The 90,888-nt window shown below is 63.0% G+C and carries 84 protein-coding genes, 1 tRNA gene and 2 rRNA genes (2 of these 87 running past the window's edge); 39 read left to right on the forward strand and 48 right to left on the reverse strand.

The annotated features are described in order from the left end of the window. From nirB to rraA, 6 genes are all read left to right on the forward strand, one after another. Nucleotides 1–336 carry the end of a nitrite reductase large subunit NirB gene (nirB, locus tag ACFWHB_RS20405; protein WP_395949146.1) on the forward strand. 2,211 nt of this gene lie to the left of the window's left edge, so the window shows 336 of its 2,547 coding nt (coding positions 2,212–2,547); the start codon falls outside the window, past its left edge; its stop codon occupies nucleotides 334–336. Further along, complete coding sequence (gene nirD / locus ACFWHB_RS20410) at nucleotides 336–653, forward strand: nitrite reductase small subunit NirD (protein ID WP_395949147.1); 318 nt, start codon at nucleotides 336–338, stop codon at nucleotides 651–653. Before nirB ends, nirD begins: the two co-directional genes overlap by 1 nt. Nucleotides 654–789: 136 nt before the next feature. Further along, nucleotides 790–1,602 (forward strand): nitrite transporter NirC, encoded by an 813-nt coding sequence (gene nirC, locus ACFWHB_RS20415; RefSeq protein WP_171275221.1) that lies wholly within the window; start codon nucleotides 790–792, stop codon nucleotides 1,600–1,602. Nucleotides 1,603–1,614: 12 nt separating this feature from the next. Beyond that, nucleotides 1,615–3,021 carry a siroheme synthase CysG gene (cysG, locus tag ACFWHB_RS20420; protein WP_171275220.1) on the forward strand — a complete coding sequence of 469 codons (1,407 nt, stop codon included), beginning with the start codon at nucleotides 1,615–1,617 and terminating at the stop codon, nucleotides 3,019–3,021. Between the two features lie 143 nt (nucleotides 3,022–3,164). Beyond that, complete coding sequence (gene mgtE, locus ACFWHB_RS20425; RefSeq protein ID WP_171275219.1) at nucleotides 3,165–4,589, forward strand: magnesium transporter; 1,425 nt, start codon at nucleotides 3,165–3,167, stop codon at nucleotides 4,587–4,589. Nucleotides 4,590–4,854: 265 nt separating this feature from the next. Continuing rightward, entirely contained in the window at nucleotides 4,855–5,340 is a 486-nt protein-coding gene (gene rraA, locus ACFWHB_RS20430; protein WP_005328442.1) for a ribonuclease E activity regulator RraA, read from the forward strand. A gap of 270 nt (nucleotides 5,341–5,610) precedes the next feature. Here the strand turns inward: rraA and ACFWHB_RS20435 are convergent, their stop codons facing one another. The 3 genes from ACFWHB_RS20435 to ACFWHB_RS20445 all read right to left on the reverse strand — a co-directional run bounded on the left by ACFWHB_RS20435 (nucleotide 5,611) and on the right by ACFWHB_RS20445 (nucleotide 8,220). After that, nucleotides 5,611–6,285: a 7-cyano-7-deazaguanine/7-aminomethyl-7-deazaguanine transporter gene (locus ACFWHB_RS20435; protein WP_043554198.1), complete on the reverse strand. Its 675-nt coding sequence runs from the start codon at nucleotides 6,283–6,285 to the stop codon at nucleotides 5,611–5,613. 209 nt (nucleotides 6,286–6,494) lie between these two features. Beyond that, nucleotides 6,495–6,782 carry a DUF3630 family protein gene (locus ACFWHB_RS20440; RefSeq protein WP_395949148.1) on the reverse strand — a complete coding sequence of 96 codons (288 nt, stop codon included), beginning with the start codon at nucleotides 6,780–6,782 and terminating at the stop codon, nucleotides 6,495–6,497. 10 nt (nucleotides 6,783–6,792) lie between these two features. After that, on the reverse strand, nucleotides 6,793–8,220 hold the full coding sequence (locus ACFWHB_RS20445) for a protein adenylyltransferase SelO (RefSeq protein WP_395949149.1): 1,428 nt from the start codon (nucleotides 8,218–8,220) through the stop codon (nucleotides 6,793–6,795). A 104-nt stretch (nucleotides 8,221–8,324) separates the two neighbouring features. Between ACFWHB_RS20445 and ACFWHB_RS20450 the strand changes: the two genes are divergently transcribed. Continuing rightward, entirely contained in the window at nucleotides 8,325–8,627 is a 303-nt protein-coding gene (locus tag ACFWHB_RS20450; protein ID WP_395949150.1) for a c-type cytochrome, read from the forward strand. 92 nt (nucleotides 8,628–8,719) lie between these two features. Here the strand turns inward: ACFWHB_RS20450 and recQ are convergent, their stop codons facing one another. Then, entirely contained in the window at nucleotides 8,720–10,543 is a 1,824-nt protein-coding gene (recQ, locus tag ACFWHB_RS20455) for an ATP-dependent DNA helicase RecQ (RefSeq protein ID WP_395949151.1), read from the reverse strand. Between the two features lie 133 nt (nucleotides 10,544–10,676). On the opposite strand from recQ, the gene ACFWHB_RS20460 reads away from it, so the two are divergent. Together ACFWHB_RS20460 and ACFWHB_RS20465 are read left to right on the forward strand one after the other, a co-directional pair. Then, entirely contained in the window at nucleotides 10,677–11,141 is a 465-nt protein-coding gene (locus tag ACFWHB_RS20460; protein WP_162519265.1) for a thioesterase family protein, read from the forward strand. Nucleotides 11,142–11,264: 123 nt separating this feature from the next. After that, nucleotides 11,265–11,792, forward strand: a complete 528-nt coding sequence (locus ACFWHB_RS20465; protein WP_163148366.1) for an AbiTii domain-containing protein — start codon at nucleotides 11,265–11,267, stop codon at nucleotides 11,790–11,792. A 242-nt stretch (nucleotides 11,793–12,034) separates the two neighbouring features. Here ACFWHB_RS20465 and ACFWHB_RS20470 read toward each other — a convergent pair. The 9 genes from ACFWHB_RS20470 to ACFWHB_RS20510 all read right to left on the reverse strand — a co-directional run bounded on the left by ACFWHB_RS20470 (nucleotide 12,035) and on the right by ACFWHB_RS20510 (nucleotide 21,437). Continuing rightward, nucleotides 12,035–12,111 (reverse strand) — tRNA-Pro (locus ACFWHB_RS20470). 140 nt (nucleotides 12,112–12,251) lie between these two features. Next, nucleotides 12,252–12,977: an MOSC domain-containing protein gene (locus tag ACFWHB_RS20475; protein WP_395949152.1), complete on the reverse strand. Its 726-nt coding sequence runs from the start codon at nucleotides 12,975–12,977 to the stop codon at nucleotides 12,252–12,254. Between the two features lie 89 nt (nucleotides 12,978–13,066). Next, nucleotides 13,067–13,909 (reverse strand): ABC transporter permease subunit, encoded by an 843-nt coding sequence (locus ACFWHB_RS20480; protein ID WP_111910852.1) that lies wholly within the window; start codon nucleotides 13,907–13,909, stop codon nucleotides 13,067–13,069. A 73-nt stretch (nucleotides 13,910–13,982) separates the two neighbouring features. Further along, entirely contained in the window at nucleotides 13,983–14,888 is a 906-nt protein-coding gene (locus ACFWHB_RS20485; protein ID WP_163137491.1) for an ABC transporter permease subunit, read from the reverse strand. Next, complete coding sequence (potA, locus tag ACFWHB_RS20490; protein ID WP_005328474.1) at nucleotides 14,885–16,039, reverse strand: polyamine ABC transporter ATP-binding protein; 1,155 nt, start codon at nucleotides 16,037–16,039, stop codon at nucleotides 14,885–14,887. The genes ACFWHB_RS20485 and potA overlap by 4 nt, the downstream gene beginning before the upstream one ends. Before the next feature lie 76 nt (nucleotides 16,040–16,115). After that, a complete protein-coding gene (locus ACFWHB_RS20495; protein WP_393935583.1) occupies nucleotides 16,116–17,195 on the reverse strand; it encodes a polyamine ABC transporter substrate-binding protein in 1,080 nt (359 codons plus the stop codon). A 121-nt stretch (nucleotides 17,196–17,316) separates the two neighbouring features. Further along, on the reverse strand, nucleotides 17,317–18,414 hold the full coding sequence (locus tag ACFWHB_RS20500; protein WP_395949153.1) for an extracellular solute-binding protein: 1,098 nt from the start codon (nucleotides 18,412–18,414) through the stop codon (nucleotides 17,317–17,319). 54 nt (nucleotides 18,415–18,468) lie between these two features. Next, nucleotides 18,469–19,830, reverse strand: a complete 1,362-nt coding sequence (locus tag ACFWHB_RS20505) for an aspartate aminotransferase family protein (RefSeq protein WP_395949154.1) — start codon at nucleotides 19,828–19,830, stop codon at nucleotides 18,469–18,471. A 275-nt stretch (nucleotides 19,831–20,105) separates the two neighbouring features. Continuing rightward, a complete protein-coding gene (locus ACFWHB_RS20510; RefSeq protein WP_106885487.1) occupies nucleotides 20,106–21,437 on the reverse strand; it encodes a glutamine synthetase family protein in 1,332 nt (443 codons plus the stop codon). Nucleotides 21,438–21,899: 462 nt separating this feature from the next. Here ACFWHB_RS20510 and ACFWHB_RS20515 point away from each other — a divergent pair, with 462 nt between their 5' ends. The 9 genes from ACFWHB_RS20515 (at nucleotide 21,900) to malZ (ending at nucleotide 30,417) form a co-directional block, all read left to right on the forward strand. Continuing rightward, on the forward strand, nucleotides 21,900–22,286 hold the full coding sequence (locus ACFWHB_RS20515) for a TraR/DksA family transcriptional regulator (RefSeq protein ID WP_025328724.1): 387 nt from the start codon (nucleotides 21,900–21,902) through the stop codon (nucleotides 22,284–22,286). Between the two features lie 187 nt (nucleotides 22,287–22,473). Beyond that, complete coding sequence (locus ACFWHB_RS20520) at nucleotides 22,474–23,337, forward strand: hypothetical protein (RefSeq protein WP_395949155.1); 864 nt, start codon at nucleotides 22,474–22,476, stop codon at nucleotides 23,335–23,337. A 119-nt stretch (nucleotides 23,338–23,456) separates the two neighbouring features. Further along, nucleotides 23,457–23,903 carry an Mpo1 family 2-hydroxy fatty acid dioxygenase gene (locus ACFWHB_RS20525; RefSeq protein ID WP_395949156.1) on the forward strand — a complete coding sequence of 149 codons (447 nt, stop codon included), beginning with the start codon at nucleotides 23,457–23,459 and terminating at the stop codon, nucleotides 23,901–23,903. 20 nt (nucleotides 23,904–23,923) lie between these two features. Then, complete coding sequence (locus ACFWHB_RS20530; RefSeq protein ID WP_395949157.1) at nucleotides 23,924–24,403, forward strand: CreA family protein; 480 nt, start codon at nucleotides 23,924–23,926, stop codon at nucleotides 24,401–24,403. 77 nt (nucleotides 24,404–24,480) lie between these two features. Beyond that, on the forward strand, nucleotides 24,481–25,470 hold the full coding sequence (locus ACFWHB_RS20535; RefSeq protein WP_202047661.1) for a 2-hydroxyacid dehydrogenase: 990 nt from the start codon (nucleotides 24,481–24,483) through the stop codon (nucleotides 25,468–25,470). A gap of 91 nt (nucleotides 25,471–25,561) precedes the next feature. Continuing rightward, nucleotides 25,562–26,923: a molecular chaperone gene (yegD, locus tag ACFWHB_RS20540; RefSeq protein WP_139744718.1), complete on the forward strand. Its 1,362-nt coding sequence runs from the start codon at nucleotides 25,562–25,564 to the stop codon at nucleotides 26,921–26,923. Between the two features lie 295 nt (nucleotides 26,924–27,218). Further along, on the forward strand, nucleotides 27,219–27,638 hold the full coding sequence (locus tag ACFWHB_RS20545) for an META domain-containing protein (protein WP_025328730.1): 420 nt from the start codon (nucleotides 27,219–27,221) through the stop codon (nucleotides 27,636–27,638). 69 nt (nucleotides 27,639–27,707) lie between these two features. Continuing rightward, entirely contained in the window at nucleotides 27,708–28,556 is an 849-nt protein-coding gene (locus tag ACFWHB_RS20550) for an HDOD domain-containing protein (RefSeq protein WP_042649203.1), read from the forward strand. Between the two features lie 31 nt (nucleotides 28,557–28,587). Beyond that, complete coding sequence (gene malZ / locus ACFWHB_RS20555; RefSeq protein WP_171275207.1) at nucleotides 28,588–30,417, forward strand: maltodextrin glucosidase; 1,830 nt, start codon at nucleotides 28,588–28,590, stop codon at nucleotides 30,415–30,417. Nucleotides 30,418–30,502: 85 nt separating this feature from the next. Here malZ and ACFWHB_RS20560 read toward each other — a convergent pair whose 3' ends face one another. Then, nucleotides 30,503–31,036 (reverse strand): ATP--cob(I)alamin adenosyltransferase, encoded by a 534-nt coding sequence (locus ACFWHB_RS20560; RefSeq protein ID WP_395949158.1) that lies wholly within the window; start codon nucleotides 31,034–31,036, stop codon nucleotides 30,503–30,505. Nucleotides 31,037–31,121: 85 nt separating this feature from the next. After that, on the reverse strand, nucleotides 31,122–32,258 hold the full coding sequence (locus ACFWHB_RS20565) for a DUF5610 domain-containing protein (RefSeq protein ID WP_171277165.1): 1,137 nt from the start codon (nucleotides 32,256–32,258) through the stop codon (nucleotides 31,122–31,124). 169 nt (nucleotides 32,259–32,427) lie between these two features. Between ACFWHB_RS20565 and trmA the strand changes: the two genes are divergently transcribed. The 4 genes from trmA (at nucleotide 32,428) to ACFWHB_RS20585 (ending at nucleotide 36,177) form a co-directional block, all read left to right on the forward strand. Then, a complete protein-coding gene (trmA, locus tag ACFWHB_RS20570) occupies nucleotides 32,428–33,534 on the forward strand; it encodes a tRNA (uridine(54)-C5)-methyltransferase TrmA (RefSeq protein WP_234689783.1) in 1,107 nt (368 codons plus the stop codon). A 152-nt stretch (nucleotides 33,535–33,686) separates the two neighbouring features. Next, entirely contained in the window at nucleotides 33,687–34,394 is a 708-nt protein-coding gene (gene rstA, locus ACFWHB_RS20575; RefSeq protein WP_395950229.1) for a two-component system response regulator RstA, read from the forward strand. 223 nt (nucleotides 34,395–34,617) lie between these two features. Next, complete coding sequence (gene rstB, locus ACFWHB_RS20580; RefSeq protein ID WP_234689782.1) at nucleotides 34,618–35,943, forward strand: two-component system sensor histidine kinase RstB; 1,326 nt, start codon at nucleotides 34,618–34,620, stop codon at nucleotides 35,941–35,943. A 54-nt stretch (nucleotides 35,944–35,997) separates the two neighbouring features. Continuing rightward, the gene (locus ACFWHB_RS20585) at nucleotides 35,998–36,177 is read left to right on the forward strand and encodes a hypothetical protein (protein ID WP_025328738.1); all 180 of its coding nucleotides are present in this window, start codon (nucleotides 35,998–36,000) and stop codon (nucleotides 36,175–36,177) included. Nucleotides 36,178–36,243: 66 nt separating this feature from the next. Here ACFWHB_RS20585 and ACFWHB_RS20590 read toward each other — a convergent pair whose 3' ends face one another. The 3 genes from ACFWHB_RS20590 to rpmE all read right to left on the reverse strand — a co-directional run bounded on the left by ACFWHB_RS20590 (nucleotide 36,244) and on the right by rpmE (nucleotide 39,453). Next, nucleotides 36,244–37,500: a malic enzyme-like NAD(P)-binding protein gene (locus ACFWHB_RS20590; protein WP_395949159.1), complete on the reverse strand. Its 1,257-nt coding sequence runs from the start codon at nucleotides 37,498–37,500 to the stop codon at nucleotides 36,244–36,246. 178 nt (nucleotides 37,501–37,678) lie between these two features. Continuing rightward, a complete protein-coding gene (locus tag ACFWHB_RS20595) occupies nucleotides 37,679–39,112 on the reverse strand; it encodes a DUF2867 domain-containing protein (protein ID WP_163137476.1) in 1,434 nt (477 codons plus the stop codon). 125 nt (nucleotides 39,113–39,237) lie between these two features. Continuing rightward, a complete protein-coding gene (gene rpmE / locus ACFWHB_RS20600; RefSeq protein ID WP_025328741.1) occupies nucleotides 39,238–39,453 on the reverse strand; it encodes a 50S ribosomal protein L31 in 216 nt (71 codons plus the stop codon). 147 nt (nucleotides 39,454–39,600) lie between these two features. Here rpmE and priA point away from each other — a divergent pair, with 147 nt between their 5' ends. After that, nucleotides 39,601–41,808 carry a primosomal protein N' gene (gene priA, locus ACFWHB_RS20605; protein ID WP_395949160.1) on the forward strand — a complete coding sequence of 736 codons (2,208 nt, stop codon included), beginning with the start codon at nucleotides 39,601–39,603 and terminating at the stop codon, nucleotides 41,806–41,808. 182 nt (nucleotides 41,809–41,990) lie between these two features. On the opposite strand, the gene ompA is transcribed toward priA, so the two are convergent. The 6 genes from ompA to ilvG all read right to left on the reverse strand — a co-directional run bounded on the left by ompA (nucleotide 41,991) and on the right by ilvG (nucleotide 49,863). Then, nucleotides 41,991–43,121: a porin OmpA gene (gene ompA / locus ACFWHB_RS20610; RefSeq protein WP_163137474.1), complete on the reverse strand. Its 1,131-nt coding sequence runs from the start codon at nucleotides 43,119–43,121 to the stop codon at nucleotides 41,991–41,993. Between the two features lie 235 nt (nucleotides 43,122–43,356). Beyond that, nucleotides 43,357–44,889: a threonine ammonia-lyase, biosynthetic gene (gene ilvA, locus ACFWHB_RS20615; protein ID WP_111910836.1), complete on the reverse strand. Its 1,533-nt coding sequence runs from the start codon at nucleotides 44,887–44,889 to the stop codon at nucleotides 43,357–43,359. 101 nt (nucleotides 44,890–44,990) lie between these two features. Beyond that, nucleotides 44,991–46,832, reverse strand: a complete 1,842-nt coding sequence (gene ilvD / locus ACFWHB_RS20620; RefSeq protein ID WP_395949161.1) for a dihydroxy-acid dehydratase — start codon at nucleotides 46,830–46,832, stop codon at nucleotides 44,991–44,993. 152 nt (nucleotides 46,833–46,984) lie between these two features. After that, nucleotides 46,985–47,929, reverse strand: coding sequence for a branched-chain amino acid transaminase (locus ACFWHB_RS20625; RefSeq protein WP_395949162.1), 945 nt, complete (start codon nucleotides 47,927–47,929; stop codon nucleotides 46,985–46,987). A gap of 12 nt (nucleotides 47,930–47,941) precedes the next feature. Continuing rightward, nucleotides 47,942–48,220: an acetolactate synthase 2 small subunit gene (gene ilvM, locus ACFWHB_RS20630; RefSeq protein WP_106885470.1), complete on the reverse strand. Its 279-nt coding sequence runs from the start codon at nucleotides 48,218–48,220 to the stop codon at nucleotides 47,942–47,944. Beyond that, complete coding sequence (gene ilvG / locus ACFWHB_RS20635) at nucleotides 48,217–49,863, reverse strand: acetolactate synthase 2 catalytic subunit (protein WP_290070706.1); 1,647 nt, start codon at nucleotides 49,861–49,863, stop codon at nucleotides 48,217–48,219. Before ilvG ends, ilvM begins: the two co-directional genes overlap by 4 nt. A gap of 383 nt (nucleotides 49,864–50,246) precedes the next feature. Between ilvG and ACFWHB_RS20640 the strand changes: the two genes are divergently transcribed. The 3 genes from ACFWHB_RS20640 (at nucleotide 50,247) to ACFWHB_RS20650 (ending at nucleotide 53,742) form a co-directional block, all read left to right on the forward strand. Continuing rightward, on the forward strand, nucleotides 50,247–51,764 hold the full coding sequence (locus ACFWHB_RS20640; protein ID WP_395949163.1) for a YifB family Mg chelatase-like AAA ATPase: 1,518 nt from the start codon (nucleotides 50,247–50,249) through the stop codon (nucleotides 51,762–51,764). Nucleotides 51,765–51,885: 121 nt separating this feature from the next. After that, nucleotides 51,886–52,785, forward strand: a complete 900-nt coding sequence (locus ACFWHB_RS20645) for an acyltransferase (RefSeq protein WP_139744746.1) — start codon at nucleotides 51,886–51,888, stop codon at nucleotides 52,783–52,785. A gap of 9 nt (nucleotides 52,786–52,794) precedes the next feature. Next, on the forward strand, nucleotides 52,795–53,742 hold the full coding sequence (locus tag ACFWHB_RS20650) for an acyltransferase (RefSeq protein ID WP_395949164.1): 948 nt from the start codon (nucleotides 52,795–52,797) through the stop codon (nucleotides 53,740–53,742). Here ACFWHB_RS20650 and ACFWHB_RS20655 read toward each other — a convergent pair. After that, nucleotides 53,685–54,170: a DUF523 domain-containing protein gene (locus ACFWHB_RS20655; protein ID WP_395949165.1), complete on the reverse strand. Its 486-nt coding sequence runs from the start codon at nucleotides 54,168–54,170 to the stop codon at nucleotides 53,685–53,687. The two genes, ACFWHB_RS20650 and ACFWHB_RS20655, sit on opposite strands and share 58 nt — an antisense overlap. Further along, entirely contained in the window at nucleotides 54,167–54,817 is a 651-nt protein-coding gene (locus ACFWHB_RS20660; RefSeq protein WP_111910828.1) for an NUDIX hydrolase, read from the reverse strand. Before ACFWHB_RS20660 ends, ACFWHB_RS20655 begins: the two co-directional genes overlap by 4 nt. A 74-nt stretch (nucleotides 54,818–54,891) precedes the next feature. Between ACFWHB_RS20660 and ACFWHB_RS20665 the strand changes: the two genes are divergently transcribed. Further along, on the forward strand, nucleotides 54,892–55,527 hold the full coding sequence (locus tag ACFWHB_RS20665; protein WP_106885463.1) for a nicotinamidase: 636 nt from the start codon (nucleotides 54,892–54,894) through the stop codon (nucleotides 55,525–55,527). A 101-nt stretch (nucleotides 55,528–55,628) separates the two neighbouring features. Further along, nucleotides 55,629–56,807, forward strand: a complete 1,179-nt coding sequence (gene pncB / locus ACFWHB_RS20670) for a nicotinate phosphoribosyltransferase (protein ID WP_025328755.1) — start codon at nucleotides 55,629–55,631, stop codon at nucleotides 56,805–56,807. A gap of 73 nt (nucleotides 56,808–56,880) precedes the next feature. Here the strand turns inward: pncB and ACFWHB_RS20675 are convergent, their stop codons facing one another. From ACFWHB_RS20675 to rph, 9 genes are all read right to left on the reverse strand, one after another. After that, a complete protein-coding gene (locus tag ACFWHB_RS20675; protein ID WP_111910826.1) occupies nucleotides 56,881–57,489 on the reverse strand; it encodes a thiol:disulfide interchange protein DsbA/DsbL in 609 nt (202 codons plus the stop codon). Nucleotides 57,490–57,785: 296 nt separating this feature from the next. Next, nucleotides 57,786–58,775 carry a serine/threonine protein kinase gene (locus ACFWHB_RS20680; RefSeq protein WP_111910825.1) on the reverse strand — a complete coding sequence of 330 codons (990 nt, stop codon included), beginning with the start codon at nucleotides 58,773–58,775 and terminating at the stop codon, nucleotides 57,786–57,788. Between the two features lie 123 nt (nucleotides 58,776–58,898). Continuing rightward, nucleotides 58,899–60,350 carry a cytochrome c oxidase accessory protein CcoG gene (gene ccoG / locus ACFWHB_RS20685; RefSeq protein WP_163137464.1) on the reverse strand — a complete coding sequence of 484 codons (1,452 nt, stop codon included), beginning with the start codon at nucleotides 60,348–60,350 and terminating at the stop codon, nucleotides 58,899–58,901. Nucleotides 60,351–60,547: 197 nt separating this feature from the next. Continuing rightward, complete coding sequence (locus ACFWHB_RS20690; RefSeq protein ID WP_025328759.1) at nucleotides 60,548–60,811, reverse strand: YihD family protein; 264 nt, start codon at nucleotides 60,809–60,811, stop codon at nucleotides 60,548–60,550. Nucleotides 60,812–60,841: 30 nt separating this feature from the next. After that, the gene (locus tag ACFWHB_RS20695) at nucleotides 60,842–61,996 is read right to left on the reverse strand and encodes a GGDEF domain-containing protein (protein WP_395949166.1); all 1,155 of its coding nucleotides are present in this window, start codon (nucleotides 61,994–61,996) and stop codon (nucleotides 60,842–60,844) included. Between the two features lie 156 nt (nucleotides 61,997–62,152). After that, nucleotides 62,153–62,542 (reverse strand): Cu(I)-responsive transcriptional regulator, encoded by a 390-nt coding sequence (cueR, locus tag ACFWHB_RS20700; protein WP_005323722.1) that lies wholly within the window; start codon nucleotides 62,540–62,542, stop codon nucleotides 62,153–62,155. After that, the gene (locus tag ACFWHB_RS20705; protein ID WP_395949167.1) at nucleotides 62,539–64,950 is read right to left on the reverse strand and encodes a heavy metal translocating P-type ATPase; all 2,412 of its coding nucleotides are present in this window, start codon (nucleotides 64,948–64,950) and stop codon (nucleotides 62,539–62,541) included. The genes cueR and ACFWHB_RS20705 overlap by 4 nt, the downstream gene beginning before the upstream one ends. A 187-nt stretch (nucleotides 64,951–65,137) precedes the next feature. Then, on the reverse strand, nucleotides 65,138–65,791 hold the full coding sequence (gene pyrE, locus ACFWHB_RS20710) for an orotate phosphoribosyltransferase (RefSeq protein ID WP_395949168.1): 654 nt from the start codon (nucleotides 65,789–65,791) through the stop codon (nucleotides 65,138–65,140). Nucleotides 65,792–65,874: 83 nt separating this feature from the next. Further along, the gene (gene rph, locus ACFWHB_RS20715; RefSeq protein WP_025328763.1) at nucleotides 65,875–66,591 is read right to left on the reverse strand and encodes a ribonuclease PH; all 717 of its coding nucleotides are present in this window, start codon (nucleotides 66,589–66,591) and stop codon (nucleotides 65,875–65,877) included. Between the two features lie 147 nt (nucleotides 66,592–66,738). On the opposite strand from rph, the gene ACFWHB_RS20720 reads away from it, so the two are divergent. Continuing rightward, nucleotides 66,739–67,602 carry a YicC/YloC family endoribonuclease gene (locus tag ACFWHB_RS20720; protein WP_374396006.1) on the forward strand — a complete coding sequence of 288 codons (864 nt, stop codon included), beginning with the start codon at nucleotides 66,739–66,741 and terminating at the stop codon, nucleotides 67,600–67,602. A 230-nt stretch (nucleotides 67,603–67,832) separates the two neighbouring features. Here the strand turns inward: ACFWHB_RS20720 and ACFWHB_RS20725 are convergent, their stop codons facing one another. The 3 genes from ACFWHB_RS20725 to waaF form a co-directional block, all read right to left on the reverse strand. Beyond that, nucleotides 67,833–68,714, reverse strand: coding sequence for a DMT family transporter (locus tag ACFWHB_RS20725; RefSeq protein WP_395949169.1), 882 nt, complete (start codon nucleotides 68,712–68,714; stop codon nucleotides 67,833–67,835). Between the two features lie 145 nt (nucleotides 68,715–68,859). Beyond that, nucleotides 68,860–70,125, reverse strand: a complete 1,266-nt coding sequence (gene waaA, locus ACFWHB_RS20730; RefSeq protein WP_395949170.1) for a lipid IV(A) 3-deoxy-D-manno-octulosonic acid transferase — start codon at nucleotides 70,123–70,125, stop codon at nucleotides 68,860–68,862. Nucleotide 70,126: 1 nt separating this feature from the next. Then, nucleotides 70,127–71,212, reverse strand: coding sequence for a lipopolysaccharide heptosyltransferase II (waaF, locus tag ACFWHB_RS20735; protein ID WP_395949171.1), 1,086 nt, complete (start codon nucleotides 71,210–71,212; stop codon nucleotides 70,127–70,129). Between the two features lie 225 nt (nucleotides 71,213–71,437). On the opposite strand from waaF, the gene ACFWHB_RS20740 reads away from it, so the two are divergent. Then, entirely contained in the window at nucleotides 71,438–72,226 is a 789-nt protein-coding gene (locus ACFWHB_RS20740) for a glycosyltransferase family 2 protein (RefSeq protein WP_168236058.1), read from the forward strand. A 58-nt stretch (nucleotides 72,227–72,284) separates the two neighbouring features. Here ACFWHB_RS20740 and ACFWHB_RS20745 read toward each other — a convergent pair whose 3' ends face one another. Continuing rightward, on the reverse strand, nucleotides 72,285–73,328 hold the full coding sequence (locus tag ACFWHB_RS20745; protein WP_106885455.1) for a glycosyltransferase family 9 protein: 1,044 nt from the start codon (nucleotides 73,326–73,328) through the stop codon (nucleotides 72,285–72,287). Nucleotides 73,329–73,551: 223 nt separating this feature from the next. Here ACFWHB_RS20745 and coaD point away from each other — a divergent pair, with 223 nt between their 5' ends. Beyond that, on the forward strand, nucleotides 73,552–74,034 hold the full coding sequence (gene coaD, locus ACFWHB_RS20750) for a pantetheine-phosphate adenylyltransferase (RefSeq protein WP_139744767.1): 483 nt from the start codon (nucleotides 73,552–73,554) through the stop codon (nucleotides 74,032–74,034). A gap of 75 nt (nucleotides 74,035–74,109) precedes the next feature. Here the strand turns inward: coaD and ACFWHB_RS20755 are convergent, their stop codons facing one another. The 6 genes from ACFWHB_RS20755 to radC form a co-directional block, all read right to left on the reverse strand. After that, entirely contained in the window at nucleotides 74,110–74,988 is an 879-nt protein-coding gene (locus ACFWHB_RS20755; RefSeq protein WP_393935609.1) for a VirK/YbjX family protein, read from the reverse strand. Nucleotides 74,989–75,165: 177 nt separating this feature from the next. Continuing rightward, nucleotides 75,166–75,978 (reverse strand): bifunctional DNA-formamidopyrimidine glycosylase/DNA-(apurinic or apyrimidinic site) lyase, encoded by an 813-nt coding sequence (gene mutM / locus ACFWHB_RS20760; RefSeq protein WP_163137455.1) that lies wholly within the window; start codon nucleotides 75,976–75,978, stop codon nucleotides 75,166–75,168. Between the two features lie 27 nt (nucleotides 75,979–76,005). Then, nucleotides 76,006–76,461 carry a hypothetical protein gene (locus ACFWHB_RS20765; protein WP_395949172.1) on the reverse strand — a complete coding sequence of 152 codons (456 nt, stop codon included), beginning with the start codon at nucleotides 76,459–76,461 and terminating at the stop codon, nucleotides 76,006–76,008. 94 nt (nucleotides 76,462–76,555) lie between these two features. Then, complete coding sequence (gene rpmG, locus ACFWHB_RS20770; RefSeq protein WP_005323752.1) at nucleotides 76,556–76,723, reverse strand: 50S ribosomal protein L33; 168 nt, start codon at nucleotides 76,721–76,723, stop codon at nucleotides 76,556–76,558. Between the two features lie 11 nt (nucleotides 76,724–76,734). After that, a complete protein-coding gene (gene rpmB / locus ACFWHB_RS20775; protein ID WP_005307492.1) occupies nucleotides 76,735–76,971 on the reverse strand; it encodes a 50S ribosomal protein L28 in 237 nt (78 codons plus the stop codon). Nucleotides 76,972–77,107: 136 nt separating this feature from the next. Further along, nucleotides 77,108–77,782: a RadC family protein gene (gene radC / locus ACFWHB_RS20780; RefSeq protein ID WP_163156784.1), complete on the reverse strand. Its 675-nt coding sequence runs from the start codon at nucleotides 77,780–77,782 to the stop codon at nucleotides 77,108–77,110. Between the two features lie 147 nt (nucleotides 77,783–77,929). Here radC and coaBC point away from each other — a divergent pair, with 147 nt between their 5' ends. The 5 genes from coaBC (at nucleotide 77,930) to pgi (ending at nucleotide 83,472) form a co-directional block, all read left to right on the forward strand. Continuing rightward, entirely contained in the window at nucleotides 77,930–79,132 is a 1,203-nt protein-coding gene (coaBC, locus tag ACFWHB_RS20785; RefSeq protein WP_395949173.1) for a bifunctional phosphopantothenoylcysteine decarboxylase/phosphopantothenate--cysteine ligase CoaBC, read from the forward strand. 128 nt (nucleotides 79,133–79,260) lie between these two features. Further along, nucleotides 79,261–79,719, forward strand: coding sequence for a dUTP diphosphatase (gene dut / locus ACFWHB_RS20790; RefSeq protein ID WP_025328776.1), 459 nt, complete (start codon nucleotides 79,261–79,263; stop codon nucleotides 79,717–79,719). A 71-nt stretch (nucleotides 79,720–79,790) separates the two neighbouring features. Continuing rightward, entirely contained in the window at nucleotides 79,791–80,387 is a 597-nt protein-coding gene (gene slmA, locus ACFWHB_RS20795) for a nucleoid occlusion factor SlmA (RefSeq protein WP_005323760.1), read from the forward strand. A gap of 181 nt (nucleotides 80,388–80,568) precedes the next feature. After that, on the forward strand, nucleotides 80,569–81,405 hold the full coding sequence (locus ACFWHB_RS20800; protein WP_106885449.1) for a mechanosensitive ion channel domain-containing protein: 837 nt from the start codon (nucleotides 80,569–80,571) through the stop codon (nucleotides 81,403–81,405). 417 nt (nucleotides 81,406–81,822) lie between these two features. Then, nucleotides 81,823–83,472 (forward strand): glucose-6-phosphate isomerase, encoded by a 1,650-nt coding sequence (gene pgi / locus ACFWHB_RS20805; protein ID WP_395949174.1) that lies wholly within the window; start codon nucleotides 81,823–81,825, stop codon nucleotides 83,470–83,472. Nucleotides 83,473–83,623: 151 nt separating this feature from the next. On the opposite strand, the gene ilvC is transcribed toward pgi, so the two are convergent. Next, nucleotides 83,624–85,105: a ketol-acid reductoisomerase gene (gene ilvC, locus ACFWHB_RS20810; protein WP_111913732.1), complete on the reverse strand. Its 1,482-nt coding sequence runs from the start codon at nucleotides 85,103–85,105 to the stop codon at nucleotides 83,624–83,626. 224 nt (nucleotides 85,106–85,329) lie between these two features. Between ilvC and ilvY the strand changes: the two genes are divergently transcribed. The 3 genes from ilvY (at nucleotide 85,330) to ACFWHB_RS20825 (ending at nucleotide 89,181) form a co-directional block, all read left to right on the forward strand. Then, nucleotides 85,330–86,223, forward strand: a complete 894-nt coding sequence (gene ilvY, locus ACFWHB_RS20815) for an HTH-type transcriptional activator IlvY (RefSeq protein ID WP_395949175.1) — start codon at nucleotides 85,330–85,332, stop codon at nucleotides 86,221–86,223. A gap of 102 nt (nucleotides 86,224–86,325) precedes the next feature. Further along, complete coding sequence (locus ACFWHB_RS20820; RefSeq protein ID WP_395949176.1) at nucleotides 86,326–86,517, forward strand: hypothetical protein; 192 nt, start codon at nucleotides 86,326–86,328, stop codon at nucleotides 86,515–86,517. A 90-nt stretch (nucleotides 86,518–86,607) separates the two neighbouring features. Then, the gene (locus tag ACFWHB_RS20825) at nucleotides 86,608–89,181 is read left to right on the forward strand and encodes a bifunctional acetate--CoA ligase family protein/GNAT family N-acetyltransferase (protein ID WP_395949177.1); all 2,574 of its coding nucleotides are present in this window, start codon (nucleotides 86,608–86,610) and stop codon (nucleotides 89,179–89,181) included. Between the two features lie 99 nt (nucleotides 89,182–89,280). On the opposite strand, the gene rrf is transcribed toward ACFWHB_RS20825, so the two are convergent. Both rrf and ACFWHB_RS20835 read right to left on the reverse strand, forming a co-directional pair. Further along, nucleotides 89,281–89,395 (reverse strand): 5S ribosomal RNA (gene rrf / locus ACFWHB_RS20830). A gap of 122 nt (nucleotides 89,396–89,517) precedes the next feature. Next, a 23S ribosomal RNA gene (locus ACFWHB_RS20835) occupies nucleotides 89,518–90,888 on the reverse strand (it continues 1,519 nt past the right edge of the window).

Consider the following 90,888-nt stretch of genomic DNA (forward strand, 5'->3'; position numbering starts at 1 on the left):
ATGTTCTACGTCACCAGCGCCGACAAACTGCAGCGCACCTCTGTCTGGCTCGGCAATCTGGAAGGGGGCGTCGACTACCTGCGCGAGGTGATAGTCCACGACAAGCTGGGGCTGGCCGAGACCCTGGAGCGCGACATCCAGGTACTTATCGACAGCTACGAGTGCGAGTGGTCGCGCACCCTGAATGAAGAGGAAGCGCTCAAGCGCTTCAGCCACTTCATCAACAGCGACAAGCGCGACCCAGACGTCCAGTTCGTCAGCGAGCGCGACCAGCACAGACCGGCGACCCCGGCCGAGCGCATCCCCGTCTACCAGATCGAGGTGGAGACCAAATAATGAAACTTGCCTGCCAACTCAACGACATCCTGCCGGGAACCGGTGTCTGCGCTCTGATCGAGGGGCGCCAGATCGCCCTGTTCCGCCCGAGCGCGGCCGCCGAGGTGTTCGCCATCGACAACCGGGACCCCTTCTTCGCCGCCAACGTGCTGTCGCGCGGCATCGTAGGTGAACACGAGGGTGAGCTCTGGGTCGCCAGCCCGCTCAAGAAGCAGCGCTTTCGCCTGAGCGACGGCCACTGCCTCGAAAATGCCGCCATGTCGGTACGGAGCTATCCCGTTGAAGTGCGCGACCAGCAGGTCTGGGTCGCCGTCTAACATAAGACCCCACCCCGGCCCTCCCCTTCGCAAGGGGAGGGAACAAAAAGCACCTCCCCCTTGACAAGGGGGAGGCAGGGAGGGGGTAACACATTGTCAGGGCTGCCTGCGGGCGGCCCGTTTAGAGAGAACCAGCATGTATACCGACACCATCAACAAGTGCGCCGCCAACGCGGCCCGCATCAACCGCTTCGAGCGCAGCGACAAGCTCGGCTTCTGGCTCAGCTCCGCCATGGCGGGGGCCTATGTGGGCCTCGGCATCATACTCATCTTCACCCTGGGCAACCTGGTGGATCCCGCCATCCGGCCGCTGGTGATGGGGGCCACATTCGGCATAGCCCTGACCCTGGTCATCATCGCCGGCTCCGAGCTGTTCACCGGCCACACCATGTTCCTCACCTTCGGAGTGAAAACGGGCAGGATCTCCATGGCCGACCTGCTGCGCATCCTGCCCCAGACCTGGGCCGGCAACCTGCTCGGCTCCATCTTCGTCGCGCTGATCTACTCCTACGGCGGCAGCCTGCTGCCGGATGCAGGCAGCCTGGCCCATAAGGTGGCGCTGGCCAAGACCCAGGCTCCGGCCCTGACCCTGTTCATGAAGGGGATCCTCTGCAACTGGCTGGTCTGCCTCGCCATCTGGATGGCGCTGCGCACCGAGGGCGCGGCCAAGTTCATCGCCATCTGGTGGTGCCTGCTGGCCTTCATCGCCTCCGGCTACGAGCACTCGGTCGCCAACATGACGCTGTTCGCCCTCTCCTGGTTCGGCGCCCACTCGGATGCCTACACCCTGGGTGGCATAGGCCACAACCTGCTGTGGGTGACCCTGGGCAACACAGTCTCCGGCGCGATCTTCATGGGCCTGGGCTACTGGTATGCCACCCCGAAAGCTGAGCGCCCGGTCGCGGCTATAGACGCCAGCGCCACCACCAGCCAGACCCAAACCGCCTGATCCGGAGGCCCCATGGACTACTTGCCCATCTTTTGCCGACTCGACAACAAACCCGTGCTGCTGGTGGGTGGCGGTGAGGTGGCGGCGCGCAAGGCGCGCCTGCTGCTGGATGCCGGTGCCCGGCTGACCCTAGTCGCGCCCGAGCTCGATCCCGAGCTGGCAGCCCTTGCCGCAACCGGTGAAATCGAATGGCTGGCCGGTGAATTTGCGCCGGAGCAGCTGGCGGGCAAGTGGCTGGTGGTGGCCGCAACCGATCGGCGCGAGGTCAACGCCCTGGTCTACCAGAGCGCGAACCTGGCGAGGATCTTCGCCAACGTGGTGGATGACCCCAAGCGCTCCAGCTTCATCATGCCGTCCATCATCGACCGCTCACCCCTGATGGTGGCCATCTCCTCCGGCGGCAAGGCCCCTGTGCTGGCCCGGCTGCTGCGGGAAAAACTCGAAGCCCTGCTGCCCCAGCATCTCGGCGCGGTGGCGGCCTTTGCCGGCGGCCTGAGAGACAGGGTCAAGGCCCGCTTTGCCAGCATGGGGGAGCGGCGCCAGTTCTGGGAGCGGTTGCTCGGCGCCGACCGCCTCGGTCAGGCGCTGGCGCGCGGCGACAAGGCCGCCGCCAACCAGCTGGCCGACGCGCTCTTTGCCGAGGATGCCGCTGCCAAGGGCGAGGTGATCCTGGTGGGCGCAGGCCCGGGGGATCCCGGCCTGCTCACCCTGCACGCCCTGCGCCAGATGCAGCAGGCGGATGTGGTGGTCTATGACCGTCTGGTGTCGGACGAGGTGATGGCGCTGGTGCGACGGGATGCCAGACGCATCTTCGTCGGCAAACAGGCCGGCAACCACTGCGTGCCCCAGGAGGGCATCAACCAACTCTTGCTGGACGAGGCGAAGAAGGGACAGCGGGTGGTGCGGCTGAAGGGGGGCGACCCCTTCATCTTCGGCCGCGGCGGCGAGGAGCTGGAGACGCTGGTCGGCAGCGGCGTGGGCTTTCAGGTGGTGCCGGGGATCACTGCGGCGAGTGGCTGCGCCGCCTACGCCGGCATTCCGCTGACTCACAGGGATCACGCCCAGAGCGTGCGCTTCGTCACCGCCCACGGCAAAGGGGGCGCCCAGGATCTCGACTGGCCCCTGCTGGCCAAGGACAAACAGACCCTGGTGTTCTATATGGGGCTTTCATCCTGCGCCGTGATCCGCGAGCAACTGCTGGCCCACGGCAAGGGGGGCGACACCCCGGTGGCGCTGATCGAGCGCGGCACCCAGCCGAGCCAGCGGGTCATCCGTGGCACCCTGGACCAGTTGCCGGAGCTGGCCATCGGCGTCGAGAGCCCAGCCCTCATCATGGTGGGTTCAGTGGTGACGCTGGCGGACAAGCTCGCCTGGTTCGGCCAGGGCAATGACGCAGCGCGGATCACGGCATCGGCCTGAGACTAGGCCCAACGCCAGTATTGAAAGCGCCACCTTGGGGTGGCGTTTCTTTATCCTGCATTTACTGTCATAACCTCTTGTTTTGAATTTGGTATCCTATGGAGCAAGGCCATCCGGCCAACCGAATTCAGGAATCTTGCTGCATGTCTCTCCCCCCCAAGAACAGCGCCAAACAGCGTGAACACGACAGAGCCCGCATCCTCACCCTGCTGCTGGCCGACGATGCCCTCACCGACAGCCTGCTCGATCCCCAAGGGGTGCAGGACGCCGAGCTGCGGGATCAGACCAGCGAGCTGACGCGCCTGGTCAACAGCCTGCCGGCCGCCGACGTCGCCGATGCCTTGGAATCCCTGCCGCCGGACGAGCGCCATGTGCTGTGGCAGCAGGTAGACCCGGAGCGCCACGGCCAGATCCTGGTGGAGGCGTCTGAGACGGTGTGGGACAGCCTCATCAGCGGCATGAGCGACAAGGCACTGCTGCACGCCCTGCGCACCCTCGACATCGACGATCAGATCTATCTGGGCCAATACCTGCCCCGCAATCTGATGGGTCGGCTGCTCACCTCCATGGCCCCCGACCAGCGCGACCGGGTGCGGGAGGTGATCCGCTACGGCAAGCACACGGTCGGCGCCATGATGGACTTCGAGCTGATCACGGTGCGGGCGGACATAAGCCTGGCGACTGTGCAGCGCTATCTGCGCCAGCTCGGCAAGATCCCCGCCAACACCGACAAGCTGTTCGTCACCGACAGACGCAACCGGCTGCAGGGAGAGCTGCCCCTCACCACAGTGCTGCTGCACAAGCCGGAGACCAAGGTGGAAGACGTGATGGAGAAGAACCCCGTCACCTTCGATCCGGAAGACAACGACGAGGCGGCGGCTCGTACCTTCGAGCGGGACGATCTCGTCTCCGCCGCCGTGGTGGATGGCAAGGGCAAGCTGATGGGACGGCTCACCGTCGCCGAGGTGGTGGACCTGGTCTATGAGGAGAGCGACACCGATCTGCGCCGCATGGGGGGGATCAGCGAGGAAGAAGACGTGTTCGCCCCTGTCGCCAAGGCGGTCAAGACCCGCTGGGCCTGGCTAGCCCTCAACCTCTGCACCGCCTTCGTGGCCTCGCGGGTCATAGGTCTGTTCGAGCACAGCATCTCGCAGCTGGTGGCGCTGGCGGCCCTGATGCCCATAGTCGCAGGGATTGGCGGCAATACAGGCAACCAGACCATCACCATGATAGTGCGGGCCCTGGCGCTGCAGCACATCCAGCCGGGCAACGTCTCCTTCCTGCTGTGGCGGGAGCTGGGGGTGGCGCTGATCAACGGCCTGGTGTGGGGTGGCACCATGGGGGTCGCTACCTACTTCCTCTATCAGGATGCGGCCCTGGGCGCCGTCATGACGCTCGCCATGGTGCTGAACCTGCTGGTGGCGGCCCTGATGGGGGTCATCATTCCCATGACCATGAGTCGGCTGGGGCGGGATCCGGCGGTGGGGGCCAGCGTGATGATCACCGCCATCACCGACACCGGCGGCTTCTTTATCTTCCTCGGTCTCGCGACCCTGTTCCTGCTCTAGTACCGGATCGGCGCCAATATGAAGGGGCCTGATGGCCCCTTTGCTTTTCAGCCGGGAGGACGAGCACATGCCCCTGACCCGCAAGGCGGGTGATGAAAGTCCCCTATGCAGCTCGATGCTCTGAGCCTCTCGACGACCCGGCGATGGGCTGCAGGGAATCCATGTGCAGTCTCTTATCCCCATGCTTGTTCAAGGAATATTCATTGAAATGCCAGTCCCACTCCTTATACTGGATCCACCTGTTTCCAGCGGTGGATTTGACTCAATGGAATACAACACTTCAGAACTGTGCGACATCTATCAGGACATGGTGGATGTACTCGAACCCATGCTCTGCTCCTTCGGCGGCCGTGCCTCTTTCGGCGGCGTCATCACCACGGTCAAATGCTTCGAATCGAACGGTCTCATCCGTGAAGTCGTCAAGGAGAACGGCGTCGGCCGCGTGCTGCTGATCGACGGCGGCGGCTCCATGCGCCGGGCCCTGATCGACAGCGAGATCGCCACCACGGCGGCGGAGAACGAGTGGGAAGGCATCGTCTGCTACGGCTGCGTGCGCGAGGTCGACATCCTGGAGGATCTGGATATCGGCATTCAGGCCCTGGCCGCCATCCCGGTCGGTGCCGACCACAAGGATGTGGGAGAGACGGATCTGCCGGTCAACTTCGGCGGTGTCACCTTCCTGCCGGATGATCACCTCTACGCCGATACCACAGGGGTGATCCTCTCCCCCGATGCGCTCGACATAGAATGAGCCGACACAGACTGAAGATGGGAGCCTTGGCTCCCATTTTTTATGGCTGCAACTTGCTGAAAAAAGACAAAAAAAGAGGGCCAGTAAACAACTGGCCCCTTAACTGGAAGCAATGTGAGCAATGTCGTGCCTTCACAAGAAGTCCATCACGTTGGAACGAATGAAGTCTTTCCCGGAAAACAAGTTAACAATAATCATTCTCATTTAACTGTGCAAGCCTTATTTATAAAAAGTGCAAAAAAATGACCACCGCGCGGGTGGTCATTCTCGTCAGGCTTGTCGTGTGGCCGTTTGCAGACCGGCAAGGCCGGCCTCCCCCACCAGCTTGCGGCTGAGGTAGCGCAGCAGCACACCGTAGAGCGGCACGAACAATCCCAAACTTATCAGTAGCTTGAACACATAGTCCACGGTAGCTATCTCGACCCAGTGCTCTGCCATGAAGGGATCCGTGCTGCGCCAGAAGGCGATGCTGAAGAAGGCGATGGTATCCACCAGGTTGCCGAACAGGGTCGAGGCGGCCGGCGCCACCCACCAGGCCCTGAGCAGCCGCAGGCGGTTGAACACCACCACATCCATGAACTGGCCCACCAGATAGGCCATAAAGCTGGCCAGGGCGATGCGCGCCACGAAGAGGTTGAACTCCGCCAGATTGCCCATGCCCTGATAACTGCCTTCAAAGAAGAGCACAGAAAGCACATAGGAAACGGCCAGGGCCGGCAGCATCACGGTCTGGATGATCTTGCGGGCCAGTCCGGCGCCGAAGATCCGCACCGTCAGATCGGTGGCCAGGAAGATAAACGGGAAGCTGAAGGCACCCCAGGTGGTGTGGAAGCCAAAGATGGTGATCGGCAGCTGCACCAGGTAGTTGCTGCTGGCGATGATCAGGATGTGGAACAACGAGAGACGCACCAGCGCCGTCTGGTGCTGAGCAGGGGTCAGATTCATATTGTGACCTTTTTGGTTAATGGGGTTAGGGAACCCATACCGCCACCATGGCGATAATTGAGGGGCGAGATTATACGCCCCGACACGGATAGTTCAATCCTTATGCTGCTGGTTCAGCCTGCGGCAATCATGGTCGAAGGGCGACGCCACAGACCCCCAGGCCGGTCATTCAATGCTTGTGCGACGGACCCGGCAACCACCATCGGGACTCATGCCCCATATTGCCGACCCAGCCAGAGCACCACTTCTCGATCATCCGGGCGCAGCGCCTCCAACCAGCAGCCGCCGTGGTGATCGAACTCCAGCCTGAGCTGGCTTCCCTCAAATGCCAGCAGCCAGCTGTGGCGATCCGCCCCCCACTCCCGCTCCAGCACATCGAGCTCCCACTCCTGCAGCAAGGCGTCGGCCAGGGCCGGGAAGTTGTCCCAGCAGAGCCCGGGACAGGTCAGCAGCAGCACAGCCGACTCGGCATCCACCTGCGTTACCCGCCAGTTCATCCTTCACTCCTCAACTGCTGCAAGAGAGCTCGCCACCGCAATACCACTGGGGAACCGGGGTCGCCAGATCCTCGTATTCCGGCTGCTCGTCATAGGGGTGCTGCAGGGCCGCAAACAGCCGCTCGAACGGCACCATGTTCCCCGTCTCGGCGGCGTCGATGACCTGCTGGGCCAGGGCATTGCGCAGCACGTACTTGGGATTGACGGCGTCCATCCGCGCCTTGCGTGCCGCATCCTGGCTCCCTTCCCGGGCCAGCCGGGCCCGATAGGCGTCGAGCCATCCCTGCCAGGGGGCGGGATCCGGCAGCAGCGCCAGCAGGGAGGCGGGCCACTCTCCCTGAGACGTCAGCTCACCCAGGCGGCGCAGGAAGAGGTGATAGTCCACCCGATGTGCCGCCAGCAGCTGGAACAGCTGGCGGAACAGGGCCGGGTCTTCATCCTCCCAGGTTTCCAGGCCGAGTCGGGCCCGCATCAGTTCGGAGTAGTGCAACATCAGCTGATGCTCGTACTGGGCCAGGGCCGCCGCCAGGGCCTCGCCATCCACCTGATCCGCCAGCGCCTGGGCCAGCTTCTGCAAGTTCCAGTAACCCACCGCCGGCTGCTGATCCAGGGCGTAGCGACCACCCGGATCCGAGTGGTTGCAGACAAAGTCGGGCACATAGGCGTCGATGAAGCCGTAGGGGCCGTAATCCAGGGTCAGCCCGAGCAGGGACATGTTGTCTGTGTTCATCACCCCGTGGCAGAAACCCGCCGCCTGCCACTTGGCGATGAGGCGCGCGGTGCGGCGCACCACCTCGGTAAACAGCTCTGCGCCGTTTGCCAATTCGGGGAAATGGTGGCGCAGCGCATAGTCGATGAGGGCGGGGATCTTCTCCCCCTGGCCGCTCCAGGCGAAATACTCGAAGTGGCCGAAGCGCAGGTGGCTCGGCGCTGTGCGAAGCACCGTCGCCCCGCTCTCGACCTGCTCCCGGTAGACGGGCTCGTCACTGCCCACCAGCACCAGGGCCCGGGTGGTCGGGATGCCGAGGGCATGGAGCGCCTCGGAGGCGAGATACTCGCGGATGCTGGAGCGCAGCACGGCGCGGCCGTCACCGAAGCGGGAGAAGGGCGTCTTGCCCGCCCCCTTCAGGTGCAGATCCCAGCGCTGGCCGTCCGGCGCCTGCTGCTCCCCCAGCAGCAGGGCACGACCATCGCCGAGCCGGGGGCTGTAGCCACCGAACTGATGCCCCGCATAGACCTGGGCCACCGGTTGCATGCCCGGCAACGGCTGCCCCAGCCCGCAGCAGGCGAGCCAGTCAGCCTCACCGACCCCGTCCAGCCCCAGCTCCCGCAGCAGCCCCTGATTGAGGTGCAGCAGCCTGGGCTCACGCAGGGGCTGAGGGGCCACAGGCTCGCAGGCCCAGGGCAGTTCGGTGGCGAAAGTGTTGATCAACTTCATGGTGGCGTGATTCGTCCCTGCGTATGCTCGTGTCACTCTTTATACCGCCGTCTGCCCGCACAGGCTAACAGGCGATCGCGCTATTTCATTTCACGGAGAAAACAATGCAAAAATGGATATATGCCCTGCCCCTGCTGGCACTGGCCTGGGGACATCAGGCCAAGGCCGCCGACATCGAAGCGGGCAAGGCCAAGGCGGCGGTCTGCGCCGCCTGTCATGGGGTGGATGGCAAGGCGACCGTCCCCGTCTATCCCCATCTGGCCGGCCAGCACTCTGCCTATCTGCTCAAACAGATGAAAGCCTTCAAGGAGGGCAGCCGCACAGAGCCGCTGATGGCCCCCTTCATGGCGATGCTGACCGAGGCGGACATGGAGAACCTGGCGGCCTATTACGCCAGCCTGAAGTGACCTTGTGCGCCCGGTAGACGGGCGCCTCATCCCTGCCGCCACGTCAATCAGGCCCGGAACTTTTGCGGTCGATTACGCTGCGCTAATCGACCCTACCGGCGGCAATACTCGATGATAAGGTCCATAAAGGCTTCACCGAAGCGCTCCAGCTTGCGGTGGCCGACACCGTTGATGGCCAGCATCTCGTCCTCGGTCATCGGCATCAGCTGGGCCATCTCCACCAGGGTAGCGTCGTTGAACACCACATAGGGCGGCACCTCTTCATCCTCGGCGATCTGCTTGCGCAGGGCCCGCAGCTCCTTGAACAGCCGCTTGTCGTAGTTGGCGTTGTCGAGCAGGCCGCTGCGCTTCTCCTTGCGACTGGAGATGGGCTGCAGCCGCGGCACCGCCAGGGCCAGCGGTACCTCGCCGCGCAGCACGGGGCGGGCCGCCTCGGTCAGCTGCAACACCAGGTTGCGGGTGATGTTCTGGGTCAGCAGTCCCTTGTGGATCAGCTGGCGGATCACGCTCATCCAGTATTCGTGGCTCTGATCCTTGCCGATGCCGTAGGTCGACAGTTTGTCGTGGCCGTGATCCTTGATGCGCTGGTTGAGCGAGCCCCTGAGCACCTCCACCACATAACCCACCCCGAAGTTCTGACCCACCCGCCAGACGCAGGAGAGCGCCTTCTGGGCATCTTCAGTGCCGTCATAGCTCTTGGGGGGATCCAGGCAGATGTCGCAGTTGCCGCACGGCTTGTCGTTGTACTCGCCGAAGTAGTTGAGCAGCACCTGACGGCGGCAGGTCTGCGCCTCGGCGAAGGCCGCCATCACGTTGAGCTTGTACTGCTCCACCTGCAGCTGCTGGGGGTTCTCTATGTTGTCGAGCAGGCGCCGCACCCGGCCGATGTCGGCGGGATCGTAGAGCAGCAGCGCCTCGGCGGGGGTGCCATCACGGCCGGCCCGGCCCGTCTCCTGATAGTAGGACTCGATGTTCTTCGGAATGTCGTAGTGCACCACGAAGCGCACGTTGGGCTTGTCGATGCCCATGCCGAACGCCACCGTCGCCACCACTATCTCGACGTCGTCCTTGAGGAAGGCATCCTGGGTGCGCAGCCGCTGATCCAGCGGCAGGCCCGCATGATAGGGCGCCGCCTTGCAGCCGTGGCGGGAGAGCCGCTCTGCGACCTCTTCCACCCGGTTACGGCTGGAGCAGTAGACGATGCCACAGTTGCCCTTCTGGCTCTGCACGTAGCGCAGCAACTGCTCCGCCCCCTTGAACTTCTCCACCAGGCTGTAGCGGATGTTGGGTCTGTCGAAGCTGGCGGTGTGAATGAAGGGGTCATTGAGCTCGAGGCGATGCAGCATGTCGCTGCGGGTCGCCTCGTCTGCGGTGGCGGTGAGCGCCACCACGGGCACCAGGGGGAACCACTGCTTGAGCCGCCCCAGCGCCGCGTATTCGGGGCGAAAATCGTGGCCCCACTGGGAAACGCAGTGGGCCTCGTCGATGGCGAACAGCCCGAGGGGCAGTTCTGCCAGCCGATCCAGAAACTCGTGCTGCAGCAGTCGCTCGGGGGAGACATAGACCAGCTTGATCTCGCCGCGACGCATGGCGGCAAAGTTCTGGATCATCTCTTCCCGGCTCAGGGCCGAGTTGATGTAGACAGCCGCCACGCCGTTGGCGCGCAGGCTGTCCACCTGATCCTTCATCAGCGAAATGAGGGGGGAGACCACCACCCCGAGCCCGGGCCGCAGCAGCGCCGGGATCTGGTAACAGAGCGACTTGCCGCCACCTGTGGGCTTGAGCACCAGGGCATCGCGCCCCGCCACTATCTGTTCGATGATCTCGAGCTGGCCAGGCCGAAATTGCTGGTAGCCGAAGACCGCCTGCAGCAGGGCAAGGGGGGTATCGGGCAAGGTGTCGGCAATGGCGGTCATGGGCTCTCCTTTGGGGTCGCCATTCTAAAGCAGCCGCCGCCCACAATAAACCTGCCATTGCGACTGTTAAGGAAGTGTTGCAGACTGGCTGGAGTTTTTACTCGGCTTTGATGACAGGGATCGGTATCAGAGAATGAAACAGATGTTGAAGAAGATGGCGCTCAGTGGCATTGCCAATCTGTTCGCCGAGAAGATGCCGTTCAACAAGCTCATCGGCATGCAGGTGACCCACTATGACTTCGAGAAGGTGGAGCTGCGCATCAAGATGGATGACAAGCTGATCGGCAACCCCTTTCACAACATACTGCACGGCGGTGTCACCGCCAGCCTGCTGGACGTGGCGGGCGGCATGATAGTCGCCGCCTCCTGCATCGACGAGCTGGAGGACTTCTCCCCCAGCTACCTCAAGGAGCGCTTCTCCCGCCTCGGCACCATAGACCTGAGGGTCGACTATCTGCGGCCCGGTCGCGGCAACGAGTTCATCGCCACCGCCCACATCATCCGCGCCGGCAGCAAGGTCGCCGTCGCCCGTATGGAACTGCACAACGAAGAAGGGACTCATATCGCCTTTGGCACCGGCACCTACCTGGTCGGCTAATGGTCTTTATTGCATAAAAAGTGCGCTTCTAAGCTGATTTTAATCATTAGAATTGTTACCCCCGCCAACGGCCAGGGTCCATACTGGAAGTCGGGATTGTGTGCAGAGGGAGGATTGCAGACGATGAGCGCGATGCTGGCTACCCAACCATCCAGAGCCTTGTTGACACAGCTCGAGTCCATGCGCGAAGAGGTGCAGACGCCCGAGTGCCGTCACTGGTTGGAACAGGAGCTGAAGGGGTATTCTCTCTGTTCACCCCTGCCTTGGTATCGCATCATTGCCTGTCGGCAACGCGGTCATTTCCTGAATCTGAAGACGGGGAAATATTTGACTTGCCACATCGGCAGCCAAACGCTCAGCCAACGCGACCTGGCCCAAGTTCAGTTCATCTATGCCCGTGAACCCGCCGCCCACTATTTACTGCGTCATGATTCCCATATCGAGCCCTGGCCAGAACAGCTGCTGGAAGCGTATCGAGAGCAGTTGATCCCCGGCCATCTCTGCCTGCAGGCCTGGCACGAGCCCGTGTCTTCTCTGCGGTCACAACTGATGGAGGGAATAGCACATTTCATTAGTGAGTACCCCAAGCATGCGGCTCTGCAAACTCAGCACGGCTTCAAGGCATTGCGGCATCAACACTGGCATATCTGATCATGCGCCCAGAGCGCAAGGAGGGCACCATAGACAAGACCCACAACGAGATTGCCACAATCTAGAGTGCCGGAGTCAGGATCAGACTCCACCTGTGGGGCCACCGAGCGGTGGCCCTTTTAATGGGCGGCATTCAGCACCAGGCAATCAACCCCGTATACCGCTCCTGCCCCGTCTGCCGAGAACGGCAAAGGCAAAATCCAAATGCGAAAAGGCCGCTCAATGAGCGGCCTTTTCTAATGTGGTCGGTGTGAGAGGATTCGAACCTCCGACCCCTTCGTCCCGAACGAAGTGCGCTACCAAGCTGCGCTACACACCGATGTCTGCGGGGCGAGAATTTACCGAAAGCCCCGACATGACACAAGCCTTTTTTTGCTTTCGCCACAAAAAAAGGGCTTTACGCTCAATAATCCAGCGTTTCATGGCGATAAGGGGCGCCGGGCTCGTCCCGGTGCTCAGTTACACCTTTGGCGGCAGCTGAAACTCGGCCGGTCCCAGCAGACGCCGACTCCAATCGGCAACGACCCCGTGCTCCAGCCAGTGGGCCGCATGCTGGCGCCAGTTGGGAGAGAGCGCCGGGTTCTCCAGCAGCAGTTGCAGGTCCCCTTCGTGGCGGGTCTGGTTGAACAGGATGTCGGCGGTGCGCTTCACCGTCAGCTCGGGATAGGGCCTGTCCATCAGCAGCAGCTCATCCACCGGGGCCACGCGCCCCTCCTCCAGCACCCGCAGCAACCAGCCGCAGCGGCCGTTGAGCTGCATCACCTGGGAGATATGCGGGTAGCCAAAGCGTTGATTGAGCTTGAAGCATGGAGATCTCGGCTGGCTGATCTGGATGAGTGCCTCGCCGAGGCGATAGACATCGCCGATGCAGGCCTGGGCTTCGGTCAAGCCGAGGCCGGAGAGGTTTTCGCCAAAGGCCGCCGGCTGCCAGGGAACACGAGGGGCAGGCAGACCCAGCGCGGTTTGCCAGGTCTTCCACCAGGGGTAGTGATCCGCAGGATAGTAGTGCAGGACTCGATCCGGGCCGCCGTGATGGCGTTTGTCGCTCTGCTCATCGCCCTCCAGGCCCGAGAAGCTGCACCACAGGGGACTGCCTGCCACATGCTTGTCGATGGCACTGACAAGTCCGGGGGCGAGTTCGGCATTCATCTCGGCGCTCTGGCCGATAAAGAGGGAGATCCGCATTCCATGCTCCTGACGGATGAGAGAATGCGGATCTTAGGGGCTGTTGAGCCGTCGGCGCAAGCCGCGTGACTGCGTCAACAGCCCCGGGGTCAGGCGACGGCCTGCATCTGGGTGGTCATGGCAATCTCGGCGCGGCGGCGTTTCTCCGCCCTCGCCATCAGGTACCAGCTGCTGAAGGTGAACAACGACACCGACAGCAGGATCAGGCTGGCCACCGCGTTGATCTCGGGTTTCACCCCGAGCCGCACCGCCGAGAACACCTCCATCGGCAAGGTAGTGGAACCCGGGCCTGAGACGAAGCTCGCCAGCACCAAATCATCAAGCGACAAGGCGAACGACATCATGCCGCCCGCCGCCAGCGACGGGGCTATCATCGGGATGGTGATGAGGAAGAACACCTTCCAGGGCTTGGCGCCGAGATCCATGGCCGCCTCCTCGATGGAGAGATCCAGCTCCCGCAGCCGCGCCGACACCACTATCGCCACATAGGCGGTACAGAAGGTGGTGTGGGCGATCCAGATAGTCAGCATGCCCCGCTCGGCGGGCCAGCCCACCAGCTGGGCCATGGCCACGAACAGCAGCAGCAGCGACAGACCTGTGATCACCTCGGGCATGACCAGGGGCGCCGTGACCATGCCGCCGAACAGGGTGCGACCACGGAAGTGAGGGATCCGGGTCAGCACGAAGGCGGCCACAGTCCCCAGCGCCACCGCGGCTATGGCGGTGTAGAAGGCGATCTCCAGGGAGCGGAACACGGACCCAATCAACTGTTTGTTGTCGAGCAGGCCGAAGTACCACTTGAGCGACCAGCCCCCCCATACCGTCACCAGCTTGGAGGCGTTGAAGGAGTAGATGACCATGATAACCATGGGCAGGTAGATAAACAGCAGCCCCAGCCACAGCATCAGCTTGGAAAAACCGAGACGTCTCATGCCTGACCCTCCAATACGCTTGTCTGGTTGCAGTTGAACAGGATGGATGCAGGGACTATCAGCAACGCCTTCTTCATACCTTGCCCTCCAGTTCTTTCGCCTGGTTGCGGTTGAACAGGATGATGGGGACTATCAGCACCGCCAGCATCACCACCGCCAGGGCGGACGCCACCGGCCAGTCGCGGTTGTTGAAGAACTCCTGCCACAGCACCTTGCCTATCATCAGAGTCTCGGGGCCGCCCAGCATCTCGGGGATGACGAACTCGCCCACCACGGGGATGAAGACCAGCATGCAACCGGCGATGATGCCGTTCTTGGAGAGTGGCACAGTGATCTGCCAGAACCGGGTCAGGTTGCGGGCGCCGAGATCGGATGCCGCCTCCAGCAGGCTCTGATCGTGTTTGACCAGGTTGGCGTAGAGCGGCAGCACCATGAACGGCAGGTAGGAGTAGACGATACCGATGTAGACCGCCAGGTTGGTGTTGAGGATCTGCAAGGGCTCGTCGATCACCCCTATCCCCAGCAAGAAGCTGTTGAGCAGACCGTTGTTGCTGAGGATACCCATCCAGGCGTAGACCCGGATCAGGATGGCGGTCCAGGTCGGCATCATGATGAGCAGCAGCAGGACGGTCTGGGTCTCCTTGTTGGCCCGCGCTATGGAGTAGGCCATGGGATAGCCGATCAGCAGGCACAGCAGGGTGCTGATGAAGGCCATCTTGAGGGAGCCCAGGTAGGCCGCTATGTAGAGCTCATCCTCCTGCAGCAGCAGGTAGTTGCCCATGTGGAGCAAGATGGTGAGCTGATTGTCTGCCCAGCTCACCACGTCGGTGTAGGGCGGGATAGCCACATCCGCTTCGGCGAAGCTGATCTTCACCACTATGATGAAGGGCAGCAGGAAGAAGAGGAACAGCCAGAAGAAGGGGATGCCGATCACCAGCTGGCGTCCCCCCAACTGCTTGAGTCGTCTCAATGCCTTCATGATTGCAGCACCACGCCGCTGTCATCTTCCCAATAGAGGAACACCTGGTCATCCCAGGTTGGCCGCTTGCCGTGGCGTTCGGCATTGGCGATGAAAGCCTGAACGATTTTGCCCGAGGGCAGCTGGATGTGATAAACCGAGTGGCCGCCCAGATAGGCGATGTCATAGACCTCACCCTTGGTCCAGTTGAAGTCCGGATGCTCGATCTCCTCCGGTTTGTGCAGACTCATCAGCAATTTTTCCGGCCGCAGGGCGTAGGTCACCTTCTTGTTCTCGGCACGGGAGCTGATGCCGTGGCCCACGTAGATGGGCTGCTCCAGATCCGCGCAGGCGATGGTGGCGTGGTCCTGCTCATCTTCCACCAGCAGGCCGTCAAACAGGTTGACGTTGCCGATGAACTCGCACACCAGTCGGCTGGCCGGGGTTTCGTAGATGTCCATCGGGCTGCCGATCTGCTCGATGCAACCCAGGTGCATGATGGCGATCCGTTCCGCCATGGTCATGGCCTCTTCCTGATCGTGGGTCACCATGACGCAGGTTACGCCGACTCGCTCGATGATCTCCACCAGCTCCAGCTGCATCTTGGAGCGCAGCTTCTTGTCCAGCGCCCCCATGGGCTCATCCAGCAGCAGCAGCTTGGGGCGCTTGGCCAGAGAGCGGGCCAGGGCGACCCGCTGGCGCTGACCGCCGGAGAGCTGGTGCGGCTTGCGACGGGCATACTGGGTCATCTGCACCAGTTTGAGCATCTCCTCCACCCGGGCGTCGACCTCCGCCTTGGGCAGGCCATCCTGCTTGAGGCCGAAGGCGATGTTCTGCGCCACCGTCATATGAGGAAACAGGGCGTAGGACTGGAACATCATGTTGATGGGTCGTTCATAGGGCGGCATGTCGGTAATGTCGACCCCATCCAGGAACAGCCGCCCCTCGGTGGGGCGCTCGAACCCGGCCAGCATCCGCAGCAAGGTGGACTTGCCGGAGCCTGAACCACCCAGCAGGGCGAAGATCTCGCCCTTGTGGATGTTGAGAGACACGTTATCGACCGCCAGCGTTTCGTCGAACTGCTTGCTTACCCTGTCTATTTTGACCAGCACTTCTTTACGCTGCTGGCTGCCCTCGAGGGCTTTCTTGTAGGCACTGGAGGCTATCGCCATTACCAAACTCCCAAAGGTGATACCGGCCGGGGCCGATCCATCAATACAATCTGGCGCCCCGGGATGGGCGCCAAGGTTAGGTTCCGGACTTGATCTTGGTCCAACTCCGGGTGATCAGGCGCTGCACCGAGCGGGGATGTGCTTCCTGCACATACAGACGCTCCAGCACCGCCTGGGGGGGATAGACTGACTCGTCATCGCGCACGGCCTTGTCCATGAACTCTCCCGCCTTGATGTTCGGGTTCGCGTAGCCCACGTAGTCGCTCACCTTGGCGATCACTTGCGGCTCGAGAATGTAGTTGATCAGGGCGTGAGCCTCTTTGACGTTGGTGGCATCGGAGGGGATCGCCATCATGTCGAACCACAGATTGCCCCCCTCCTTGGGGATGCTGTAGGCAATCTTTATTCCCTTGCCTGCCTCGTCGGCCCGGGCCGACGCCTGCAGTATGTCACCGGAGAACCCCGCCGCGACACAGATGTCGCCATTGGCGAGATCCCCTATGTACTTGGAGGAGTGGAAGTAGGTCACATAGGGGCGCACCTTGAGCAACTGCTCTTCGGCACGCTTGAGATCCGCAGGATCGTGGCTGTTGGGGTTGAGGCCGAGGTAGTTCAGGGCTGCCGGGATCATCTCGTCCGCCGAGTCGAGGAAAGCCACCCCGCAATGGGAGAGCTTCTTCATGTTTTCCGGTTCGAAGATGATGGCCCAGGAGTCAATCTTGTCGACCCCGAGCGCCGCCTTGACCTTGTCGACGTTGTAGCCGATGCCGTTGGTGCCCCACAGATAGGGCACGGCGTACTGATGACCCGGATCCACCTTGTCGAGCTGCTTGAGCAGCAGGGGATCCAGATTGGCCAGATTGGGCAGCAGAGCGGGATCCAGCTTCTGGAAGGCCCCCGCCTGGATCTGCTTGGCCAGGAAATTGTTGGAGGGCACGACCAGATCGTAACCGGTGCGTCCGGTCAGCAGCTTGCCCTCCAGCGTCTCGTTGGAGTCAAACACGTCGTAGACGGTCTTGATCCCGGTCTTCTGCTGAAAGTCACTGAGGGTGGTCTCGCCGATATAATCGGACCAGTTGTAAAAATGAACCACAGGGGCTGCCTGGGTCAGATTTGCAAACCCCAGGGTCAGGGCCAGCGTTGCCATCTTGGTCATGTGCACTTATCAGTCCTCGTTTGTGTGATTTTGCCAGTCGCGCATCCATACGCGCCGTCCAACCTGTCGGGTGGTCACCACCCTCCCGGCCGAACTGCGGACCGGGAGGGGTACTCGTCACTTACTTACCTGATTTGATCTTGGTCCAGCTGCGGGTCATCAGACGCTGCACCTTGGCCGGCAGATCCGGGAAGGTGTAGATCTTCTTGAGGGTGTCCGCCGTCGGGTAGATGCCCGGATCGGTGCGGATCGCCTCGTCCACCAGCGGAGTGGCTGCCTTGTTGCCGTTCGGGAACTGCACCACGTTGGTGATGTTCGCGATCACTTCCGGCTTCATCAGATAGTTGATGAAGATGTGGGCTGCCTCGACGTTCTTGGCATCCGCCGGGATGGCGATCATGTCGAAGAAGCTGCCAGCCCCCTCTTTCGGAATGGTGTAAGTCAGACTGACACCGTTCTTGGCTTCGGCGGCACGTGCCTTGGACTGCTGCAGGTCACCTGAGTAACCCACCGCCACGCACAGGTTGCCGTTGGCCAGATCCGAAATGTACTTGGAGGAGTGGAAGTAGGCGGTATAGGGGCGGATGGAGAGGAACAGCTCCTCAGCCTTCTTCAACTCGTCCGGCTTCTGGCTATCCGGCTTGAAGCCCAGGTATTGCAGGGCAGCCGGCAGCATTTCGGTCGGCGAGTCGAGGAAGGAGACACCGCACTCCTTCAACTTGGCCATGTTCTCCGGCTTGAACACCAGATCCCAGGAGTTGACCGGCGCATCGGCACCCAGCACGGCCTTCACCTTCTCGGCGTTGTAGGCGTAGCCAATGGTGCCCCACAGGTAAGGGATGGAGTACTGGTTGCCCGGATCGCTCGGTTCGAGCGCCTTGAGCAGATCGACATCCATGTTCTGCCAGTTGGAGAGTTTGGACTTGTCCAGCTTCTGGAAGACGCCTGCCTTGATCTGCTTGGCCAGGAAGGGGTTGGACGGGACGACGATGTCATAACCCGAACTGCCCGCCAGCAACTTGGCTTCCAGCACCTCGTTGCTGTCGAACACGTCATACACCACCTTGATGCCCGTCTCCTTCTGGAAGTTTTCCAGCGTATCCGGCGCGATGTAATCGCTCCAGTTATAGACGTGCAGCACCTTCTCGTCGGCCATCGCCCCGGTACTCATCATGACCAGCGCCACGGAAGCAGCCATCATTCCCTTTTTAAAAGACATAGTCCTTGTCTCCTAAGCAAATTGTATGCGTAAGCCAATCTGCCCGGTTTCAGCCTATTCCTGCAGCTTTGCAGCCGTCAGATCCAGACTGAGCCTGGCCAGTTTGACCAATTCATCCACCTGTTCCTCGGTGATCACCAAGGGGGGCGATATGATCATGGTATCGCCGACAGCCCTCATCACCAAGCCATTGTTAAAACAGAACTCCCGACAGGTCATCCCGGCGTGCAGTTCGGCCGGGAAACGACGTTTCGTCTGTTTGTCCTGGACTATTTCCAACGCGGCGACCAGGCCTTTACCCCGGGTTTCTCCCACCAGCGGGTGATCGGCAAGCTCGCTCCAGCGGCGCTGCAAATAGGGGCCGATACTATCATGAACGCGCTTAACTATGCTCTCACTTTGCATAAGCTGGATGTTGGCAATGGCCACGGCGCAGGCCACCGGATGACCGGAATAGGTGAAGCCGTGGTTGAACTCGCCCCCCTCTTCCACCAGCACCCTGGCGACCCTGTCCCCCACCATCAAGGCCCCCATCGGCAGGTAGCCAGAGGTGATGCCCTTGGCCAGACACATGAGGTCAGGCTTGATGCCGAAGCCTTCGCTGGCGAACCAGTGGCCGGTGCGACCGAAACCGCAGATCACCTCGTCGGCGATGAGCAGGATGCCGTACTTGTCACAAATGCGCTGGATCTCGGGCCAGTAGCTGTCGGGGGGAATGATGACGCCGCCGGCACCCTGGATTGGCTCGCCGATGAAGGCGGCCACCTTGTCCACCCCCAGCTCCAGAATCTTCTCTTCCAGCTGGCGGGCACGGGCCAGGCCGAACTCGTGGGCGCTCATGCCCTCCCCCTCACCGAAGTGATAGGGCTGATCGATGTGGACTATGCCGGGAATGGGCAGGCCACCCTGGGCGTGCATGCCCTTCATGCCCCCCAGACTGGCGCCAGCCACCGTGGAGCCGTGATAGGCGTTGTGGCGGCTGATGATCACCTGCTTGTCGGGCTGCCCCTTGCTGGCCCAGTAGTGACGCACCATGCGCAGCACAGTGTCGTTGCACTCCGAGCCCGAGCCGGTGAAGAAGACGTGGTTGAGATGAGGCGGCGTGATCTCGGCCAGCAGGGTCGCCAGCTCGGCGGCGGGGGGATGGCTGGTCTGGAAGAAGAGGTTGTAATAGGGCAGTTGCTGCATCTGGCGGGTGGCGGCATCCACCAGCTCCTGGCGGCCATAACCCAGGTTGACGCACCACAGGCCCGCCATCCCGTCCAGGATGCGGCGCCCGTCGGAGTCTTCCAGATAGACCCCCTCGGCCTTGGTGATGATGCGGCTGCCCTTCTTGTTCAGGGCCTGAAAGTCGGTAAAGGGATGCAGGTGGTGGCTGGCATCCAGTTGCTGCCACTCGCGGGTGGTCTGCTTCATTGCTTGCTCCTCGGTTCCTTCGATTTAAGCGATGTTTGTTCGTCAATGTCGAGGGCGGCTGGCACTCTCCCGGTCACTGCTACTCACGGGCGGAATGCTGCGTTGCTTGCTCCTCGGTTCCTTCGATGTAAGCGATGTTTGTTCGTCAATTGCTGAGGGCGGCTGGCCCACGGGCACGGTACGGCCGCGAGCGGGCGCCATCAGCCGCCCCTCACGAGCCAGTGCCATCTTGCTTTGAGAGTGACGGGAGGGATCTGCGCCCCTCCCGAGACGGGTCAGACGTTCAGCAGCAGGAATTCCCGTTCCCAGCGGCTGATCACCCCGAAGTAGGTCTCGTACTCCTTGCGCTTGACCGCGACGAAGGCGCGAATGAAGCGTTCCCCCAGCATGTCCTTGATGGGCTCGCACTGCTCCAGATGGCTGAGCGACTCCTCCAGGGAACGGGGCAGGCTGTAGGGCAGGTCATAGGCACTCGCCTTCATCTCCTGCATGGGCTCCAGCTTCTCCAGCATGCCGAGGTAGCCGCAGGCCAGGGTGGCGGCCAGCGCCAGATAGGGGTTGGCGTCGGCACCGGCGAAGCGGTTCTCGACCCGGCGCGCGCTCGGCTCGGAGAAGGGCACCCGCAGGCCGCAGGTGCGGTTTTCCACGCCCCACTGCACGTTGCGCGGCGCGCTCTCGCCGAAGGTGAGGCGGCGGTAGGAGTTGACGTTCGGCGCCAGCAGGGCGGTCACCGCCGGGGTGTACTTCTGCAGGCCGGCGATGAAGTGCATGAACTGCTCGGAGTTGCCCCCTTCGCTGGTGCCAAACAGGTTGCGCCCTTCGGCGTCTTCCAGGCTCTGGTGGATGTGCATGGCGGAGCCCGGCTCATCGCTCATGGGCTTGGCCATGAAGGTGGCATAGATGCCGTGACGGTGGGCCGCTTCCCGCATGGTGCGCTTGAACAGGAACACCTGGTCGGCGAGATCGATGGCGTCACCGTGCAGGAAGTTGATCTCCATCTGGGCGGCGCCGGACTCGTGGATCAGGGTGTCTACCTCCAGCTCCTGGGCCTCGCAGTAGTCGTACATGTCCTCGAAGATGGGATCGAATTCGTTGACCGCATCTATGCTGAACGACTGGCGAGCCGTCTCGGGGCGGCCGTTGCGGCCCACCGGCGGTACCAGCGGATAGTCGGGGTCTTCGTTGCGCTTGACCAGATAGAATTCGAGCTCGGGAGCCACCACCGGCTTCCAGCCCTGCTTCTCGTAAAATGACAGGACCCGGCGCAGCACGGAGCGCGGCGCTATGTCGATCAGCTTGCCATTGATGTCGAAACAGTCGTGGATCACCTGAGCCGTGGGCTCCAGTGCCCAGGGCACGAAACGAATGGTGTTGGGATCGGGATAGAGCTGCATGTCCCGCTCCAGCGGGTCTATCATGCTGTCGTCATCCGGGTACTCGCCGGTCACCGTCTGGGTGAAGATGACCTCGGGCAGCCGCATGCCCCCTTCGCGCAGAAACTTGTTGGCTGGAATGATCTTGCCTCGGGCATTGCCGGTGAAATCCGGGAACAGGCACTCCACTTCCGTGATGCGATTGCTCTCCATCCAGCCCTTGATACTGTCCATGTTAAACCCCGACTCTACGGTTGTCATTGGCAAGGGTGTCTAATATAAGGAACACCCTTGTTAAGAAAATGTAATCGACATCACCATAAAAGCCCGTGATAAAGGCCTTTGTCAAGCAGTGGTGTTTAAAAAACTATAAACAATGGCCGATATAATGACCAATGCGGCACCAAATACTAAACACTCTGTGTCACGATCAGCCCACTGCAAGCACGATGCCAAGGCTGGACAGAAGCTGCTCGATACTCAGTCAGCCCCTGTCGGAGCGGGCCCATTTCTTTGCAAGGGCGCACAATCCTTATCCAATTCTCTTTGCATACCTGCATTTTTTTGGTACAAGGCCCGCCCTGATTTGCACTCTCCTGCATGGATTTGGTGCAAATCGGACTACAGGGGCTTGGTCTGCGGGCCTAAAGCCCCCATAAATGGGAAAAATTGGGAAACTGACTGGTAGCAAACCCTATGTGTGATTTCATGACTGAAGACCAACTGGCCTTTTACAAGGGTCAGATCGAGCGACAAATCCTCGAGCTCGAAGAGCGTCTCAACTCCCAAGCCAGCCAGGCCATCGCCACCGATACCAACGAGATGGCCGATGAAATTGATCGTGCCAGCATCGAGGAGGCCCGCCGTCTGGAGCTGAACCGCATCGAGCATGACAAGCTGCATCTGCGCAAGCTGAAAGGGGCGCTGAGACGCATCAATGAAGGGGACTTTGGTTACTGCGAATCCTGCGGTGACGAGATCTCCCTCAAGCGGCTGCAGGCTCGTCCTGAGTCCCGCTTCTGCGTCGAGTGCCAGAGCACCAAGGAATTCAACGATACCCACGTGTTCCGCCGCGTCGCCTGATGCGCCAGTGAACCGTCACCACCTTGTCGCACCGGGCCGCTGGCAAGGCAGTGTGCAGGCACCGGCGCCCGTGTAGATAGACGAGCATGCCGGGCTGCACATGAACCTTGTTTGCGGCTTCACAGCAAGAGCGTGACAACTTCTGTTAGACTCCGGGCAAGTCCCGGACTCTACAGGAGATCAGAGCGTGAAATGGCTCATCAAGCTGTGTTTGTGCCTACCGCTGCTGGCACAGGCGCAGACTCTCACCGTCAAGGTCCCCAGCCGACCGATCAATGACCTCGACAGCGAATACCAGCTCAAGCTGCTGGAGCTGGCACTCGACCGTGCCGGACAGCCCTACAAGCTGGAGCGGGTCGACCTCAATCTCAATCAGTTCACCCTGCAGCAGGAGCTGCGCAAGGGCAAAACCATCAATGTGTTCTGGATGGGTACCTCCAGCGCCCTCGAATCCGCCCTTATCCCCGTCCCCATTCCGCTGTTCCGCGGTCTGGAAGGGCTGCGGCTGTCGTTCATTCACAGCGATGCCCAGGAGAAGTTCAATCAGGTCAACACACTGGCGGATCTCAAGCAGCTGAAAGCGGCCCAGGGGGTCGGCTGGGCCGACAACAAGATCCTGGAGCAGGCGGGCATAGCGACCTATGCGGGGCGCTACAGCAACCTGTTCCGCCTCATCAACGACGGCGACAAGCTCGACTTCTTCCCCCGCGGTCTGGTGGAGATCTTCGCGGAACGCCGTGAGCTGGCGGCCCAGTACCCCAATCTCGCCATAGAGCAGCACCTGCTGATCCGCTACCCCTTCGCCGAGTTCTTCTTCGTCAGCCCCGAGGCCCCCAAGCTGGCCAAGGCGCTCCAGTCCGGACTGGAGCGGGCCTATGCCGACGGCAGCTTCATGACCTTCTTCCACGAGAATCCCAGGATCCGCGAGGCCCTGGCCAGCGCGAACCTGGAGCAGCGGGTCACCATATCCCTGCCCAACCCGGACATGACCCCCTTGCTCAGGAGCATTCCAGCCCAGTATTGGGACTATCCGCCCAGGCAGGGGCAGTAACGCCGGGATTCCGGATCTCTATTTGTTGTGACTATCCCCCAGGCTAGGGCAGTAGTCCCTGACCACCGGCTCGCAGGGAATAAGCGGGCCGGTTTCAACCGCAGCACCAGGGAGGTGCCATGAAACGACTCGACGACTGGTTCAGCGACTACGGCCAGAGCCACCAGCACCCGGTCAATGTAGCCATCCACAAGGTGGCGGTGCCTGGTATCTACCTCTGTACCCTGGCCCTGCTCTGGTGCCTGCCGGCCGGGCCCTTGCCGCCCTCCCTCAACTGGGCGGCGCTGGTTGCCATTCCGGTGCTGGCCTTCTACCTGCAGCTGTCGTTTGCCCTGTTCGTGGGGATGGCGGCGCTGACCGCGCTGGGATTGGCCTTCTGCCACAGCTGGCAAGGCCCCTTGCTGTGGCACGCCCTGTCCGGCTTCGCGCTGCTCTGGGTAGCCCAGTTCGTCGGCCACCGGATAGAGGGGAAGCGCCCCTCCTTCCTCGCCGACCTGCAATTTCTGCTGGTCGGCCCCGCCTGGGTGCTGGCCAGCCTCTATCGTCGCTTGGGTATCCCCTACTGAGGGAGTCCAAAGGAGAAACCATGACACACTATTTCCCCCTCACCCGCGCCCTGCCTCTGCTGCTGGGCATGCTGTTTGCCGGTCCGGCGCTGGCTGACAAGGCCGATCCCGTCGGCGAGGTGAGCACCGCCTTCAAGCTGGTCGGCCCCAATCACAAGATCCTGGTGGAGGCGTTCGACGACCCCAAGATAGCCGGCGTCGCCTGCTATCTGGCGCGCCCCAAGACCGGGGGCGTCAAGGGCGGTCTCGGGCTGGCGGAAGATCCCTCCCACGCCTCACTGTCGTGCCACCAGATAGGTCCCATCACCCTGCCCGCAAAGCTCAAAGCCGGGGAAGAGGTGTTCGACGTCAGCACCTCACTGGTGTTCAAGGAGCAGAAGGTGGTGCGTTTTTACGACGAGAAGCGCAATGCCCTTGTCTATCTGACTTACAGCACCAAGTTGGTGGATGGTTCGTACAAGAGCGCAGTGAGCGCCATCCCCATCATGCCCTGGGGCTGAATCCCCACCATTTATCCCGTGATGACGGTCACTATTTGTTGTAATTTAACCACATCATTTTCTGCGGAGAGCGCACCATGAGAGTCGCCGTTTTCAGTACCAAGAGCTACGACAAGGAACACTTCAATCAGGCCAACAGCCAGTACGGCTTCGAGCTGGAGTTCTTCGACGTGCGGCTGGAGGCCAAGACAGCCCGCCTCGCCCATCACTTCCCCGTGGTCTGCCTGTTCGTCAACGATGACGCCGACCGGGAGGTGCTGACCGAGCTGGCCGCCAACGGCACCAAGGTGATCGCCCTGCGCTGCGCTGGTTACAACAACGTGGATCTGGTCGCCGCCAAGGAGCTGGGTCTGAAAGTGGTGCGGGTGCCCGCCTACTCCCCCGAGGCGGTCGCCGAACACGCTGTGGGTCTGATGATGACCCTCAACCGCCGCATCCATAAGGCCTACCAGCGCACCCGTGATGCCAACTTCTCCCTGGAGGGTCTGGTCGGCTTCAACATGCACGGCCGCACCGCCGGCATCATAGGCACCGGCAAGATCGGCATCGCCACCCTGCGCATCCTCAAGGGCTTCGGCATGCGGCTGCTGGTGAGCGACCCCTACCCGAACCAGGCGGCCATCGATCTGGGGGCCGAGTACGTGGACATCGACACCCTGCTGCGCCAGTCCGACGTCATCAGCCTGCACTGCCCCCTGTTCAAGGAGAACTACCACCTGCTGAACAAGGAGGCCTTCGCCAAAATGAAGGACGGAGTGATGATCATCAACACCAGCCGGGGCGGCCTGCTCGACTCCAACGCCGCCATCGAGGCCCTCAAGACCTCCCGCATCGGCGCCCTGGGGCTGGATGTCTACGAGGAGGAGGAAGATCTCTTCTTCGAGGACAAGTCCAACGAGGTGATCACCGATGACGTCTTCCGCCGTCTCTCCGCCTGCCACAACGTGCTGTTCACCGGTCACCAGGCCTTCCTGACCCGGGAGGCGCTGCACGCCATCGCTGACACCACCCTCGGCAACATCCAGGCCATCGAGAGCCAGGGCCGCAGCGACAACGAGGTGGAATAAGCTTTCCGCGCAATAAACCGGGCGCCGGGTTGTGAGACCCGGCGCCATCGGGTAGGCTACCAGCCCTTTTTTACTCAGGAGCCTGGCCGCCATGTTTATCGGATTTGATTACGGTACCTCCAACTGTGCCGTCGCCGTGATGGAACAGGGCAGCCCCAGGCTGCTGACCCTCTCCGGTTCCCACTACCTCCCCTCCACCCTGCACGCCCCGCACCGGGACGCCATCGCCGGCCTGCTGGCCGAACGGCTGGCCAGCACCCAGCAAGCGGAGTACCTCAAGCTGCGCGGCCCCGTGGTGACCCGGGCTCAGGCGGTGCGTCGCCAGATGCGCGAAGAGGGGCTCATCGACGAGCTCAGCTTCGGCGGGGCGGCGCTGGAGCGCTACCTGGAAGAGCCGGATGACGGTTACTACATCAAGTCGCCGAAATCCTTCCTCGGGGCCTACGGCCTCAAGGCGCCCCAGATCGCCCTGTTCGAGGACATCGTCTGCGCCATGATGCTGCACGTCCGCCACGAGGCGGAGCAGCAGACAGGTGCCCCCGTGCGCCAGGCGGTGATAGGTCGCCCGGTCAACTTCCAGGGGCTGGCCGGGGAGGAGAGCAACCGCCAGGCCATCGCCATCCTGGGTGAAGCTGCCCGCCTCGCCGGCTTCGAGCGGGTGGAGTTTCTCTACGAGCCGGTCGCCGCCGGCTTCGAGTTCGAGGCGCGCCTCACCGAGGATGCCGTGGTACTGGTGGTGGACATAGGCGGCGGTACCACAGACTGCTCCATGCTGCGCATGGGCCCCAGCCACCGCGACCGGCTCGATCGCAGCGGCGATCTGCTCGGCCACAGCGGCCAGCGCATCGGCGGCAACGACTTCGACATCCGCCTGACGGTGGAGGGCATGATGCCGCTGCTCGGCATGCACGAGACCCTCAAGACCGGTAAGCCCCTGCCCCACCCGCTGTTCTGGGACGCGGCCGCCATCAACGACGTCAGCGCCCAGAGCCGCTTCTACAGCCTGGATACCGCCCGCCAGCTGCAGGATCTACAGCTCGACAGCCAGCCCGGCAGCAAGCTCTCACGGCTCGCCAGCCTGCGGGCCCACAAGCTGAGCCACCAGCTGGTGTGGCGTGCCGAGCAGGGCAAGATCGCCCTGTCCGACCATGAGCTCAATCACCAGACCCTGAACGAGCTGGAGAAGGGGTTGGAGGCGGAACTCACTCGCCCTCAGCTGGCCAGTGCCTCGGCCCCCCTGCTGGAGAAGATTGGCGAGCTGATGGACGAGGCGATCGCCGCCGCTGGCGTGTCGCCGGACCGGGTCTTCGTCACAGGTGGCAGCGCCCGCTCCCCCCTCATCAAGGCCTTCATTCGCCAGAAGCTGCCCGCAGTGCCTCTGGAAGGAGGGGATGACTTCGGCTCTGTGGCTTCGGGCCTTGCCCGCTACGCCGAACGGCTGTTCGCCGGCTGATCCCCGACACGCCAAAGGCTACCCACCACATCCCCTCTGGAAGGAGGGGATGACTTCGGTTTGATAACCTCGGGCCTGGCCCGTTACGCCGAGCGGCTGTTTGCCGGCTGAGGTACCGGCAGGGGTCCACGACCCCTGCTGCCTGAAACGAGGCTCGCCCGGGGCGGGTGTTGCCATTTACCGACACCCCCCTTCCCCTGAGGGCGACAGAAGCGGTCGGGCTGGCCCCCCCTCGCCCTGCCTCCCGGGCCATGGCACGGGTATGCTTGTCGCTCCCATCACCGGAGCCCCTTCCATGCCCAGATTTCTGCTACTGCTGCTCGCCCTGCTCCTGCTCAGCGCCTGCAGCAGTACTCCCCGCTTCGCCTCGCAAGATCTGCAGCACCACCACTGGGTGCTCGACAAGCTGGATGGCCAGGCCATCCCCAGCAGCCGCGTCAATCCCCCCGATATCGAGATAGGGGAGCACTTCACCGTCAATGGCATCGCCGGGTGCAACCGCTACTTCGGCCAGGGCCATCTCGAGGATGACAGACTCTGGGTTACCAGCCTCGGCAGCACGGCCATGGCCTGCCCGCCCCGGCTCGACCAGATCGAACAGGCGGTACTCGCCACCCTGATGGAGGGCGCGACCCTGAGCGGCACGCCACAGACCCTGATCCTGACCGGAAAACGGCACCGTTTGGAATACAGACTGCGAGACTGGGTGTACTAGGGCTCACAAAACCACTCGCCGACAGGAACAACTGGCCCAGCTGTGGCACAATATGAGGCACTGTTCGCAATGGAGGCTGCCTCAGCCATGTCGATGGATCGCCTGTTTGGCAAGATCAAACAACTGCCCACAATCCCGCAGCTGCTGCACGAGCTGATGCAGAGTTTCAACGATGAGAATGCCCGCATCGACGAGATCGCGGCCAAGATCGCCATGGACCAGGTGATCAGCGTCAAGGTGCTGCGGATGGCCAACTCCGCCGCCCTGCGCCGGGGCAACGAGGTGACCTCCATCGAGCAGGCGGTGATCCGCCTCGGCTTCAACCGCTTGCGCTCCGTGGTGGTCGCCTCCGGCATCATCAGCAGCTTCAAGGCCCCCCCGGGCTTTGACAAGCACCGCTTCTGGACCCAGACCTTCCAGGTCGCCACCATAGCCCGCACCCTGGCCCAGCAGACCAAGGCGGTGGATCCGGAGAGCGCCTTCACCTGCGCCCTCATTCACAACATCGGCGAGCTGCTGATCCAGAGCACCCTGCCGGAGGAGGCCGGGCTCATCAACCTGGCCATCGAGAAGGGGAGCAGCCGGGTCGAGGCCCAGCGGGAGATGCTGGGGTACGACTATGCCCAGCTCGGCGCCGAGCTTGCGAAGCGCTGGAACCTGTCGGCCTCCTTCGTCGATGCCATCGCCCAGCAGCTGGATCCGCTCTCCCACGATCCGGTCAGCAAGGAGGCGGTGCTGATCCGGCTCTCCGTCTTCGTCTCCTTCGCCTGGCACGCCGGGGTACCGGCCCAGGCCATCATAGCGCGCTTCCCCAAGCCGCTGGCCGACCAGCTCGGGCTGGATCCCGCCACCCTGGCGGATCAGCTGGAGCAACTCCACGAGCAGGGTAATGCCCTCGCCGACCTCCTGACCCAGTAGCCTCTGGCCACCCTCTGATGCAGTAGATACCATGACCCATCCCTTCCTGTTTCATCCCCAGGTGGCACCCTGGTTCAAAGAGAGTGCCGATACCCTGTTGCTCACCCTGTTCAGCGAGCTGGACGCCCCCATCCGCGAGGTGTGGCTGCGCCACGAGCCGGACAACGAGGAATATCTGGTAGCCATGCGCCCTGTCTCGACCCGGGACAGACTGCAGGTCTGGCAGGTCGAGCTGCCGCTGGCCAAGGGGCAGGAGATCCACCTCTACTGCTTCAAGTGCCTCACCGACCAGGAGCAGTGGTGGCTGCACGGGGCGGGCGTCAGCGCCGCCATGCCGCCGCGGGAGCAACATTTCCGCTTCAACAGCCATCACCAGCCGCCGACCTGGGTACAGGATCAGGTCTTCTACCAGATCTTCCCGGACCGCTTCTGCAACGGCGACCCGTCGCTGAGCGTCAAGCATCACGAGTACGAGTACCGCGGCAAGGCGGTCATCAGCAAGGCCTGGGGGGAGCCGGTCAGCCGCCATGAAGAGGGGCACGGCGCCTGCGAGTTCTACGGCGGGGATCTGGCGGGCATAGACGCCAAGCTGCACTACCTGCAATCCCTCGGGGTGACGGCGCTCTACCTCAACCCCATCTTCGATTCGCCGAGCAACCACAAGTACGACACCCAGGACTACTACAGCGTCGACCCGCACCTCGGCACCAACGCCCAGTTTGCCGAGCTGACCCGCAACCTGCATCAGCGCGGCATGAAGATCATCCTGGACGCCGTGGTCAACCACACCTCCACCGACCACCCCTGGTTCTGTCCGCCGCTGGGGGCCCAGAGCAACCCGGACTCCCCCTGGCGCAGCTTCTACACCTTCGACAAGGAAGGGGATTATGTCAGCTGGAAGGGCATTCGCAGCCTGCCCAAACTGGACTTCGCCAGCGAGCAGGTGCAGGACGCCGTATATCGGGCAGACAACGCCATTCTGCGCTACTGGATGCGCGCCCCCTACCAGATCGACGGCTGGCGCTTCGACGTCATCCACATGCTGGGGGAGCGGGGCTCGGCCATGGGCAACAGCGGCCATGTGCGGGCCATTCGCGGCGCCGTCAAGCAGGAGAACCCGGACGCTTACGTGCTCGGCGAACACTTCTTCGAGGCGAGCCAGTGGCTGCAGGGGGATCAGGAGGACGGCGCCATGAACTACTACGGCTTCGCCCACCCCATCCGCGCCTTCCTGGCGGGGCAGGACATCGCCTATCACCCCATCCGGATCAGCGCCGAGGAGCTGGACAGATGGCTCAAGCTGGCCCGGGCCCATATCCCGTTCAAGAACCAGCTGGCCCAGTTCAACCTGCTGGACAGTCACGACACAGCCCGCTTCCTCCACCTGCTGGGGGAGGACAAGCAGCGCATGCGGCTCGCCGCCACCCTGCTCATCACCTATATCGGCGTGCCCTCCATCTACTACGGCGACGAGGTGGGGCTCTCCGGCGGCAACGATCCGGACTGCCGTCGCTGCTTCCCCTGGGACACCACAGACTGGGATCATGTGCTGCACGATCACTATCGCCGCCTGATCCAGCTGCGCCGCCAGCGTCCGGCCCTGCGCCGGGGCGACATCCAGACCCTCTACGCCGGCCCTCACAGCTATGTGTTCGCCCGCACCCTGCAAAGCGATCAGGTGGTGGTGGCCTGCAACCGCCACCCGACCGAGCCGCGCACCATCAGCCTGCCCCTGTGGCAGACCGCCAGCCCCGCCAGCCGCTTCACCGACGCCTTCAACGGCGACAAGTTCGAGGTGGTGCAAGGGGAGGTGCAGCTCACCATACCGGCCAACTCGGCCAGGGTGCTGCTCTCCAGCTGAATGCGCTGTTGGCACGCTGAAAAGCAAAACCGGAGCCTGTGCTCCGGTTTTTCTTTATGTCGCTTCGGCCAGCCTTGTGGCAACCTCAGTAGTTGATGCTGACGTAGGGCACTTCGGGCACGTCCCAGGCCTGCTTGAGGTAGACGGTGAGCACGAAGAAGAAGTTGGCCAGCAGGTTGGCGAAACGGTAGAGGATGGGGTCGAAGCGCACGCCGCTCTCTTCGAGGCGCACCAGCAGGCGCACCACCTTCTTGCTGCCGCAGCGGCACAGGTGCAGGGTGGGAATGGGCTGGGGTCCCTGGGGCAGCACGAAGCCGGTGACCCGGCCGCTGCTCGCCTCGTTGTAGTGATCGTAACGCCCCTTCAGCCACTCCAGATCCTCCTCGAAGATGCCGAGCCTGCCGCGCACCGAGCCGTTGAGGTTGTAGATGAGTCGCTGCAAGATCGCGAGATCCGCCAGCATGGGCTGGGTGTCGGCATCCGGCACCAGGTGGGACAGCACAGCCCCCACCTGGCAGCAGAGCTCGTCGGTGGCGATCTCGTAGTCGCACTGGAACTGGGTCTCGAAGATGAAGGGGTAGCAGAGCTCGCGCTTGTCTCTTGGCTTCTTGGGGTTCATGGCATCGTCTGGCTGGAGAAAAGGGCAGTGTGCCAGCCCGGGCCCGGGCTGGCAAACGCCGCATCAGAGGGGCGACGAGCCGGGATCAGGTCGTCGCCATCTGCTGACCGAGCAGCCTCATGGCCTCCAGCATCCGCTGGTTGAAGCCCATGAAACCGGCGCCCTCGGCCGCCTCGCTCTGGCCTCGCGCCGCCAGCACCGCAGGGGTCAACGCCTGCTGCTGGGCAGGCGGCAACAGGGCATCGGCCTGCTGCTGCAGCTGGCTCAGCTTCGGCAGGTAGTCCGCCAGCGGCTTGAGCCCCTCCTGCAGCGAATGGGCCCCCTGATAGGTCTGGCTCAAGCGGGCCGACTGCTTGAGCTTGAGGGAGTAGGAGGCCAGCTGGCTGTCGTCCAGTTGCAGCCCATCCAGCCTGTCAGCCAGGGTCTTGCCCTCCCCGCCCCCGAAGAACTGGCCGGCCAGCTCGTCCAGCCCCTTGACCAGCTTGCCGATGGCGTCCATCTCGCCACTGTCGAGATCCCCCTCCAGGGAGAAGTCGAAACTCTGGCTCGACTTGAGGCTGAACTGGTTGCCGCTCCCGTCGCTTCGGGACTTGAACTGCCAGCTGTCGCTGAAGCGCAGCATCACCTTGTCCCCGTCCCGGGTCTCGATCTCGAGGAAGGCCTGCTGCCGGCTGGCCATCTTGGCCGCCCCGAGATCCGTGGTCGAGACCTCGCCAAGGAACTCTTGCTCGAAGGACTCCAGTCCCTCCTGGATCAGCTTGTAGCTCTGATCCATGCCGGTCTTGATGTCCTCGTTGTCCGCCCAGTCCCCGAGCTGCTTTCTGGCGTCGCCGAAGCCCATCTCCACGCCTTTGCGGGCCTGCTCCATCATCTTGGCCAGATCCTCATCCGACTTGCCGTCGGCACGGGCCGCCCCCAGCCGTCCGGTGACGAACTGCAGCACGTTGTCCGCCACGGCCTCGTAATCGAACAGCGTCTCCGGGGTGATAGCCTCTGGAGGATCCAGCTTGAACTCCTGACTCCTGGGGGCCTGATAGTGCTGACCATTGATCTCCAGCGCAAATTGCAGCGCCTGCTGGATCAGCACCTGGGCCCACTTCGGGGGCTTGTTCAGGGAAACCTCCTCCCCGCTGCCTGCCGGTTTCGACTCTGCCTGTTGAGGCGATTTGGGAGCAATGCCCACTCCCTTGGGTTGGGCTGCGCCCATGCCATCGATCTGCATCATCACTCTCCCGCCATAGTGGTGGATCGGTTATCGGCCCGACTGGCCACTTCTTGACCACAAAAAACTTGGACAATCCGCGGCGGCCTTTTAAAATCCCCACCCTTTGGTTGGCTGCGGCCTTCTCCCGGTTTCTGCCCGGCCCTGCCGGTGTGCATCTGAGGTATCTATGACCCAATCCCAGCGGACCCCCGCCGACTACCAGGCCCAGCTCGACGAGAAGCGCGATCGCCTCACCCAGCTGTTCGCCGACTTCAACCCGCCCGCGCTTGAGGTCCATGCCTCCCCCGCCGAGCACTACCGGATGCGTGCCGAGTTCCGCATCTGGCACGAGGGGGATGACCTCTTCCACTGCATGTATGCCCAGGCCACCAAGGAGATCATCCGGGTCGACAGCTTCCCCACCGCCAGCCAGCTCATCAACCGGCTGATGCCGGTGCTGCTGGCAGGGTTGCGCCCGCACCCAGTGCTGCGCCGCAAGCTGTTCCAGATAGACTACCTCTCCACCCAGTCCGGCCAGCTGTGCGTCAGCCTGCTCTACCACCGCAAGCTGGAGGCGGAGTGGCAGCAGGCCGCAGAGGCCCTGCAGGCCGACCTGCGGGCCCAGGGGTTCGATCTGCAACTGATTGGTCGCGCCCACAAGCAAAAGATCTGCCTGGGGGAGGAGTTCGTCATCGAGCGGTTGACGGTGCAAGGCCGCGAGCTGGTCTACAAGCAGGTGGAGAACAGCTTCACCCAGCCCAATGCCGCCATCAACGAGCAGATGCTGGGCTGGGCGCTGGATGTGACCCGCGGCAGCGAGGGTGACCTGCTGGAGCTCTACTGCGGCAACGGCAACTTCTCCATCGCCCTGGCCCAGAACTTCCGCAAGGTGCTGGCCACCGAGATCGCCAAGCCGAGCGTGGATTCTGCCCAGTTCAACATCGCCGCCAACGGGGTGGACAACCTGATCATCCTTCGCATGTCGGCGGAGGAGTTCACCATGGCGATGCGCGGCGAGCGGGAGTTCAACCGCCTCAAGGGGGTCGATCTCGGCGCTTACCAGTGCAACACCATCTTCGTCGACCCGCCCCGTGCCGGCCTCGACGACGCCACAGTCAAGCTGGTGCAGGAGTACGACAACATCCTCTACATCTCCTGCAACCCCGAGACCCTGCAGGCCAACATGGCGGTGCTGGGCGAGACCCACGAGATCGCCCGCTTCGCCCTGTTCGACCAGTTCCCCTGGACCCACCACATGGAAGCCGGGGTCTACTTGAAGCGCAAGGCAGGCTGATGCCGCAGGGGACACACCGATCCCCCTCGACAGGCAGAATGACAACAGGGCCCTCGGGCCCTGTTTTGATTAGTTATCCCGGTGCAGAGCGCTGGCGCAGCCGTTATGCTGGCGACACGCGCATTCGCGCCATAGCCGGGGGCCACGCCGCCATGCCACGCGTTCTGTTTGTTGAAGATGATCCCGAGATAGGCCAGCTCATCAGCAACTGGCTCGGTCGCCACGACATAGAGGTGCTGCTGGAGACCCGGGGCGATCTCGCGCTGGCCAGGGTGGAGGCCGAACAGCCCGATCTGGTGCTGCTCGACATCATGCTGCCGGGGCAGGACGGCCTCTCCCTGTGCCGGGATCTGCGGCCACGCTTTGCCGGCCCCATCGTCATGCTTACTTCGCTGGACAGCGACATGAACCAGATCCTCAGCCTGGAACTCGGGGCCAACGACTACATCCTCAAGACCACGCCGCCCCCCGTGCTGCTGGCCCGGCTGCGGGTCCAGTTCCGCCAGCAGGGGCAGGCGCCGCAACCGGCCGCCCTCAGCACGCCCCCCCAGCGCCTGCAGTTCGGTCGCCTGCGGATCGACGGCCCGGGGCGGGACGTGCGCCTCGACGGCGACAGCGTGCCCCTCTCCACCGCCGATTTCGACCTCCTGTGGGAGCTGGCCTGCCACGCCGGCCAGATCCTGGGACGGGAGGCCCTGTTTCGCAGCCTGCGGGGCCGCGACTACGACGGCCAGGACCGCAGCATGGACGTGGCCATCTCCCGCCTGCGCCGCCGGCTGGGCGATGACAGCACCAACCCGACCCGGATCAAGACGGTGCGCCAGAAAGGCTACCTGCTGGTACCCCAGGCCTGGGAATGAGCTGGTGCCTCACACGCCTGCACACCAGAAGCCCGGGGATGACAGCACCAACCCGACCCGGATCAAGACAGTACGCCAGAAAGGCTATCTGCTGGTGCCCCAGGCCTGGGAATAAGCAGTTACCGAATGACCTTGATGCTCTCTGCTCCCTTCTCCCCTTGCGGGAGAAGGGTTGGGGATGAGGGGGGCGCCCAGACGCAATCCAGGCAAGAGGAGAGCCCCCATGCGCCGCCTGTTTATCCAGTTCTACCTGCTGCTGATCGGCTGCTTCGGCCTCGCCATCCTGCTCATCGGCCTGGTCTATCAGGTCAGTGCCGAGCGGGCGGGGGACCGCTATCTCGAGCACATGATGCAGGGCTCCCTGGGGCTGCTCACCGGCGAGCTGGCCCGGCTGCCCCCCGCGCGCTGGCCCGCCCGCATGGGGGAGCAGAGCCAGCAGCTCAACCTGCCGCTGCAACTCGGCGCCCTGGCCAACCAGCCGCTGGCCAGGGAGGATCAGGCCTTCCTCGAGGCGGGCAACATCGTCATCGTCGAAGAGGATGACACCTTCCTGCAGCGCATCCCGGGCACCGACCAGGTGCTGATCGTCGGCCCCGTCCCCTATCTCTCCTACCTGCACGAGCTGCACTGGGTGGATGTGGGCCTGCTGCTGCTCATCGGTCTCTCCCTCGGCCTGCCGATCCTGCTCTGGCTGCGCCCCCACTGGCACGGCCTGCAACGGCTCGAACAGACGGCGCGCCGGGTCGGTGACGGGGATCTCTCCTGCCGCACCGGCCTGCCCGCCGGCAGCAGCCTGGGCCAGGTGGGACGCACCTTCGATCAGATGGCCGAGCAGTTGCAGGCCATGCTGGCCAGCCGCAAGCAGCTGACCGACGCCATCGCCCACGAGCTGCGCACCCCCCTGGTGCGGCTGCGCTACCGACTCGCCATGCTGGCCGAGCCTCCCACCACCGAGGAGCAGCAGGGGCTGGAACGGGATCTCGGCGCGCTGGACGCCCTCATCGAGGAGATGCTCACCTATGCCAGGCTGGATCGCCCCGAGCTGCCGCTGCAGTGCAGCGATCTCGAGCTGGGCCGCTGGGCCGGGGAGCGGCTCCCGGACTGGCAGGCGCTGCGCCCGGACAGACGACTCGCCCTCCAGCTTCCCGCCCATCCCCTGCCCTGGCGCGGCGACATCCGCCTGCTGGACAGGGCGCTGGAGAACCTCATCGGCAACGCCCTGCGCCACGCCAACAGCCGGGTGAGCCTCACCATGAGCCGGCAGCAGGATCACTATCTGCTGGAGGTGGCCGACGACGGCCCCGGCATAGATCCGGCGCTGGCACCCCAGATCTTCGAGCCCTTCGTGCGGCTGGATCAGAGCCGGGACAGACGCACTGGCGGCACTGGCTTAGGCCTCGCCATAGTGCGCAGCATAGCGCGCCACCACGGGGGCGAGGTGCAGTTGCTGCCCGCCGAGACGGGGGCCCGCTTCTGCCTCAGGCTGCCCGTACATTTGGATACAAACCGTCACCAGCCACTCACTGAACCTCAGACCCGGCAGCCCTAGGATGACGTCATGGAGAGCCGCTCCATGTCATCAAACCGAACGAGGAACTGGAATATGAAAAAGCTGATCCCCCTGAGCCTGGCCGCTGTCTTCGCCCTGACCTCCGGCTTCACCATGGCTGCCACCCCGACCAAGGCTGCCGCACCCCAGGCCACCCAGACCAAGGTGGTGAAAAAGCATCACAAGGCGACCCATGCCGCACCGGCCGTGAAAGTGGCCCCCAAGACCAAGTAACAGGCGCACAAGCTCCCAATGAAAAGGGGCCCCATCATGGGGCCCCTTTTGTCGTGCTCAGTCGGCTCAATCCTGCATGTAATCTTCAGGCAGCGCGATGCGCGCCACGCCGGAGGCTACCGCCGCCAGCGCCACGGCGCGGGCCACCCGAGGCAGCAGACGGGCATCCATCGGCTTGGGAATGACGTACTCCTTGCCGAAGGTGAGCGCACTCACCCCGGCGGCGGTCAGCACCTCGGCCGGTACGGGTTCTTTCACCAGGCTGCGAATCGCCTCCACAGCCGCCACCTTCATGGCATCGTTGATGCGGCTGGCGCGCGCGTCCAGGGCGCCGCGGAAGATGAAGGGGAAGCAGATGACGTTGTTGATCTGGTTCGGATAGTCGGAGCGACCCGTGCCCATGATGAGATCGTCGCGCACCGAGTGCGCCAGGGCGGGCTTGATCTCGGGATCCGGGTTGGAGCAGGCGAAGATCACCGGATTGGGGGCCATCAAGGCCACCGCCTCGACAGGCAGCACGTCCGGGCCGGAAACGCCGACAAACACGTCCGCCCCGTCGATGACATCCATCAGGGTGCGCAGCGGCGTGTCGTTGGCGAAGCGCTGCTTGTACTGATTCAGATCGGTGCGACCGCTGTGGATCACCCCCTGACGGTCCAGCATAAAGATGTTCTGTGGCGCGGCGCCGCACTTGATCAGCAGGTCCATGCAGGCGGTGGCGGCGGCACCGGCCCCCATGCAGACGATGCGGCTCTGTTCGATGCGCTTGCCCTGCACTTCCAGCGCGTTGAGCAGACCGGCGGCGGTGACGATGGCGGTGCCGTGCTGATCATCGTGGAACACCGGAATGTCGCAGCGCTCGATCAGCGCCTGCTCTATCTCGAAGCACTCGGGAGCCTTGATGTCTTCCAGGTTGATGCCGCCGAAGGTGTCGGCGATGGCGGCGACAGTGTCGATGAACTGCTGGCTGGTCTCGTGCTTCACCTCGATGTCGATGGCGTCGATGCCGGCGAAGCGCTTGAACAGCAGGGCCTTGCCCTCCATCACCGGCTTGGAAGCCAGCGGCCCCAGATTGCCCAGCCCCAGGATGGCGGTGCCGTTGGAGATGACGGCCACCAGGTTGCCCTTGCCGGTGTAGCGGTAGGCATCGGCCGGGTTGGCGGCGATTTCGCGCACCGGCTCGGCGACGCCAGGGCTGTAGGCCAGGGCCAGATCCCGCGCGGTCTCGGCGGGCTTGGTGAGGGCTATGGCTATCTTGCCGGGAATGGGCTGGGCGTGGTAATCGAGCGCTTGTTGACGAAGATCGTGACGCAGATCGGACATGGGGGACCCCGATACGGAAGTGAATGAGTGGTGCATTGGCTCGCCAGTGGCGAGGGCTGGGGATCATAAAGAAAACCCGCCCCCTTTCACAGCAGAAAATATCGCCAAGTCGCACTGACAGCTGACTCAGCAGCATCTCCTGCCGTCCACAAATACCTATTTAGTTATAGATTCGATTTCAGTCCATCACGGGAATACCGGCCCTCGCCTCCGCCTGGCGGGCGATGGCCTCCGTCATCCCCTGGAAGATGAAGAGGTGGAAGGGCAGCATGGCGAGCCAGTAGGCCAGGCCCCAGGCCCCCTGGGGGTGCCAGTGGGCGGTCACCCGCAGCCGGGTCAGGCCGGACTCCTGGGGCTGGATGTTGAACTCCAGCCGCCCGACGCCGGGGGCTTTCATGTTGAACAAGAGATCCAGCCTGCGCCCCTCGTCCACCCCGAGGATCTGCCAGGAGTCCAGCATGTCCCCCTTCACGAAGCGATCCGGATTGGTACGACCCCGGGTGAGCGCCGGGCCTCCGATCAGGTGATCCATCCATTCGCGTACCACCCACAGCTCGTTCATGTAGAAGTAGCGCTGCTCGCCCCCCAGCTGCTGCAGCACCTGCCACACCACCTCGGGGGAGGCGAGGCACTCGGCCTCCCCGCTGGCGGTGCGATCGTAGAAGCCGTACTCGGGATGTCGCCAGCGCAGGCCGAGCGGCGTCTCCTCCCCCTGTTGCTCGGCGCCAAGCTTCTGCTCCAGCGCCAGGCTCTCCGTCAGCGCCTCGTCGAAGCTGAGCAGGTGCTGGGGCAGCAGGGCCCGCAGTGGGCCATCGTCGGCCGGAATGTCGTGCTTGAGGCCGCCCACCAGCGCCTTGGCGATGGGTTGGGGCACAGAGGTGGCAAACTGCAGCCACCAGGCGGAGAGCCGCGGGCTCAGGAAGGGGATGGGAATGATGGGGCAACGCTTGCCAATGTGGGCCGCAAACCTCTGCAACTGCTGCTGATAGCTGAGCAGCTCGGGGCCGGCCGCGTTGAAGATGCGGCCATCCACCCCTTGCGCCTCCACCAGGCCGCCCAGATAGTGCAGCAGGTTGGAGAGGGCTATGGGGGGCGTGCGGGAGCGCACCCACTTGGGCGTCACCATCATGGGCAGGTTGAACACCAGATCCCGCATCACCTCGAAGGCGGCGGAGCCGGGCCCTATGATGATGCCGGCCCGCAGCTCCACCGTGGGCACCCCCGCCTCCCGAAACAGCTCGCCGCAGTGGCGACGGGAGTTGAGATGGCGGCTGTTGCAGGGGATCGGTTGTATGGCCCCCAGATAGACGATGCGGCGCACCCCGGCGGCGCGGGCGGCGGCGGCGAAGTTCTTCACCCCCTGCTGCTCCAGCCGGTGAAAACCGGCGCCTGCCCCCATGGCGTGCACCAGATAGAAGACGGTATCCACCCCGGCAAGGGCCGGCAGCAGGGTGATAGGTTTTAGGCTGTCGGCGAGACGAAACTCCACCCCCTCCGGCAGGCGGCAGGGGCGGCGGGCCCCGGCGATGACCCGGTAGCCCAGCCCTTGCAGATGGGGCACCAGATAGGAACCTATGTAACCCGCCGCACCCATCACCAGACAGTTTCGCATTCCAACACTCCTTGCCATCCCCCATGGACTCGCACCACCATAGGGCAAAGCGAGGCAATACAGAACGCCGGCCAATAAAAAAGGCGCCCGATGGGCGCCTTTTTCAGAATTCTTCAGAAGTAAGATTACTTCTTGGCAGTCAGACCACCGAAACGCTTGTTGAACTTGTCTACGCGGCCGCCGCTAGAAACTTCTTTCTGCTTGCCGGTATAGAACGGGTGGCATGCGGAGCACACGTCCAGGTTCAGATCTTTACCCAGGGTAGAGAAGGTATTGATGACGTTACCGCAAGAGCACTTGCAGGTGATGGCTACGTACTCGGGATGGATACCAGCTTTCATGGACAACCTCGATTATCAGGCCGTGTCGCCATCCGATCTCTTGTCGGACACCACACGATTGTTGAACACAGTTTCAAAGGCTGCGAATAATATAGGAAATGCCTGAGTTCAGGCAAGTGGCTTCGCAGAAAAAATAGGCAACCTCTGGTGGATTCATCGCAAACGCTTGATCTGGTTCGTGTCGCTGTCCCGGTACCGTTACGCCGTCACTTCGACTATCTCTCCCCTTTGCCCTTGCCTGAGCCCGGTTGCCGGGTCGAGATCCCTTTCGGCCCCCAGACCCTGGTCGGTCTGGTGGTGGAGCATCCGACCGAGAGCCAGGTGCCCCGCGCCAAATTAAAGCCCTTGAAGCGGGTGCTCGACACGGCCCCTGTGCTGGGGCCCGACATACTGGCGCTGATGGCCTGGAGCGCCAGCTACTACCAGCATCCCCTGGGCGAGGTGCTGCCTCACGCCCTGCCTGTGCTGGTGCGCAAGGGGGAGCCCGCCGCCTACCGGGAGCTGGAGTTCTGGTTTGCCACCGAAGCCGGGATGGCAATCGATCTCAACGAACTCAAGCGGGCCGCCAAGCAGCAGCAGGCCCTCGCCCTGCTGCGCAAGGGGCCCCAGACGCCGTCTGCGCTCAAGCAGGAGGAGATTCAGAGCGCCGCCCTCACCGCCCTGGAGAAGAAGGGGCTGCTGGAGAAGCGCAGCCTGGAGCCGAGCCACGACGGCGACTGGGCAACCCATTTTGACGCCGGTGAGGGGCTGCGCCTCAACGGCGAGCAGGCTCTGGCGGTGGCCGCCGTCACCAGCCAGAGCGACAAGTTCGGCGCCTTCCTGCTGGACGGCATCACGGGATCCGGCAAGACAGAGGTGTACCTGAGCATACTCGAGCCCCTGCTCTGTGCGGGCAAGCAGGCGCTGGTGATGGTGCCGGAGATCGGCCTCACCCCCCAGACCATCAACCGCTTCCGCCGCCGCTTCAAGGTGCCCGTGGTGGCGATGAACTCCGCCATGAACGACAGGGAACGGCTCGATGCCTGGCTCGCCTGCCGCGACGGCGGCGCCGCCATCCTGATCGGCACTCGTTCCGCGGTCTTCACCCCGTTCAAGGACCTCGGCATCATCATCATCGACGAGGAGCACGACGGCTCCTTCAAGCAGCAGGACGGTTTTCGCTACCACGCGCGGGATCTGGCGGTGATGCGGGCCCATCGCGCATGTATCCCCATCCTGCTCGGCTCGGCCACCCCCTCGCTGGAGACGCTGCACAACGCCCGCACCGGCAAGTACCACCACCTCAGCCTGACGCGGCGCGCCGGCAACGCCCAGACCGCCCGCCAGGTGATCCTGGACATCAAGAGCGTGCGGCTGCAGGCCGGGCTCTCTCCCCAGCTGGAGCAGCTGATGGGGTCGCATCTGGCGGCTGGCAACCAGGTGATGCTGTTCCTCAACCGGCGCGGCTATGCCCCCTCGCTTATCTGCCACCAGTGTGGCTGGAGCGCCGCCTGCGAGCGCTGCGATGCCTGGTACACCTGGCATCAGGCCGGGCGGCGACTGCACTGCCACCACTGCGACAGCGTGCGCCCGCTGCCTCATAGCTGCCCGGAGTGTGGCAGCAGCGAGCTGATTGGCTCAGGGGTCGGCACCGAGCAGCTGGAGCAGCTGCTCACCACTGTGTTCCCTCAATACCCTGTGGTGCGCATCGATCGGGACAACACCCGCCGCAAGGGGGAGCTGGAGACCCACCTCGGCGACATCAAGGCGGGCAAGTACAAGATCCTGATCGGCACCCAGATGCTGGCCAAGGGGCACCACTTCCCGGACGTAACCCTGGTGGGTCTGCTGGACGTGGATGGCGCCCTGTTTTCCGCCGATTTTCGCGCCGCCGAGAAGTTGGCCCAGCTCTACACCCAGGTAGCGGGCCGTGCCGGTCGCGCCAGCAAACCCGGGCTGGTGGTGTTGCAGAGCCACCATCCGGAGCATGCCCTGTTGCAGGACCTGACCCAGAACGGTTACGGCCACTTCGCCGATACCGCGCTCAAAGAGCGCCGCCTGCTGGGGTTGCCGCCCTTCAGCTATCAGGGGTTGTTCAGGGCCGAGGCCAACGGCCGGGACGAGGTGCAGCTGTTCCTCACCCGTCTCGCCGATACCCTGCGCAGCGCCCGTTATCCCCAGGTGCAGGTGCTCGGGCCCATCAGCGGCTTCATGGAGCGCAAGGCGGGCAAGTTCCGCATGCAGCTGCTGGTGCAGGGACCGAACCGGGCCCCCCTGGCGCAACTGCTGGATTGGGCGGTGAAGGAGCTGGACGGCTGGCCGGAGACCAAGAAGGTGCGCTGGAGCCTGGACATAGACCCCACGGAGTTGAATTAAGGGTCGCTGCGCTGGTCCGATTACGCTTCGCTAATCAACGGATCTTGCGATAGTGCGCACCCGCCATGGCGTCTTTGCTCCCTTCTCCCCTCGCGGGAGAAGGGTTGGGGATGAGGGGGGAGCCAGAACGCAGCGAGGGGGCCTGGGCCCCCTCGTTGTTTTTACCCCATGACTGCTCCGGCTTATTCGGCGACCTGGGAGACCCCGGTCAACCGCACCTCGACCCGGCGATCCGGGGCCAGACAGGCGATCATCTGCGCCTTGGCGCCGTCCGGGCAGCTGCCCCCCGTCACCGGTGACGACTCGCCCTGCCCCTCGGCCCGCACCTTGTCGGCAAACAGTCCCTTGGCAATCAGGTAGTCGGCCACTGTGCGGGCACGCTGCTCCGAGAGGGCCTGATTGTAGGCATCGGACCCCAGCCGGTCGGTATGACCGATCACCGTGGCCACCCCGTCTTTCGGGTTGGCCGCCAGGATCTGGGCAAACAGGCTGTCCAGCGCCTGGCTCGCGGCCGGCTTCAGGGTCGCCTTGTTGAATTCAAACAAGACGTCCGAGTCCAGACTGAACTGCTTCTCTACCAGCACGGGGGCCGGTGCTGGCTCAGGCACGGGAGCCGGCGTCGGCGCCACCGGCTCGTCACCGACCTGACCGAAGCGATAGAGCATGCCCACCGACAGCAGGCCGTTGTCCATCTCAATGCCGGATTCCTCCAGCGAGGTCTTGCCGAGAGGGGTGGTGTACTGGTATTCGAGGCGGGCGGCCCAATCCCTGTCGATGGCATATTCGATGCCCAATGCCCCCACAAAGGCGGCACCGTGATACTTGTTGCCCTCATGGGACTCGGAAAGGCTGCTGGTACCATCGCTGGCCCTGACGTTGAGGGAGCTCTCGGTCCAGGCGTAGGCTCCCCCGAGGCGGCCGTAGATATCCAGAGCTGAGGTCGCGGGCAGGATGATCTTCATGGTGGCCTGCACCATCTGGGCCTTGGCCTCGCCATCGAGTGCAAAATCAACGCCATTGCCCGAGTAGTGCTTGTCCACCTGATACTTGCCGAGCCAGTCATAACCGAGCTCGACGGCCAGGTTTCTGTTGACCTGGTAGCCTGCGAAGAGCCCAAGCCCGAGATCATCGCTGTTCTCGTTCACCCTGGTCGCATCAAACAGCTCTTCGACCTGAGCGTCGTAATCCACCCCGTAAAAATTGGACCAGCCGGCCTTGCCGCCGACATACCAGGTATTGTCCTGGGCGGCAGCCTGCACCGTCCCCGTTGCCATCAGAGCGCCGATCAGGACGGCGAGCATAGATCTGTTCATGGATGAGCCCCTGCAATGAATTGTTATGACGCGGATGCGCCTCTCTTCCCTGACGGGGCCCTGAACCCAAGCCCCGCACTCAGATTATCCCATCTGCAACCAGCCTCAAACGACCAGGGACTCAGGAGTGTGATATTGGCGACATTATCGGCAGATGCACACCCCGGGGCGCCCATAAAAAAACGAAGAGCCAGGCTCTTCGTTTTCATCTCGGGGCGGGATGGTCAAGCCGCCGTCACTGACTGCCCTGACTCGCCAGGAACAGGCGGTAGGCGGGATCCTCGCTCACCTCCTTCCAGCCGTAGCCAATCTCGCGCAGGTAGTCGTGGAAGGCGGCCACGTCCTCGTCCGGCAGCTCGAAGGCACAGAGCACCCGGCCATAGTCGGCACCGTGGTTGCGGTAGTGGAACAGGCTGATGTTCCAGCGACAACCCAGGGTCTCGAGGAAGCGCATCAGGGCGCCCGGCTGCTCCGGGAACTTGAAGCTGTAGAGACGCTCACCGAGGGGCCGGGCCGGGCGGCCGCCAATCATGTAGCGCACGTGGTTCTTGGCCAGCTCGCTCTCTGTCATGTTGACCACGGGGTAACCGTTGCCACCGAGCTGATCGATGATCTGGCCGAGCTCCTCGTCGCCGCCGCTGAGGCGCACCGAGACGAACAGGGAGGCCTGGGCCGCATCCGCGTAGCGGTAGTTGAACTCGGTCACCATGCGGGGCCCAAGCTGACGGCAGAAGTCGAGGAAGGCCCCCTTGCGCTCGGGTATGGTCACCGCCAGCATGCCCTCGCGCTTCTCGCCGATCTCGCAGCGCTCCGACACATAGCGCAGGCTGTGGAAGTTGACGTTGGCGCCCGACAGTATGGCCGCCATCCGCCCGCCCTTGACCTGCTCCCGCTCGCTGTAAGCCTTGAGACCGGCCAGCGACAAGGCGCCCGACGGCTCGGCGATGGCTCGGCAGTCGTCGAAGATGTCTTTCAGCGCCGCGCAGATCTGGTCGTTGGAGACGGTCACCACCTCGTCCAGATACTGGTTGCACAGGCGGAAGGTCTCGGTGCCGATGCGCTTGACCGCCACCCCGTCGGCAAACAGGGAGACCCGCTCCAGATTGACCGGCTCGCCGGCCTCCATGGCGGCCTTGAGGCAGGCGGAGCCCTCGGCTTCCACCCCTATCACCTTGACGTCCGGCAGCAGCTGCTTGATGTAGACAGCCACCCCGGCGGCCAGACCGCCGCCCCCCACGGGCACGAAGACGTGGGTCAGGTGGGTGTCCTGCTCCAGCAGCTCCTTGCCTATAGTGCCCTGGCCCGCGATCACCTCGACGTCGTCGAACGGCGGTATCAAGGTGTAGCCCTCGGTTTCTGACAGGCGGCGGCTCTCGGCATAGGCCTCGTCGAAGCTGTTGCCAAACAGCAGCACGTTGCCACCCAGGCGACGCACCGCATCGATCTTGATGTCCGGCGTTGTCTTGGGCATCACTATGATGGCCTTGATGCCGAGCTTGGCCGCCGACAGCGCCACCCCCTGGGCATGGTTGCCCGCCGAGGCCGCCACCACACCGTGGGATTTCTGCTCGGCGCTCAGGGTGGCGATCTTGTGATAGGCACCGCGCAGCTTGAAGGAGTGCACCGGCTGCAGGTCTTCCCGCTTGAGCGCCACGTGGTTGCCGAGTCGCTCGGAGAGTTTTTTCAGGCTCTGCAAGGGGGTCACCCGCGCCGCCTCATAGACGGGGGAGAGCAACACCTTGCGTAGATAATCTGCCGCTGAAACCATGTCCTATTCCTCCAGCTTGCTTAAATCACGTACCGCACCTTTGTCGGCACAGGAGGAGGCGAGCAGCACTTTGCATAAATGATCTGTCGTCGCGCTCATCATCACTCCTCCAGCTTGCTTAAATCGCGCACCGCGCCTTTATCTGCGCTGGTGGCGAGCATGGCATAGGCGCGCAGGGCGTAGGAGACCTGACGCTGGCGGTTGAGCGGCTTCCAGCCACGGGCCTCGACTGCGGCGCGGCGAGCGGCCAGCACGCTGTCAGCCACCTCCAGCACCATGCTGCGGGCCGGGATGTTGATGTTGATGATGTCACCATCCTCCACCAGGCCTATGGTGCCGCCGGAGGCCGCCTCGGGGGAGACGTGACCGATGGAGAGGCCAGAGGTGCCACCGGAGAAGCGACCGTCTGTGATGAGGGCGCAGGCCTTGCCGAGCCCCATGGACTTGAGATAGGTGGTGGGGTAGAGCATCTCCTGCATGCCGGGGCCGCCCTTGGGCCCTTCGTAGCGGATCACCACCACCTCACCGGCCTGGACGGTGCCGTCCAGGATGCCTGCGACCGCCGAGTCCTGGCTCTCGAACACCCGGGCCGGGCCGCGGAAGCAGAGGTTCTCGTCATCCACCCCGGCGGTCTTGACGATGGCACCGTTGAGGGCCAGGTTGCCGGAGAGCACGGCCAGGCCCCCTTCCAGGCTGTAGGCATTCTCCAGGGAGCGGATGCAGCCTTCTGCCCGGTCCAGATCCAGCTCTGGCCAGCGGCAATCCTGGCTGAATGCCTTAGTGGTGCGAATACCGGCCGGGCCGGCGCGGTAGAAGTCGTGCACCGCCTTGTCGTCACAGCGGCTGACGTCATAGGCTTCCAGCAACTCGCTCAGGGAGGTGCCGAGCACGTTGCGGGTATCCCCGTGCACCAGCCCGGCCTTCTCCAGCTGGCCCAGGATGGCGACCACGCCACCGGCGCGGTGCACGTCTTCCATGTGGTACTTCTGGGTGGAGGGCGCCACCTTGCACAGCTGGGGCACCTTGCGGGACATGCGGTCGATATCGGCCATGGTGAAGTCCACCCCGGCCTCCTGGGCCGCCGCCAGCAGGTGCAGCACAGTATTGGTGGAGCCGCCCATGGCGATGTCCAGGGCCATAGCGTTCTCGAACGCCGCCTTGGTGGCGATGTTGCGCGGCAGGGCGCTCTCGTCATCCTGCTGGTAGTAGCGATTGGCCAAAGCGACGATGCGCTGACCTGCCAGCTTGAACAGCTGCTCGCGGTCCGCATGGGTCGCCAGCATGGAGCCGTTGCCCGGCTGGGAGAGGCCAAGGGCCTCGGTCAGACAGTTCATGGAGTTGGCGGTGAACATGCCGGAACAGGAGCCGCAGGTAGGGCAGGCGCTGCGCTCTATCTGATCGCTCTGGGCGTCTGAGACCTTGGGATCGGCACCCTGGATCATGGCGTCCACCAGATCCAGCTTGATGATCTGATCGGACAGCTTGGTCTTGCCCGCCTCCATGGGGCCGCCGGAGACGAAGATCACCGGTATGTTGATGCGCAGGGCGGCCATCAGCATCCCCGGGGTGATCTTGTCGCAGTTGGAGATGCAGACCATGGCATCGGCGCAGTGGGCGTTGACCATGTACTCCACAGAATCGGCGATAAGCTCGCGGGATGGCAGCGAATAGAGCATGCCGCCATGGCCCATGGCGATGCCGTCATCGACCGCTATGGTGTTGAACTCCTTGGCGACGCCGCCGGCGGCCTCGATCTCCCGGGCTACCAGCTGGCCGAGATCCTTGAGGTGCACGTGACCGGGTACGAACTGGGTGAAGGAGTTGACCACGGCGATGATGGGCTTGCCGAAATCCTGATCTGTCATGCCGGTGGCACGCCAGAGGGCGCGGGCCCCGGCCATGTTACGTCCGTGGGTGGTGGTGGCGGATCTCAACTTCGGCATTGTCTCTACTCCCTGAATACATGAGCCCGACTGGGCAAACTTATGGTGCGAAGCTGTCGCTTCAAATCGGTTGTGGCAAGGGATAGGGCCCTTGCCATAGCCGACTCCAATCCAAACATGAGCGGGCGACCGGGTCGCCCGCTCGTTCTCAATCAGTCGTTGACCGGGGTCAGCCAGTTCCATTTGTCCTCGGTCTGGCCGTTGAACAGGCCGAAGAAGGCATTCTGCAACTGCTCGGTCACCGGGCCACGGCTGCCGGCGCCCACCGTCATCCGATCCACAGAGCGCACCGGGGTCACCTCGGCGGCGGTGCCGGTCATAAATATCTCGTCCGCCACATAGAGCGCCTCCCGAGGCAGCGCCTGCTCGCGCACCTCGTAACCGAGATCCCGGGCCAGCGTCATTATGGTGTCGCGGGTGATGCCGGGCAGGATGGCAGCAGTGGCGGGCGGGGTGAAGATCACGCCGTTCTTCACCAGGAAGAGGTTCTCCCCCGCACCTTCGCTCAGGTAGCCGTTCACGTCCAGCGCCAGCCCCTCGGCGAAGCCGTTGCGCTTGGCCTCGCGGCTGATGAGCTGGGACGAGAGGTAGTTGCCGCCCGCCTTGGCGCCGGTGGGGATGGTATTGGGGGCGAGCCGGTTCCAGGAGGTGACACAGACATCCACCCCGTTTTTCAGCCCCTCTTCCCCCAGATAGGCGCCCCAGGGCAAGGCCGCGACCATGAGATCCGCCTTGGCATCCAGCGGCGGATGCAGCCCCAGCCCCACGTTGCCGACAAAGGCCAGCGGGCGCAGATAGCCGCTCTTGAGGCCGTTCTCGCGCACCACGGTGCGGCAGGCTTCATTCACTTCGAATTCGCTGTAGGGCACGTCCATCCAGTAGATTTTGGCGGAGTCGAACAGGCGGCGGGTGTGCTCCTGCAGGCGGAAGATGCAGGTCCCCCTGGGGGTATCGTAGGCGCGCACCCCCTCGAACACGGAGGAGCCGTAGTGCAGGGCATGGCTCATGACGTGGACCTGGGCATCTTGCCAGGGCACCAGCTTGCCATTGAACCAGATGTATTGAGGCTGAGTGGCAGATTGGGAAGGCTGTGACATTGGCTTGGCTCCTTAAGCGCTGATCCGGGGTTGCTGTTCCAGTGCATCGACCCGGGAGACATCCACCAGCTTGACCAGCTGGCTCCACAACTGCTGGATGGGACGCTCCGACTCGACAGTAACCGTGATCCGCAGCTGTTGGCAATCCTGCTCCATGTTCAGAGAGCAGAGAGCGAAGCCACGGTGACGCACCACCCGCAGCACCCGCTCCATCACTTCGGGTCTGGGCTGGGCGTGAATATGCAGCGTGTGCTGCGCAAATCCGGGTTGGTGAAAGCTGTGCTGCTTCATGGGCGTTGCTCCATCATCTTGTGGTTGGCGACTCCCGGCGGAACCAGGGGCCAGACGTTTTCTTCCTCTGAAATGGCCACATGCAGCAGGTAGGCACTCTCGCTTGCCAGCAGGCGATCGAGCGCCGGTGCTATCTGCTCCTTGCATGTGATGGTCTCGCCCGGGATGCCGAAGGCAGCGGCCAAAGCGATGAAATCCGGGTTGTCGGAGAGTATGGTCTCGCTGTAACGGCCGTCGAAGAACAGCTCCTGCCACTGGCGCACCATGCCGAGACGTTGATTGTCGATCAGCACCATCTTCACCTTGAGCTGGGCCCGGCGTATGGTGCCGAGCTCCTGCACGTTCATCATGAAGGAGCCGTCACCGCTCACCAGCACCACCTCGTCATCCGGGCGCGACATCTTGGCGCCGATGGCGGCGGGCAGGCCAAAGCCCATGGTGCCGAGACCTGCGCTGGAGAGGTGATTGCGCGGGCTGGTGAAGCGCATGTGCTGGGCCACCCACATCTGGTGCTGACCCACGTCGCAGGCCACCACGCTGGTCTCGGGCAGCAGTGCCGAGAGCTGCTTGAGCAGGGCCGGAGCATAGATGGGCTGGCCGGGATGGTCGTAGCGGAAGGCATACTCGCGAGCCATGGCGGCGCAGTGCTCACGCCAGGAGTCGATCGCCAGCGCCATGGCCAGGGCGGGCAACACCCGCTTGAGATCCGTGGTGATGCCCACGTCGGCGGCGCGGCGTTTGCCGAACTCGGCGGCATCCACGTCCAGGTGGATCACCCTGGCCTCGGGGGCGAACTCCTCCAGCTTGCCGGTCACCCGATCATCGAAACGGGCGCCCACCACCACCAGCAGATCACACTGCTGCACCGCATAGTTGGCGGCCTTGGTGCCGTGCATGCCGAGCATGCCGAGGTAGACGGGGCTGTCGGGGTCGAGCGCGCCTATCCCCTTGAGGGTGGTGACCGCAGGCATGCCGGTGGCGGCGGCAAAGTCACGCAGTGGCTGCTCCGCATTGGCCATGCCCACCCCGCCCCCGACGTAGAGCACGGGGCGCTCGGCGGCGGCCAGCAGGGTGCGGGCCAGGGTCAGCTCGGCCGGATTGAGGGGCTCTGGCTCCTCCACCGCAAACAGCGGGCTCTGGGTCGGCACGGCGGCCAGCTGCACATCCTTGGGAAAATCGATGAGCACAGGACCCGGACGCCCCTCGGTGGCGATGGCGAAGGCTTCCGCCAGCACCCGCCCCAGGTCTGCAGGGTCTGTGACCATGAAGGAGTGCTTGGTGCAGGAAAGGGACATGCCGAGCACGTCGACCTCCTGAAACGCATCGGTGCCGACGGCGGCGCAGGCGACCTGGCCGCTGATGGCCACCAGGGGCACGGAATCGAGCAGCGCCTCCGCCAGGCCGGTCACCAGGTTGGTGGCCCCCGGGCCCGAGGTGGCGATGCAGACCCCCACCTGACCGGAGGCGCGGGCATAACCCACGGCGGCCAAGGCGGCCCCCTGCTCGTGACGGCAGAGCTGATGGGCCAGGCCACCGTCATACAGGGCGTCATAGACCGGCATGATGGCCCCGCCCGGGTAACCAAACACCTGGGTCACACCCTGTTTCTTGAGAGCCTGTACCAAAAACTGCGCGCCGTTCATGTGGAAATCCTGTCCTTTGGTCGAAAAAAAACCCCCGGGCCGTGAGGCTCGGGGGTCGCTTGTTTCGTTCTGTCCGGTGGTGGGTCTATCCCTTGTTCCGTGCAGCTAAACGAGCCCCGAGCGGTGAGATAATAATCACCACTAGGACCACAATAATGCTGACGAAACGGGAGGCCATGTTCATAGTTACAACCGGAAATCCTGTGAAATGGGGGCGATTTGCACCGCGAATGGCTATTAGAACTAGCATGGTGATTTTTATTGGGCAAGCATTTTTTACCTGACAAGACTCTGATTTTGACTGATCAGCAAGCTGCTCTCTGGAACAAAAAACTAATAAAAAACGGTTAACCAGCACATACATCAAACCAAGGACGGGATTTATGTCATTAGCTGTGGTTTATAGCCGTGCCAGCCTGGGAATAGCGGCGCCGCAAGTCACGGTGGAAGTCCATTTATCCAACGGGCTGCCCGCCTTCAACATGGTGGGCCTGCCGGAAACCTCGGTGAAGGAGTCGCGGGATCGGGTGCGCAGTGCCCTGCTCAACGGCAATTTCGAGTTCCCCTCCAAGCACATCACAGTCAATCTGGCCCCCGCCGATCTGCCCAAGGAGGGAGGCCGTTTCGATCTGGCCATCGCCATCGGCATTCTCGCCGCTTCCAAGCAGATACCGGCAACATACCTGCTCGATCATGAATTTTTAGGGGAGCTTGCCTTGACCGGCGAGATCCGTCCCGTGCTCGGGGTACTGCCCGCCGTGCTCGCCTGCCGCGATGCGGGTCGCACCCTGCTGGTACCGCGAGAGAACGGCCCCGAGGCCTCCCTCATCCAGGATGCCGAGGTGCGCACCGCCCACCAGCTGCTGGCCGTCACCGCCTGGCTGGCGGGTCAGTACGAACTGCCGCTGCCGGAGCCCCAGACCACGCACACCCTGCCCGACGTGCCGGATCTGCAGGATGTGATCGGCCAGTCCCAGGCCAAGCGGGCGCTGGAGATCGCTGCCGCCGGCAGCCACAACCTGCTATTCATAGGCCCGCCCGGTACCGGCAAGAGCATGCTGGCCAGCCGTTTGCCCGGCATCTTGCCGCCGCTCAGCGAACAGGAGGCGCAGCAGACCGCCGCCATCCACTCCATCGGCGGCCTCACCCCCCGCGCTGGCCACTGGCATCACAGGCCCTATCGCACGCCCCACCACAGCGCCTCGGCGGTGGCCCTGGTGGGAGGTGGCAGTCACCCGCGGCCGGGGGAAATATCCCTGGCCCATAACGGCGTACTGTTTCTCGACGAGCTGCCCGAGTTCGAGCGCAAGGTGCTCGACTCCCTGCGCGAGCCGCTGGAGACGGGTCACATCACCATCAGCCGGGCCGCCCGCCAGGTGGATTTTCCCGCCCGCTTCCAGCTGGTGGGCGCCATGAACCCCAGCCCCTGCGGCCACTATGGGGACGGCCAGACCCGCTCCAGCCCGGATCAGATACTGCGCTACCTCGGCAAACTCTCAGGCCCCTTCCTCGACCGTTTCGATCTGACGGTGGAGGTGCCGCTGCTGCCCAAGGGGAGCCTGACTGGCAAGGCGGAGCGGGGAGAGTCTAGCCAGCAGATCCGCGACCGGGTACTGGCGGCGCGGGCACGAATGCTGAGCCGTAACGGCAAGCTCAACAACCTGCTGGATAGCCGCGAGATAGAGGATATTTGCCGACTATCGCCGCAAGATGCCGAGTTTTTGGAGAATGCCATCCAGAAGCTGGGGCTCAGCATCCGGGCCTGGCACCGCATTTTGCGGGTGTCGCGCACCATAGCGGATCTGGCGGGACAGCCCGCCATCGGCAAGGAGCATCTTATCGAAGCGCTCGGTTATCGCGCCATGGACAGGCTGCTGTCGCGACTACGCAGCGGCCAGTGAGGGCCAGGAGATCCCGGCGCCTGTGCGGTGCATCCATGGTCTAGCGCCGGATCGGCTGATATTATGGCCACAGATCTGACCACTTGGTTGCCACCCACAGACACGAAAACGGATCCGATTCATGCACAACAAGCTGATAGAGCGGCTGCGCGGCTGCCTCTCGACCCTGCTCTATTTCCTCAACACCCTCTTCTGGTTTGTCCCCATACTGCTGCTCGGCCTCATCAAGCTGCTGCTGCCGCTCAAGGGCTGGCGTACCCTCTGCAACGCCCTGCTGGACGGCTGTGCCAGCTGCTGGATAGGTTTCAACAACCTGATCCAGAAAACCATCATCAGAACCCCTTTCGAGGTGGTCGGAGTGGACAAAGGGCGCCGGAATGAGTGGTATATGGTAGTTGCCAACCATCAATCCTGGGTCGACATACTGGTACTGCAGCGGATTTTTAATCAAAAAATTCCCTTCCTGAAGTTTTTCCTCAAGAAAGAACTGATTTGGGTACCTTTTCTCGGTCTGGCCTGGTGGGCGCTGGACTTCCCCTTCATGCGGCGATATTCACGCAGCTTGCTGGAAAAGAAGCCGCATCTGAAGGGAAAAGACATAGAAACGACGCGCAAGGCCTGTGCCAAGTTCCGCCACATTCCGGTGAGTGTGATGAACTTCGTGGAGGGCACCCGCTTCACCGCCCACAAGCACGACAAACAGGGTGCCCCCTATCGCCACCTCCTGCACCCGAGGGCAGGCGGCATCGCCTTCACCCTGGCGGCCATGGGGGATCAACTGCACAAGCTGGTGGATGTGACCATCGCCTATCCGGGCGGCATCCCAAGCTACTGGGACTTCATGTGCGGTCGGGTCAAGGAGATCAAGGTTCGGGTCCGCTTTCTGCCGATCGAACGCAATCTGGTGGGGGATTACTTCAATGACCCCGAGTTCCAACAAGAGTTTCAACAGTGGCTGAACGGGATCTGGCGCGAGAAAGATCAGACCCTGAACCAGCTGCTGGCGGACAAGACGCAGTAAACGACGCCCATGCTAAGCCTGCTCCCCGGCCCCCTGGTGCTGTTCATCAGCGCCGGCCTGACCATATTGTTCACCGCCCTGTGCGCCAGCCTGATCCTGCTGGTCTCCCTGGCGAAATTGCTGTTGCCCATCCCGGCCTTCGGCCGAGTCTGCAGCCGACTCAACAATGGCTTCATGAGGCTGTGGCTGGGTTGCAACGCCCTGGTGATCCGCCTCACCACCCGCATCGACTGGCAGCTCGAGGATGACACCCGGCTGCGCAAGGATGGCTGGTACCTCATCATCAGCAACCACATGAGCTGGACCGACATAGTGGTGCTGGGCCACCTGTTCCGCGACAGGCTGCCGGTGCCCAAGTTCTTCATGAAGCACGAGCTGATCTACATACCGCTGCTGGGGCTCGCCTGCTGGGGGCTAGACATGCCCTTTATGCGTCGCTACTCACGGGAGTTTTTGCTGCGCAACCCGCACCTGAGGGGCAAGGACATAGAGACCACCCGCAACGCCTGCGAGAAGTTTCGCCACATCCCCACCACAGTCATCAACTTCGTGGAGGGGACCCGTTTCACCGAGGCGAAGCGAGAGGCGACCCGATCCCGCCACCGCCACCTGATGCCGCCCAAGGCGGCGGGGCTCGCCTTCACGCTGGCGGCCATGGGGGAGCAGTTCGACAGCCTGATCAACGTCACCATCCGCTACCCGGACAACAACGAAACGCCGTTCAAGGACTTCCTGATGGGGCGGATGAAGCGCATTCAGGTGCGCATCGAGGAGCTGCCGGTGGATGAGGCGCTAGTGGGTGACTACTTCAACGACAAGCAGTTCAAGCGCGGTTTTCAGGCGTGGCTGAACCAGCGCTGGCAGGAGAAGGACGAGGTATTGGAAGGGTGGCAGCGAGCTCAGGAGCCCGCTGCGGTTGCCGCCAGGGAGAGTGCCAGAGCCAGCTCTGGCAACTGATCCTCGCTGAACACCTGAATGCCGTGACGGCGCAGCAGGGCCGTGGTCTTGCCCTCTCCCGCCAGGGAAACGCCTTCGAAGCGGCCGTTGTAGATGCGGCCACTGCCGCAGGAGGGGCTCCCCTCCTTGAGCAGGGCAAAGCGAATGCCCTGCGCCAGGCAGAGCCCGAGCGCCAGCTCGGCGCCGCGATCGAACTCGGCCGTCACATCCAGCCCGCTCTCGGTTACCACAAGCTCACCCTGCCGCTCGGCGGGCGGACGCGGGGTCGGCAGGCCGCCCGCCACCTCGGGGCAGAACGCCAGCGCCCTCCCCTCGGCCCCCAGCGCATTCAGCCAGTCGCTGACTATCCCCTTGCTCTGGCCGTCGTAGCGTACCGGCTGACCCAGCAGGCAGGCACTCACCAGCACCCGGTGCGGCGCTTTATTCATGCTTCCGCTCCATGCATCACCTGATCGAACATGACGCAGCAGGGGCTCTCCAGCCGGTAGAGGATGGCGGGACGCTGCTTGCCGGTGCGCTTGCGGCCGGTATCCACCAGGATGTCGGCACGATGGATCCGCTTGCGAAACGCCGCCGTATTCATCGGGGTTTGCAGGACTATCTCGAAGGCCCGCTGCACCTCGGAGAGGGTGAACTCGGCCCCCAGCAGTTGCAGCGGCAGGGTGCTGTAGCGGCTCTTGATGCGCAGCCGCTCCAGCCCCATGGCGACCAGCTGGCCGTGATCGAAGGCAAGATCGAGACCCGGCAGGGCCGAGAGCGGGTGCCAATGCCCTCGCACGGCCTCCGCCTCCGGCTCCACCAGACACAGATAGACCAGGGTGGTGGACCAGCCACGGGGATCCCGTTCCAGATTGCCGAGGGTACAGACCTGCTCGCTGTAGCAATGACCCAGCCCCCACTCCCCCAGCAGACGGTGGCGGGCGGCATCCAGATCCCTATCCCGGGTCTCGTCGATGCGCAGGGCCGGCAACTGCCAGCAGTGGCTAAAGGGGGGGCGATCCCGGGTCTCGAGGAGCAGTTCGAGCCGCTCCTCGTTCAACCGCAGCACCACCATATCCAGACTCATTCTCGGCATCCTGGTCGACCTGCTCGCCTTCTAATAATGTTTGGTAGATAATATCACAAGAATATTATGTGCAGGAGCCACCCATGGGAACCATCGCCAGCCTGGATATAGATGCGCAGAAGGGCTTTACCCCCCTCTGCCCGAACGAGCTGCCCGTCGCGGGCGGGGCTGACATAGTGGCCGCTCTCAACGCGCAAGCCGCCCTCGCCAGCCTGCGGATCGGCAGCAAGGACGCCCACCCCGCGAACGCCGCCTGGGTGGTGACAACCCCCGCCGCCATGCTGCAACCGCTGGACCTGCCCAACGCCGATCTCACCTGGCCGACCCATTGCGTACCGGGCACCCCTGGCTTCGAGCTGCTCGATGGCCTGCCCGCCCCCATCGACTATGACTTCTTCGTCTGGAAGGGGGTCGAGCCGGATCTGCATCCCTATGGCGCCTGTTACCATGACCTGGCCGAGCGGCGCAGCACAGGGCTTATCGAATTCCTGCAAGCACGGAGCGTCGATACCGTGCTGGTCGGCGGCCTCGCCACCGACTACTGCGTCAAGACCAGCGTGCTGCAGCTGCGCCGTGCCGGTCTGCGAGTCATAGTGCACCTCGATGCCTGCCGTGGCATAGCCCCAGAGACGGTTGCCAGCGCCCACACCCAGATGATCGAGGCGGGTGCCGAACTGGCCCAGACCCTGATCGATGTACAACGCCTGCTGGACGCCTGATATGTCGCCGATCCTCACCCGCCAACTCGATACCGGCGCCTGCACCTTACCTATGCAGCAAGGGCGCGTCATCGTGCTCACCCGTCTGCGAGGAGCCTGATATGCCCCCTATCCTCACCAGCCTGCTCGACACCGACGCCTACAAGCTGCATATGCAGCAGGCGGTGTTCCATCGCTACCCGGATGCCGAGGTGGTGGCCGAGTTTCACAGCCGCAACGAGGAAGATCTGCTGCCCATGATGGGCGAGATCGAGGAGCAACTGCGCCTCGCCGGCTCCCTGCGCCTGACCGGCTCCGAACTCGACTTCCTGGCCGAGCGCCCCTTCTTCACCGCCGATTACCTCGATCACCTGCGCCGCAAGCCGCTCGATGCCTCCCTGCTCAAGGTGTTCGAGCAGGATGGCCGCATCAATGTGCGGGTCGAGGGGCCCTGGCAGGATGTGATCCTGTGGGAGATCCCTGTGCTCGCCATCATCAGTGAGATGCGCAACCGCTTCCGCTATCCCCAGTTCGGGGTGAGCCATGCCCTGGCGCGGCTGGATCAGAAGATCGACAAGCTGGAGCGGGAGCTCAGCCCCGAGGAGATGCAGGATTTCAACCTCATCGACTTCGGCACCCGCCGCCGCTTCTCCCATGCCGTGCAGGATGCCGTGGTGGGCCGCCTCAAGGAGCGCCTGCCGGCATTTCGGGGCACCAGCAACTACCAGCTGGCCCAGAAGTACCGGCTGCCGGCGGTGGGCACCCAGGCCCACGAGTGGTTCCAGGCTCACCAGCAGCTCGGCTTCCCGCTGGAACACAGCCAGCGCGCGGCCCTCATCAGCTGGCTTGACGAGTTCACCAACCACCTGGGCATAGCCCTGACCGACTGCATCACCATGGATGCCTTCCTGCGCGACTTCGATTTCGAGCTGGCCAGCCGCTATCAGGGACTGCGCCACGATTCCGGTGACCCCGTGGTGTGGGGCGAGAAGGCCATCAGCCACTACCAGCGGCTCGGCATAGATCCCAAAGACAAGACGCTGGTGTTCTCCGACGGCCTCAACCTCGACAAGGCCGTCGAGCTATTTCGCCACTTCCGTGGCCGCATCAACACCAGCTTCGGCATCGGCACCAAGCTCACCTGCGATCTGCCCGGCGTCAGCCCGATGAACATCGTCTTCAAGCTGATGGAGTGCAACGGCGGCCCGGTCGCCAAGATCTCCGACAGCCCGGGCAAGACCCTGTGCCGGGACGCGGACTTCATCCGCAACCTCAAGCAGGCCTTCCACGTCGGGGTGTGACCCCCCAGGAACAGCAGACAACAAAAAGCCCGCCGGTTTGCACCGGCGGGCTTTTTTATCGACTCGGGAGAGGTCAGTCTTTCTTGGCCAGCAGGAATTTCACCAGCTGGTTGAACTGCTCCTGGGAGGTGATGGATTCAATTTTCACCAGGTACTTGCCATTGACCAGGAAGGCCGGCACACCGCGAATGTTGTAGCTCTCGGTGTTGCGATCGAACTGGGAGACCATGCCGGAGACGGCGAAGCTGTCGACGGCACCGTCAAACTCTTCGGCCGGTACGCCGTTGTCCACGAAGATCTGCTTCACGTCGGCACGGCTCTGCGGCACCTGACGCTGGGTGTGGATCTTGTCGAAGATGACCGGGGTCAGCTTGCCTTCGACGTTCAGCAGGTTGGCGACGGCATAGGCGCGTTGCATCTCCGGACCCATCTCACGGCCCAGGAAGGCCACCGGGTTCTTCTTCATCGGCACGCCTTCCGGCAGGCTCTTCTTCAGATCTTCGGCGATCGGCTCGAACTTGGCGCAGTGCGGGCAGAAATAGGAGAAGAACTCCAGCACTTCAGGTTGGGCGCTGCCGGTCTGGGTGACCACGTCATAGTTGACGCCTTCCTTGAATTCCGGGGCGGCGTGAACCATGGGGATCATCAGCATGGCAGCGAGGAAAAATAGTACTTTTTTCATGACGTTTCCTGTTAAGGGATCACTGTGAGGCACGCCCGGCGAACCGAAGCAGTCCAAGCCTATTGCGTCACCTTCCCGTCGTCAATGGCAAAGGCGGGTGGGCGAGCCCATCACCGCGGCATCCAGGTCCAGGTTGCCGGGGCTTATCCGGCCAGCATCAGCGACCCGGAGCGCTTCCAGCTGGTCGTGCCCCGGGTATCGCGATTCGCCTACCTTACCAGTTTGGCATCAGCGTCAGGGGCAGTACCTGGAGCGCTTCCAGCTGGCCGTGCCCCGGGTATCGCGATTCGCCTGCCTTACCAGTTCGGCATCAGCGTCAGGGGCGGCGCCTTGAGCGCTTCCAGCTGGTCGTGCAGGGTCGCTATCTGCTGGCGCCAGTAGTGATCCGTATTGAACCAGGGGAAGTGACGGGGGAAGGCGGGATCCTCCCAGCGCCGGGCCAGCCAGGCCATGTAGTGGACTATGCGCATGGCTCGCAGCGGTTCGATCAGCGCCAGCTCCCGCGGGTCGAACTCCATGAACTCCTCGTAGCCGGCCAGCAGGGTGTCGAGCTGGATCTGCTGCTCGTGGCGCTCGCCGCTCAGCATCATCCAGAGATCCTGGATGGCGGGGCCGGTGCGGCAGTCGTCGAGATCGACGAACAGGGGGCCGTCACGCCACAGTATGTTGCCGGGGTGACAATCCCCGTGCAGGGAGATCCGGGCCACGTCCAGGGTCATGGCGTCGCAGACATGTCGGATCAGCTCGTCGAGCACCCCGAAGAACTGCTTGGCCAGGCCGCTCGGCACCCACTCTCCGGCCGCCAGCAACTGACGCGGCTCGTGCAGCATGCTCTCCACGTCCAGCTGGACCCGATGGTGGAAGGAGTGACTGGCCCCGACACTGTGGATGCGGCCAAGATAGCGCCCCACCCACTCCAGCTGATCCAGGTTGTCTACCTCGAACTGGCGACCACCGACGCTCTGCCAGATGGCGAAGGGGTAGCCCTGATACTCCAGCAGGGTCTCGCCGGCAAAGGCGATGGGGGCGGCGACCGGGATCTCCGTCTCACGCAGGCGAGCGGCAAACTCGTGCTCCTCGAGGATCTGGGCCCGGCTCCAGCGACCGGGGCGGTAGAACTTCACCACGTAACGGCGACGCTCCTCATCCTGAAACTGGTAGACCCGGTTTTCATAGCTGTTGAGCTCGATGAGGCCGGAGTCGATGCGCAGGCCGCTGAGATCGATCGCATCCATGATGAGGTCGGGATTGAGGTCGGAATAGTTGAAACGCATGTCATCCACCATGAGAAAGGGGCGCTGTTGCGCCCCATTCTATCCGAGATAGCCAATCAATGCCGCCCATGATCCCGATCCGGAACATTCCACGGACGCCCGTGGCACGCCGGATCAGCTGTCCGGGACGGCCCCTCAGAGCCGGCTGATAAACTTGCTGGGCTGGCGTAGGGTGCCCTTGCTGTCGTCCGGTGCGGCCCCTTCCCGTTTGAGCACGAACTGGACATCCAGGGTCGGCCGCTTCAGGTTGAAGGGATCCACCGCCAGGCTCACCGGCAGGGTGAAGATTTCCCCCGGTTTGAGAGTCACTTCCCGCGGGCCGAACCACTGGTGCTCCGGCAACCCTTCCACATCCAGTTGATAGGTCTGGGATTGCAGGGTCTTGTTGAGGATCTTCAGGGTATAGGTGTTCTCGATGAGCCCCTCGCTGTTCTCCCGGAACAGCTGGTTGCGATCCCGCAGTATGTCGAGCCCCATGGGCATGATGGACATGGCGTTGTAGACGAAGACTCCCAGCATGATGACCATCACCAGGCCATAGCCGAGCAGCTTGGGCCTGGCCACATGGGTCTGGTTGTGGGCCAGCTTGTGCTCAGTGGTGTAGCTGATCAGCCCCTTCGGATAGCCCATCCGATCCATGGTCTGATCGCAGGCATCGACGCAGGCGCCGCAGTTGATGCACTCGTACTGCAGGCCGTCGCGGATGTCGATGCCGGTCGGGCAGACCTGCACGCAGAGATCGCAGTCGATGCAGTCCCCCAGCCCCAGCGCCTTGGGATCTGCCTTGCGGCTGCGGGCGCCACGGGTCTCGCCGCGCTTGCTGTCGTAGCCGACTATGTAGGTGTCCTTGTCGAACATGGCGGACTGGAAGCGGGCATAGGGGCACATGTGGATGCACATGATGGCGCGCATCCAGCCGGCGTTGCCGTAGGTGCAGGCGGCGAAGAACAGCACCCAGAAGATGACCCAGCCGCTCGCCTGCAGGGTGAAGAAATCAGGCACCAGCTGGAACACATCCTGGAAGTAGGCGACGAAGGTGAGGCCGGTGCCGAGCGACAGCAGGATCCAGGCCAGATGCTTGGCGCCCTTGCGCGCCAGCTTCTCGCCACTCCAGGGGGCGGCATCCAGCTTGCGGCGCTTGTTGGCGGCGCCTTCCAGCTTCTCTTCGAACCAGATGAACATGAAGGTCCACACCGTCTGGGGGCAGAGATAGCCGCACCAGACCCGGCCGAGGAAGGTGGTGACGAAGAAGAGGGCGAAGGCGGCGATCATGAAAACCCAGGCCAGCAGGGTCAGATCCTGCGGCCAGATGGTGGCGCCGAAGATGTGGAACTGCTGGTGCTCCAGATCGAACAGTACCGCCTGGCGGCCGTCGTAGCGCAGCAGGGGCAAGGTGACGAAGAGGGCGACGAAGAACCAGCCCATGGCCTTGCGCACTCGCTGCCAGTAGCCGGTCTGGGACCTGACGTAGATGCGGTTGCCGGGATTGAACCTGTCATCGCCCGCCTTGAACGTGTGGGGATTGAAGGTCCCGGTGACGTTCTTGTCGGTCACATCCTTGATATCGATCTTGTCCTGGTCGGCCATTGCAGCACATAGCTCCACTCATATTGTTATGAAGGCGATTATATCTTAAACAGCCTGCTAATTGTGTGGGTTAAATGTATCTATAGTTCGAGTGCCGTCGCAATTTCAGGCAACAAAAAAGGCCCATAGCCAGTTGACTATGGGCCTTTTTAGAGATTCTCTTGAAACCTTCCTCTTCCGGCAACCCGGCGGTCGGGTTACTTGATGCCGCGGGCCTTGAGCAGGGCTTCCTTGAAGTCCGGAACATGATCCTTGGCCAGGCCCGGAATCATCGCCTGCTTGTCGGATTCGCGCATCTTGAGGTGGTAGATCAGCATGTCGTCGGTCAGCTCGGACAGGGCGCCCTCATAGCCGGCCTCTGCCGCCAGTTTGGCGATGAATTGCACCAGGCTGAGATCCTGCTCCTTGATCCAGGCGGGCTGCAGCAGCTCCAGCAGCTCTTCGATACGATGACATTGCATAGACGACCTCTTTAATCTGTCATGTGAAACTCAGGCAACCTTACCCATCAAGGCTACTTCGATACGATCCCGGCCATTATGCTTGGCCTGATAGAGGGCCGCATCCGCTTTTTGGATAAGCTCGGCGATGGAGTTGTGCTGATCCGGCACCAGGGTCGCCACCCCGAAGCTGCAGCTGACCCGGCCGGATACCCGGGACTTGTGGTGGGGAATGCCCAGGGTACGCAGGGCAGCTTGCACCTGTTCGGCGATCTGCATGGCCCCCTGCAAGGTGGTGCAGGGCAGCAGCAGGGCGAACTCCTCCCCGCCGTAACGGGCGGCCAGATCGTCCTCCCGCCGCAGCACCTCGGCCAGCAGGCTCGCTACCTGCTGCAGGCACTGGTCCCCCAGCTGGTGGCCATAGTGATCGTTGAATTGCTTGAAGTAGTCCACATCCACCAGCACCAGGGAGAGGGGCGCCCTGGCCCTGTGACAGCGGCGCCAGGCTCGCGCCAGGGTGTCGTCCAGGTGAGCCCGGTTGGCGATGCCGGTCAGGCCGTCCAGGCGGGAGGTGAGCTTGAGATGCTCCGAGACCGCCTTGAGCTCTGCCACCAGATCGGCGTTGGAGAAACTGTGGTAAAGGGAGGCCACCTGATCCCGGCGCAACCGGCGCAGCAGGGTCGGCAGGAACACGAACAGGTAACCCGCCAGCATGCAGGAGACGATCCGCTCCTGCTCGTTGCCGTCGCTGAGTTCGAACAGCATGGCAAATCCGAGCGGCAGCACGGCGCCGTAGAGGGTGCGACGACTGCCGAACAGCATGATGGCACTGCCGGTGAGGATCAGGCTGGTGAGCATCATCATGGCGGCGCGGTAGGTGTCCGGCAGTCTGTCCATGTAGAGCAGCACGCCGAGGGCCCATATGATGGAGGTGATGGTCACCCCGATGAAGAGCTCCCGCTCCAGCACCGGCAGCGGGAGCTCCGTCAACCTGGGTTGACGCCAGCGCAGGTGCCACCAGCGACCCAGCAACAGCAGGAAGACCAGGCCAAGCCAGCCGAGGGCCTCCCCGGCAGGCAGGTAGTCGTGGAACAGCAGGCTCCAGCTGATCGCCAGCAGCGCCAGACAAGGCAGGCTGAAGGAGGCGTGGGTATAGAGTTGGACCATGATGGCCCGCCGCACCTGGTGATTCACACTCTGGGTCAACTGGGTACTCCCTGTACAAGAGCCGCACAGTTTAGCACTCCCTTTTCCTGCTCAACAATCAATCGCCCGCTATTAAGCAGCCACTCAGCCCCCAATCCGCCGTGCGCCGCGCAGCACAGGCGGGATCCCGGGCCGCCCCGGCCTGCCCGGGCTACCTCAGCCCTTCTCGAGTTCGTCGAGTATGGGACATTGTGGATTCGCGTCCCCGTGGCAGCACCCCACCACCTCCTCCAGGGAGCTGAGCATGGCCTGCAGACCGGCGATCCGGGCCCGCAGATCGACGATCTTCTCCTGCGCCAGCTTCTTCACCTGGGCGCTGGTCCTGTGCTCGTCCCGATAGAGCGCCAGCAGCTCCTGACACTCCTCCAGGTTGAAGCCGGTCTCCCGCGCCCGCTTGACGAAGCGCAGCTCCCGCAGGGCGCCGTCTGTGTAGCTGCGATAGCCGTTGTCGCTGCGCACAGGTGCCGAGATGAGGCCGATGCTCTCGTAGTAGCGAATGGTCTTGGCAGACAGCCCAGTGGCCTTGGCAACCTTGCTGATGTTCATGGATGACTCCTTTTCGATTCAGATTGGCGCTGGCCGCCCGCCCTGGGCTGCCAGCGTTTCAGTAACAGGGAATTGCTCAATACCGTGATGCTGCTCAGGGCCATGGCCGCCCCTGCCAGCTCGGGGCTGAGATAGCCCAGTGCCGCCAGCGGAATGCCGATGATGTTGAATACGAAGGCCCAGAACAGGTTCTGCTGTATGGTGCGCCAGGTGGCCGCCGAGATGTCGATGGCATCGGCCACCAGCCGCGGATCAGATCGCATGAGGGTGATGGAGGCGGTTTCCATGGCGACATCCGAGCCTGAGCCCATGGCGATGCCGACATCCGCCGCCGCCAGCGCCGGGGCGTCGTTCACTCCGTCCCCCACCATGGCCACCAGGCCCTGGGTACGGGCGCGCAGCGCCTCCACTTTCTCCACCTTGCCCGCAGGCAGCACTGAGTCAAAGGCGCCGTCCAGCCCCAGCTTGGCGGCGATATGGGCCACCGGTGCCGGGGCATCACCGCTCACCAGCCAGCTGGCGATGCCGCGCTGGCGCAGGGTGGCGATGGCCTCGGGGCTCTCTGGGCGCAGGGTATCGGCCAGGGCGGCGATCGCCACCGCCACGCCGTCGATGGCGACCCAGACCCGGGTCGCGCCGTCGGCGGGCGCTTCATCCTGCTGTGGCGGCTCAATGCCGAGCTGAGCCAGCAGGGAGGCGTTGCCGATAGCCACCCTGTGCCCCGCCACCTGACCGAGGATACCGGCACCGACCCGCACCTCCACGGCTTCGGGCTGGGGCAGCACGACCTCTTTGCCGACCGCCTCGCGCATCGCCAGCGCCAGCGGGTGCTCGCTCGCCTGTTGCAGGGCGGCGGCGAGGCGCAGTTGCTCGTCGGTGCCGCTCCAGCTCGCCAGCACCGGCCGCCCTTGAGTCAGGGTACCTGTCTTGTCGAAGATGAGCGCCTTGATGGCATGGGCCTTCTGCAGGGTATCCACGTCCTTGATCAGGATGCCGTGACGCGCCGCCACCCCGGTGCCGGTGACGATGGCGGCCGGGGTCGCCAGCCCCAGGGCGCAGGGGCAGGCGATCACCAGCACGGCCACCGCCGCCAGCAACGCCTGGCCGAAGTCGTTACTGTAGGCATACCAGGCCAGCAGGGTGAACAGGGCTATGGCCATGACCACGGGCACGAAGATGGCGGAGACCCTGTCCACCAGCTGTTGCAGCGGCGCCTTGCCCATCTGGGCACGCTCCACCAGGGCGATGATCTTGCTGAGGCTGGAGTCTTCCCCGACCGTGGTGGCCTCGATCTCCAGCACGCCGGAGCGGTTGATGGCGCCGCCCAGCACGGCATCCCCCAGTGCGCGCGGCACCGGCAGGCTCTCGCCGGTGAGAATGGATTCATCCAGCTCGCTCTCACCACTCAGGATCTTGCCGTCCACCGGCACCCGCTCCCCCACCAGCACCCGCAGCCTGTCGCCACGAAGCACCTCGTCGATGGCGACGCTCTGCCAGGCTTCGCCACGCCAGACGGTGGCGGTGTCCGGCCGCAACGCCATCAGTTCGCGAATGGCGGACTGGGTACTGCGTCTGGCCCTCGCCTCCAGCAGTTTCCCCAGTGAAATCAGGGTAATGATGATGGCGCTCGCCTCGAAATAGAGCTTGCCGCTGGCGGCCACGCCTAAGGTCAGCAGCAGATAGAGGCTGTAGAAGTAGGCGGCACTGGTGCCTGTCACCACCAGCACATCCATGTTGGCGGCGCGGTTCTTGAGGGCAAGCCAGGCGCCGCGATAAAAGCGGGCCCCGATCCAGAACTGCACCGGAGTGGCGAGCACCAGCTCCAGCCAGGCGGGCAGATGCCAGGGCAGCAGGCCGGCCATGGCGACCATGCCCACCAGCAGCGGCAGGGTGAGCAGGGCCGAAATAACAACCTGAGTCAGCGCCTGGCGGGCGGCGGCGGCTTCCTGTTCCTCACGGGCCAGCAGTTGCTGACGGCGCTGGCTGACTGAGCCTTGCGCCAGCTGGGCACCGAAGCCAAGCGCTTCTATATGGGTGCGCATGGAAGCCGGGGTCTGGGTGCCGGGCACTAGCAGGATGCGGGCCTGCTCGAGGGAGAAATTGACCTCGGCCGAGATGACGCCAGGCAGTGCTGCCAGCATCTTGTTCAGCCGAGCCGAACAACCGGCACAGGTCATGCCGCTGATTTGGAAGGAGATCGTCTCATGGCCGTAGCCATAGCCCTGCCCCGTGATGCTGTCGAGGACCTCGGGCAGACGAGCCGGGTCACCGAGTTCGATGGCCGCCTGCTCCAGCGCGAAGTTGACGCTGGCCGTCACGCCGTCGAGCTGGTTGAGGGCGGCGGTGATGCGGCTGGCGCAGTTGGCGCAGCTCATGCCGCTGACGGGAAGTTGAATATGCATGGTCATGACAATCCTCCTCGGATAGACCAGCAAACCTTAACCTTTACTGTAAGGGCAAGCTCAAGGGAGCGCACCGACTTTTTGTGCAAATAAAAAACGGCGCCTGTTGGCGCCGTTGATGCGTTCGGCAGCATGCCGATCTGCCCTATTCTCCCCTCTCGGGAGAAGAGCCGGGGATGAGGGAACCTAGTCGTCAGATGCCGTACTGGGCGCGATAGGCCTTCATGGCCGCCAGTTGCACGGCCAGCGCGGGCTGCTCTGCCTGCTTCTCTTCCAGATACTTGATCAGGTCGCTCATCTGGATGATGGCGATGATGTGGGCGCCGTAGTCACGCTCCACTTCCTGAATGGCGGAGAGCTCGCCCTTGCCCTTCTCCTGACGATCCAGGGCGATCAGCACCCCGGCCAGGGAGGCGCCGTTGGCCTGGATCAGATCCATGGATTCGCGGATGGCGGTCCCGGCGGTGATGACGTCGTCCACCAGCATGATGCGCCCCTTGAGCGGGCTGCCCACCAGATTGCCGCCTTCGCCGTGATCCTTGGCTTCCTTGCGGTTGAAGCACCAGGGCACGTCCACGTCGTGCTGCTCCACCAGCTGCACCGCGGTGGCGGAGGCGATGGGGATCCCCTTGTAGGCCGGGCCAAACAGCACATCGAATTCGATGCCGGCATCCATCAGGGCGGCGGCATAGAAGCGGCCGAGGCGGGCCAGATCGCGACCGCTGTTGAACAGGCCGGCGTTGAAGAAGTAGGGGCTCTTGCGGCCGGATTTCAGGGTGAACTCACCGAATTTGAGAACCTGTTTCTCCAGGGCGAACTCGATAAATTGACGCTGGTAGGCTTTCATTCTGGCTCCTTGCTTGGCTTGTCGTTTACTGGTGTGGGGGTATAAAAAAACGCGGTCAATGCCGCGTTTTTCGAATCAGAAATTCAGGAGAGCGCCTGCTTCTGCAGCGCTATGATGTCGTCGATGCCGCCCTTGGCCAGCGCCAGCATCGCCAGCAGCTCCTCGTGGGTGAAGGGCTCGGCCTCGGCGGTGCCCTGCACCTCTATGATGCGGCCATCTTCGGTCATCACCACGTTCATGTCGGTCTCGGCGGCGGAATCTTCCACGTACTCCAGATCGCAGATGGCTTCGCCCTGATACATGCCGACGGAGACGGCGGCGATCATCTGCTTGAGCGGGCTCTGCTTGAGCATGCCCTTCTCGACCATCCAGTTCAGCGCATCCACCAGGGCCACGCAGGCGCCTGTGATGGCGGCGGTGCGGGTGCCGCCGTCGGCCTGCAGCACGTCACAATCCACAGTGATGGAGTGCTCGCCAAGCGCGGTCAAGTCCACGGCGGCACGCAGGGAGCGGGCGATCAGTCGGGAGATTTCCAGGGTGCGACCGCTCTGCTTGCCGGCGGCCGCCTCGCGGTTCATACGCGAATGGGTGGAGCGCGGCAGCATGCCGTACTCGGCGGTGACCCAGCCCTGACCCTTGCCTTTCAGGAAGCGCGGCACGCTGGTGTCGACGCTGGCGGTGCACAGCACGCGGGTGTGGCCGAACTCCACCAGCACAGATCCTTCCGCATGCTTGGTGAAGTTGCGGGTGATGGTAACCGGGCGCACTTGCGCGGCACTGCGATCGCTGGGACGGGACATGGGACTGACCTCTGGGCTGGCTCAAATTGGCGGGGGATTATAAGTGATCCCGCCCCAAATATCAGCCGCTAAAACCACGGCATCGGCTGACGGGGCAAGCCTGGCTGAGTATACTGGCCGCACACTTCATCAAGCCCGGAACAATCAATGATTCACAGCATGACCGCCTACGCCCGCAAGGAATTCAAGGGCGACTGGGGCACAGCCGTTTGGGAAATTCGTTCGGTCAACCAGCGCTATCTGGAAACCTACATCCGCCTGCCGGAGCAACTGCGCAGCCTGGAGCCGGTCCTGCGTGAGCGTTTCCGTGCCAAGCTGCAGCGCGGCAAGGTGGAGTGCAACCTGCGTTTCGAAGCCGCTCAGGCCGCCGCCAGCCAGCTCCACATCAATGAAGAGCTGGCCAAGCTCATCATCGACAGCGCCAACTGGGTAATGAAAGAGGCGGGCCAGGGCCAGCTCAACCCGGTCGACGTGCTGCGCTGGCCGGGTGTCATGGCTGCCGCCGAGCAGGACATGGACGCGGTCGCCACCGAGCTGCTCGGCGGTTTCGATCTGACCATGGAAGATTTCCTCGCCTCCCGCGCCAGCGAAGGGGCCAACCTCAAGGCGCTGATCCAGCAGCGTCTGGACGGCATCCAGGTGGAAGTGAAGAAGGTGCGCGTCCACCTGCCGCAGATCATCGAGTGGCAGCGCCAGAAGCTCACCGATCGCCTGGCCGAAGCCAAGGTGGAGCTGGATCCCGCCCGCATCGAGCAGGAGATCGTCATGCTGGCCCAGAAGATCGACGTGGCCGAAGAGCTGGATCGCCTGGAGATGCACATCAGCGAAACCATCAAGATCATGAAGAAAGGGGGCGCCTGCGGCCGTCGCCTCGACTTCATGATGCAGGAGTTCAACCGCGAGTCGAACACGCTCGGCTCCAAATCCATCAACGCCGAGGTGACCCAGTCCGCCGTCGAGTTGAAGGTCCTCATCGAGCAGATGCGCGAGCAAATTCAAAACATCGAGTGACCCCCTCATCGATGCACCAGCCCCCGCCACGCGGGGGCTTTTTTATGTCATATCCCCAGTGTGATCAAAGACATGGCCTCGTCGCGCAATCCACCGCAATCTGAGCCACCTTGTCATCGAGGCAATGGCGGCGCGGCCATGGGGCGACGCCCTGCCCAAAAGAACGGGCCTGCAAGAGCAGGCCCGTTCTTTTGCTGATAACCACCCGTTCTTGCCAGGGGTGCGGCTTTTTATCCGTTTGACGCTTTGAACTTGCGGCTGCGCAGCAGCAGGGGGAGCTGGTAGAGCACCAGGGCGCCCAGCACCAGACCGGCGCCAGCCAGCTTGGCAGGGCCCAGCGGCTCGTCATAGAAGAGGGTGCTCAGGATCAGGGTCCAGACCGGTTCCAGCAGCATCAGCAGGGCGGCGTGGGCCGTGGTCATCCGGCTCAGGGCGTGGGTGAGCAGCCAGTAGCGCAGGGTGGTGGCGATCAGGACGCTGGCGGCAAACCAGCCCCAGATACCAGAGCTGATGTTGGCGGGCCACTGCTCTGTCAGCAGGGAGAGCAGGGTGCCGATCAGGCCGGTCACCGCCAGCTGGATGCAGGTGAGCCAGGTAGGGGGAATGGACTGGGCGAAGTGGCGGTGCACCGCGAGCTGAACCCCCAGGGTGGCAGCAGCGGCCAGAAACCAGAACAGGGACAGGGACACACCCCAGTGGGTGCTGCTGGAGAGCAGCAGCAGGCCGGCCACGGCGATGGGCAGGGTGAGCCAGTAGTGGCGGCCGGGTCTGGCCTTGAAGGCGGCCCAGGCGGCGAGCGGTGCCATCAGGGTGGCCACGCTCATGATGAAGGCGCCGCTGCCCAGCGCATCGCTCTGGCTGATGGCGGTGACCCAGAACAGCAGGCTGGCCCCGAGCAGGGTGCCACACCCGGCGGCACGCAGCAGTTGCGAACGGCTGGGGGGCGGCTCCCGCAGCCAGGCGAGTGGCAACAGCAGCAGGGCGGCCAGCAGGAAGCGGCTGCCGATAAAGGCGGCGGTGGGCAGCTCGCGAATAGCCTCTTTCGAGAAGAGCCAGCCGGCGGCGGCCAGCAGGGTGACCAGTATCATCAACAGCAGGGGAGCGCGGTTCATCGGGGCATCACAGGGTCAAGGCAAAGGGCAGAGCATAAAGGAAAGCAGGCCGGATTGCCTGCGGCGTTTGCCCCTGCCCCGGGATCAGGCGGGACTATGGGCGGACACGGGATAAGGCACAAGGTGGCCACCTGAGCCACCCGCGCTAGTCGTTTTCCAGTGCGGCGAGGCAGTGGGACAGGGTGCGCGCCAGCGCCCCCTGGTTGCGCAGCACCACGGCACGAGCCTGCTCCCCCATCTGGCGGCGGGCGCCCGCATCGCCGAGCAGCGTAATCACCTTGTCGCCCAGGGCATCGGCATCCGCCACCACGGCGGCCCCCCCCTGAGCCACCAGCTGCCGGGTGATGTCGCTGAAGTTGAAGTAGGCGGGGCCGGTCAGGCAGGGCTTGCCGAGCGCCGCCGGCTCCAGCAGGTTGTGGCCACCAATCTTCACCAGGCTGCCACCGACAAAGGCTAGGTCGGCCGCCGCCAGCATCAGCGGCAACTCGCCCATGGTGTCGCCCAGGTAGATTTTGTCGCTCTCGCCGACCGCACTGCCCGCCGTGCGAAGCACGCAGCCGTAGGGGGCGCACAGCTCGGCCACCCTGGCAAAACGTTCGGGATGGCGCGGCACCAGGATCAGCAGGGCAGACGGATGTGCCCTGAGCACCCGGTCGAAGGCGGCCAGCACCTGCTCGTCCTCACCCTGATGGGTGCTGGCGGCGATCCAGACCGGCCGTTCCTGCCCAAGCTGCTGGCGCAGGGCGCGGCCCCGGGCCTGCACCTCGTCGCCAAACTGGATGTCGAACTTGATGGAGCCGGTCACCGCCAGCCGCTCGCGGCCTATGCCCAGACGATGGAAGCGATCCGCGTCGTCCTGGTGCTGGCACAGCAGATGGGTCAGCGGACGGCTGAGGGCATCGAAGGCGCCCTGGAAGCGGCCATAGCGCTGGCAGGATCGCTCGGAGAGGCGGGCATTGAGGATGGTCACCGGCAAGTTGCGTGCCTCGCAGGCCGCCAGCCAGTTCGGCCACAGCTCTGTCTCCATCACCCAGAGGGCGCGGGGCTTGAAGGTGGCCAGAAATGCCGAGACCGCCCAGGGGTAGTCCAGCGGCGCATAGCGATGCACCACCAGATCCCCGAGCTTGGCCGCCTGCTCGGCGCCGGTGCGGGTGGTGGTGGTGAGCAGTATGGGCAAGGAGGGCTGCTCCGCCTTGAGGGCGCGGATGAAGGGGCTGATGGCCAGCGTCTCCCCCACGCTCACCGCATGGATCCAGAGCGGCGCCTCCTGCCCGGTGGCAGGTGCCAGCCCCAGGTGCTCGGCCCAGCGCCTGCCGAAGCCGGGCTTGCCTTTTTTGGGCTTGTAGAGCGCCAGCAGCGCCAGCGGCAGGCCCAGGTGGATCAGCAGGTTGTAGAGCAGCCGATAGATCATGCTATTGGCCTTCGCCGCCGGCCACCGACTGCAGCGCTATGATCAGGTCCGCCCCGTCACTGCGCTCTAGCCGTTTGCCCGCCTCTATGACCTGCTCCGGCATCAGCTCGATCAGGCACTTGAGGTGGCCGAACTTGCAGGTGCGCTTGAAACAGGGGCGGCATTCGATGTCGGTGTGGACTATCTCGACCCTGTCCGCCAGGGGCGGCGTGTAGAGCGGCGAGGTGGAGCCATAGACGCCGATCAGCGGCCGGTTGAGGGCGGCGGCGACGTGCATCAGGCCCGAGTCATTGGCGATCACCCGACCCGCCAGGGCCATGAGATCGATCGCCTCGTGCAGGCTGGTCTTGCCCGCCAGCACGTGACAATTGGGACGGGACAGGGGGTTGATCCGGTCCCGTATGGTGTTGGCCACCTCCACATCCTTACCGGAGCCGAAGATCCACACCTGCCAGCCTTCATCCAGATGCTTCTGGGCCACCACGGCGTAGTGCCCCTCAGGCCAGCGCTTGGCCGGGCCGAACTCGGCCCCCGGGCAGAGCACCAGCACGGGGCGGGCGCGATTCAGGCCGAGCCGCTCCAGGGCCTTGCCCTGGTTGACGAGATCCACGTGCAGGGACGGATGGGGAATGGACGGAATGTCGCTCCGGCTCTTCATCTGTGCCTTGGGGTAGGCCAGCGCCAGATAGGCTTCCACCATCAGCGGGAAGGCCTGCTTGTTGCTGCGCATGTCGTTGAGCAGGCCGAAGCGGTGCTCCCCCTTCCAGCCGGTACGCACCGGGATCTTGGCAAACCAGGGGATGAGCGCCGACTTCATGGAGTTGGGCTGGATGATGGCCTGATCGTACTTTTCGGCGGCCAGCTGCTTGCCGAGCCGGCGGCGGGCCCCCAGCTTGAAGTCACCGTGGCCGAGCGGCATGGGGATGGCCTTGTCCACCTCGGGCATCCGCTCCAGCAGGGCCACGCACCAGGCCGGCGCCATCACATGCAGCTCGCTGTCCGGGTGATTGCTCTTGAGTGCCTTGTACAGACTCTGGGACATCACCATGTCGCCGACCCAGGAGGGGCCGATCACCAATATCTTCATCGCGCGTCTTCTCTCGGGACTGGCCCGGCGGTTAATCGTTACTGGGCGAGATTATGCCCCAAGAAAGGCCGAAGAAATAACAGAAGATCCCTGCCTGATGCGCAAGAGGTCTTCAGGGACAGCACAAGGGGGAGCGGGCCCATGCCCCGGCCGGGGTTTTAGGCTAGAATGGGCGCCAATCCGAGCATGACCCGCCCGCCGGGCGCCAACAAGAGTCCAGAACCCGTGAAAAAACCGACCCTGGCGGCCGTCCTGATCGTCAAGAACGAAGCCGACAACCTGCGCGCCTGCCTCGCCTCCCTCGATGGCCTGGTGGACGAAATCGTCATCCTGGACTCCGGCAGTCAGGATGATACCCCCGCCATCGCCGCCGAATTCGGCGCCCGCTTCTTCGTCAACACGGCCTGGCCCGGTTTCGGTCGCCAGCGCCGCCTCGCCCAGTCCCATGTCCAGTCGGAATGGGTGCTGTGGCTGGATGCGGACGAGCGGCTCACTCCGGAACTGAAAGCAGCCATCGCCACCGTTATGGCCAACCCGGCGGGCGATACCATCTACTCGATCCCGCGCCTCTCCTGGGTGTTCGGCCGCTTTATCCGCCACAGCGGCTGGTATCCGGATCGGGTGCTGCGCCTCTATCCCAGGGCGCTCACCGGCTACAACGAGGCGCTGGTGCACGAGAAGGTGGAGGTGCGCGCCAACATGAAGATCGTCAACCTGCACGGCGACCTGCTGCACTTCACCTACCGGGATCTGGAGCACTATCTGGTGAAATCCGCCGGCTACGCCAGGGCCTGGGCCGATCAGCGCACCGCCCGCGGCAAGAAGGGTTCCCTCGGCCAGGGACTGGTGCACGCCGTCGGCTGCTTCCTCAAGATGTACCTGCTCAAGGCCGGCTTCCTCGACGGCAAGCAGGGGCTGCTGCTGGCCATCCTCTCGGCCCACTCCACCTTCGCGAAGTACGCCGACCTCTGGATCCGCCAGCAGCCACAGGCGCCGGACCAGGCACAAAAGTAAGCCGGCATGGCGACACTCCCATGACGAGACAGGGCCCCGAGGGGCCCTGTCTGCATTCTCAGCTCTCTGCCCGCCAGAACGGCGGAGCCCAGCGGGCGATCGCCGCCGCCATTGTCTTGGGATCGAGCTGGCTCATGTCTTCCGGGTGATCGCTGTCTTCCGGCGGGCTGAAGGCCAGATGACGCCCCTCGCTGTTGAGCGGACGCCAGCGCAGCGGCGTGGCGGAGCGGTGCGCCGGGAAGAAGCCTATGGTCGGCACGTCCAGCGCCGCGGCTATGTGCAGCGGTCCCGTGCTGCCCGCCACGAACAGGGCGGCATTGGCCATCACCTGACAGAACTTCGGCAGCCCCTCGTCGGATCGGTAGATCCAGCCGTTGCCGCCGTGGGCCAGCAGCTCGGCCGCCAGCTGCTCCGCCTTGCTCTCCTCCCCGGGCCCCGCCGTCAGCACGCACTGCAGTTCAGGACAGGCCTGGTTGAGCTTGATGATGAGGCGAGAGTACTGCTCTATGGAGAGGTTGTTGGCCGAGCCGCCGCTGCCGGCATGCACCATCAGCCAGGGGCGGCTCGCATCCAGCTTCAAGCGGCTGGCGATCTGCTCGCGCACCTGTTGCAGGCTCTCGGGATCGAAGCTGAGGTAGGGCCCCTGGGGCTCCACCACGCTCAGTTGCTGGTCGGCCAGGAAGCGGCGCACCAGATCCAGGTTGTACTCGTACTCCGGTTTCTGGGAGCGGGAACGGCGCTGTACCAGCCGCTGGTTGTAGAGCACCTGGGCCAGCTTGGTGGCCGGAGCCAGCCGGTAGGGAATGTGTGCCTTCCACACCAGCTTGGCGTTACGGGTGTTGGAGAAGAGGCAGATGGAGGCATCGAAGGCGGCCGCCTTGATGCGGGCCAGCAAGGCGCGTTGCTGTTCCTTGTCGGCCCGGGCCCCCGGATCCAGAATGATCTCGTCGATCCAGGGGCAGAGGCGGGCCAGCGGCGCCGTGTAGGCGGGAACCAGGGCAGTCACATGACACTCCATGGAGCGCTTGAGCATGGCAAAACTCGGCCAGGCCAGCATGAAGTCACCAATCTTGTCATTGCGTACTACCAGAATACGTTTCATAAAAAATCCCTTTGCTCCCTGTCACCAATGCAGGGAGGCTTGATGCGCGGTGCGGGTATTCTTGCCTGATGCCGGGCTATTCTCAAGCGAAGACGCCGAGGGGCCCTGATTTGGGCGATCAAACCTGGGGCATAGCGCCAGAAATCCGCGCCATCCCGGTCGCGACAAACCACCAACAGCCCCTATAATGCGACCAATTTTCCCGGTTGCAGGAATCAGCAGCATGACCAACAAGGTAATCTATCCCGGCACCTTCGACCCCATCACCAACGGCCACACCGACCTGATTGGCCGGGCTGCCAGGCTGTTTGACGAGGTGGTGGTCGGGGTCGCCAACAGCCCGAGCAAACGGCCGCTGTTCGATCTGGCGGAGCGCGTCCTGCTGGCCCAGCAGGTGACCGCCCATCTGCCCAACGTCAAGGTGGTGGGCTTCTCCGGCCTGCTGGTGGATTTTGCCAGGGAGCAGCAGGCCAACGTGCTGATCCGGGGCCTGCGCGCCGTCTCCGACTTCGAGTACGAATTCCAGCTGGCCAACATGAACCGCCGCCTGATGCCGGAGCTGGAGAGCGTCTTCCTCACCCCGGCGGAAGAGAACTCCTTCATCTCCTCCACCCTGGTGAAGGAAGTCGCCCTGCACGGCGGCGACATCCACCAGTTCGTCGATCCCCTGGTGGCGCAGGCCATCGCCGCCAAACAGGGCAAGTGACAACGCAAACAGGCTACCCTCGGGTAGCCTGTTTGTCGGGGCAGCTGGCGCAGCCCCGGTCTCCCGCCCCGGCCGTCAGTCCGGCGCGCGGTTCAGCGCCTGCTGACAATTGAGCGTCAGCTCGTCCAGCCAGGCGTAGCGACGCCGGTACATGGCCCGCTTCTTGGCGGCCACCTCTTCCAGCGGCTTGCGCACCACGGGCTGCAACCGCACGAAGTTGGCATCCTGATCCAGGGCACCGAACTCCTGCCACAGCTCGTCATAGTCCGCCTGCAAGCAGGCTTTTTTCTTCTTGCTGTAGCGTCTGGCCTGGAAGATGTGCGCCTTCATCCGCACGGCCGAGACACGGCTTGCCCCCATGGCCCCGGCCAGCGCCATCACCAGCATCACCACCAGCGACTTGGGTCTCAGACCATGACCCGCCTTGGTCAGTGCCCGTACCTGCTCCTGGGGCTGCTCGACACCGGGCTCGGGGCCCTGCACCGAGCCTATCACCAGCGCCAGATCGTGCTCGCTGCCCGCCAGCGAGAAGGCGCAGCTGTAGAGCCGCTCCCCCTGCTCGTTGACGATGGAGAGGGCCAGTTCGGCCTCCCGCCGGAAGGTACCGTCGTGGCGCAACACCAGGCGGCAGCCGCCCTCGGGGTAGCGGCCGAGTTCGATCCCCTCCCCCAGATAGAGCGGGTCGATCAGGTCAGGATAGCGGGCCAGCAGCAGCCGGTAGTGATCCTCCACCATCCTGACTCGCTGGTTCACGGTCGAGCAGGCGAAGCGATAGGGTCGCATCGGCTTGTCGAGCAGCTCGGGATAGTGGGCAGGCAGGGCCCTCAGGGGTTCTGTCTGAAACAGCTCGAACACCCGGTTCAACTGCGGCCGGTAGAGCAGACTACGCAGCACGAACTTGCCGCGATTGAAGGTCTTGCGGGCGCTGTCATCGGGATAAAGGAAGCGGGCCATTTTTTGGGCGCAATAGTGCCCCTGCCGGGATAAATGATCCCAGTCTATTGATTCTGCTGTCATTTTTATTACCTCGCAGCCTGAACTGGCGAGATAGTAGTCATGGACGATAGCGGCATCAACAGACTGGCAATACTCTCTTACAACTTGGCCGGATATGGCCCAAAAAACGGCAATTCAGCGTTGGCAGTGGGAGCAGAACACTGTGGTTCTCTGGCCCATCCTCACCTCGGTCAGCAGGGTATGGCAGTGAAAACAGGGCTGGCCACCCCGGCCATAGACCTGCAACTGCTGCACGAAATAGCCCGGCTTGCCATCAGCACTGGTGAAGTCCTTGAGGGTGGTGCCCCCCTGGCGAATGGCCTCGGCCAGCACCCGCTTGATCTCGGCCACCAGGGTCCCCAACCGCTCGCCACTGATGTTGCCCGCCGCCCGCTTGGGGTGAATGCCGGCGGCATAGAGCGCCTCGTTGGCGTAGATGTTGCCCACCCCGACCACCACCTGGTTATCCATCAGGAACTGCTTGATGGCGGTGCTGCGCCCCTTGGCCCGCGCCCGCAGATAATCGGCGCTGAAGGCGTCGGTGAGCGGCTCGGGCCCCAGCTTGGCGAGCAGGGCGTGCGCCTCGGCGGGTTCACGAGTCCACAGCAGGGCGCCGAAACGGCGCGGATCGTTGAGCCGCAGCAGCTTGCCGTTGGCGAGCTCGATGTCCACGTGATCGTGCTTCTCGGCCGGGGTGCCTATGTCCAGCACCCGCAGGCTGCCGGACATGCCAAGGTGCAGGATGGCGGTGCCAAAATCGGTCTCCAGCAGCAGGTACTTGGCGCGGCGGCTGACCCTGTGGATAACGAGATCCACCAGCTCCTGGATCTCGCCAGGCACGGGCCAGCGCAGCCGGCCATCCCTTACCACCACACGGGTCACCTTGATGCCGGTGAGCCAGGGAGAGATCCCCTGGCGGCTGACTTCGACTTCCGGTAATTCAGGCATAGACAGGCCTCTCGCTCACGGCAGGGTTCAGGGGGTGGGACGCAGCAGGTTGCGGTACTGCTCCTGGCTCAGGCTGAGCCAGGTCGAGGGGGGTAGCAGGGCGGCAAACTTGCCGTCGTCCTGATAGAGCCCCACTTCAACCGGATCGCTCTGGCCGGCGACCCATATCTTGAGGGTAACAGGGGTGCCGCGCACGGCCCCACCCGGGGGCAACAGCCAGCCTTGCCATGTCTCGATGCGGGCGGCCAGCTGGGCGCTGCTGAGCCCCAGATCCGGCCCGCTGCGCCAGCCCTGGCCGATCCGCTCTATCTGCCAGCTCGGCCCCTGCCAGGTCAACACCACGGCAGCTTCGGGCAGCAGGGGACGCGACCGCTGGGCGCTGTTCTCCTGCTGGGCCTGCTCCAGCCGGTGCAGCAGGGTGATCACTATCAGCACCACCACTATGATCACGTTATTCCAGCCTTTACGGCTCAATTTGAACATGGCAAGCCTCCCTTTGAAGCGGCAGTGTACTGAATTTCACCCATAAAAAAACCCGGCACTAAGCCGGGTTTTTTGGGAATGCAGCATCAAGTAATTACTTGATTTTGCCTTCCTTGTAGATCACATGCTGACGAATAACGGGATCAAATTTCTTGATCTCCATTTTTTCGGGCATGGTGCGCTTGTTCTTGGTAGTGGTATAGAAGTGACCAGTACCGGCGCTGGAGTTCAGGCGAATCTTATCGCGAATACCTTTAGCCATGATCTAATTCCTTATACCTTAACGCCGCTGGCACGCAGTTCAGCCAGAACCACTTCAACGCCGCGCTTGTCGATGATACGCATGCCTTTTGCGGATACGCGCAGGCTTACGAAGCGTTTTTCACTCTCAACCCAAAAACGGTGAGTGTGCAGGTTCGGCAGGAAACGACGCTTGGTAGCGTTGTTAGCGTGCGAACGGTTGTTACCAACTGCCGGGCGCTTGCCGGTTACTTGGCATACTCTAGACATGTCAGTCTCTCCAAATCTTACTTCATTGCTCGAGCAAATATCTGCCCCGCTGGCCTTCGATTGCGGGGCAAACAGAAGGCGGCATTTTATACAGCATCCGTGATCAAAGATCAACTAATACAGTGCCAGAGCCCAGTCATAACCAACCACGCTCTGCGAAAGAAACCGTGATGCCGTCACCGATCACCAAGTGATCCAGCACTCTGATATCGACCAAGGCCAGGGCGGCCAGGATCCGATCCGTGATCTGGCGGTCGGCCCGACTGGGCTCGGCTACGCCGGACGGGTGATTATGCGCCAGAATCACGGCGGCTGCATTATGTTTGAGCGCGATCTGCACGATTTCCCTGGGCCAGACGCTCGCCGAATCCAGGGTGCCGTAGAAAAGTTCAACAAATTGAATCACTCTGTGCTGGTTATCGAGCAATAACAGCGCAAACACCTCCCGCGGCCTGTCCCGCAGTTGAGCCTGCAGATACTCCCGGGTCAGCTGGGGGGAGGTGAGGGCCTCCCCCCGTTGCAACTGCTCGGCAAGATGCCGTCTGCCCATCTCCAGCACCGCCTGCAACTGGGCATATTTGGCCGGTCCCAGCCCGTGAGCGCCGCAAAAAGCCTGCTGCTCGGCCCCGAGCAGCGCCCGCAAGGATCCGAACTGCAGCAACAGCTGGCGGGAAAGATCCACCGCACTCAGGCCGCTGACCCCGGTGCGCAGGAAGATCGCCAGCAATTCCGCATCGGACAGCACCCCCGCCCCACGGCGCAACAGCTTCTCCCGAGGGCGCTCATCTTCCGGCCACTCCTTGATGCTCATTTGTCTCTCCCTCATGGCTATTGAGAGAAAACATAGCAAAAAATCGCGGGAGCCCGACCACAACTCCCCCATGTCAGCCTCTGTCGTCGTCCATCGCCTGTGCTATCTTAGCCGACCAGTCAGAGTGAGCCGAAAGAGAAGCAGCAGATGAGATTGGCCGATAAACGCATCCTGTTGGGTGTCAGTGGCGGGATCGCCGCCTACAAGAGTGCCGAGCTGGTACGTCGCCTGAAAGATCAGGGGGCCGAGGTGCGGGTGGTGATGACCCGCTCCGCCAAGGAGTTCATCACTCCCCTGACCCTGCAGGCCGTCTCCGGCCACCCGGTCGCCGACAGCCTGCTAGACCCGGCCGCCGAGGCGGGCATGGGCCACATCGAGCTGGCCAAGTGGGCGGATCTGGTGCTGATCGCCCCCGCCAGCGCCAATCTGATGGCGCGCATGGCCGCCGGCATGGCGGACGAGCTGCTGACCACCCTCTGCCTGGCCACTCCGTCAACCGTGGCGCTGGCCCCGGCCATGAACCAGCAGATGTATCGCAACGCCGCCACCCAGGCCAATCTCGATACCCTGGCCAGCTGCGGCATCCTGCTGTGGGGGCCGGACTCCGGCAGCCAGGCCTGCGGTGACGTGGGTCCGGGCCGGATGCTGGATCCCCTCGAACTGGTGGAGCGCTGCTGCCAGCAGCTGGCTGCCGAGCCGCTGCTGGCGGGGGTCAAACTGCTGCTCACCGCCGGGCCGACCCGCGAGGCGCTGGATCCTGTGCGCTACATCAGCAACCACAGCTCCGGCAAGATGGGTTACGCCATCGCCCGCGCCGCCCGCGAGGCGGGTGCCGAGGTGACCCTGGTGAGTGGCCCGGTCGCCCTGGCCACGCCCCAGGGGATTGAGCGGGTCGACGTGGAGAGCGCGGAGCAGATGCATCAGGCGGTGATGAGCCGGGTTCATGAGTGCGATCTCTTCATCGGCTGCGCCGCCGTGGCGGACTATCGCCCGGCCCAGGTCGCCAGCCAGAAGATCAAGAAGACAGGTGACAACGACCAGATGGCGCTGACCCTGGTCAAGAATCCCGACATCATAGCCGCCGTGGGGGCGCTACCGAACAAGCCCTTCACCGTCGGATTTGCCGCCGAAACCGTGGATGTGGAACAATACGCCCTCGACAAACTGCGACGTAAGCGGCTGGACATGATCGCCGCCAACGACGTGTCCCGCGCGGGTCAAGGCTTCAATGCCGATGACAACGCCCTGACCGTCTTCTGGCAAGGGGGTCAGGCCGCCCTGCCCCTGGCCGACAAGCTGACGCTGGCTCGTCATCTTGTCGCCCTGATTGCACGCCACTATCGACCCTGAGCCCCGGGCCATTGCCACTGGCGACGGACTCACGGCGACCGGCATCGCATTGACAACATGCTGGTCGACCCAAGGGCGCCCACTGAACCACTCGATCGCCCCCCGGCGATCCAATTGAAAAACGATTCATGACGACACAAATTGAACTGAAAATCCTGGATGCCCGCATCGGCACCGACTTCCCGCTGCCTGCCTACGCCACTCCGGGTTCCGCCGGCATGGATCTGCGCGCCCTGCTGGATGCACCGATCACGCTGGCACCGGGCGACACCACGCTAGTGCCGACCGGGCTCGCCATCCACATTCAGGATCCGGGTCTGTGCGCCACCATCTTGCCCCGCTCCGGCCTGGGTCATAAGCACGGCATAGTGCTCGGCAACCTGGTCGGCCTCATCGATTCCGACTACCAGGGCCAGCTGATGGTCTCGGTCTGGAATCGCGGCAACGACAGCTTCACCATGCAGCCAGGGGAGCGCATCGCCCAGCTGGTGATCCTGCCCGTGGTGCAGGCCAGCTTCCAGCTGGTCGACGAATTCAATCAGAGTGAACGGGGTGAAGGCGGGTTTGGTTCTTCTGGTCGCCAATAACAAGACCACACAGGCCCCTGGGGTCTGTGTCTAATAACAGAATCAAGCCATTGTTTTTTTTAGGGGAATCCATGGCAAGCAGTAACCAGAAACAGAGTCGGCGCGATCAGATCCTGCAGGCACTCGCCCACATGCTGGAAACCAGTCCGGGCCAGCGCATCACCACGGCACGCCTCGCGGCCGAGGTGGGTGTGTCCGAGGCGGCCCTCTATCGGCACTTTCCGAGCAAGGCGCGGATGTTCGAGGGGCTGATCGACTTTATCGAGGATTCCCTGCTGTCACGGGTCAACCTGATCATGGCCGAAGAGAAGGACACCATGGCCCGCTGCCACCATATACTGCAGCTGCTGCTGGTGTTCGCCGAGCGCAATCCCGGCATCACCCGCATCCTCAACGGCGATGCCCTGCTGGGCGAGCACGATCGGCTGCGGGATCGCATCAGCGCCCTGTTTGACAAGCTGGAGACCCAGCTCAAGCAGGCACTGAGGGAGAAGCGGCTGCGGGAAGGCCAGGGCTTCCAGCTCGATGAGACCATGCTGGCCAACCTGTTGCTGGCCTATGCCGAGGGACGGATCAGCCAGTTCGTCCGTTCCGAGTTCAAGCTCAAACCCACCGCCGGGTTCGAAGATCAATGGCAGTTTATGCGCAGCCAGCTATTGCAGAGTTGAATGTGCAATCGTCGGCGAGCATGCCGGCGCAGATGGACTGGAACACAAAGGGAGGCCTTGGCCTCCCTTGTTTTTTGTGGCAGCTTGCTATGGCACAAAATAAGCACCAGATGCGACCCAGGTTGTCGCGTTCCGGTGTTAGATTCATGCGCCATAAACCTTTATACCAACAGGACATCCTATGGAACCCGAGATCATTACCGAAGCGCAGACCTGGCTGGTCAACAACCAGGGGCTGATCATCGAGTACGCGGTCAACATCGCTGCCGCCCTGCTCACCCTGCTGGTCGGTTACATCGCCGCCAATATTCTCAGCGGTGGTGTGGTCAGAGTGATGCAGACCCGCAAGCTGGATGCCACAGTCACCCACTTCGTCGGCAGCATCCTCAAGTACACCATTCTGGTGTTCGTGGTGATAGCGGCCCTGGGCCGGGTCGGGGTGCAGACCGCCTCCTTCGTCGCCATCATAGGTGCCGCCGGTCTGGCCATTGGTCTGGCGCTGCAGGGGTCCCTCTCCAACTTCGCCGCCGGTTTCCTGCTGATCATCTTCCGCCCCATCAAGGCGGGCGAGTTTATTGAAGTAGCGGGCACCAACGGCGTGGTGCAGTCCGTCCAGCTGTTCACCACCACCCTCACCTCCGGTGACAACAAGATGGTGGTAGTACCGAACTCCGCCATCCTCAACGGCACCATAGTCAACTACTCGCGCATGGATACCCGCCGGGTCGACATGACCTTCGGCATCGGCTACGGCTCTGACCTGCGCAAGGCCAAGCAGATACTGGAGCGACTGGTGAACGAGGACCCGCGCATCCTGAAAGATCCGGAAGCCGTCATCGCCGTCGCCGCCCTGGCCGACTCCTCGGTCAACATAGTGGTGCGCCCCTGGGTCAAGACTGGCGATTACTGGGGTGTCTGGTTCGACTTCCACGAGAAGGTGAAGCTGGCCTTCGATGCCGAGGGCGTCGAGATCCCCTTCCCCCAGATGGTCATGCATATGCAGAAGACCCAGGCCTGAATCTAGTCATGATGGCCACAATGCCAGCCTCCGGGCTGGCATTGTCGTTTCCGGGGCAGGGAAAAAGCCGGCCACCGCCAGGACGGTCTGGCCCCTGCCCGACACCCGTTCAAAGGCGGCCGCTTCATCCAATCTCCGGCACCTGGTGCGCCCCGCCTCCCCCTGCCACATTGAAACCCCTTTCAACCTGACGAGACCGGCGAAGCATGAGCCAACGCAAGATCTCATGGCCCCTGCTGACTCATAATCGCAGCGTTTTGGTTGTAAACTCCTTCGATGCAGACAATTGGTAAAGCTCTGTTACACGGGCCGCACCATGTGCTCGGTATAATGGGCCCGGTATAGTGCTCGAATAATAAGGTTTGGCGGGAGCCTTGCCTGCAAGGTTCAAACACAACTTGGAAGATCGGTAATCCTATGAAAAATATCAATCCAACCCAGACCCAGGCCTGGCAGGCACTGGAAGCCCACTTTGCAGCGAACAAAGAGACCCGGCTGAAAGATCTGTTCGCCCAGGATCCCCAGCGTTTCAACAAGTTCTCCCTCACCTATCAAGGCGACATCCTGGTCGACTACTCCAAGAACCTGATCACTGAGGAGACGCTCAAGCTGCTCATCGATCTGGCCAAAGAGACCGATCTGCGCAGCGCCATCGACGCCATGTTCAACGGCGACAAGATCAACATGACCGAAGGGCGCTCCGTCCTGCACGTGGCCCTGCGCAACCGCTCCGACCGTCCCATAGAGTGCGACGGCAAGGACGTGATGCCGGAAGTGAAGGCCGTGCTGGCCAAGATGAAGGGCTTCTGCGAGAAAATCATTTCCGGCGAGTGGAAGGGCTACACCGGCAAGGCGATCCAGCACGTGGTCAACATCGGTATCGGTGGCTCTGATCTCGGCCCGGTGATGATCACCGAGGCCCTGCGTCCCTACAAAAACCACCTGCAGATGCACTTCGTCTCTAACGTCGATGGCACCCACATCGCCGAGACCCTGAAGAAGATCGATCCGGAAACCACCCTGTTCCTGGTGGCCTCCAAGACCTTCACCACTCAGGAGACCATGACCAACGCCCTGACCGCTCGCGACTGGTTCATCAAGATCGCCGGTGACAAGGCCCACGTTGCCAAGCACTTCGCTGCGCTCTCTACCAACGGCAAGGCCGTGGCCGAGTTCGGTATCGATACCAACAACATGTTCGAGTTCTGGGACTGGGTTGGCGGCCGCTACTCCTCCTGGTCTGCCATCGGCATGCCCATCGCCCTGTCTGTCGGTTTCGACAACTTCGAAGCTCTGCTGCAAGGCGCCTTCGAGATGGACATGCACTTCGCCACTGCCTCCTATGAGCAGAACGTGCCTGTGCTGCTGGCGCTGATCGGTCTCTGGTACAACAACTTCCATGGTGCCGAGTCCGAAGCCATTCTGCCCTACGATCAGTACATGCACCGCTTCCCAGCCTACTTCCAGCAAGGCAACATGGAATCCAACGGCAAATACGTGGATCGCAACGGCAAGCCGGTTGATTACCAGACCGGTCCCATCATCTGGGGTGAGCCGGGCACCAACGGCCAGCACGCCTTCTACCAGCTGATCCACCAGGGCACCAAGCTCATCCCCTGTGACTTCCTGGCGCCCGCCATCAGCCACAACCCGATCGGTGACCACCATCCGAAACTGCTGGCCAACTTCTTCGCCCAGACCGAGGCACTGGCCTTCGGCAAGAGCAAGGAACAGGTCGAGGCCGAGTTCCTGGCTGCTGGTAAAACCCTGGAACAGGTCAAGGATCTGGTGCCGTTCAAGGTGTTCGAAGGCAACCGCCCGACCAACAGCATACTGTTCAAGAGCCTGACCCCGAAAACCCTGGGTGCCCTGATCGCCATGTACGAGCACAAGATCTTCGTACAGGGCGCAATCTGGAATATCTTCAGCTTCGACCAGTGGGGCGTGGAGCTGGGCAAACAGCTGGCCAACAAGATACTGCCGGAGCTGGGCAGCAATGACGCCGTCACCAGCCACGACAGCTCCACCAACGGTCTGATCAACACCTGGAAATCCTGGAAAGCCTGATTTTCCAAGTCTTTCTGAATGCAAAAGCCCCGCTCATAGAGCGGGGCTTTTTATTGCCGGGAGTCGGCGTTGCCATCCTGTGGAGATCTGGCCAGGTGTCCAAGCCAGCCAGAAGACGGGGATCGTCACCCCCGCCCTTCCATCGCCAGCATCAACCGCCGACGGCGATACGCTTCATGTCTTTCATATAGCCGCGCAGGGTCTGGCCGATCTGCTCGATCGGGTGGTTGCGGGTCGCTTCGTTCGCGGCCAGCAGCGCCAGATTGTCCACCGCCTTGCTCTCGGCACGGGCACTGCCCAAATCACCAGCCTGAAGGGTCGGCATAAAGTGCTCACGCAGCAGCGGCACGGCGGCGTTGGCGAACAGGTAGTTGCCGTACTCGGCGGTGTCGGAGATCACCACGTTCATCTCGTACAGACGCTTGCGAGCGACTGTGTTGGCGATCAGCGGCAGCTCGTGCAGGGATTCGTAGTAGGCGGACTCTTCATAGATGCCGGATGCCACCATGGTTTCGAACGCCAGCTCGACACCCGCCTTGACCATGGCCACCATGACCACGCCGTTGTCGAAGTACTCCTGCTCGGCGATCTTGCCCGCATAGGCCGGGGCATTCTCGAAGGCGGACTTGCCGGTCTCTTCGCGCCAGCCGAACAGCTTGGCATCGTCTTCAGCCCAGTCGGCCATCATGCCGCGGGAGAACTCGCCGGCGATGATGTCATCCATGTGCTTCTCGAACAGCGGACGCATCAAGGTGCGCAGTTGCTCGGACAGCTCGAAGGCGCGCAGCTTGGCCGGGTTGGAGAGGCGGTCCATCATCAGGCTGATACCGCCCTGCTTCAGTGCCTCTGTGATGGTCTCCCAGCCGAACTGGATCAGCTTGCCGGCGTAGGCCGGGTCAGTGCCTTCGGCAACCAGCTTGTCGTAGCAGAGCAGGGAACCTGCCTGCAGCATGCCGCACAGAATGGTCTGCTCGCCCATCAGGTCGGATTTCACTTCCGCCACGAAGGAGGACTCCAGCACCCCGGCACGGTCGCCACCGGTGGCAGAAGCCCACGCCTTGGCGATGGCCATGCCTTCACCCTGGGGATCGTTCTCCGGGTGAACGGCGATCAGGGTCGGTACGCCGAAACCGCGCTTGTACTCTTCACGCACCTCGGTACCCGGGCACTTGGGCGCCACCATGACGACAGTGATGTCGGCGCGGATCTGCTGACCCTCTTCCACCACGTTGAAACCGTGGGAGTAACCCAGGGCGGCACCCTGCTTCATCAGCGGCATGACGGTTTTCACTACGTCGGAGTGCTGCTTGTCCGGAGTCAGGTTCAGTACCAGATCCGCGGTCGGGATCAGATCTTCGTAGGTACCGACGACGAAGCCGTTGTCGGTGGCCTTCTGCCAGGAGGCACGTTTCTCGGTGATGGCGGCCTTGCGCAGGGCGTAGGAGATGTCCAGCCCGGAGTCGCGCATGTTCAGGCCCTGGTTCAGACCCTGGGCGCCACAGCCCACAATCACCACCTTCTTGCCCTTGAGCGCCGCACAACCGTCAGCGAACTCTTCGCGCTGCATGAAACGACACTTGCCCAGCTGGGCCAACTGCTGACGCAGGTTCAAGGTGTTGAAATAGTTAGCCATGGTGATTGCTCCGTTCGATTGATTCCATGCCGGGTAACGGCGTTGTCCAAACCACTATAGCGCGGGACAGTTATTGCCTGAACTGATATATTCGAAACAGTACGTTGCATAAATTGAAATGTGACTCTTGGCAATCTCAGGCCGCTTTTCCCGCCCGGTGCATCTCGGGGGCTTGCAGCCTGAAGGTATATAGTCGGCACAAGCGCCGTTGCAGGAATTCAAAGATGGACCTTCGCAATCTCGAACTGTTTCTCCACCTCGCCGACTCCCTCCACTTTGGCAAGAGCGCCGATGCCATGGCGGTCAGCCCCTCCACCCTGAGCCGCGCCATCCAGCGACTGGAGCAGGAAACCGGCTGCGTGCTGTTCGAGCGGGACAACCGCAGCGTGCGGCTCACCCCGGCGGGAGAGAAGCTGCGGGAGTTCGGTGGCAGCCTGCTGCAGGAATGGCGGCGGCTCAAGCAGGAACTCAGGCGCAGCGACGAGCCGTTGCAGGGCCGGCTGCGGGTCTTCTGCTCGGTCACCGCCAGCTACTTCCTGCTGCCCGAGGTGCTGGAGCGCTTTCGTCGCCGCTATCCCCAGCTCGAGATCAAGCTGGAAACCGGCGACCCCGCCCTGGCAGTGGACAAGATCCTGGCGGACGAGGCCGATCTCGCCATCGCCGCCAGACCGGATGCGCTCTCTGCCAAGCTGGAGTTCGCCAGCCTGCAGCAGGTGCCGCTGGTGTTTATCGCCCCCCGCAATGCCCCCCAGCAAAGCCAGTGGTTCCAGCAGGGCGAACCCGACTGGGAGCGGCTGCCACTCATCCTCTCGGAGCAGGGGCTGGCCCGCAAACGCTGTGATCAGTGGTTTCGCAACAAGGGCATAGCCCCCAACATCTATGCCGAGGTCGCCGGTAATGAAGGCATAGTCGCCATGGTCGCCCTCGGTTTCGGCGTAGGCCTGGTGCCTGCCGCCGTGATCGATCACAGCCCCATGGGGGACAAGGTCCGCATCGTCGACCCCAGGCCGGCCCTCAAGCCGTTCGATGTCGGCATCGCCGTGCTCAAGAAGCGGCTGGAAGAACCGCTGATCCGCGCCTTCTGGGACACGGCCCGCGGTCAGGGAGGATTGCGCTGACCCCGGGATGGCCCCAGCATCAGTGTCAAATGTATCAGTATGAAAGCCCAGGAGAAGAGGGGACACTGGCCGGCAAACCCATCCACCACAAAGAGCCATGCCGTGAGCCAGCATCTTGTCGAAATCCAGAGTGCCATCCTGTTTGCAGAGTACCTGCAGAGCCTCGGAGTCCAGCGCACCTCGCTCGATCGGGAGCAGGAGATCTATGTGCAGGACAGGCACCTGGCCACTGTGCTGCGCATCCAGGGTGAGCTGAGATTTTATCTGCGTGCCAATGCCCTGGCCCGGTCGTGATCCGCAATGGGTCACAGAATGAACGCCTGAAGCGTATTAGACTGGCACCATACGTCACCCTCGCCTCGGGGGTCGCCATGAGGAGTGCCCATGAAACCAAGCGGCCTGGATCGGCTCTTCAAACCCCAATCGATTGCCGTCATCGGTGCTTCCAGTGACCCCCAGAAGGCCGGGCATGTAGTCATCCGGCATCTGCTCGCGGGCCAGTTCAAGGGTCCCATACTGCCGGTCAGTCCTCACTGCCGGTCCGTGGCCGGCGTGCTCGCCTATCCCGATATCGATAGCCTCCCCCTCTCTCCGGATCTTGCCATCGTCTGCACCCGGCGCGAGCGGGTACTGCCGCTCATCGAGGAGCTCGGCAAGAAGGGGACCGGCGCAGCCATCATACTGGCCGCCCAGTTCTCCGGCGACGAACGCCAGCGGCTCAGGCAGCTATGCCAGCAATACGGCATCCGCCTGCTCGGCCCCAACAGCATGGGCATGCTATTGCCCGGGCAGGGCATCAATGCCAGCTTCTCCCCCATAGCCGCTACCCCCGGCCAGGTGGCCTTCCTCTCCCAGTCGGCGGCGGTCAGCACCACCATCCTCGACTGGGCCAAGCAGCGGGAGATCGGCTTCTCGGCCTTCGTTTCGCTTGGGGATCACTGCGATATCGACTTCGGCCAGCTGCTGGATCAGCTCTCCCGCGACGGGGCAACCCGCGCCATCCTGATCTACATGGACAAGCTGCACGATGCCCGTCACTTTCTCTCCGCCGCCCGCGCCGCCTCCCGCAACAAGCCCATTCTGGTACTCAAGAGCGGCCGCCACGATCCGGCCAACGGGCTCGACAACGTTTATGATGCCGCCATCCGCCGGGCCGGCATGCTGCGGGTCCGGGATACCCATGAGCTGTTTGCCACCGTCGAAACCCTGAGCCACTCCTTGACCCTCAAGGGGGAGCGACTCGCCATCCTCTCCAACGGGCGCGGTCTGGCCAACATGGCCGCAGACGTGCTGCTGGCGCGCGGTGGCAAGATGGCCATGCCTCCCCTGGACATAGGCAGCGATGCCGATGTGGAGGCCTACAGAACCGCGCTGGACGATCTGCTGCAAGGAGACGGGGCCGATGCCATTCTGCTGATCCACGCCCCCTCCCTTACCGCCCGCGGTGCAACCCTGGCCAGCAATCTGATCGATTTCCTCAAGCAGCACCCCAGGGCAAGGCGTTTCAATATCCTGACCAACTGGGCGGGAGAATACTCGGCCCAGGAGGGTCGCCGCTTGTTCAATGAGGCGGGGATCCCCACTTACCGCACCCCGGAGAGTGCAGTCACCGCCTTCATGCACATGGTGGAATATCGCCGCAACCAGAAGCAGTTGATGGAAACCCCCGCCTCCCTGCAAGGGGACAGGCTAGATGTCGAACGTTGCCAGCAGTTGCTCCGCCAGGCGCTGGATCGCAAGCAGCGGGTACTGGATACCCACCTGGCACAACCCATCATGCAGGCGGCCGGCCTCTCCACCCTGTCGACCTGGATCGTTTCCGATGCCATCGAGGCGGCGCTGACCGCAGAGCAGATAGGCTATCCGGTGGCGGTGAAGCTGCGCTCACCTGACATAGCCCACAAGTCCGAGGTGCACGGTGTCATGCTGAATCTGCGCACCTCGGCGGAAGTGGCCCAGGCGGCGGATGCCATCCTGGACCGGGTCCGCCAGCACGATCCGGGGGCCCGAATAGAAGGCTTGCTGGTGCAACGCATGGCGCGCCGCAGCGGGGGGCTGGAGCTGCGGATCCGCTTGCAGCAGGATCCCGTGTTCGGCCCCGTCATCCTGCTCGGGGAGTCAGGCGCCGAACCCCACGAAATGGTCGCGGCCCTGCCACCGCTCAACCAGGCTCTCGCTCGCTACCAGATCATCGGTGCCCTCAAGAACGGCAAGATCCGCGAACAGGCCAGTCCGGTACGACTCGATATCGATGCCCTCGGCCAGGTCTTGTGCCAGCTCTCAGAACTGCTGCTGGCCTTCCCCGAAATCCAGGAGCTGGATCTGCACCCGCTGCAGGCCTGTGGTGAAGAGATGGTGATCCTGGATGCCAGGTTGGTGCTGATGGAAGAGGGTCGGCAGATGCTGCCACTGGCCATTCGCCCCTATCCCACCGAACTGGAGGAGGGTGCCTGGCTCAAGGATCAGAGCCATGTCCTGCTGCGCCCGATCCGGCCGGAGGATGAACCGGCCCACAAGCAGTTCGTGCTCAAGGTCTCCGATGAGGACAGATACAAACGCTTCTTCGCCGACGTGGGGGAGCTGGGGCACGAAGAGCTGGCCCGCATGACCCAGATAGATTATGACCGGGAGATGGCCTTCGTCGCAGTCGGACAGGAAGGCGCCTTCAACCAGCAGATCCTGGGAGTGGTGCGCGCCATCTCCAATCCGGACCAGTCTGACGCGGAATTCGCCATCCTGGTGCGATCGGATATGAAAGGGCTGGGGCTTGGCACGCTGATGATGGAGAAAATAGTGCGCTACGCCAGAGAGCGCGGCATCGGCCAGCTGTCGGGCATGACCATGCCCAGCAATCGCGGCATGATCAACCTGGCCAAGCGGCTGGGTTTCCAGATCGACATCCAGCTGGAAGACGGCGTAGTCAATATGGTGCTGCCCTGTGCAGATCAGGGCCGATGAAGGTGGGATTCGGTTATAAATCAACCGAATATAGATGCAGGCTGTGAATTTCAGGCAATAAAAAACCCCGCTCGATGAGCGGGGTTCTTCGTGTTGGGTGCCTGGCAGTGTCCTACTCTCGCATGGCGAATGCCACACTACCATCGGCGCTACCGCGTTTCACTTCTGAGTTCGGCATGGGATCAGGTGGTTCCACGGCGCTATGGCCGCCAGGCAAATTCTTAATCTAGAAAGCTGACGTGAGTAATGATGTCGCTCGTGGCTTCATCACTATCACTGAATTAGTTAGTAGTTCATACACTTGCTACAAGGCCCAGAACACTTCTTGGGTGTTGTATGGTTAAGCCTCACGGGTAATTAGTATGGGTTAGCTCAACACGTCGCCGCGCTTACACACCCCACCTATCAACGTTGTGGTCTCCAACGGCCCTTTAGGACCCTCAAGGGGTCAGGGATGACTCATCTCAGGGCTCGCTTCCCGCTTAGATGCTTTCAGCGGTTATCGATTCCGAACTTAGCTACCGGGCAGTGCCACTGGCGTGACAACCCGAACACCAGAGGTTCGTTCACTCCGGTCCTCTCGTACTAGGAGCAACTCCCTTCAATCATCCAACGCCCACGGCAGATAGGGACCGAACTGTCTCACGACGTTCTGAACCCAGCTCGCGTACCACTTTAAATGGCGAACAGCCATACCCTTGGGACCGACTTCAGCCCCAGGATGTGATGAGCCGACATCGAGGTGCCAAACACCGCCGTCGATATGAACTCTTGGGCGGTATCAGCCTGTTATCCCCGGAGTACCTTTTATCCGTTGAGCGATGGCCCTTCCATTCAGAACCACCGGATCACTATGACCTACTTTCGTACCTGCTCGACCTGTCCGTCTCGCAGTTAAGCTGGCTTATGCCATTGCACTAACCTCCTGATGTCCGACCAGGATTAGCCAACCTTCGTGCTCCTCCGTTACTCTTTGGGAGGAGACCGCCCCAGTCAAACTACCCACCAGGCACTGTCCGCGAGCCCGATTCAGGGCCCTGCGTTAGAACATCAAACATACAAGGGTGGTATTTCAAGGACGGCTCCAGCGCAACTGGCGTCACGCCTTCAAAGCCTCCCACCTATCCTACACATGTAGGTTCAATGTTCAGTGCCAAGCTGTAGTAAAGGTTCACGGGGTCTTTCCGTCTAGCCGCGGGTACACCGCATCTTCACGGCGAATTCGATTTCACTGAGTCTCGGGTGGAGACAGCATGGCCATGGTTACACCATTCGTGCAGGTCGGAACTTACCCGACAAGGAATTTCGCTACCTTAGGACCGTTATAGTTACGGCCGCCGTTTACCGGGGCTTCGATCAAGAGCTTCGCTTGCGCTAACCCCATCAATTAACCTTCCGGCACCGGGCAGGTGTCACACCCTATACGTCCACTTTCGTGTTTGCAGAGTGCTGTGTTTTTGATAAACAGTCCCAGCCATCTGGTCACTGCGACTCCCAACTGCTCCATCCGCAAGGGACTTCACTGTCAAGAGCGAACCTTCTCCCGAAGTTACGGTTCTATTTTGCCTAGTTCCTTCACCCGAGTTCTCTCAAGCGCCTTGGTATTCTCTACCCGACCACCTGTGTCGGTTTGGGGTACGATGACTTGTAATCTGAAGCTTAGAGGCTTTTCCTGGAAGCAGGGCATCAATGGCTTCACCACCGTAG

Source organism: Aeromonas mytilicola subsp. aquatica, assembly GCF_044336385.1.
GTDB classification, from domain to species: domain Bacteria; phylum Pseudomonadota; class Gammaproteobacteria; order Enterobacterales; family Aeromonadaceae; genus Aeromonas; species Aeromonas rivipollensis.

Excerpts from the sequence above, each read along its gene's own strand:
- ACFWHB_RS20565 (WP_171277165.1), bottom strand. The coding sequence starts at position 32,258 with ATGCAGATCGATGGCATGGGCGCAGCCCAACCCAAGGGAGTGGGCATT.
- ACFWHB_RS20530 (WP_395949157.1), top strand. The coding sequence starts at position 23,924 with ATGACACACTATTTCCCCCTCACCCGCGCCCTGCCTCTGCTGCTGGGC.
- mutM (WP_163137455.1), bottom strand. The coding sequence starts at position 75,978 with ATGCCTGAATTACCGGAAGTCGAAGTCAGCCGCCAGGGGATCTCTCCC.
- ACFWHB_RS20690 (WP_025328759.1), bottom strand. The coding sequence starts at position 60,811 with ATGCAATGTCATCGTATCGAAGAGCTGCTGGAGCTGCTGCAGCCCGCC.
- ilvY (WP_395949175.1), top strand. The coding sequence starts at position 85,330 with ATGGACCTTCGCAATCTCGAACTGTTTCTCCACCTCGCCGACTCCCTC.
- rstA (WP_395950229.1), top strand. The coding sequence starts at position 33,687 with ATGCCACGCGTTCTGTTTGTTGAAGATGATCCCGAGATAGGCCAGCTC.
- ACFWHB_RS20515 (WP_025328724.1), top strand. The coding sequence starts at position 21,900 with ATGTGTGATTTCATGACTGAAGACCAACTGGCCTTTTACAAGGGTCAG.
- coaBC (WP_395949173.1), top strand. The coding sequence starts at position 77,930 with ATGAGATTGGCCGATAAACGCATCCTGTTGGGTGTCAGTGGCGGGATC.
- ACFWHB_RS20800 (WP_106885449.1), top strand. The coding sequence starts at position 80,569 with ATGGAACCCGAGATCATTACCGAAGCGCAGACCTGGCTGGTCAACAAC.
- ACFWHB_RS20645 (WP_139744746.1), top strand. The coding sequence starts at position 51,886 with ATGCACAACAAGCTGATAGAGCGGCTGCGCGGCTGCCTCTCGACCCTG.
- rpmG (WP_005323752.1), bottom strand. The coding sequence starts at position 76,723 with ATGGCTAAAGGTATTCGCGATAAGATTCGCCTGAACTCCAGCGCCGGT.
- ACFWHB_RS20480 (WP_111910852.1), bottom strand. The coding sequence starts at position 13,909 with ATGAGACGTCTCGGTTTTTCCAAGCTGATGCTGTGGCTGGGGCTGCTG.
- rpmE (WP_025328741.1), bottom strand. The coding sequence starts at position 39,453 with ATGAAAGCTGGTATCCATCCCGAGTACGTAGCCATCACCTGCAAGTGC.
- ACFWHB_RS20625 (WP_395949162.1), bottom strand. The coding sequence starts at position 47,929 with ATGTCACAGCCTTCCCAATCTGCCACTCAGCCTCAATACATCTGGTTC.
- trmA (WP_234689783.1), top strand. The coding sequence starts at position 32,428 with ATGACCCAATCCCAGCGGACCCCCGCCGACTACCAGGCCCAGCTCGAC.
- ilvA (WP_111910836.1), bottom strand. The coding sequence starts at position 44,889 with ATGGTTTCAGCGGCAGATTATCTACGCAAGGTGTTGCTCTCCCCCGTC.
- ilvG (WP_290070706.1), bottom strand. The coding sequence starts at position 49,863 with ATGAACGGCGCGCAGTTTTTGGTACAGGCTCTCAAGAAACAGGGTGTG.
- slmA (WP_005323760.1), top strand. The coding sequence starts at position 79,791 with ATGGCAAGCAGTAACCAGAAACAGAGTCGGCGCGATCAGATCCTGCAG.
- waaF (WP_395949171.1), bottom strand. The coding sequence starts at position 71,212 with ATGAAGATATTGGTGATCGGCCCCTCCTGGGTCGGCGACATGGTGATG.
- cysG (WP_171275220.1), top strand. The coding sequence starts at position 1,615 with ATGGACTACTTGCCCATCTTTTGCCGACTCGACAACAAACCCGTGCTG.
- malZ (WP_171275207.1), top strand. The coding sequence starts at position 28,588 with ATGACCCATCCCTTCCTGTTTCATCCCCAGGTGGCACCCTGGTTCAAA.
- ompA (WP_163137474.1), bottom strand. The coding sequence starts at position 43,121 with ATGAACAGATCTATGCTCGCCGTCCTGATCGGCGCTCTGATGGCAACG.
- ACFWHB_RS20660 (WP_111910828.1), bottom strand. The coding sequence starts at position 54,817 with ATGCCGAGAATGAGTCTGGATATGGTGGTGCTGCGGTTGAACGAGGAG.
- waaA (WP_395949170.1), bottom strand. The coding sequence starts at position 70,125 with ATGATCTATCGGCTGCTCTACAACCTGCTGATCCACCTGGGCCTGCCG.
- rstB (WP_234689782.1), top strand. The coding sequence starts at position 34,618 with ATGCGCCGCCTGTTTATCCAGTTCTACCTGCTGCTGATCGGCTGCTTC.
- ACFWHB_RS20550 (WP_042649203.1), top strand. The coding sequence starts at position 27,708 with ATGGAGGCTGCCTCAGCCATGTCGATGGATCGCCTGTTTGGCAAGATC.
- ACFWHB_RS20655 (WP_395949165.1), bottom strand. The coding sequence starts at position 54,170 with ATGAATAAAGCGCCGCACCGGGTGCTGGTGAGTGCCTGCCTGCTGGGT.
- ACFWHB_RS20460 (WP_162519265.1), top strand. The coding sequence starts at position 10,677 with ATGAAACAGATGTTGAAGAAGATGGCGCTCAGTGGCATTGCCAATCTG.
- ACFWHB_RS20465 (WP_163148366.1), top strand. The coding sequence starts at position 11,265 with ATGAGCGCGATGCTGGCTACCCAACCATCCAGAGCCTTGTTGACACAG.
- rph (WP_025328763.1), bottom strand. The coding sequence starts at position 66,591 with ATGTCCCGTCCCAGCGATCGCAGTGCCGCGCAAGTGCGCCCGGTTACC.
- ACFWHB_RS20505 (WP_395949154.1), bottom strand. The coding sequence starts at position 19,830 with ATGAAGCAGACCACCCGCGAGTGGCAGCAACTGGATGCCAGCCACCAC.
- ACFWHB_RS20640 (WP_395949163.1), top strand. The coding sequence starts at position 50,247 with ATGTCATTAGCTGTGGTTTATAGCCGTGCCAGCCTGGGAATAGCGGCG.
- ACFWHB_RS20495 (WP_393935583.1), bottom strand. The coding sequence starts at position 17,195 with ATGACCAAGATGGCAACGCTGGCCCTGACCCTGGGGTTTGCAAATCTG.
- ACFWHB_RS20595 (WP_163137476.1), bottom strand. The coding sequence starts at position 39,112 with ATGCGAAACTGTCTGGTGATGGGTGCGGCGGGTTACATAGGTTCCTAT.
- ACFWHB_RS20510 (WP_106885487.1), bottom strand. The coding sequence starts at position 21,437 with ATGGACAGTATCAAGGGCTGGATGGAGAGCAATCGCATCACGGAAGTG.
- ACFWHB_RS20720 (WP_374396006.1), top strand. The coding sequence starts at position 66,739 with ATGATTCACAGCATGACCGCCTACGCCCGCAAGGAATTCAAGGGCGAC.
- ilvC (WP_111913732.1), bottom strand. The coding sequence starts at position 85,105 with ATGGCTAACTATTTCAACACCTTGAACCTGCGTCAGCAGTTGGCCCAG.
- ACFWHB_RS20825 (WP_395949177.1), top strand. The coding sequence starts at position 86,608 with ATGAAACCAAGCGGCCTGGATCGGCTCTTCAAACCCCAATCGATTGCC.
- ACFWHB_RS20525 (WP_395949156.1), top strand. The coding sequence starts at position 23,457 with ATGAAACGACTCGACGACTGGTTCAGCGACTACGGCCAGAGCCACCAG.
- pyrE (WP_395949168.1), bottom strand. The coding sequence starts at position 65,791 with ATGAAAGCCTACCAGCGTCAATTTATCGAGTTCGCCCTGGAGAAACAG.
- ACFWHB_RS20535 (WP_202047661.1), top strand. The coding sequence starts at position 24,481 with ATGAGAGTCGCCGTTTTCAGTACCAAGAGCTACGACAAGGAACACTTC.
- ACFWHB_RS20560 (WP_395949158.1), bottom strand. The coding sequence starts at position 31,036 with ATGAACCCCAAGAAGCCAAGAGACAAGCGCGAGCTCTGCTACCCCTTC.
- ACFWHB_RS20725 (WP_395949169.1), bottom strand. The coding sequence starts at position 68,714 with ATGAACCGCGCTCCCCTGCTGTTGATGATACTGGTCACCCTGCTGGCC.
- rraA (WP_005328442.1), top strand. The coding sequence starts at position 4,855 with ATGGAATACAACACTTCAGAACTGTGCGACATCTATCAGGACATGGTG.
- ACFWHB_RS20650 (WP_395949164.1), top strand. The coding sequence starts at position 52,795 with ATGCTAAGCCTGCTCCCCGGCCCCCTGGTGCTGTTCATCAGCGCCGGC.
- coaD (WP_139744767.1), top strand. The coding sequence starts at position 73,552 with ATGACCAACAAGGTAATCTATCCCGGCACCTTCGACCCCATCACCAAC.
- ACFWHB_RS20675 (WP_111910826.1), bottom strand. The coding sequence starts at position 57,489 with ATGAAAAAAGTACTATTTTTCCTCGCTGCCATGCTGATGATCCCCATG.
- potA (WP_005328474.1), bottom strand. The coding sequence starts at position 16,039 with ATGGCGATAGCCTCCAGTGCCTACAAGAAAGCCCTCGAGGGCAGCCAG.
- radC (WP_163156784.1), bottom strand. The coding sequence starts at position 77,782 with ATGAGCATCAAGGAGTGGCCGGAAGATGAGCGCCCTCGGGAGAAGCTG.
- yegD (WP_139744718.1), top strand. The coding sequence starts at position 25,562 with ATGTTTATCGGATTTGATTACGGTACCTCCAACTGTGCCGTCGCCGTG.
- ACFWHB_RS20485 (WP_163137491.1), bottom strand. The coding sequence starts at position 14,888 with ATGAAGGCATTGAGACGACTCAAGCAGTTGGGGGGACGCCAGCTGGTG.
- pncB (WP_025328755.1), top strand. The coding sequence starts at position 55,629 with ATGCCCCCTATCCTCACCAGCCTGCTCGACACCGACGCCTACAAGCTG.
- recQ (WP_395949151.1), bottom strand. The coding sequence starts at position 10,543 with ATGACCGCCATTGCCGACACCTTGCCCGATACCCCCCTTGCCCTGCTG.
- mgtE (WP_171275219.1), top strand. The coding sequence starts at position 3,165 with ATGTCTCTCCCCCCCAAGAACAGCGCCAAACAGCGTGAACACGACAGA.
- nirC (WP_171275221.1), top strand. The coding sequence starts at position 790 with ATGTATACCGACACCATCAACAAGTGCGCCGCCAACGCGGCCCGCATC.
- ACFWHB_RS20435 (WP_043554198.1), bottom strand. The coding sequence starts at position 6,285 with ATGAATCTGACCCCTGCTCAGCACCAGACGGCGCTGGTGCGTCTCTCG.
- ilvD (WP_395949161.1), bottom strand. The coding sequence starts at position 46,832 with ATGCCGAAGTTGAGATCCGCCACCACCACCCACGGACGTAACATGGCC.
- ACFWHB_RS20450 (WP_395949150.1), top strand. The coding sequence starts at position 8,325 with ATGCAAAAATGGATATATGCCCTGCCCCTGCTGGCACTGGCCTGGGGA.
- ACFWHB_RS20445 (WP_395949149.1), bottom strand. The coding sequence starts at position 8,220 with ATGAAGTTGATCAACACTTTCGCCACCGAACTGCCCTGGGCCTGCGAG.
- ccoG (WP_163137464.1), bottom strand. The coding sequence starts at position 60,350 with ATGGCCGACCAGGACAAGATCGATATCAAGGATGTGACCGACAAGAAC.
- ACFWHB_RS20665 (WP_106885463.1), top strand. The coding sequence starts at position 54,892 with ATGGGAACCATCGCCAGCCTGGATATAGATGCGCAGAAGGGCTTTACC.
- cueR (WP_005323722.1), bottom strand. The coding sequence starts at position 62,542 with ATGAACATCAGCAAGGTTGCCAAGGCCACTGGGCTGTCTGCCAAGACC.
- ACFWHB_RS20705 (WP_395949167.1), bottom strand. The coding sequence starts at position 64,950 with ATGACCATGCATATTCAACTTCCCGTCAGCGGCATGAGCTGCGCCAAC.
- ACFWHB_RS20500 (WP_395949153.1), bottom strand. The coding sequence starts at position 18,414 with ATGTCTTTTAAAAAGGGAATGATGGCTGCTTCCGTGGCGCTGGTCATG.
- ACFWHB_RS20680 (WP_111910825.1), bottom strand. The coding sequence starts at position 58,775 with ATGGTGGATGACATGCGTTTCAACTATTCCGACCTCAATCCCGACCTC.
- ACFWHB_RS20590 (WP_395949159.1), bottom strand. The coding sequence starts at position 37,500 with ATGTCCGATCTGCGTCACGATCTTCGTCAACAAGCGCTCGATTACCAC.
- ACFWHB_RS20585 (WP_025328738.1), top strand. The coding sequence starts at position 35,998 with ATGAAAAAGCTGATCCCCCTGAGCCTGGCCGCTGTCTTCGCCCTGACC.
- pgi (WP_395949174.1), top strand. The coding sequence starts at position 81,823 with ATGAAAAATATCAATCCAACCCAGACCCAGGCCTGGCAGGCACTGGAA.
- dut (WP_025328776.1), top strand. The coding sequence starts at position 79,261 with ATGACGACACAAATTGAACTGAAAATCCTGGATGCCCGCATCGGCACC.
- ACFWHB_RS20765 (WP_395949172.1), bottom strand. The coding sequence starts at position 76,461 with ATGTTCAAATTGAGCCGTAAAGGCTGGAATAACGTGATCATAGTGGTG.
- rpmB (WP_005307492.1), bottom strand. The coding sequence starts at position 76,971 with ATGTCTAGAGTATGCCAAGTAACCGGCAAGCGCCCGGCAGTTGGTAAC.
- ACFWHB_RS20475 (WP_395949152.1), bottom strand. The coding sequence starts at position 12,977 with ATGCGGATCTCCCTCTTTATCGGCCAGAGCGCCGAGATGAATGCCGAA.
- ACFWHB_RS20745 (WP_106885455.1), bottom strand. The coding sequence starts at position 73,328 with ATGAAACGTATTCTGGTAGTACGCAATGACAAGATTGGTGACTTCATG.
- ACFWHB_RS20755 (WP_393935609.1), bottom strand. The coding sequence starts at position 74,988 with ATGGCCCGCTTCCTTTATCCCGATGACAGCGCCCGCAAGACCTTCAAT.
- nirD (WP_395949147.1), top strand. The coding sequence starts at position 336 with ATGAAACTTGCCTGCCAACTCAACGACATCCTGCCGGGAACCGGTGTC.
- ACFWHB_RS20440 (WP_395949148.1), bottom strand. The coding sequence starts at position 6,782 with ATGAACTGGCGGGTAACGCAGGTGGATGCCGAGTCGGCTGTGCTGCTG.
- ilvM (WP_106885470.1), bottom strand. The coding sequence starts at position 48,220 with ATGAAGCAGCACAGCTTTCACCAACCCGGATTTGCGCAGCACACGCTG.
- ACFWHB_RS20545 (WP_025328730.1), top strand. The coding sequence starts at position 27,219 with ATGCCCAGATTTCTGCTACTGCTGCTCGCCCTGCTCCTGCTCAGCGCC.